80 protein-coding genes and 1 pseudogene (1 of these 81 running past the window's edge) are annotated in these 115,343 nt (G+C 72.7%); 46 read left to right on the forward strand and 35 right to left on the reverse strand.

What is annotated here, in order from left to right; translation table 11 throughout:
- A partial coding sequence (locus NFU81_RS02920; protein ID WP_251484629.1) for a non-ribosomal peptide synthetase occupies positions 1–4,665 on the reverse strand: 4,665 nt, incomplete at its 3' end.
- A 449-nt stretch (positions 4,666–5,114) separates the two neighbouring features.
- Between NFU81_RS02920 and NFU81_RS02925 the strand changes: the two genes are divergently transcribed.
- From NFU81_RS02925 to NFU81_RS02950, 6 genes are all read left to right on the forward strand, one after another.
- Entirely contained in the window at positions 5,115–6,386 is a 1,272-nt protein-coding gene (locus NFU81_RS02925; protein WP_251484632.1) for a phthiocerol/phthiodiolone dimycocerosyl transferase family protein, read from the forward strand.
- Positions 6,383–6,904, forward strand: a complete 522-nt coding sequence (locus NFU81_RS02930) for an RNA polymerase sigma factor (RefSeq protein ID WP_251484634.1) — start codon at positions 6,383–6,385, stop codon at positions 6,902–6,904. Before NFU81_RS02925 ends, NFU81_RS02930 begins: the two co-directional genes overlap by 4 nt.
- 154 nt (positions 6,905–7,058) lie before the next feature.
- Positions 7,059–8,240, forward strand: a complete 1,182-nt coding sequence (locus tag NFU81_RS02935) for an ROK family transcriptional regulator (RefSeq protein ID WP_251484636.1) — start codon at positions 7,059–7,061, stop codon at positions 8,238–8,240.
- A gap of 120 nt (positions 8,241–8,360) precedes the next feature.
- Complete coding sequence (locus NFU81_RS02940; protein WP_251484639.1) at positions 8,361–10,205, forward strand: alpha-galactosidase D; 1,845 nt, start codon at positions 8,361–8,363, stop codon at positions 10,203–10,205.
- A gap of 127 nt (positions 10,206–10,332) precedes the next feature.
- Positions 10,333–12,753: a glycosyl hydrolase family 95 catalytic domain-containing protein gene (locus tag NFU81_RS02945; RefSeq protein ID WP_422665137.1), complete on the forward strand. Its 2,421-nt coding sequence runs from the start codon at positions 10,333–10,335 to the stop codon at positions 12,751–12,753.
- A gap of 455 nt (positions 12,754–13,208) precedes the next feature.
- Positions 13,209–14,519, forward strand: coding sequence for a dicarboxylate/amino acid:cation symporter (locus NFU81_RS02950; RefSeq protein ID WP_251484647.1), 1,311 nt, complete (start codon positions 13,209–13,211; stop codon positions 14,517–14,519).
- A 77-nt stretch (positions 14,520–14,596) separates the two neighbouring features.
- Here the strand turns inward: NFU81_RS02950 and NFU81_RS02955 are convergent, their stop codons facing one another.
- Positions 14,597–15,478: an oxygenase MpaB family protein gene (locus NFU81_RS02955; protein WP_251484650.1), complete on the reverse strand. Its 882-nt coding sequence runs from the start codon at positions 15,476–15,478 to the stop codon at positions 14,597–14,599.
- Positions 15,479–15,628: 150 nt separating this feature from the next.
- On the opposite strand from NFU81_RS02955, the gene NFU81_RS02960 reads away from it, so the two are divergent.
- Entirely contained in the window at positions 15,629–16,198 is a 570-nt protein-coding gene (locus NFU81_RS02960) for a DoxX family protein (protein ID WP_251484653.1), read from the forward strand.
- Between the two features lie 70 nt (positions 16,199–16,268).
- Positions 16,269–17,237 (forward strand): SDR family NAD(P)-dependent oxidoreductase, encoded by a 969-nt coding sequence (locus tag NFU81_RS02965; protein ID WP_251484655.1) that lies wholly within the window; start codon positions 16,269–16,271, stop codon positions 17,235–17,237.
- Positions 17,238–17,290: 53 nt separating this feature from the next.
- Here NFU81_RS02965 and NFU81_RS02970 read toward each other — a convergent pair whose 3' ends face one another.
- The 3 genes from NFU81_RS02970 to NFU81_RS02980 are packed head-to-tail and all read right to left on the reverse strand — an operon-like array spanning position 17,291 to position 22,357.
- Entirely contained in the window at positions 17,291–20,044 is a 2,754-nt protein-coding gene (locus NFU81_RS02970) for a bifunctional YncE/alkaline phosphatase family protein (protein ID WP_251484658.1), read from the reverse strand.
- Positions 20,045–20,048: 4 nt separating this feature from the next.
- Complete coding sequence (locus NFU81_RS02975; RefSeq protein ID WP_251484659.1) at positions 20,049–21,419, reverse strand: ABC transporter permease; 1,371 nt, start codon at positions 21,417–21,419, stop codon at positions 20,049–20,051.
- On the reverse strand, positions 21,416–22,357 hold the full coding sequence (locus NFU81_RS02980; RefSeq protein WP_251484661.1) for an ABC transporter ATP-binding protein: 942 nt from the start codon (positions 22,355–22,357) through the stop codon (positions 21,416–21,418). Before NFU81_RS02980 ends, NFU81_RS02975 begins: the two co-directional genes overlap by 4 nt.
- A gap of 378 nt (positions 22,358–22,735) precedes the next feature.
- Here NFU81_RS02980 and NFU81_RS02985 point away from each other — a divergent pair, with 378 nt between their 5' ends.
- From NFU81_RS02985 to NFU81_RS03000, 4 genes are all read left to right on the forward strand, one after another.
- Positions 22,736–24,529 carry an adenylyl cyclase gene (locus NFU81_RS02985; protein WP_251484664.1) on the forward strand — a complete coding sequence of 598 codons (1,794 nt, stop codon included), beginning with the start codon at positions 22,736–22,738 and terminating at the stop codon, positions 24,527–24,529.
- Positions 24,530–24,686: 157 nt separating this feature from the next.
- Positions 24,687–25,520 (forward strand): DUF3152 domain-containing protein, encoded by an 834-nt coding sequence (locus NFU81_RS02990; protein WP_422665135.1) that lies wholly within the window; start codon positions 24,687–24,689, stop codon positions 25,518–25,520.
- A gap of 234 nt (positions 25,521–25,754) precedes the next feature.
- Complete coding sequence (locus NFU81_RS02995; protein ID WP_251484670.1) at positions 25,755–30,092, forward strand: LamG domain-containing protein; 4,338 nt, start codon at positions 25,755–25,757, stop codon at positions 30,090–30,092.
- Positions 30,093–30,279: 187 nt separating this feature from the next.
- The gene (locus tag NFU81_RS03000) at positions 30,280–36,627 is read left to right on the forward strand and encodes an RHS repeat domain-containing protein (RefSeq protein ID WP_251484673.1); all 6,348 of its coding nucleotides are present in this window, start codon (positions 30,280–30,282) and stop codon (positions 36,625–36,627) included.
- A 126-nt stretch (positions 36,628–36,753) separates the two neighbouring features.
- Here NFU81_RS03000 and NFU81_RS03005 read toward each other — a convergent pair whose 3' ends face one another.
- Entirely contained in the window at positions 36,754–37,302 is a 549-nt protein-coding gene (locus NFU81_RS03005; RefSeq protein WP_251484676.1) for a hypothetical protein, read from the reverse strand.
- Positions 37,303–37,714: 412 nt separating this feature from the next.
- Here NFU81_RS03005 and NFU81_RS03010 point away from each other — a divergent pair, with 412 nt between their 5' ends.
- Positions 37,715–40,501 (forward strand): galactose-binding domain-containing protein, encoded by a 2,787-nt coding sequence (locus tag NFU81_RS03010; protein WP_251484678.1) that lies wholly within the window; start codon positions 37,715–37,717, stop codon positions 40,499–40,501.
- A 35-nt stretch (positions 40,502–40,536) separates the two neighbouring features.
- Here NFU81_RS03010 and NFU81_RS03015 read toward each other — a convergent pair whose 3' ends face one another.
- Genes NFU81_RS03015 through NFU81_RS03035 form a run of 5 tightly spaced genes read right to left on the reverse strand, consistent with a single transcriptional unit; the run spans position 40,537 to position 46,106 of the window.
- The gene (locus NFU81_RS03015; RefSeq protein WP_251484680.1) at positions 40,537–41,559 is read right to left on the reverse strand and encodes an ABC transporter ATP-binding protein; all 1,023 of its coding nucleotides are present in this window, start codon (positions 41,557–41,559) and stop codon (positions 40,537–40,539) included.
- Positions 41,556–42,614: an ABC transporter ATP-binding protein gene (locus NFU81_RS03020; RefSeq protein ID WP_251484682.1), complete on the reverse strand. Its 1,059-nt coding sequence runs from the start codon at positions 42,612–42,614 to the stop codon at positions 41,556–41,558. The genes NFU81_RS03015 and NFU81_RS03020 overlap by 4 nt, the downstream gene beginning before the upstream one ends.
- A complete protein-coding gene (locus NFU81_RS03025) occupies positions 42,611–43,531 on the reverse strand; it encodes an ABC transporter permease (RefSeq protein ID WP_251484684.1) in 921 nt (306 codons plus the stop codon). The genes NFU81_RS03020 and NFU81_RS03025 overlap by 4 nt, the downstream gene beginning before the upstream one ends.
- Positions 43,524–44,453, reverse strand: coding sequence for an ABC transporter permease (locus NFU81_RS03030; protein WP_251484686.1), 930 nt, complete (start codon positions 44,451–44,453; stop codon positions 43,524–43,526). The genes NFU81_RS03025 and NFU81_RS03030 overlap by 8 nt, the downstream gene beginning before the upstream one ends.
- Positions 44,454–44,489: 36 nt before the next feature.
- A complete protein-coding gene (locus NFU81_RS03035; RefSeq protein ID WP_251484687.1) occupies positions 44,490–46,106 on the reverse strand; it encodes a peptide ABC transporter substrate-binding protein in 1,617 nt (538 codons plus the stop codon).
- Between the two features lie 264 nt (positions 46,107–46,370).
- On the opposite strand from NFU81_RS03035, the gene NFU81_RS03040 reads away from it, so the two are divergent.
- From NFU81_RS03040 to NFU81_RS03050, 3 genes are all read left to right on the forward strand, one after another.
- On the forward strand, positions 46,371–48,017 hold the full coding sequence (locus NFU81_RS03040) for a PucR family transcriptional regulator (protein WP_251484689.1): 1,647 nt from the start codon (positions 46,371–46,373) through the stop codon (positions 48,015–48,017).
- Positions 48,018–48,184: 167 nt separating this feature from the next.
- Positions 48,185–48,814 (forward strand): FMN-binding negative transcriptional regulator, encoded by a 630-nt coding sequence (locus NFU81_RS03045; protein WP_251484690.1) that lies wholly within the window; start codon positions 48,185–48,187, stop codon positions 48,812–48,814.
- On the forward strand, positions 48,807–50,339 hold the full coding sequence (locus tag NFU81_RS03050) for an amidohydrolase (RefSeq protein WP_251484692.1): 1,533 nt from the start codon (positions 48,807–48,809) through the stop codon (positions 50,337–50,339). Before NFU81_RS03045 ends, NFU81_RS03050 begins: the two co-directional genes overlap by 8 nt.
- A 58-nt stretch (positions 50,340–50,397) precedes the next feature.
- Here NFU81_RS03050 and NFU81_RS03055 read toward each other — a convergent pair whose 3' ends face one another.
- Entirely contained in the window at positions 50,398–52,080 is a 1,683-nt protein-coding gene (locus NFU81_RS03055; protein WP_251484694.1) for a M14 family metallopeptidase, read from the reverse strand.
- A gap of 256 nt (positions 52,081–52,336) precedes the next feature.
- Between NFU81_RS03055 and NFU81_RS03060 the strand changes: the two genes are divergently transcribed.
- The 4 genes from NFU81_RS03060 to NFU81_RS03075 all read left to right on the forward strand — a co-directional run bounded on the left by NFU81_RS03060 (position 52,337) and on the right by NFU81_RS03075 (position 56,056).
- Complete coding sequence (locus NFU81_RS03060; protein WP_251484697.1) at positions 52,337–53,056, forward strand: VIT1/CCC1 transporter family protein; 720 nt, start codon at positions 52,337–52,339, stop codon at positions 53,054–53,056.
- A 60-nt stretch (positions 53,057–53,116) separates the two neighbouring features.
- Entirely contained in the window at positions 53,117–54,913 is a 1,797-nt protein-coding gene (locus NFU81_RS03065) for an FAD-binding protein (protein ID WP_251484951.1), read from the forward strand.
- A gap of 154 nt (positions 54,914–55,067) precedes the next feature.
- On the forward strand, positions 55,068–55,850 hold the full coding sequence (locus NFU81_RS03070) for a COG4280 domain-containing protein (protein WP_251484701.1): 783 nt from the start codon (positions 55,068–55,070) through the stop codon (positions 55,848–55,850).
- Positions 55,847–56,056, forward strand: coding sequence for a hypothetical protein (locus tag NFU81_RS03075; protein WP_251484703.1), 210 nt, complete (start codon positions 55,847–55,849; stop codon positions 56,054–56,056). Before NFU81_RS03070 ends, NFU81_RS03075 begins: the two co-directional genes overlap by 4 nt.
- A gap of 242 nt (positions 56,057–56,298) precedes the next feature.
- Here NFU81_RS03075 and NFU81_RS03080 read toward each other — a convergent pair whose 3' ends face one another.
- Positions 56,299–56,616: a helix-turn-helix transcriptional regulator gene (locus tag NFU81_RS03080; protein ID WP_251484706.1), complete on the reverse strand. Its 318-nt coding sequence runs from the start codon at positions 56,614–56,616 to the stop codon at positions 56,299–56,301.
- Between the two features lie 128 nt (positions 56,617–56,744).
- Between NFU81_RS03080 and NFU81_RS03085 the strand changes: the two genes are divergently transcribed.
- Entirely contained in the window at positions 56,745–57,224 is a 480-nt protein-coding gene (locus tag NFU81_RS03085) for an STAS domain-containing protein (RefSeq protein ID WP_251484708.1), read from the forward strand.
- 11 nt (positions 57,225–57,235) lie between these two features.
- Here NFU81_RS03085 and NFU81_RS03090 read toward each other — a convergent pair whose 3' ends face one another.
- On the reverse strand, positions 57,236–58,315 hold the full coding sequence (locus NFU81_RS03090) for a cation diffusion facilitator family transporter (RefSeq protein WP_251484710.1): 1,080 nt from the start codon (positions 58,313–58,315) through the stop codon (positions 57,236–57,238).
- Positions 58,316–58,445: 130 nt separating this feature from the next.
- Here NFU81_RS03090 and NFU81_RS03095 point away from each other — a divergent pair, with 130 nt between their 5' ends.
- From NFU81_RS03095 to NFU81_RS03125, 7 genes are all read left to right on the forward strand, one after another.
- Positions 58,446–59,561 carry a carboxylate-amine ligase gene (locus tag NFU81_RS03095; RefSeq protein WP_251484711.1) on the forward strand — a complete coding sequence of 372 codons (1,116 nt, stop codon included), beginning with the start codon at positions 58,446–58,448 and terminating at the stop codon, positions 59,559–59,561.
- A gap of 241 nt (positions 59,562–59,802) precedes the next feature.
- Positions 59,803–60,741, forward strand: coding sequence for an NAD-dependent epimerase/dehydratase family protein (locus NFU81_RS03100; protein ID WP_251484712.1), 939 nt, complete (start codon positions 59,803–59,805; stop codon positions 60,739–60,741).
- Positions 60,738–61,682, forward strand: a complete 945-nt coding sequence (locus NFU81_RS03105; protein ID WP_251484713.1) for an RNA polymerase sigma-70 factor — start codon at positions 60,738–60,740, stop codon at positions 61,680–61,682. The genes NFU81_RS03100 and NFU81_RS03105 overlap by 4 nt, the downstream gene beginning before the upstream one ends.
- Before the next feature lie 178 nt (positions 61,683–61,860).
- A complete protein-coding gene (gene msrA / locus NFU81_RS03110; protein ID WP_251484958.1) occupies positions 61,861–62,373 on the forward strand; it encodes a peptide-methionine (S)-S-oxide reductase MsrA in 513 nt (170 codons plus the stop codon).
- A gap of 69 nt (positions 62,374–62,442) precedes the next feature.
- Positions 62,443–63,360, forward strand: coding sequence for a hypothetical protein (locus NFU81_RS03115; RefSeq protein WP_251484714.1), 918 nt, complete (start codon positions 62,443–62,445; stop codon positions 63,358–63,360).
- The gene (locus tag NFU81_RS03120) at positions 63,357–64,148 is read left to right on the forward strand and encodes a hypothetical protein (RefSeq protein WP_251484715.1); all 792 of its coding nucleotides are present in this window, start codon (positions 63,357–63,359) and stop codon (positions 64,146–64,148) included. The genes NFU81_RS03115 and NFU81_RS03120 overlap by 4 nt, the downstream gene beginning before the upstream one ends.
- Positions 64,149–64,192: 44 nt before the next feature.
- Positions 64,193–64,954 (forward strand): alpha/beta fold hydrolase, encoded by a 762-nt coding sequence (locus NFU81_RS03125; RefSeq protein ID WP_251484716.1) that lies wholly within the window; start codon positions 64,193–64,195, stop codon positions 64,952–64,954.
- Here the strand turns inward: NFU81_RS03125 and NFU81_RS03130 are convergent.
- A complete protein-coding gene (locus tag NFU81_RS03130; protein WP_251484717.1) occupies positions 64,951–66,513 on the reverse strand; it encodes a glycosyl hydrolase family 95 catalytic domain-containing protein in 1,563 nt (520 codons plus the stop codon). The genes NFU81_RS03125 and NFU81_RS03130 overlap by 4 nt on opposite strands.
- Between NFU81_RS03130 and NFU81_RS03135 the strand changes: the two genes are divergently transcribed.
- A complete protein-coding gene (locus NFU81_RS03135) occupies positions 66,470–67,585 on the forward strand; it encodes a hypothetical protein (RefSeq protein WP_251484718.1) in 1,116 nt (371 codons plus the stop codon). The genes NFU81_RS03130 and NFU81_RS03135 overlap by 44 nt on opposite strands.
- Positions 67,586–67,666: 81 nt before the next feature.
- Here NFU81_RS03135 and NFU81_RS03140 read toward each other — a convergent pair whose 3' ends face one another.
- Positions 67,667–69,679: an NPCBM/NEW2 domain-containing protein gene (locus tag NFU81_RS03140; RefSeq protein ID WP_251484725.1), complete on the reverse strand. Its 2,013-nt coding sequence runs from the start codon at positions 69,677–69,679 to the stop codon at positions 67,667–67,669.
- A gap of 470 nt (positions 69,680–70,149) precedes the next feature.
- Here NFU81_RS03140 and NFU81_RS03145 point away from each other — a divergent pair, with 470 nt between their 5' ends.
- Positions 70,150–74,307 carry a beta-galactosidase gene (locus NFU81_RS03145; RefSeq protein WP_251484733.1) on the forward strand — a complete coding sequence of 1,386 codons (4,158 nt, stop codon included), beginning with the start codon at positions 70,150–70,152 and terminating at the stop codon, positions 74,305–74,307.
- Positions 74,308–74,421: 114 nt separating this feature from the next.
- On the opposite strand, the gene NFU81_RS03150 is transcribed toward NFU81_RS03145, so the two are convergent.
- Together NFU81_RS03150 and NFU81_RS03155 are read right to left on the reverse strand one after the other, a co-directional pair.
- Entirely contained in the window at positions 74,422–74,778 is a 357-nt protein-coding gene (locus tag NFU81_RS03150; RefSeq protein WP_251484734.1) for a DUF6204 family protein, read from the reverse strand.
- A complete protein-coding gene (locus NFU81_RS03155) occupies positions 74,775–75,668 on the reverse strand; it encodes an alpha/beta fold hydrolase (RefSeq protein WP_251484736.1) in 894 nt (297 codons plus the stop codon). The genes NFU81_RS03150 and NFU81_RS03155 overlap by 4 nt, the downstream gene beginning before the upstream one ends.
- A gap of 76 nt (positions 75,669–75,744) precedes the next feature.
- On the opposite strand from NFU81_RS03155, the gene NFU81_RS03160 reads away from it, so the two are divergent.
- Positions 75,745–76,350 (forward strand): sigma-70 family RNA polymerase sigma factor, encoded by a 606-nt coding sequence (locus NFU81_RS03160; protein ID WP_251484738.1) that lies wholly within the window; start codon positions 75,745–75,747, stop codon positions 76,348–76,350.
- A 15-nt stretch (positions 76,351–76,365) separates the two neighbouring features.
- On the opposite strand, the gene NFU81_RS03165 is transcribed toward NFU81_RS03160, so the two are convergent.
- The 8 genes from NFU81_RS03165 to NFU81_RS03200 all read right to left on the reverse strand — a co-directional run bounded on the left by NFU81_RS03165 (position 76,366) and on the right by NFU81_RS03200 (position 84,238).
- Complete coding sequence (locus tag NFU81_RS03165) at positions 76,366–76,995, reverse strand: TOPRIM nucleotidyl transferase/hydrolase domain-containing protein (protein ID WP_251484740.1); 630 nt, start codon at positions 76,993–76,995, stop codon at positions 76,366–76,368.
- Positions 76,996–77,071: 76 nt separating this feature from the next.
- Entirely contained in the window at positions 77,072–77,941 is an 870-nt protein-coding gene (locus NFU81_RS03170; RefSeq protein ID WP_251484742.1) for a DUF6807 domain-containing protein, read from the reverse strand.
- Positions 77,938–79,059, reverse strand: a complete 1,122-nt coding sequence (locus tag NFU81_RS03175) for a Gfo/Idh/MocA family protein (RefSeq protein WP_251484744.1) — start codon at positions 79,057–79,059, stop codon at positions 77,938–77,940. The genes NFU81_RS03170 and NFU81_RS03175 overlap by 4 nt, the downstream gene beginning before the upstream one ends.
- Positions 79,052–79,702 (reverse strand): DUF624 domain-containing protein, encoded by a 651-nt coding sequence (locus tag NFU81_RS03180; RefSeq protein ID WP_251484745.1) that lies wholly within the window; start codon positions 79,700–79,702, stop codon positions 79,052–79,054. The genes NFU81_RS03175 and NFU81_RS03180 overlap by 8 nt, the downstream gene beginning before the upstream one ends.
- Positions 79,703–79,707: 5 nt before the next feature.
- Positions 79,708–80,604 (reverse strand): carbohydrate ABC transporter permease, encoded by an 897-nt coding sequence (locus NFU81_RS03185; RefSeq protein WP_251484746.1) that lies wholly within the window; start codon positions 80,602–80,604, stop codon positions 79,708–79,710.
- On the reverse strand, positions 80,601–81,572 hold the full coding sequence (locus NFU81_RS03190) for a carbohydrate ABC transporter permease (RefSeq protein WP_251484747.1): 972 nt from the start codon (positions 81,570–81,572) through the stop codon (positions 80,601–80,603). Before NFU81_RS03190 ends, NFU81_RS03185 begins: the two co-directional genes overlap by 4 nt.
- Positions 81,573–81,619: 47 nt before the next feature.
- Positions 81,620–82,930 carry an ABC transporter substrate-binding protein gene (locus NFU81_RS03195; RefSeq protein ID WP_251484749.1) on the reverse strand — a complete coding sequence of 437 codons (1,311 nt, stop codon included), beginning with the start codon at positions 82,928–82,930 and terminating at the stop codon, positions 81,620–81,622.
- 204 nt (positions 82,931–83,134) lie between these two features.
- Complete coding sequence (locus tag NFU81_RS03200) at positions 83,135–84,238, reverse strand: enolase C-terminal domain-like protein (RefSeq protein ID WP_251484750.1); 1,104 nt, start codon at positions 84,236–84,238, stop codon at positions 83,135–83,137.
- Positions 84,239–85,377: 1,139 nt separating this feature from the next.
- On the opposite strand from NFU81_RS03200, the gene NFU81_RS03205 reads away from it, so the two are divergent.
- Positions 85,378–87,813 carry a polysaccharide lyase family 4 protein gene (locus tag NFU81_RS03205; RefSeq protein WP_251484751.1) on the forward strand — a complete coding sequence of 812 codons (2,436 nt, stop codon included), beginning with the start codon at positions 85,378–85,380 and terminating at the stop codon, positions 87,811–87,813.
- Between the two features lie 60 nt (positions 87,814–87,873).
- On the opposite strand, the gene NFU81_RS03210 is transcribed toward NFU81_RS03205, so the two are convergent.
- Positions 87,874–89,004, reverse strand: coding sequence for a peptidoglycan recognition protein family protein (locus tag NFU81_RS03210; protein ID WP_251484752.1), 1,131 nt, complete (start codon positions 89,002–89,004; stop codon positions 87,874–87,876).
- A gap of 257 nt (positions 89,005–89,261) precedes the next feature.
- Between NFU81_RS03210 and NFU81_RS03215 the strand changes: the two genes are divergently transcribed.
- The 3 genes from NFU81_RS03215 to NFU81_RS03225 all read left to right on the forward strand — a co-directional run bounded on the left by NFU81_RS03215 (position 89,262) and on the right by NFU81_RS03225 (position 91,068).
- The gene (locus NFU81_RS03215) at positions 89,262–89,483 is read left to right on the forward strand and encodes a DUF6480 family protein (protein WP_251484754.1); all 222 of its coding nucleotides are present in this window, start codon (positions 89,262–89,264) and stop codon (positions 89,481–89,483) included.
- 154 nt (positions 89,484–89,637) lie between these two features.
- Positions 89,638–90,072, forward strand: coding sequence for a universal stress protein (locus tag NFU81_RS03220; RefSeq protein WP_251484756.1), 435 nt, complete (start codon positions 89,638–89,640; stop codon positions 90,070–90,072).
- 240 nt (positions 90,073–90,312) lie between these two features.
- Positions 90,313–91,068 (forward strand): class I SAM-dependent methyltransferase, encoded by a 756-nt coding sequence (locus NFU81_RS03225; RefSeq protein WP_251484758.1) that lies wholly within the window; start codon positions 90,313–90,315, stop codon positions 91,066–91,068.
- Positions 91,069–91,117: 49 nt separating this feature from the next.
- Here NFU81_RS03225 and NFU81_RS03230 read toward each other — a convergent pair whose 3' ends face one another.
- Positions 91,118–91,510 carry a PPOX class F420-dependent oxidoreductase gene (locus NFU81_RS03230; RefSeq protein ID WP_251484760.1) on the reverse strand — a complete coding sequence of 131 codons (393 nt, stop codon included), beginning with the start codon at positions 91,508–91,510 and terminating at the stop codon, positions 91,118–91,120.
- 375 nt (positions 91,511–91,885) lie between these two features.
- Between NFU81_RS03230 and NFU81_RS03235 the strand changes: the two are divergent.
- Together NFU81_RS03235 and NFU81_RS03240 are read left to right on the forward strand one after the other, a co-directional pair.
- A pseudogene (locus NFU81_RS03235) lies at positions 91,886–94,228 on the forward strand (GH92 family glycosyl hydrolase); the annotation flags it as partial.
- Between the two features lie 959 nt (positions 94,229–95,187).
- The gene (locus NFU81_RS03240; protein WP_251484762.1) at positions 95,188–99,153 is read left to right on the forward strand and encodes a GH92 family glycosyl hydrolase; all 3,966 of its coding nucleotides are present in this window, start codon (positions 95,188–95,190) and stop codon (positions 99,151–99,153) included.
- Between the two features lie 70 nt (positions 99,154–99,223).
- Here NFU81_RS03240 and NFU81_RS03245 read toward each other — a convergent pair whose 3' ends face one another.
- Complete coding sequence (locus tag NFU81_RS03245; protein ID WP_251484763.1) at positions 99,224–99,829, reverse strand: GOLPH3/VPS74 family protein; 606 nt, start codon at positions 99,827–99,829, stop codon at positions 99,224–99,226.
- Between the two features lie 238 nt (positions 99,830–100,067).
- Here NFU81_RS03245 and NFU81_RS03250 point away from each other — a divergent pair, with 238 nt between their 5' ends.
- A complete protein-coding gene (locus NFU81_RS03250; protein WP_251484764.1) occupies positions 100,068–100,580 on the forward strand; it encodes a VOC family protein in 513 nt (170 codons plus the stop codon).
- A gap of 65 nt (positions 100,581–100,645) precedes the next feature.
- Complete coding sequence (locus NFU81_RS03255; protein ID WP_251484765.1) at positions 100,646–101,851, forward strand: PP2C family protein-serine/threonine phosphatase; 1,206 nt, start codon at positions 100,646–100,648, stop codon at positions 101,849–101,851.
- Positions 101,852–101,874: 23 nt separating this feature from the next.
- On the opposite strand, the gene NFU81_RS03260 is transcribed toward NFU81_RS03255, so the two are convergent.
- Positions 101,875–102,237, reverse strand: a complete 363-nt coding sequence (locus tag NFU81_RS03260; RefSeq protein WP_251484766.1) for a DUF488 domain-containing protein — start codon at positions 102,235–102,237, stop codon at positions 101,875–101,877.
- A 109-nt stretch (positions 102,238–102,346) separates the two neighbouring features.
- Between NFU81_RS03260 and NFU81_RS03265 the strand changes: the two genes are divergently transcribed.
- A complete protein-coding gene (locus NFU81_RS03265; protein WP_251484767.1) occupies positions 102,347–103,126 on the forward strand; it encodes a uracil-DNA glycosylase in 780 nt (259 codons plus the stop codon).
- A gap of 67 nt (positions 103,127–103,193) precedes the next feature.
- Here NFU81_RS03265 and NFU81_RS03270 read toward each other — a convergent pair whose 3' ends face one another.
- Together NFU81_RS03270 and NFU81_RS03275 are read right to left on the reverse strand one after the other, a co-directional pair.
- Positions 103,194–103,622 (reverse strand): hypothetical protein, encoded by a 429-nt coding sequence (locus NFU81_RS03270; RefSeq protein ID WP_251484769.1) that lies wholly within the window; start codon positions 103,620–103,622, stop codon positions 103,194–103,196.
- On the reverse strand, positions 103,619–104,311 hold the full coding sequence (locus NFU81_RS03275; protein WP_251484771.1) for a helix-turn-helix transcriptional regulator: 693 nt from the start codon (positions 104,309–104,311) through the stop codon (positions 103,619–103,621). The genes NFU81_RS03270 and NFU81_RS03275 overlap by 4 nt, the downstream gene beginning before the upstream one ends.
- 132 nt (positions 104,312–104,443) lie before the next feature.
- Here NFU81_RS03275 and NFU81_RS03280 point away from each other — a divergent pair, with 132 nt between their 5' ends.
- A complete protein-coding gene (locus tag NFU81_RS03280) occupies positions 104,444–104,869 on the forward strand; it encodes a cupin domain-containing protein (RefSeq protein ID WP_251484774.1) in 426 nt (141 codons plus the stop codon).
- Between the two features lie 78 nt (positions 104,870–104,947).
- Here the strand turns inward: NFU81_RS03280 and NFU81_RS03285 are convergent, their stop codons facing one another.
- Positions 104,948–105,757, reverse strand: coding sequence for an IclR family transcriptional regulator (locus NFU81_RS03285; RefSeq protein WP_251484776.1), 810 nt, complete (start codon positions 105,755–105,757; stop codon positions 104,948–104,950).
- Positions 105,758–106,063: 306 nt separating this feature from the next.
- On the opposite strand from NFU81_RS03285, the gene NFU81_RS03290 reads away from it, so the two are divergent.
- The 4 genes from NFU81_RS03290 to NFU81_RS03305 all read left to right on the forward strand — a co-directional run bounded on the left by NFU81_RS03290 (position 106,064) and on the right by NFU81_RS03305 (position 113,131).
- Positions 106,064–106,537 (forward strand): DIP1984 family protein, encoded by a 474-nt coding sequence (locus NFU81_RS03290; protein WP_251484778.1) that lies wholly within the window; start codon positions 106,064–106,066, stop codon positions 106,535–106,537.
- A gap of 579 nt (positions 106,538–107,116) precedes the next feature.
- The gene (locus tag NFU81_RS03295) at positions 107,117–111,217 is read left to right on the forward strand and encodes a discoidin domain-containing protein (protein WP_251484780.1); all 4,101 of its coding nucleotides are present in this window, start codon (positions 107,117–107,119) and stop codon (positions 111,215–111,217) included.
- A 58-nt stretch (positions 111,218–111,275) separates the two neighbouring features.
- Positions 111,276–112,280: a thaumatin family protein gene (locus NFU81_RS40735; RefSeq protein WP_274038085.1), complete on the forward strand. Its 1,005-nt coding sequence runs from the start codon at positions 111,276–111,278 to the stop codon at positions 112,278–112,280.
- A gap of 23 nt (positions 112,281–112,303) precedes the next feature.
- Complete coding sequence (locus NFU81_RS03305; protein ID WP_251484781.1) at positions 112,304–113,131, forward strand: class I SAM-dependent methyltransferase; 828 nt, start codon at positions 112,304–112,306, stop codon at positions 113,129–113,131.
- Here the strand turns inward: NFU81_RS03305 and NFU81_RS03310 are convergent.
- Both NFU81_RS03310 and NFU81_RS03315 read right to left on the reverse strand, forming a co-directional pair.
- Entirely contained in the window at positions 113,124–113,978 is an 855-nt protein-coding gene (locus tag NFU81_RS03310; protein WP_251484782.1) for a PhzF family phenazine biosynthesis protein, read from the reverse strand. The two genes, NFU81_RS03305 and NFU81_RS03310, sit on opposite strands and share 8 nt — an antisense overlap.
- Before the next feature lie 42 nt (positions 113,979–114,020).
- A complete protein-coding gene (locus tag NFU81_RS03315; RefSeq protein WP_251484783.1) occupies positions 114,021–115,010 on the reverse strand; it encodes an aldo/keto reductase in 990 nt (329 codons plus the stop codon).
- A gap of 131 nt (positions 115,011–115,141) precedes the next feature.
- Here NFU81_RS03315 and NFU81_RS03320 point away from each other — a divergent pair, with 131 nt between their 5' ends.
- Positions 115,142–115,343 carry the beginning of a low molecular weight protein-tyrosine-phosphatase gene (locus NFU81_RS03320; RefSeq protein ID WP_274038084.1) on the forward strand. The gene runs 263 nt beyond the window's last position, so only the first 202 of its 465 coding nucleotides appear in the window; its start codon is at positions 115,142–115,144; its stop codon lies beyond the right edge, outside the window.

Here is a 115,343-nt window from a genome sequence, read left to right on the forward strand (position 1 = left end):
CTCCTGTGCCGCGAGCCCGCTCTGCGCCGGGCCGGACGCCGCCGGCTGCGGGTCCTCGGCCGCGGGCCGCGGCTGCGGCCGCGGTTCCGGCAGGGCGCCGAGGCGCACGTCCGGGTCGGCGGTGACGGCGGCCAGCAGGAGTTGCAGCGTCTGCGTCAACTGCCGGGCGGTGCCGGTGTCGAAGAGGTCGGTGGCGTATTCCAGGTGGCAGTCGAGGCCCAGGGGTGCGCCGTCGGTGCCGTGCCGCTCCACCACGTCGAGGAAGAGGTCGAACTTCGCGGTGCCGGTCGGGACGGGGCGCAGCGGGGCGCTTCCCGAGCCGAGCCGCAGCACCGCGTCGCCCGCGTTCTGGAGGGCCAGCATCACCTGGAACAGCGGGTGCCTGGCCGGGTGCCGCGGCGGGTTCAGCGCCTGCACCAGCCGGCCGAACGGCAGGTCCTGGTGGTCGTACGCGGCCAGGTCGCCCTCGCGCACCCGGGACAGCAGGGTACGGAAGCCGGGATCCCCCGCGGTGTCGGTGCGCAGCACCACGGTGTTGGCCAGCAGCCCGACCACGCCGTCGAGCGCGGCGTCGGTGCGGCCGGCCACCGGCGTCCCGATCGCCAGGTCCGTCCCCGCGCCCCAGCGGGTGAGCAGCGCGGCCAGCGCGGCGTGCAGCACCATGAACAGGCTCGCGTCGTTCTCCTCCGCCAGGCGCAGCAGCGCCCGGTGCAGCTCCGCGTCCACGGCCAGGACGCACCCCGCGCCCGCACCGCCGGCCGCGGCAGGGCGCGGGCGGTCGCGGGGGAGCGGCGTCTCCTCGGGCAGGCCGTGGAGGGTGCGCCGCCAGAACGACAGCTGCCGCTCGGCCGTCCCGCCGCCGTCCGCCCGCGGGGCCAGCAGCCGGCGCTGCCACAGCGCGTAGTCCGCGTACTGCACGTCGAGCGGCGGCCAGTGGGGCGCGCGGCCCCCGGCGCGCGCGGCGTAGGCGGCGGACAGGTCGTCGGCCAGCGTGCGCAGCGACCAGCCGTCACAGGCGCCGTGGTGCAGCAGCAGTACCAGGGTGCGGGCGCCGCCGGTGCCCAGCAGCCAGGCGCGCAGCGGCAGTTCGCGTGCCAGGTCGAACCGGTGGCGCAGCGCCGCCGCCACGTGCCCCGGCACCTCCTCTGCCGAGCAGTCGACGACCGCCGTCACCGGCCCCTCGCCGCCCGCGGGCAGCACCTCCTGCCGGACCAGGACCCCGCCCGCCTCCCCGTCCGCCGCCTCCACCAGCAGCGTCCGCAGCGCCTCGTGGCGGTCGGCCAGGTCGCGCAGCGCCGCGCGCAGCGCCTCGGCGTCCACCTCCTGGGGAAGCGGCAGCACCAGCGGGATGCTGTACGTGGCGGCCGCGCCGTCGAGGCGGTTGAGGAACCACATGCCCTCCTGGTTGTGGGAGAGCGGCAGCGGCTGCGGGCGCTCGGCGCGCTCGACCGGCGGGCGCAGGTCCGCCTCGCCGTCGTCACCGGTCCCGGCGAGACAGGCGGCCAGGCCGGCGGGCGTCGGGGCGTCGAAGAGCGCGGCCACCGGCACCCGGCGCCCGGTCTCGCCGCGCAGCCGCGCCACCAGCCGGGTGGCGCTGAGCGAGTGGCCGCCGAGTTCGAAGAAGCTGTCGTCCCGCCCGACGCTGCCGCCCGGCAGCGTCAGCACCTCCTCGAACAGCCGGCAGACCAGCGCCTGTTCCGGCGTGGCCGGCGCCAGGCCGCCGGTCGCGGCGGCGAAGTCCGGCGCGGGCAGCGCGTCGGTGTCCAGCTTGCCGTTGCCGGTCAGCGGAAGCGCGTCCAGGAGCACGCAGGCGGCCGGGACCATGTGCTCGGGCAGCAGCCCGGCCAGGTGCCCGCGCAGCTCGGCCGGGTCGGGCCGCGGGCCTTCGGCGGGGACGGCGTACGCGACCAGCACCCGGTCCTCGCCCTGCGTGCGGGCCACCACGGCGGCGCCGGCCACCGCCGGATGGCCGGCGAGCGCCGCCTCGACCTCGCCCGGCTCGATGCGGAAGCCGCGGATCTTCACCTGCTGGTCGGCCCGCCCGCGGTACTCCAGGGTGCCGTCGCCGGCCCGCCGCGCCAGGTCGCCGCTGCGGTACATCCGCGAGCCGGGCGGCCCGAAGGGGTCCGCGACGAACCGCTGGGCGGTCAGCTCGGGCCGGCCGAGGTAGCCGGCGGCCACACCGGGTCCCGCCACGTACATCTCGCCCACCGCGCCGGGCGGTACGGGCCGCAGGCAGTGGTCGAGCACGTGGACCCGCAGGTCCGCCAGCGGCCGGCCGATCTGCCCGCGGGCGGCGGTGTCCGCGGCCGACGCGCGGGTGACGCGGTGGCAGGTGACATGCACGGTGGTCTCGGTGATGCCGTACATGTTGACCAGGACCGGCCGCTCGTCGCCGTGCCGGTCGAACCAGGGCCGCAGGGCGGCGGTCTCCAGCGCCTCGCCCCCGAAGACCACGTACCGCAACGCCGTGCCGGCCGTGTCCTCGGTGCCTGCCGCCTCCGCGTCGGCCTGCACCAGCTGCCGGAAGGCCGACGGCGTCTGGCTCAGGACGGTGACCTGCTCGCGCCGCAGCAGCTCCAGCATGTCGTGCGGCGAGCGGGACACCGCGAAGGGCACGACCACGAGCCGCCCGCCGTGCAGCAGCGCGCCCCACAGCTCCCACACCGAGAAGTCGAAGGCGTACGAGTGGAAGAGCGTCCACACGTCCCGCTCCCCGAAGGCGATGTGCTCCGCTGCCGTGCCGAACAGCCGCAGCACACCGGCGTGGGTGACCGGCACGCCCTTGGGCCGCCCGGTCGAGCCCGAGGTGTGGATGACGTACGCCACGCCGTCCGGGGTGAGCGGCGCGGTGCGCTCGGTGTCTCGGAGGTCCTCGGGCGAGCAGGCGGCCAGCTGCTGCTCGGTCGCCGCGTCCCCGAGCAGCACCCGGGGCGCCCCGCCGGCGGGCAGCCGCTCGGCGGCGCCGGGCTCGGTGACCAGCAGCAGCGGGCCGGCGTCCGCCGTCACCAGCCGCAGCCGTTCCGCCGGCTGGTCCGGGTCGAGCGGCAGGTAGGCGGCGCCCGACTTGAGCACGGCGAGCACCGCGACGACCAGGTCCGCGGTGCGCGGCAGCGCGAGCGCCACCACAGCGCCGGGTCCTGCGCCGCGGCTGGCCAGCAGCCGGGCCAGCCGGTTGGCGCGGGCGTTGACCTCCGCGTAGTCCAGGGTGCCCGCGGTGTCGGTGAGGGCGGGCGCGTGCGGGGTGCGGGCCGCCTGCTCCTCGAAACGGCCGGGCAGGGTGCCGCGGGCGGCCGCCACCGAGACCGCGGGCGGTGCGGGCGCGGGGCCGTACTCCGCGACCTGCTCGTGCGGCAGCAGCAGGTCGATGCGGGCGAGCGGCGCCTCGGGGGAGGCGGCGGCCAGCTGGTCCAGGACGGCGGCGAACCGCCGCTGGTGCGCGGTCAGTTCGTCCGCCGTGTACAGCAGCGGGTTGGCGTCGAAGGCCAGCCACAGGCCGTCGCCCTGCTCGGCCGGGCGCACCGTGATCTCCAGATCGTGGACGGCGCCGCCGGCCAGGTGGTGCGAGGTGGCGGGGTGCTCGCCGAAGCGCAGGCGCTCGGAGAAGGGCACCAGGTTGACCACCGGCCCGTACAGCCGCCGTCCGGTGCCCAGCACCCCCAGGTCGCGCTGCAGGTACTCGCTGCGGTACTCCTGGTGGCGGCGCAGGTCCGCCAGTTCGGCGGCGACCGCGCGCACCAGGTCGCCCACGGCCGTGCCCGGCGCCACCGCGACCCGCAGCGGCAGGATGTCGGAGGCCGTCCCCGGCGTGCGCAGCGCGGCGGTGCCCGGGCGGCTCATCGTCGCGACGCCCAGCACCACCTCCTCCGCCCCGGTCACCCGGTGCAGGTAGCCGGCCACCGCGGCGACCAGCAGGTCGGTACGCGAGGCGCCGAAGCGGGCGGCGGCAGCCGACAGGGCGCCGGCGTCGGGCAGGTCGGCGGCCGCCCGGTGGAAGGGATGGTCCGGCGGCGCCGTCCGCCCGGTCAGGCCCACGGCCTGCGGCAGGTCGGCGAACCGGCCGGTCCAGTGGTCGCGGTGCCGGGCGAGGCGCTCCGAGCAGCGGTAGCCGGCGTCCGCGTCGAGCAGCGGCCCGAGCCGCCCGAACGGGTTCTGCGGCACCTCGGTGCCTGCGGCCAGCGCGCTGTAGGTCTCGGCGAGCCGGCGGGCCACCAGCTTGTAGCCGTACCCGTCGAGGAGGATGTGGTGGGCGCGCAGGAACCACACGGCCGAGTCCGCCGTGAGCGTGATCAGGGCCTGGGTGAACAGCGGGCCGGCCTCCAGGTCCACCTCGGTGGCCAGGTCCGCGCGCATCCACGCCTCGGCGGCGGCGCGCGGCTCGGGCTCCGCGCTGACGTCGATCCTGTGCAGCGGCCAGTCGGCCGCCCGCGCGGGCAGGACGCAGCACGGGCCGTCCGGCGTGTCGCGGAAGCGCAGCGCGAAGGTCTCGGCCTCCGCGACGGTGCGCCGCAGCGCGGCCTCGAACACCGCCGGATCGACCCGGCCGTGGATCTCGACGTATTCCCCCGTGTTGTACGCGCCCTTTCCCGGACCGAGCCGGTGCGCGAACCAGATTCCCTCCTGCGCCCCGGACAGCGGCCGGATCTCATCCTCGTGGACTGCCATGGCACCAACCTCAGGGCGGAATTCCGCCGGCGACTCCGACCGGCAGCCGAATGGGGGACGTCGAGACCATGAGGAGAAATCGAAGAACCGGCGGCGCGGAATCGAACCGAGCCGGCGTGGATCGCCGTGGCGTCCGGCCGGTGTGCACCGCGTCCCGGGCCGAAGAGCCCAGGCCGGCCGGGTCCTCCAGACCCCTCCTGGCATGTATGTAATCTCCCGGCACCCGCCGGAGGATGCACCTCCCGATCCGAATGGCGCTCGAACACCACCCGACTGCCGCATAGCGGTTTGGCCATGAAACCGGTCGGGTAACGCATTCACCGTCCACGGCCCCACGGGCCGGAATTCGGCGGCCGCGGCGCATGCGCGCGCGTATCCCGGGACCCCGTCCGGCGACACCCCCGCACCCGCCACTCCTGCGGTTCGCCTCCTCCTCGAAAGGCCCAGCCATGCAGCGTCTGCTGTGCCCGGTGGAAACCCTCTACGTCGGCCAGCGAAGCCGGGCCGTCATCTCCTCCTCGGTGCGCGGCGCCGTCGACGCCCGGCTCCTCGGCGCCGCCTTCGCGGACCTGACCGCCCGCCACCCGACGCTGCGCGGCCGTATCGTGCGCGCCGGGTCCGGGTTCGGCCTGGAGGAGTGCGACGAGCCGCCGCGCCTGCAGACGTACGCCGCGGCCGAGCGCTCCCACGACGACGAGGTCAACACCCCGCTGCCGGTCGGCGGTCCGCTGGTCCGCGCCGCGCTGCTGCAGGGCGACGGCACCGACACCGTCGTGCTGAGCACCGACCACGCGATCAGCGACGGGCACAGCGCCATCGCCCTGCACAACGCGCTGTGGGCGCGCTACACCCAGCTGGCCGCCGACCCCGGCGCGGCGCCCGAGCCGTACCGCAGGCACTGGCCCGCGCCGGTCAGCGAGCTGCTGCCGCCGTGCCCCGAGGACGAGGTCTCCCGCCACTTCGAGCAGCGCGTCGAGGCGATGCGCGCCCGGCCCGTCGAGCTGCTGCCGCACGAGCCGGCAAGGCCTTCCGAGGGCGGCAGGATCGAGGTGGCGCGGCTGCTCCTGGACCGCGAGCAGACCGCGGCGGTGCGCCGGGCCGCGTCCGCCGCTGACGTCTCGGTGCACGGCCTGATCGCCGGGGCGCTGCTGACCACCGCCCGCCGGCGGCTGGGCGGCGAGGGTCCGCGGACCCTCGGCTGCCTGACACCGGTCGACCTGCGTGCCCGGCTGACCCCCGAGCTGCCGCGCGAGACGATGGTCGCCGCCGTCACCTTCCACGCCGAGGCCTTCGACGTCGCACCCGGGGCCGACCCGCTGGAGCAGGCACGGCTGGTGACCGGCGGTCTGCGCCGGGCGCTGGCCGCGGGCGAACCGCTCGCGCAGCTGCGCCTCATGCCGCTGGTCGCGCGCAATCCGCTGCTGATGGTGAGCACGGTGATCGCCACGAACATGGGCGCCGTCCAGGGGCCGCCGCTCCCCGAGGGGCTGGAACTCCTCGACCTGCGCCTCGTCCCCGCCCGCGAGGACTACTACCCGCAGGCCGGCCGCGGCCCCGTGCTGGCCTGCGTGACCACCTTCAACGGGCGGCTGGCCGTGGAGTTCCCGTACTGGACCGGATGCTTCGGCGCCGCCGCCATGGCCGCCTTCAGCGACGGTGTGCGGGACGCCCTGAGCGGCCTCGCCAGCGCAGGTGCGCCGGTCGCCAGCCTCGCGCCGTGACCGCGGCCGCCGAGGGCGCCGCCTCGGGTGATCCCGCCGCGGCGCTGCTCGCGCGCGCCCAGGCCGGCGACCGGCAGGCGCTCAACGACCTGCTGGCCCACATCACGCCGTACGTCTCCAGGATCTGCGCGCCGATCGCCAAGCGGCACAACCCCGACGCCGTCCAGGAGGCCCTGCTCGCCATCTACCGCGGCATGCACGGCCTGCGGGACCCGGCCGCCTTCTACGGCTGGGTGCGCACCGTCGCCGCCCGCGAGGCCGTCCGCGCCGTACGGCGTCTGGCGGCCTGCCCGGCCGCCCCGCTGACCGATGTCGGGCAGGAGGCCCATGCGCTCGACGCGGTGCACATCGACGACATCCTGCGCCGGCTGTCCGACCCGCACCAGCAGGTCCTGACCCTGCGTGTGCTGGGCCTGAACGAGGACGAGATGGCGCGGACCCTGGCCCTCCCGGTCGGTACCGTCCGCTCCCGCCTGCACCGCGCCCGCCACCGTTTCCGCCAGCAGTGGTACGGCTGAGCGGTGGTGCGAAAGTACCGCCCGCACCTTCGATTCGCCGCCAGAATCCTTCAGTGAGCACGATTGTGCAGGATAGGAGACGGCCGGGGGACTGTTTTCCGGAGTCCTGCTTTTTTCATTGACAGTGGAAAAGAACCACTCTACGTTTCCGGCCATGTGTCCAGCCCCTCTGCGGGAGACGGTACCGGCGACGACGCCGGCCGCCTCCCTGGTCTTCACCACCGTGCTGTCCCACGGCCCGCTCACCAGGGCCGACGTGGCGCGGCGTACCAGGCTGTCGCCCGCCGCGGTCACCAAGGCGGTACGTCCGCTGATGGAGGTCGGCTACCTCGTCGAGGACCTGGACGCGGGGGCGCGGCCCGCCATCGGACGCCCGGCCAACCTGGTGCGGGTGGACGGCGGCCGGGCGCTCTTCATCGGGCTGAAGGTCACCGGCGACGAGATCATCGCCGTACTGACCGACCTGTGCTGCCGCATCCGGGTCGCCCGGCACGTGCCGCTCACCGGGCGGGAGCCGTCCGCGGTGCTGCCCGTGCTCCTCGCCATGGTGCAGGAACTGCTGGTCGAGGCCGAGGGGTTCGGCGTCCGGGTCAGCGGCCTGGGCATCGCCGTCTCCGGCGACGTGGACCGGGTGGACGGTGTGGTCAGGTACTCGCCCTTCCTCGACTGGCGGGACGTGCCGCTCGCCGACGTCGCCGGGACCGCGACCGGGCTGCCGATCACCGTCGACAACGACGTGCGGGCGCTCACCGTGGCCGAGCAGTGGTTCGGCGCCGGCGTCGGGCTCTCCGACTTCGCCCTGGTCACGGTCGGCGCCGGCATCGGCTGCGGCCTGGTGGTGAACGGGCGGGTGGTCTCCGGGGCGCACGGCGTCGCCGGCGAGATCGGGCACCTGTCCATCGACCCGCTCGGGCCGCTGTGCCACTGCGGCAACCAGGGCTGCGTCGAGGTCATCGCGTCCGACCCGGCCATCCTGCGCGAGGTCCGGGCCGCCACCGGCAGGCCGCTGGCCACTGCGGCCGAGGCGCTCGAACTGGCCCGCGGCGGCGACCCGCTGGCCCGGGAGGTCTACGCCAGGGCCGGTGCGGCGATCGGCCGCGCCATCGGCTCGGTGGTCAACGTCCTCGGCCCGGAGCGGGTGATCATCTCCGGCGAGGGCCTGGCCGCCTACGACCTCTTCGCCGAGGACATCCGCACCGCCTTCGCCACCTCCGCCTTCGGCACCGCCGCGCAATGCGACCTGACGACCCGCCCGCTGCCCTTCGAGGAGTGGGCGCGGGGCGCCGCGGCCACCGCGATCCAGTCGTTCATCGGACCCCACACGCCCCAGGACTGAATCCAGCCGTCACCGACCCGCCCGGGCCGGCCCATGCCTCCGGAACGCGCAACCGGTTCCGGCACGCCTTCCCCCGTTCCCCCCGTCCCCCGTAACCCACAACAGGAGGTCCGACCACCCATGCGGTCATCCTCGACCCCGGCCCCGCGCGCCGCCCACCACGGCGCCCTGCGCCGGCCCGCCAGAGCCCTGCTGGTGCTGGCCGTCACGGCCGGCCTGGCGGTGGCGGCCCCCGCCGCCACCGGCGCCGCCACCCCGGCCGCGCCCACGCCGGCCGCCGCCGACGGCACCGCCGCCACGCCCTACATGGGCTGGTCCAGCTGGAGCATGCAGTCCTCGCAGTACCCGGGGCTCAACCCGAACGGCAGCTACAGCTACCTCACCGAGGCGAACGTCCTGAAGCAGACGGACGCGCTCGCCTCGAAGCTGAAGGACTACGGCTACACCTACGTCAACATCGACGCCGGCTGGTGGATGGACAACGGCTGGACCCCCGGCTACGACCAGTACGGCCGGCAGCGCCCCGACCCCGTGCGCTTCCCGCACGGCATGAAGGCGGTCGCCGACCACATCCACGCCAAGGGCCTCAAGGCGGGCATCTACCTGCCCGTCGGCCTGGAGAAGGGCGCCTACGGCGACGGCAGGACGCCGATCCTGAACGCCCCCGGCTGCACCACGGCCGACGCCGTCTACCCGGACCTGCGGACCACCAACGGCTGGGACAGCGCCTACAAGCTGGACTTCGCGAATCCCTGCGCGCAGGCCTACGTCGACTCGCAGGCGCAGGCGTTCGCCGACTGGGGCTACGACTTCCTCAAGCTCGACGGCGTCGGGCCCGGCTCCTTCAAGTCCGGTGACAACTACGACAACGTGCCCGACGTCGCCGCCTGGCAGAAGGCGATCGCCGCGACCGGGCGCCCCATCCACCTGGAGATCTCCTGGTCGCTGGACATCGGCCACGCCGCCGACTGGCAGCGGTACTCCGACGGCTGGCGGATCGACACCGACGTCGAGTGCTACTGCAACACCCTTGTCACCTGGGAGAACTCGGTCAACGACCGCTGGAAGGACGCCCCCGCGTGGAGCGGCAAGGCGGGCCCCGGCGGCTGGAACGACCTCGACGCCATCGACGTCGGCAACGGCGCGATGGACGGCCTGACCCAGGCCGAGCGGCAGAGCTACATGACGCTGTGGGCGATCAACAAGTCCCCGCTGTTCACCGGTGACGACCTCACCTCGCTGGACAGCTACGGCGTCTCGCTGCTCACCAACCGCGAGGTCATCGCCGTCGACCAGAACAGCTCGCCCGTCGCACGCCCGGTCACCCCGGTCGGCGACCAGCAGGTGTGGGCGGCGAAGAACCCCGACGGCAGCTACACCGTCGCCCTGTTCAACCTCGCCGGCGCCCCCGCGTCGGTCACCGCCGACTGGGCGGCCCTCGGGTTCACCGGCGACGCCTCGGTGCGCGACCTGTGGAACAAGCGGGACCTCGGCGGCTACCGCGACCGGATCACCGAGGCGCTGCCCGCGCACGGCTCCCGGCTGTTCACCGTCGAGCCGAACGGCCGCACCCTGGCCACCACGGGCTACGAGGCCGAGTCCGCGGCCAACACCCTCGGCGGCAACGCCTCCGTGGCGGGCTGCGACGCCTGCTCCGGCGGCAAGAAGGTCGGCAACCTCTACGGCGGCGGCACGCTGCGGTTCAACGACGTCACCGTCAAGAAGGCCGGCATCTACACCGTCAAGGTCCGCTACGTCAGCGGCGACCCGCGCGCGGTGACCGTCTCCTCCAACGGCGGCAACGGCACCAGCCTGCCCTTCCCGTCCACCGGCGACTGGAACACGACCGCGACCGTCAGCGTCTCCCTCGCCCTGAAGGCCGGCGCCAACACGATCACCTTCGACAGCGGCGCCGACGGATACGCGCCCGACATCGACCGGATCGACGTACCGCAGTCGCTCTGACCCACCCCGGCGGGGTCCGGCACCGGACCCCGCCCCGGGCGGCCCTTTCGGGACCGCCCGGCTCCGACCGGCAAGGACCGCAGGACCGCTCCCGCCGTTCCCTCACCCTGGAGTGCAGCACGTGGACATCCAGCCCAGCGCATCGCCCGCCGACCGCACCGGCACCACCGGCCGCAGAGGCTTCCTGACCCTCGCCGCCGCGGCCGGCGCGACCGCGGCCCTCGGCGGCCTGCCCGCCTTCACCGCCTCCGCCGCCCCGCTGCGGCCCGCGCAGTCCCCCCTGCTGTCCGCCGCCGACGCGGCGAGGAACCAGCTGTGGTGGCAGGCACCCGGCTCGGCCGGCTCGATGATCGGCCAGGGCCTGCCGGTCGGCAACGGGCGGCTGGGCGCCCTCGCCTCCAACGACCCCGGCGCGGAACTGCTGATGGTCACCGACGCGACGCTGTGGACCGGCGGCGCCAACGGCACCCTCCAGGACGACGGCCAGTTCCCCTACGGGCGCGACGACTTCGGCTCGCTGACCCTGCTTGCCCAGCTCACCGTGGCGATACCCGGCCATGACCTCGGCGCGGTCGACAACTACCGGCGCGTCCTCGACCTGGCCCAGGGCGTGGTCACCACGACCTACGACGTCGCGGGCGTGACCTACCGGCGGCAGATCTTCGCCAGCCGCCCCGACGACGCGATCGTGCTGACCTTCTCCCAGCTCGGCGGCGGCAGTTACACCGGCACCGTCTCGCTGGCCGGCACCCACGGCGAGACCACCACCGCCGACCGCGCCTCCGGTACCGCCTCGTTCGGCGCGGCCCTCGGCAACGGTCTGACGTACGGCTCCGCGGTCACCGCGTACAGCGGCACCGGCAAGGTCGCCGTGGACGGCACCGCGCTGACCTTCTCCGGGTGCCGGGACCTGACCGTCGTGCTCAGCGGCGGCACCGACTACGCGCCCGACGCGTCCGCCGGCTTCCGCGACCCGTCGGTCGACCCCGAGCGCCTCGCGGTCACGAAGGTGCGCAACGCCGCCAGAGCCTCCGCGACCGCCCTGCTGCACACCCATGTCGCCGACTTCCGCGCCGTCTTCGAGCAGTTCGGCCTGAGCCTGGGCGCCTCCTCGCCGGCGCAGCGCGAACTGGACACCTGGCAGCGGGTGCAGGCGCGGTACCGCGACGACGTGCCCGACCCGGAGCTGGAGGCCGCCTACCTGCAGTACGGCCGCTACCTGATGATCTCCGGGTCGCGCGGCAGCCTGCCGGCGGGCCTCCAGGGCGTCTGGCTGGACGGCAACGACCCGGACTGGATGGGCGACTACCACACCGACATCAACATCCAGATGAACTACTGGCTGGCCGACCGGGCCGGCCTGTCCGGCTGCTTCGACGCCTTCGCGGACTACTGCCTGGCGCAGCTGCCCTCCTGGACCGACACCACCCAGCGGCTGTTCAACAGCCCGGCCAACCGCTACCGCAACTCCAACGGGAAGGTGGCCGGCTGGACGGTGGCGATCTCCACCAACCCCTACGGCGGCGGCGGTTGGTGGTGGCACCCGGCGGGCAACGCGTGGCTGTGCCACAACCTCTTCGAGCACTACGAGTACACCCAGGACATCGGCTACCTGGGGAAGGTCTACCCGCTGATCAAGGGCGCGGTGGAGTTCTGGGAGGCGCGGCTGGTCACCACCACCGTCACCGACGCGTCGGGCGCCTCGCGCGAGGTGCTGATCGCCGACAGCGACTGGTCGCCCGAGCAGGGGCCGCTGGACGCCAAGGGCATCACCTACGCGCAGGAACTGGTGTGGAACCTCTTCGGCCACTACCGCACCGCGACGCAGGCGCTCGGCAGGGACACCGGCCACAGCGCCGCCGTCGAGGCCCTGCGCAACCGCCTCTACCTGCCCGTGGTCAGCCCGAAGACCGGCTGGCTGGAGGAGTGGATGTCGCCCGACAACCTCGGTGAGACCACCCACCGCCACCTCTCGCCGCTGTTCGGCCTCTTCCCCGGGGACAGGATCCGCCCCGACGACTCCACCCCGAAGGACATCCTGGCCGGGGCGACGGCCCTGCTCACCGCCCGCGGCATGAACAGCTTCGGCTGGGCCAACGCCTGGCGCAGCCTGTGCTGGGCGCGGCTGAAGGACGCGGAGAAGGCCTACCAGCTGGTCGTCACCAACCTCAGGCCGTCGGCGGACGGCAGCAACGGCAGTGCGATGAACCTCTTCGACATCTACGAGGTGGAGAAGGGCCGCGGCATCTTCCAGATCGACGCGAACTTCGGCACCCCGGCCGCGGTCGTGGAGATGCTGGTCTACTCCCGGCCTGGCCACGTCGAACTGCTGCCCGCGCTGCCCGCGGCCTGGGCGGCCGCCGGGTCGGTGTCCGGGGTGGGGGTGCGCGGCGGCTTCGTCGCCGACCTGAGCTGGCGCGACGGCAAGGTCACCCAGGCGACGCTGCGCAGCGTCGGCGGCCGCACCACGACCCTGGTGGCGGGCGGCGCGTCCCGCAGGATCGACCTGACCCCGGGGGAGTCCGTCACCCTGCGGCACCTGTCCTGAGCCGCCGGGGCGGGCGGGGCACGCGCCCGGCCCGCCCTCGGACGCGGTGCCGGTGAACGTCCGACCGCGGCCGTGGCCGAAAACCGTCGCCCGGCACGGACCCCCGCCGCCCAGGTCCGGGGCACGGGATCCGTCCGACGGCTTGTTCGTGTGTGATGAATGTATTATCTTTTTGGTCATGTCCAGTGCACACAGGGTCTTCGAGACGCGCGCGACCGGGGGAACCCCGCTCGTGGCGCGTCGGCATGTCGACCTGTGCCACTGCAACGGCGACCTGTGTAAGGCCTGACGCGAATCCGGCGCTCAGCGCCCCCGCCTCACCCCCCCGGCCCGGTCGTCCGCCTGCCGCTCCTGAACCGCGTATCCGCTGTCGAGCGCGCGGCACCAGCTGCACCGCGCCGGTCCACCCCTTTCGCGGTGCCCGGCTGTGCCCGCTCTCTTCCAGGAGTCCCCCCTTGCCTGCCTCGCTCAAGAGAACCCCGTTCTGGGCCCAGATCCTCGGCGGTCTGGTCCTCGGTGTCGTCCTCGGCCTGATCGCCCGCAACGGCGACGTGAACTGGCTCACCGAGACGCTCACCCGGATCGGCAACATCTTCGTCCAGCTGCTCAAGCTGGCCGTGCCGCCGCTGGTGTTCACCGCCGTCCTGGTGAGCGTCGTCAACCTGCGCAACGTCACCAACGCCGCACGCCTGGCGCTGCGCACCCTGATGTGGTTCTGCATCACCTCGCTGATCGCGGTGACCATCGGCATCCTGCTGGGCCTGGGCACCAAGCCCGGCGACGGCGTCCACCTCAAGGCCGCCGCGCTGCCCGACGAGATCCACAAGGGCAGCTGGGTCGACTTCCTCACCGGCATCATCCCCACCAACGTGGTGGACGCCTTCCGCGAGCCCAACGTGCTGCAGATCGTCTTCCTGGCCGTCGTGGTCGGTGCGGCCTGCCTGTCCGTCGGGTCGAAGGCCGACCCGCTGATCGACTTCTCCAAGGTCGTCCTCGAGGTCGTGCAGAAGGCCCTGTGGTGGGTCATCCGGCTCGCCCCGCTGGGCACCCTCGGCCTGATCGGCAAGTCCGTCGCCACCTACGGCTGGGACCTGCTCAAGCCGCTCGGCACCTTCACCGTCGACGTGTACGTCGGCTGCGCGCTGGTGATGTTCGTGGTCTACCCGCTGCTGCTCGCGCTGGTCGGCAAGGTCAACCCGGTCAACTTCTTCAAGGGCGCGTGGCCGGCCATCCAGCTGGCCTTCGTCTCCCGCTCCTCGGTGGGCACCATGCCGGTGACCCAGCGGGTGACCGAGCGGCTCGGTGTGCCGCGCGACTACACCTCCTTCGCGGTGCCCTTCGGCGCCACCACGAAGATGGACGGGTGCGCCGCGATCTACCCGGCGCTGGCGGCGATCTTCGTCGCCGAGGTCTACCACGTGCACCTGGGCATCGGCGACTACCTGCTGATCGCCTTCGTCTCGGTGATCGGCTCGGCCGCGACCGCGGGCCTCACCGGCGCCATCGTGATGCTGACGCTGACCCTGAGCACGGTCGGCCTGCCGCTGGAGGGCGTCGGTCTGCTGCTGGCGATCGACCCGATCCTGGACATGATGCGCACCGCGACCAATGTCACCGGCCAGGCGGTCGTCCCGGTCCTGGTCGCCTCGCGGGAGAAGATCCTGGACCTGGACGCGTTCAACAACCCGCGCGACCTGGAGGACGCCGAGGAGCAGCCCGCGGACGCGGACGCCGCCGGCGACCGCAAGGAGCTGGCCGGGGTCTGACCCCGCCTGCGCCACCCCGGCCCCCGGTCCTCCGCCACGGAGGGCCGGGGGCCGCTCCATGCCTGACGTGCGCCCGCTCAGCCCTGCGGCGCGGGCGGCGGCGCCATCGCCCAGCGGATCGCCCGGGTCAGACCGCGGCCGGCCAGCCGTATGCCGGTCTCCTCCACCAGCGGCAGGTACGGCACCCCCAGCGGCACCCGGGACCACAGCGGCAGCAGGGCGACCGCGTTGGCCGCGAGCACCGCGTACGGCGGCCTGGCCGCCCACGGCAGCGGGGGGTCCAGCAGCAGGAAGCGGGCGGCGCCGCGGGCCTGCGGGGTGGAGCGCAGCTCGGGGCGGTAGGCGTCCAGCTGCGCGGCCAGCTCCGCCTGGTCGCGGGGCGGGTCCTGGACCCCCAGGGCGCTCGCCACCCGCGCGGTGTCCGCGACGTACGCGTCGTATCCGGCGTCGTCCAGCCGCCGGGCGCCGTAGCGCCGGTGCGCCCGCAGGAAGCTGTCGACCTCGGCCGCGTGCACCCAGCCCAGCAGGTGCGGGTCCGACGCGCGGTACGGCTCGCCGTCCGGGGTGGTGCCCGACACCCTGGCGTGGATCTCCCGTACGTGCGCGACGGCCGCCTCCGCGTCCCGCGCGGTGCCGAACGTCGTCACGGCGAGGAAGGTGCTGGTCCGCTGCAGCCGGCCCCACGGGTCGCCGCGGTAGCCGGAGTGCGCGGCGACGGCCGCCATCGCCAGCGGGTGCAGCGACTGGAGCAGCAGCGCGCGCAGGCCGCCGACGAACATCGAGGCGTCGCCGTGCACCGTGCGGATCGGCCGGTCGGGACCGAACCAGCGGGCGCCGGGGCTGCCGTGGATGCGCTCCCGGCTGGCGGGTCCCTCAGGACCTGCCACCCGTGCGAACAATTCCGCCCCGAGCCGCCGCCGCACCGTGCCGAGGCCGGGTATCTCCGGGTAGGCCACCACGCTGCCACTCTACGACCGGGCGCACGCCGGCGGGACCCGGACCCGCCGCCGAGCGGGCGGACCCGCTCGCCGGGACCGGGTGCGCGCGCGGGGCCGCGGGGGCAGGATGGTCACCGGATCGCACTGGCCCCGTCTGTGGAAGGTCTGCCCATGCCCTTCAGCCATCGCAAGGACCTCGGCCTGCTCGCCCTGCGTCTGGGGACTGGTGGGGTGCTGATCGCCCACGGTACGCAGAAGCTCCTCGGCTGGTTCGGCGGGGGCGGCCTGGAAGGCACGACCGCGGCGATGGAGAGCATGGGCTTCACGCCGGGGCGGGAGAGCGCGATCGCCGCGGGGCTCGGCGAGGCGGGCGGCGGCGCCCTGCTCGCGCTGGGGCTCGCCACCCCGGTGGCCGGCGCCGCGGCGGCGGGCGCCATGGCCGGTGCGGTGGCGGTGCACGCGCCCGCCGGCTTCTTCGCCCACAAGGGCGGCTTCGAGTACCCCGCCTTCCTCGGCTTCGTCGCGGCGGGCCTGGGCCTGGCCGGCCCCGGCTGCTACTCCCTCGACCACCTCGCCGGCCACCGGCTCAACCGGCCGGGCACCGTCCTGCTGGCCTTCGCCGTCAGCGCCGCCGCGGCCACCGTGGTGGTCAACCGGCGTGCGGCCGCGCTGGCGGCCGCGGAGCAGGACAAGGAGCCGGAAGCCGAGCCGGGCGGCGACGGCCGGTCCCCGTCCGCGTAACCGGTTCTTCATCCGCCCCGCCGGGGGCGGTGCTTGCGGTGGAGCGCCCTCCAAGCCGTAGCGTCGCACCATGACGTACACCACTACGCCCCAGCGACCCATCGGCTCGGGATTCGGTGCCAGGAGCACCACGCAGGACGTCCTGCGCGGCGTCGACCTGGCGGGCAGGCTCGCCGTCGTCACCGGCGGCTACGTGGGACTCGGCCTGGAGACCACCCGTGCGCTCGTCGGCGCGGGCGCCCGGGTCGTCGTCCCGGCGCGGCGGCGGGAGGCGGCGGAGCAGGCGGTCGGCGGGCTCGACGGCGTCGAGGTGGACGAGATGGACCTCGCCGACCTCGACAGCGTCCGCCGTTTCGCCGACCGCTTCCTCGCCTCGGGCCGGGACATCGACATCCTCGTCAACAACGCAGGGATCATGGCCTGCCCCGAGACCCGCGTCGGCCCCGACGGCTGGGAGGCGCAGTTCGCCACCAACCACCTGGGGCACTTCGCCCTGGCCAACGCCCTGTGGGCGCCGCTGGCGCGGGGCGGTGCCCGGGTGGTCGAGCTGACCTCGCGCGGCCACCACCTCTCGGACATCCGGTGGAACGACCTGCACTTCACCGCCGACCCGTACGACAAGTGGGCGGCGTACGGCCAGTCGAAGACCGCGAACGTACTCTTCGCCGTCCAACTCGACGCGCTGGGACGGGAGTCGGGGGTGCGGGCGTTCGCGGTGCACCCCGGCGCGATCCTCACCGAGCTGGTCCGCCACACCCCGCACGACGAGCAGGTCGCCATGGGCTGGATCGACGAGGACGGCAACGTCAGCGAGCGCTTCAAGACCCCGGAGCAGGGCGCGTCCACCCAGGTGTGGGCCGCGACCTCCACCGACCTGAAGGGCATGGGCGGTGTCTACTGCGAGGACGCCGACATCGCCTCGCCCGCGGGGGAGGACGACCCGGAGTGGCAGGGCGTACGCGGCTACGCCCTCGACCCGGCGCAGGCGGCCCGGCTGTGGGACCTGTCCGCGGAGCTGACCGGCGTCAACGCGTTCTAGCGGCACGCGGGAGGGCGGCCCCCGGTCGGGAGCCGCCCTCGCATGCGTTCGGGTCAGTCGGTCTCGGCCGAGGGGATGTAGGCACCGGGGACGTCGTTCGGGGCGAAGATCCGGCTCTCACCGGGGTAGGGCTTCGCCCAGTCGTGCGTCTCGTACCACGTGAGGTGGTTCATCTGCGCGGGGTTGGCGAAGTCGGGAACGGCGTTCGCGCCCGTCAGCCGCTGGTGCGACTTCCAGGTGTTCCACTGGGCCGCGACCTGCGCCTCGGCCGCGGGCACCGTCGCCTTGGGCGCGGGGGCCGCGGCGGGGTTCTGCGGGGCCGGGGTGTCCACACCGCACGACGGCGGGGTGGCGAGACCCGCGGTCAGCGACGTCCGGTTGGGCAGCGCGGTGAACGGGGTGAAGTCCGGCTGCGCGGTGAACGCCGACGCCATCGGGGTGGCGGCGCTGTCCTTCTGGTTCATCGGGTGGACGCCGAGGATCTGCTCGATGGTGCGGACCATGGTGATCTGCGAGTAGTAGTGGTTGTCGACCGCGCCGTGCTGCGCGTACGGGCTGATGATCTGGACCGGCGCACGGTGGCCGTCGACGTGGTCGAGGCCGGCCTGGGAGTCGTCCTCGACGACGAAGATCGCCGAGTCCTTCCAGTACTTGCTGTGCGAGATCGTGTCGACGATCCGGCCGACCGCCAGGTCGTTGTCCGCGACCTGGGCGGCGGCGTTCGCCGGGCCGCCGGTGTGGTCGCTGGACAGCCAGAACATGTTCAGGTTCGCCGGGCCGTTCTTGTCGAAGTCCTGCTTCCACAGCTGCTCCCGGTAGACGTCCGGGACGCTGGTGTCGAACTTCGGGAAGCCGTGCACCGACACGTCGTTGAGCGACGGGATCGGCGAGGACGAGTCCAGCGGGTAGGCGGTGCCCTGCCCGGTCGCGGCCATGTTCTTGGAGTCGCAGTACAGGTTCTGCCAGGTGGCGCCGGCCGGCTTGGTCAGGAACTGCTGGAACTCGCCGAAGTCGCGCACGGTGTTGCCCGCCGCCTGCGCACCGGTCCACAGGAAGCCGGTCCGCTGGTGGCCCAGCGCGTCGTCCTCGGTGTCGTAGCTGCGCAGGTACTCACCGGCCGAGGACTCGGTGTACTCCGGGTTGTCGGCCTGCATCAGCCAGTTGTGGCCCTCGGCGGAGTTCGTGCCGATGTCGTACGTGTTGTCGTACAGGCCGAACTGCTCCGCCAGCGCGTGCTGGTTCGGCGTCACGTTCTCGCCGAACTGCGCGAGCGCCGGTGCGCCGTTGCCCTGCGGCATGTCGCCGAAGAGCTGGTCGTAGGTGCGGTTCTCCTTGACGATCAGGAAGACGTGCTTGATCGTCGAGGGGTCGCCGAGCCGTACCGGCACCGGGACGGGCTTCTTGCCCTTCTGCTTGCCGTGGGCCAGGGCGACGTCGTTCTTGCCCCAGCCGTTCTGCCGGAAGACCTTGGCCGTCTCGGACCTGATCACCTTGTCGCTCGGCAGCGTGAACTGCGTCAGGCTCGACGTGGTGTCGTGGGTCGCGTGCCCGGCCGCCGTGGTGGGACGCAGCGCGTCGACACCGCGGGTGTTGGAGACCACGACCTTGTCGCCGACGGTGGCGATCTCCGAGGGGAAGTAGTCCGTCGGGAGCAGACCGACGTAACTGACCGGCTCCTGCGGGGAGGTGTAGCGGTAGACGGCGACCGCGTTGGCACGGCCGAGCGTCACCAGCAGGTGCCCGTCGTCGGTGAGGGTCACCGCGTTCGGCTCGTAGCCGACCGACGCCTCGGGCCACGGCTGGGTGGCGATGGTCTGCACGACCTTGCCCTTGGCGGTGTCGATGACCGACACGTCGTTGGTCGCGGTGTTGGTGACGAACAGCGCCCGGCCCTTGGCGTACATCGCCGTCGGGTGCAGGCCGACGCCGATGCTGCCGACGGCGGCCGCCGGGTCGGCCAGGTCGATGACGCTGACCGTGCCGGTGGTGGTCGCGCCGGTCACCGGGTTGGCGGGCACCTGCGTGTTGTACGAGTTGATGGTGCTCTCGCCGGGCTTGGCGGTACGGCCGCCCTCGTTGCTGACGTAGAGCTTGCCGCCGACCTGGACCAGGTCGCGCGGGGCGTTGCCGACGGCCCAGCTCTGCGTGATCGTGCCGGTCGCGGTGTCGATGGCGACGACCCGGTTCTGGCCGTTGACCGCGGAGTAGACGGTCGAGCCGTCGGCCGAGAAGACCGCCGCACCCACCAGCGCGTGCTTCGGGCCGTCCGCCGGGATCTTCACGGCGACCGGGTTCGCCACGGTGCCGTCGGGGTTCACGGTGAACTTGGTGTAGCCGTCGGTCTGGCCCAGCCACAGCTGCTTGCCGTCGGGGGAGTAGGTGGGGCCTTCCTGGCCCACGTCGTTGCCGCTGATCCGCAGGTTCGCCGACGCGGAGTTGCCGATGAGCTGCTGCACCTTCCAGCTCTTGAGGTCCACGATGGACATCGCGAGACCGCCGTCGGTGATCGACGCGGCAAGGTGGGTGCCGTCCGGGCTGACCGTGGACGACATGATCTTGCCGTTGTTGATGACCAGGCGGTCGCCGTACGGGGCGATGTACTGGTCGCTGGAGATGACCTGGCCGTTCTCGGTGGTCTGGCCGACCTGCTGGGTGCCGAACTGCTGCGTCGAGGCGACCGCAGTGCCCGTGACGCCGAGAGCGACCGTGATGCACGCCGTCACCAGCGCGCTCCGGCGGCCGACGCGGCGGCCGAGAAGGCTGATCTGAGCCTTCTCCTCGGTCCGACGCTGCCGTACTACCTGCATGGGATTATCCCTTCGGGGTGGTGTCGAGCAGTTCGACGTTGCCGTCGAACTGCCACAGCGGGTTCGGCGCGTCCCCGTTCGGGGTCCGCACCAGGAAGTAGCCGTTCACTTCCTTCGGCCCGTCGCCGTCGGCGACGAACCGCCCGTCGGAGGTGACGTCGAGCTGGTAGACGGCCGAACCTGCGGCCTCGACGCCGGGGAGGTGCCAGGACACGACGCAGCGCCAGTCGTTGCCCGCACCCTCGGCGGTGCGCTGGCCACCGCCCTTGTTGCAGGCCGCCGTCACCTTCAGCTGCGCCTCGGTGACGGCGGGCCGGTTCAGCTCCTGGGTCTGCATGCGGTACAGGTGGGCGAAGGCGGTGGCGACCGAGGCCTGCACCTTGCCCTGGTCGATGCCGGAGTCCATGGAGGGCGTCGCGACGGCGACCCCCGCGACGGTGGCGCCCAGCAGCGCGGCCAGCGGCAGCACGCCGAGGGTGACCGCGCGGCGCCCGGTGCCGTCGTAGGACGCGTTGGTGAAGTCGCGGCGGACGAAGACGGTGTAGGCCAGCGCGGTCGCGACCACCGCCCACACCAGGCTCACCGCGACGCCGACCAGCAGCGGTTCGAGTTGCGCAGGGCTGGTGAACAGGCCGTTCCAGGAGATGAAGGCGTAACCGGGAAGGGCGAGCCGCACCGCCACCGGCAGCGGCAGCATCTGGGCCAGCTGCATCGCCAGCGCGACGAGCGCGGGCAGCAGCAGCCCCATCGGGGACCGTCCCAGCGCCACCGACCCGAGCAGCCCGATCGCGGCCAGCGCCAGCGTCGGAGCCAGTACGCAGGCCCAGGCCAGCAGCACCTTCCCGGCGGCGTCCGACGGCGCCAGCAGGTGCCCGTCGAGGCCGACCAGCGGATGGTCGCCGACCGCGAGGAGGCCGCCCACGACGCTGGAGCAGGCCAGCCCCGCCACCAGCAGCAGGATGACGCTGAGGCTGGCCAGCGCCTTCGCCGCGAAGATCCGCCGGGGCGACCTGACCGCCACCAGCAGGTGCCGCCACGTGCCGAGCCGGTCCTCTGCGGCGAAGACGTCGCCGGCGACCAGCGAGGTCAGCAGCGGCAGCGCCCAGGTGCCGGCGAAGCCGAGGATCACCAGCGACCCGGCCCACCCGGTGGCGTGCATCCAGCGACCGAAGAGGGTGTCGGAGGGGAGCGTGCTCTGCTGGCTCACCGCGGCGACGAAGAGCGCAGGCGCCAGCCAGCAGGCCAGGACCACCAGCCGGATACGCCACTGCGAGACCAGCTTGACCAGCTCGAAGCGGTAGCCGCGGGCCACCGAGACGCGGTGGACCTCGGCAACGTTGTCGTCGGCGACCGTCGCGGTCGCGGTGGCGGTCATCGGCCGGTCTCCTGCTGTTCTGTGAGGGCGAGGAAGGCGGCCTCCAACGGCGAGACCACCGGGGCCAGTTCGCGTACGGCCACGCCGTCGCGCACCAGCTGCGCCACCAGTTCGTCGAGAGCGGGCACCAGCGCGCGCACCACCAGCGCCTCGGCACCGCGCCACTGCGCCGCGCTGCCGACGACGTGGACGCCGGCGGTGCCGGCGGCCAGTTCGCGGGCGGCCGGCGGGTCGGAGGTGAGCAGCCGGTAGTCCAACTCGCGGTTCTCCGCGGCCAGCTTGCTCAGCGGCCCGGAGAAGACGACGCGCCCGGTCGCCAGGATGGTGACCTCGGAGCAGAGAGCCTCCAGGTCGTCCATCCGGTGGCTGGAAAGCACCACGGCGGTGCCGTCGGCCGCGAGGCGGGTCAGGACGCCGTGCACGTGCTTCTTGCCCGCCGGGTCGAGGCCGTTGGACGGCTCGTCGAGCACCAGCAGCCGGGGCCGGGTGAGCAGGGCCGCGGCCAGCCCGAGCCGCTGCCGCATGCCGAGGGAGAAGCCGCGTGCCCGGTCGTCGGCGACGTCGGTGAGACCGACCTGGTCGAGCACGTCGTCGATCCCGGCGGTCCGCGCGTCGCGGCCGCGCAGCGCGGCCAGCGCGGCGAGGTTCTGCCGGGCGGTGAGCGAGGGGTAGAGCCCCGGACCGTCCACGAAGCCCGCGACGCCCTCGGGGGCGGCGAGCGCCCGGCCCACCGCGGTGCTGAGGATGTCGAGGCGGCCGCTGTCGGCGACGGCCAGGCCCAGCAGCAGGCCGAGCAGTGTCGTCTTGCCTGCGCCGTTGGGCCCGACCAGGCCGTGGATCTGACCCTGGGCCACATCCAGATCGATGCCGTCGAGTGCGACGACCTCGCCGAAGCACTTGGTGATCCCACGAGCCCGGACTGCGGGGGGTGTTTCCATGAGTCCCTTCCTTCACGACCTCCAGGGACCTTAGGGAGGCACAAAGCCCCAACGCGGGCCGGGAGTTGAACACCGGCTGAACGGGAGTCGACGCCTCACCCGCTGCACCCTTGCTCCGCCCGTTCGGCGCGATCTGCTGACCATCACGTCTTCGTGGGCACGTCAGGGCGCGGCGGTCCATCCGGCCCGAAAGCGGCCTCCGTGGGCCGTGCCTGCGCGGACCTCGCCGCCGACCTGCGTTCATCTTCTGGACGGTTCATGACCACTTCTTTATTGACGCTGCATGACCCTGGTGCTTCACTTCGTCCCTGAGAGCGCTCTCTCGCGGTTCAGGACCAACCGTGACCACCTCCCCCATCCACCACTCCAGGGAGAGCCGTGTCCGTAATTCCCACTCGCCGTTCCGTGCTGCGCGGGGCGGCCGTCGCCGCCGCGGTGCCGCTGGCCGGCAGCATCGCCACCGGGTCGGCGTTCGCCTCGCCGTCCTCGCACAAGGGCGCCGACCTCGGCCCGAACGTCCTCGTCTTCCATCCCTCGATGGGCGACGCGGCGATCCAGGCGCAGGTCGACGCCGTCTTCGCCATCCAGGAGTCCAACCAGTTCGGCGACGAGCGGTACGCGCTGGCCTTCATGCCGGGTACGTACAACGTCGACATCAACGTCGGCTTCTACACCCACGTTCTCGGTCTCGGCGACAGCCCCGACGACGTGGTGATCAACGGTCATGTCACGGTCGACGCCCAGTGGTTCGGCGGCAACGGCACGCAGGACTTCTGGCGGGCCGCGGAGAACCTGTGCATCGTGCCGCCGGACGGCCTGGAGCGCTGGGCCGTCGCGCAGGCCGGGCCGATGCGCCGGGTCCACGTCAAGGGCGACATGAACCTGATGCCGAGCCCTCCCGGCAACGGCTGGTCCAGCGGCGGGTATCTGGCCGACAGCGTGGTGGACGGCCAGGTGCAGTCGGGTTCGCAGCAGCAGTGGCTGTCGCGCAACGACACCCTCGGCAGCTGGGCGGGCTCCAACTGGAACATGGTCTTCGTCGGGGTGCAGGGCGCCCCCGCGCAGTCCTTCCCCGCGCCGCCCATGACCACCGTGGACCGGACCCCGGTCGTCCGCGAGAAGCCGTTCCTGACCGTCGACCGGCACGGCGACTACGAGGTCTTCGTACCCGCCCTGCGCACCAACAGCACCGGCACCACCTGGGCGCACGGGCGCGCGGCGGGCCACAGCATCCAGCTGTCCCGCTTCTTCGTCGCCAAGCCCGGCGACTCGGCCGGCGAGATCAACCAGGCGCTGTCCAGGGGCCGGCACCTGCTGTTCACCCCCGGCATCTACAACCTGTCCTCGACGATCCGGGTCACCCGCCCCGGCACCGTCGTGCTGGGCCTGGGCTACACGACGCTGCGCTCCACGCACGGCAACACCCTGATCGAGGTCGCCGACGTCAGCGGCGTCAGCATCGCGGGCGTGCTCGTCGAGGCGGCCTCCGCGCACACCCCCGTGCTGATCAAGGTCGGCGACGGCCGCAGCGGGCGCCGGCACAGCACCGATCCGACCGTGCTCTACGACGTCTTCGCCCGGATCGGCGGCGCGATCGCGGGCGGCGCGGGTGTCAGCGTGCAGATCGACAGCAACGACGTCATCTGCGACCACCTGTGGTTGTGGCGTGCCGACCACGGCCTGGACGGCACGGTGGGCTGGGCGGTCAACCCTGCCGACACCGGCATCGTGGTGAACGGCGACCACGTCACCGCCTACGGGCTCTTCGTGGAGCACTACCAGAAGTACGAGGTGGTGTGGAACGGCGAGCACGGCCGCACCTACTTCTTCCAGAACGAGAACCCGTACGACGTGCCCACCCAGTCGGCCTGGGTGCACGGCTCCACCAAGGGCTACGCGGCCTACAAGGTCGGCGACCACGTCAGGGACCACCTGGCCTGGGGTCTGGGCAGCTACTGCTTCTTCAACCTCAACGCCGACATCTACAACGACAGGACCTACGAGGTCCCCGACACCCCCGGCGTGGTCTTCACCGACCTGATGACCGTCTGCCTCAACGGCGCGGGCGGCGGCGGCATGCTGCACGCCATCAACAACAGTGGCGATCCGGTGCAGAACGGCTTCGCTGTGTTCAACATGAAGAGCTACTCGAACGGCGTCGCGGTCGACTGACCGCCCGCTGCTGCGCCTGACGATCGGGCGGGTCCGCCGCGGACCCGCCCGATCGCCGTGCTCCGGGGGCGGCCGGAGGCCGGATGAGCAGGCCTGTTACGTTGCCGTGACCGGTTGGGCCAATGGCGATGACCTGGCACGCCCAGGCTGAATTGCCATGCAACACGGAAGAAGACGCAGGCCACGGGCCTCGACGGCAGTCAGCAGCAGGGGAGTGCGCATGCGCGGGGCAAGGCGCGGGCGGCGCGGACTGTACGTGCTGTGCACCGTGCTGGCCGTCGGGCTGGCCGGTGCGGTGCTGACCGGACGGCACCCGGGCGGGGCCGCGGCCGACGGCGCTGACGGCGCTGACGGCCGGGGCGCTACACCGTCGTCGACGGCGGCCGGGCACACCCCGGGCGCCCCGGGCGCCAGCGCGGACCCCGGCCCCGAGAAGGGGCCAGGAGTCTTCAGCACCGCCACCGTGTCCGGCCGGAAGGTGGGCCACGGCCGGGTCCGGCGCTACAAGGTGCAGGTCGAGCAGGGGGCCGGGGTCTCGGCCGACACCGCGGCCCGGGAGATCGAGGCGATCCTGGCCGATCCGCGCGGCTGGACCGCCGATCACCGCGACGCCTTCCAGCTCGTCTCCGGCGGGGCGTACGACTTCGAGGTGAAGATCGCCACCCCGGCGACCGTGGACTCCATCTGCGGAGCCGCGGGGCTGCACACCCACGGCGAGGTGAACTGCGACGTCGGCCCGCAGGTGGTGGTCAACCTCAAGCGCTGGAACACCGGCTCACCGGAATTCCCCGGGCCGGTCGACCAGTACCGCGCGCTGATCATCAACCACGAGGTGGGCCACCGCATCGGCCACGGCCACGAGACCTGCCCCGGCCCGGGGAAGCCCGCGCCCGCGATGATGCAGCAGATAGACGGCCTCCGCGGCTGCGTCGCCAACGCCTGGCCCTATGACGCCCGGGGCCGCTATCTCGGCGGCCCGCACGTGCCCTGAGCGGACCGGCCACCCCCTGCGGCGACCCCCAACTCGCGGCTGCATACACATAGTTGACGAATCGTCACAACATCCCTCCTGGGCAGGGATCTTTGTCCGACGACTCTTGTCTGTCGTGAGCATGGTGATCTACGGTGCTCAAACTATCGCGCGCCTCGCGAAGATCGCGCGGGCACGCATGTCCTCTGGGGGGTCATGGACTTGGGTGGGGGTAGACGCGCGCGCTCGCGTCGGATGCTGACCGGTACCGTCGCGGCCGTGGTCGTCGCGGCCGGTCTCGCGGCTGCCGGGCAGTCCGCAGCGGCGGCGCCGGCACAGGCGGCCACGCACACACGGGCAGCCGCGCAGGCACAGGCGGCGAAGGGCGGCAGCGCTCACACGAACCGCACCGCGCTCACGCAGAGCGCGGCGGCGGCGCAGGCCGCCGGCGCGGGGCAGAACGTGGAGATCAGTTCGCTGCGGACGGAGTCCAGCGAGACCTACGCCACGCCGGACGGCGGCATGGAGACCGACCAGCACCTGCGTCCGGTGCGGGCACGTGTCGGCGGCGGCTGGAAGACGATCGACAACACCTTGGTCAAGCAGCCCGACGGCAGCATCGCACCCGCGGTGGCGTCGGTCGGGATGACGTTTTCTGGCGGCGGGTCGACTCCGCTGGTGACCCTGGACAGGGACGGGCGGACACTGTCCTACAGCTGGCCGTCCGCACTGCCCGCACCGACGCTGAGCGGTGACACGGCCACGTACCGGGACGTGCTGCCGGACGTCGACCTGCAGGTGCGCGCGGACACCGACGGCTTCCACGAGCTGGTGGTGGTCAACACCGCCGCGGCCGCGAAGAACCCGGCGCTGGCGCAGCTGACCTTCGGGGTGCAGGCGACCGGCCTGGACGTCGCCCGCACCGCGGACGGCGGCCTGACGGCGACCGACACCACCGGCGGCGGCGAGGTCTTCGCCGCGCCGAAGCCGATCATGTGGGACTCCGGTGCCGCCTCGGCGGCCACCGCGAAGGCGGCGAAGGCCGGCAGCGCCGACATCGCCGCCACCGGTGACGCCGGCGCCGACGACCCGGCGCAGGGTCCGACCGACACCTCGAAGATGGCGCCGATCGGCGTCGCGGTCGACCCGGCCGACACCCGGCTGACCCTGACGCCCGACCCCGCCCTGCTCACCGGCGCGGCGACGTCGTACCCGCTCTACATCGACCCGCAGACGTACACCCCCAAGGCGGGGGACTGGACGATGGTGTCGAAGTACTGGGCGTCCAGCCCGCAGTACCACTTCAACGGCGACTCGGACTCCGGCGTGGGCGACTGCGCGTGGTCGTACTGCGCCCCCTCCGACGTGAAGCGGCTGTTCTACACCTTCCCCACCTCGAAGTTCGCCGGGAAGACGATCCTGGACGCCACCTTCGTCGGCCATGAGACGTGGTCGGGCTCGTGCAGCGCACGCAAGATCGAGCTGTGGCGGACGAAGGGCTTCAGCTCGGGCACCACGTGGAACTCCTCGTCCGACAACTGGCTGGACCTGCTGGACACCCAGAACGAGGCGCACGGCTACGACGGCTGCGCGGCGTCCGACGTCGAGTTCAACGCGACCACCGGCGTGAAGTACGCCGCCTCGCACAACTCCTCGTCGACCACCTTCGGACTGCGGGCCTACGACGAGTCGGACAAGTACGGCTGGAAGCGCTTCACCGACGACGCGTACCTGCGGGTGCACTACAACATGCCGCCGAAGCAGATCCCCATGTCCCACCTGTCGATGAGCCCCGGCAGCTCGTGCCACAGCCCGTCGTCACCGGTGCGCATCCGCACCCTGCCGACCATCAGCGCCAGCGACGTCACCGACCCCGACGGCGACGAGGTGAGCGTGCAGTTCGCCGTGGCGTGGGACGCCGGTGACGGCAAGGGCCTGGTCACCCAGTGGACCTCGGCCAAGATCGGACCGAAGAAGTCGGGCTCGACCTTCTCCACGAAGCTGACCACGACCCTGTCCGGCAAGACGATCCCGAAGAACAAGACGATCGCCTGGCAGGCGCGGGCGGTCGACTACGACCAGGGCGTCTACTACAGCTACTCGCCGTGGTCGTCCACCGGCTCCGCGACCAACTGCTACTGGGTGTACGACACCAGCGTGCCGGCCGGCCCGGTGATCAGCTCCGGCGACTACCCGGCGGTCGACGACACCAACCCCGACGACCCGTCCTACGACGGCGTCGGCCGGGACGGCAGCTTCAGCTTCGACTCGTCGTCCACCGACGTGGTCAAGTACTGCTACGGCGTCAACGCCGACCCGGTGTGCGACACCGCCCACACGGTGACCACCACCGGCGGCGCGGCCAAGTCGGTGGAGTTCCGGCCGACGCGGGCCGGTACGAACTTCGTGTACGCGCAGAGCTTCGACAGCGCCGGCAACGGCAGCGAGCCGGAGGAGTACCAGTTCCGCGTCAAGGAGGGCCAGCCGGCCAGGGCGGAGTGGCAGCTGGACGACGCGGCCGGCGCCACGCAGGCCGCGGGCACCGCGGGCGACCGGACGCTGAGCGTGGTGGGCTCCCCGACACTGGGCGCCCCGGGCAGGTCGGGCACCGCGATCGACTTCAACGGCACCGACTCCTACCTCCAGTCCGACATCCCGACGGTGCACACCGACGCCAGCATGACGGTGGCCGCCTGGGTGAAGCTCGACCGGATGCCGGACGCGGCCGCGATCGTGGCCGCCCAGCCGGGCAACGACTCGCCGGGCTTCGAGCTGTACTACTCGCAGGCCTACGACCGGTGGGTCTTCAACCAGTACAGCGCCGACACCGCCGCGGCCACACCGGTGCGGGCGATGTCCGCGACCGCCGGGGGAGTGGCGGCCGGGCAGTGGTACCACCTGCTCGGATCGTACGACGCGTCCAAGCACATCCTGGCGCTGTACGTCAACGGGACCCTGATGGGGACCACGAGCTACACCACCGCGTGGGACGCGCGGCGCGGGCTGCAGATCGGCGCGGGCAACTACTCGGGCACGCCGGGAGCCTTCTTCCCCGGCACGATCGACGACGTCAGGATCTACGACAAGGCCCTGGTCGCCGCCGACGTGACCCGGCTGGCGAGCGGGCAGCCCCTCGGCGTCGGACGCCCCGCCCGGGCGGTCTTCGCGCTGGACGAGCCGACCACCCAGGCCGACGGCACCGCGACCACGCAGGTGCACGGGCGGGCCGACGTCGACGCGGCGGTCTTCCACGGCGGGGTCACCGCGGGAACCGCGGGAGCGCAGGACGGCGCGCTGACCCTCGACGGCACGACAGGCTACGCGGCCACCGCGTCCTCGCACGTCAACAACCTCGACAGCTTCTCCGTGGTGGGCTGGGCGAAGCTGTCGTCCAAACCGGACCACGCGGCCGTCATCGCCACCCAGACCGGAGCCCACAGACCGAGCTTCGAGCTGTACTACTCGGCGACCTACGGCTGGTCGTTCGACGCCTACACCGCGGACGCCGACACCGCCGACATCGTCCGTGCGGCCCAGGGCGACACCACCCACTCGCCGGCCGGCGTGTGGACGCAGCTGCTGGGCTCGTACGACGCGAACACCGACGACATGAGGCTGTACGTCAACGGTGTGTGGGTGGCCACGACGAAGTTCGCCGCGCCCTTCTACGGCGGCGGCCCGACCCAGATCGGCGCCGGGTCCTACGACGGTGCCCCGGGCAGCTTCTTCCCCGGCCAGGTCGACGACGTGCAGCTGTACGACCGGGCGCTGTCGGCTCCTGAGGCCGCCTCGCTCTTCCACGACCAGCTCCAGGTCGAGGGGCGGTGGCGGCTCGACAGCGCCTCCGGCAGCCCCGTGGTCTCGCCCGACTCGCTGGCCGCGGCGGCCGACCAGCACCCGCTGACCCTCGGCAGCGGCGCGAAGATCGACGCCACCGGTGCCGCCAGCATGGTGGGCGCGGGGTCCCTGGTGCTGGACGGCACCGCGAACGGCTACGCCTCCACCAGCAGTTCACCGATCCACACCGACAGCAGCTTCACCGTCAGCGCCTGGGTGTCCACACCCGCACGGCCCACCAAACCCGTGACGGTGATGAGCATGGCCGGCGCGACGACCAGCGGTTTCGCGGTGCGCTACGTACCGGACTCCGCCGATCCGGCCAACGCTGGCGCGTGGCAGCTGCAGACGTCCAACGCCGACAGCACCACCGCCGTCGTCTCGACCGCCTCGGACAGCAGCTTCCAGAACAACGGGTCCTGGGACCACGTCGCGGTGGTCTACGACCTGATGGCCGGGCAGATGCGGCTGTACGTCAACGGCCAGCTGCAGCAGTCGCTCTGCTCGGACAGCGACGACGACGGCACGCCCGACGACCCGTCGTGCACCGAGTCGGTGTCGTGGAACTCCTCCGTGCTGCCGTTCGACGCGACCAAGGGCCTGCAACTGGGCCGGATCAAGACCGGTGCGTCGACCTGGGGCGAGTACTGGCCCGGAGTGATCGACGACGTGTGGGTCTTCGGCGGCGTGGCCTCCGACACCCAGATCGCGGCGCTGGCCAGCGGCTCGGATCTGGACACCACCGCCGGGCCCTGACCCGGTCGTACCACCGGGGCGGCGCGCGGGCATCGCGCGCCGCCCCTCCCACGCATGGCATGACGCAGAAACGTCGACGGATGGGGACGGGGCAGGCGTGATCAACAGACGGATGTCATCGGGCGGGGCACGCAGCAGGGCGGCTCTGCCGGTCTGCGGAGTGCTGCTGGCCGGTATGTTGCAGGTGGTGGCGCTACCGGTGGCGCAGGCCGACGGCCTGGCGCACCAGCCGTCCCCCGGCGTGCCGGTGGCCGGCCACTCGGGCAGTACGACGGTGCCGCGCGCCCAGGACGGGCTGCCGCACCGGCCCGCGCAGAGCGGCGCGCACTCCTGGGCGCAGCCGGGGAGCGCCACCGTCGCGCTCCCCGCCGCACAGGCCGGGGCCGGTGCCGTCCGCGCCGGGAGCCTCCCGGTGACCCTGACGGTGCCCGCGGCGGCGAAGCCGGCCGGGACCGCGAAGGGCGCCGGCGCCGCGGCGGGCGCCACCGCGGTGACCGGCACCGCGACCGTACGGGTCCTCGACCGTAAGGCCACCCGGGCAGCGGGCGTGGACGGCCTGCTCTTCACCCTCGCCCCGCAGGCGGAATCCGCCGGCGGCACCGTGGGCGTCCGCGTGGACGACAGCGCCTACGCCCAGGCCTACGGCGGGGCGTATGCCGCGCGGCTGCACCTGGTGCGGCTGCCGGCCTGCGCGCTGACCACCCCGGAGCAGGCGGCCTGCACCCGGCAGGCCCCCCTCCCCACCACGAACGACACCGCCACCCACACGCTGAGCGCCGACGCGCTCTCCCTGGCGTCGGCCTCCGCCGCCACGCCCATGGTGCTCGCGGCGACCGCCGCCACGTCGGGCGACCACGGCGACTACGCCGCCACCTCGCTGTCCCCCTCCTCGACATGGGACGTGGGACCCAGCACCGGCACGTTCACCTGGTCGTACGACATGCCCGCGCCGGACGTCCCGGGCAGCTTCGACCCGAAGGTGACGCTGACCTACGACTCCGGCGCGGTCGACGGCCGCACCAGCAGCACCAACAACCAGTCCTCCTGGGCGGGCGACGGCTTCGACATGTCCCCGGGCTACATCGAGCGCAGCTACAAGCCCTGCGCGGACGAGGGCGTCAAGGACTCCGACGGCTACAAGGTCGGGGACCTGTGCTGGGCGTACGACAACGCCACCATCTCCTTCGAGGGCCACTCGGGCCAGCTGGTCTCCACCGGAACCAACTCCTTCCGGATCAAGGGCGACGACGGCACGAAGATCGACCGGGTCTACGGCAGTTCGAGCGACGTGCGCTCCAACGGGGCGCGCAACGACGAGTACTGGCGGGTGACGACCACCGACGGCACCCAGTACTACTTCGGTTACAACAAGCTGCCCGGCTGGGCCAGCGGCAAGACGACCACCGACTCGACCTGGACCGTGCCGGTCTTCGGCAACAACGCCGACGAGCCCTGCCACGGCTCGACGTTCGCGACGTCCTGGTGCCAGCAGGGCTGGCGGTGGAACCTCGACTACTCCGTCGACCCGCACGGCAACGCCATCGCCTACTACTACAACAAGGAGACCAACTACTACGGCCGCGACAGGACCGCCTCCGACCCCACGGTCTACGTCCGCGGCGGCACCCTGGACCACATCGACTACGGGCTGAAGTCCACCGCGGTCTACTCCGCCAAGGCGCTGGCCCAGGTCCAGTTCACCAGCGCGGAGCGCTGCCTGGACGCCACGGCGGGCGCCTGCGACGCCTCGAAGATCGACACGAACTCCTTCCCCTGGTACGACACACCCTGGGACCTGAACTGCAAGTCGACCGGTGACTGCGACGCCTTCGGCCCGTCCTTCTGGACCCGCAAGCGGCTGACCGCGGTCACCTCGCAGGTGCTCACCTCCGCCGGCACCTACACGCCGGTGGACACCTGGAAGCTGGCCCAGCAGTGGGGCATGGCCGACATCGACTACCAGCTGGAGCTGGCGTCCATCGAGCACACCGGCCTGGCCGACACCCCCGAGGGCGCCCCCGACCTGACGATGCCCAAGGTCACCTTCGGCTACGACCAGCGCACCAACCGGCTGGACGTGCCGGGCGACAACACCTCGCCCTTCATCAAGGAGCGCGTCGCCACCATCGACGACGAGTCCGGCGGCCAGACGGACATCACCTACTCCACCGCGGCCTGCGACGCCGCCCACCTGCCGGCCCCGGACTCCAACGGCACGCTGTGCTTCCCGCAGTACGTCACCAAGCAGGGTGACGAGGACCCCAGCCTGCAGTGGTTCAACAAGTACGTGGTCGCCAAGACCGTCAGGTCCGACCGCACCGTCACCTCGCCCGACGAGGTGACGACGTACGACTACCTCGGTGCGCCCGCCTGGCACTACGACTCCGACGACGGCATCACCAAGGAGAAGTACAAGACCTGGTCGACCTACCGCGGCTACGCCCACGTACGGGTGGACACCGGCGGCCAGGACCCGGTCGGCATGCTCTCCCAGACCGACCACTACTACCTGCGCGGCATGGACGGCGACAAGACCACCGGCGCCAAGCGCAGCGTGAGCGTGTCGGACGACAACGGCGGCAGCATCACCGACCACGACTCGCTGTCCGGGTTCGAGTACAAGACGGAGCACTACTCAGGGCCGTCCGGCAAGGTCCTCGACAAGACCGTCAACACCCCCTGGCACCACGAGACCGGCTCGGTCACCCGCAGCTGGGGCACCATCGCGGCGAACCTGACCGGGACCACCGAGACCCGCGCCTGGACCTCGCTCGACGCGGGCGCCGGCTCGTCGTGGCGGATCACCGACGTCACCCGCAGCTTCGAGAACACCGCGGGCCGCGTGCTGACCACCGACGACCACGGCGACGTGTCCACCGCGGCAGACGACCGCTGCACCACGACCACCTACGTGGACAACACCACCGCCTGGATCCTGAACGCCCCGTCGCGGATCCTGACGCTGGCGGTGCCCTGCAACGGCACGCCGAACTACGCCAAGGACGTGCTGTCCGACGTCCGCACCGCCTACGACGGGCAGGCCTACGGGGCTGCGCCGAAGGCCGGTGACGCCACCCGTGTCGCCACCCTGAAGTCCCACAACGGGACCACCGCCACCTACCTGGAGACCGGCGCCGCCTACGACGGCTACGGCCGTACCACCTCGGCCACCGACCTGAGCGGCAACGTCACCGCCACGGTGACCGGCGCACCCCAGCGCACCGACCGCACCGACGGACGGGTCACCACGACGGCCTACTCGCCGGCCGGCGGCTTCCCGCTGACGGTCGCGGTCACCACGCCGCCGGCCACGGCGGGCGACGCCACGACCGCGCAGACCACCACGACGACCCTCGACCCGGTGCGCAGGCTGCCGGTCACCGTGGTCGACACCAACAGCAAGCGCTCCGACACCACCTACGACGCGCTGGGCCGCAAGCTGAAGATCTGGCTGCCCGACCGGTCCAAGGCCAACAGCCAGACGCCCGACTACGCGTTCAGCTACACCGTCACCGACGGCAAGCCCCCGGTGGTGGGCACCACGACCCTGGCCGGCACCGGCACCCACACCTCCTACGCCCTCTACGACGGCTTCCTGAGGGTGCGCCAGGCGCAGGCACCCGGGCCGAAGGGCGGCATGCTGGTCTCCGACACCTTCTACGACTCCCGCGGCCTGGTCGACAAGTCCTTCGCCTCCTACTACGCCGCCAAGGCGCCCTCCACCGTCCTCTACACGCTGGACGAGGCGCTGTCGGTGGAGACGCAGACCTGGAACACCTACGACGGTCTCGGCCGCATCACCCAGAGCCGCCAAGTGGCCGGCAACGGCGACGGCGGCACGGTGCTGGCGACCACCACCACGGCCTACGGCGGCGACCGCACCACGGTCACCCCGCCGCAGGGCGGCACGCCGACCACCACGGTCACCGACGCCCGCGGCAATACCCGTGAGCTGGACCAGTACCACGCCTCGACGCCCACCGGGGCGTACGACAAGACGGCCTACGAGTACAACACGGCCGGCCTGCTCGACAAGATCACCGACCCGTCGGGCACCGTCTGGGGCTTCGGCTACGACCAGCGCGGCAACCAGACCAGCGCGGTCGACCCCGACAAGGGGACGACCAACAGCGTCTACGACGACCGCAACCACCTGGCGTCGAGCACCGACCAGCGCGGGAAGACCATCACCCACCTCTACGACGGGCTCGGCCGGGAGACCGAGACCCACGACGGCGACGCGAGCGGGCCGCTGCTGACCAAGCACGTGTGGGACCCGGCCGGCTTCAAGGGCAAGCCCGCCTCGGCCACCCGCTACGTCGGCGGTGCCGGCGGCTCTGCGTACACCGTGACCTACGGGCTGTACGACAACCTCTACCGCGCCCACCGCACCACGACCACGATCCCGGCCGCCGAGGGCGCGCTGGCCGGCTCCTACCAGGCCAACGTCCAGTACAACGCGGACGGCACCACGCAGTCCGTCGGCTACCCCGCGGCGGGCGGCCTCGCGGCCGAGGCGGTCACCCCGACCTACGACGAGGTGCTGCGGCCCGTGACGGTGTCGGGCTCCGGCGGCGCCACCTACACCACGGCCACCGACTACAGCTACACAGGGCAGGCGCTGCAGTACACCTTCCAGGCGGCCGGGCAGAAGATGACCCAGGTCACCAACACCTACCAGTGGGGCACCGAGCGGCTGGCCAACTCCCGGGTCGACCGGCAGGACGTGCCGGGCACGGACAAGTCCGCCACCTACGGCTACGACCAGGCCGGCGACATCACCTCGCTCACCGACGTCTCCCGTGACGGCACCGACGCCCAGTGCTTCCAGTACGACTACCTCGGGCGGCTGACCGAGGCGTGGGCGCAGAGCACGGCGGGCTGCGCCACCACCCCGTCCGCGCAGGCGCTCGGCGGACCGGCCTCGTACTGGCAGTCCCTCGGGTACGACCAGGCCGGCGACCGGACCAGCGAGACCGACCACTCCACGACCGGGAACCCGGCCCAGGACACCGTCCGCAACTACAGTTACCCCGCCCCCACCGCCCCGCAGCCGCACACCCTCAGCCAGGTGCAGACCACCGGGCCCGGCGGCACGGCGGTGGACTCCTACACCTACGACGCGAGCGGCGACACCCAGACCCGTGCCGTCGGCGGAGGCAGCAAGCAGACCCTGGTGTGGGACGGCGAGGGCCGGCTGGCCCAGGTGACCACCGACGACGGGAAGAGCACCGCCTACGTCTACGACGCCGACGGCAACCGCCTGATCGAGCGCACGGGCAGCGGCAGCACGCTCTACCTCGGCGGCACCGAGGTCACCGTGGCCACCGGGTCGACCACCCCGCACGCCACCCGCTACTACGATCTCGGCGACGGCAACCAGGCGATGCGCACCGACGACAACACGGTGTACTTCCTCGTCGCCGACGGCCAGGGCACCGGCCAGCTCCAGATCAACAGCACCGGCCTGGCCATGCAGCAGCGCCGCACCACCCCCTTCGGCCAGGTGCGGGGCACCGCGCCGGCAGGCTGGTCCGGCGACCGGGGCTTCGTCGGCGGCGTCAACGACGCCGGCACCGGCCTGACCCATCTGGGCGCCCGCGACTACGACCCGGCCACCGGCCGCTTCGCCTCCGTCGACCCGCAGATCGACAGCAGCGACCCGCAGTCGCTCAACGGCTACGCCTACGCGGGCAACGACCCCGTCACCCAGACCGACCCGACCGGCCTCTACACCTGCCGCAACGGCCACGAGGGCTGCAACGAGCACGGCAACGCCTGCGGCAGCGACTGCAGCGCCTGGGCCACCCAGGCGGGCGACTGCGTGCACACCGAGTGCGGGTCCAGCAAGATCAACCAGAACCCGGACGTGAGCATCAAGCAGCAGCGCGCGGTCACTTACGCCAGGACGCACTGCGACGACCTGTGCGGGACCCTCGGCATCACCTCGCCGAAGGATCCCGAGTGGCAGGACCTGATCAAGGACCTGTACGGGGGCAGCCCGCCGCCGGTCGAGCACGACACCTACGCGGCGGAGCACGCCCAGGAGAAGTCCGTCGCCTTCAACCCCCACCCGAGCTACGACTACACGACGTCGGAATACCTCGGGCCGAACAGCCTCGGCACACCTGAGGAGATCATGGCCTTCTTCAAGGCGCATCCCGCCGAGATCTTCCCGTTCAGGGTGACCGGCTGCGCCACGTTCACCCAGGGCGCCAAGTGCACCCTGCATCCCGGCGAGTCGATCGCGCACGGGCTGGGCAGGATCGCCGGCGGGCCCGGCAACGTGACCGTGTCGGTCAAGGACAAGACCTCCTTCACCTTCACCGTCACCAACCACGGGTACTTCGACGACCCCGGCTCGCAGATCAAGTTCTCGATCTCGTCCCGGAAGAACGGGGTGTACCTGACGCAGCGAGGCAAGACGACGGGCTCCAACTGGTTCGCCTGGTTCGGCGTCGAACACATGGGCTCCGCCAAGGACACCTGGAACCAGCAGGCCCGCAACCTGACGAACCTGCTGAACAACCGGTAATACGGAGCGGGGCGGGCACCGGGTCCGCCCGGTGACGCCGGGCAGGACAGCCGGGTAAAGCAGAGGACCGCGGCCACCACCCCAGTGGTGACCGCGGTCCTCTGCCGTGTGGAACTCCCGGCAGGGCTACTTGCCGATGCGCGGCAGGCTCGCCAGCGGGCCGGGAAGTGCGGTGTTGGTCTGCTGGGCACGCATCAGCGCGATGACCGCGCCGGCGCCGGAGAGCACCAGGCTGATCCAGAAGCTGAAGTCGTGGCCGCCGTTCGGGCCGAAGTCCGAGTGCGCGAAGATCGCGATCAGGTAGAGCACGAAGCCCACCGCGAAGGCGAGGAAGGACAGCGCCCTGGCGGGCTGCGGCAGCTGGACCGCGGGCGAGAACAGGCTGATCGCCACGACGGCCGCGCCGACGACGGTGGCGACCATCGCGAGCCAGGCTATGAACAGCCCGTGGTCGAAGTGCCAGGCGCTCCAGGTGCTGCTGAGGTTGATGCCGAGGCCGCGGTATTCCCACTTGTAGTAGTTGAAGAACGAGAAGATGAACACGATGAACCCGATACCGAGAATCGCCCAGTCGGGGCGGGCGACCGATGCCGGGTCGAACGAATTTCCTGACGGGACTCCGGAGTTCGGAGGCTGGGCCGGCGGCCCGGGCGGCGGCGGCACATCGTGCGACATGGTTCGGGATCTCCCTGCTGAGGTGGTTCGAGAACACTCGGGGAGCCGAGAGTAGCGGCAGGTCGCCCTGTGCGGTAACCAGTTGGACGAGGCCTGAATCGCATGAGTTGAATTGACGGTATTGGTGCGCGTGGTAATTCCCGTGGCGCGAGGTGGTTTTCCGTGCGCACGGTTCAAGCAGGCGCAAATTCGGAGCGTGCGAACTCCGCCCGCATGATCCTCGGTCATCCGATGTATCTGTTGTGTAGTGCGCTGATTCCATCACGTTGTGCAAAATTTTCTTGGACAGCGCGAAACCTTGCGGTGTGACGGGGTGCTCAGTACGGTACGGACGCCCTTCCCCCCCACACCTCAAGGAGCATCGATGCGTGCGATCCCGAGGCCACTGCGGAGAACGCGGGTCCTCCCACGTATGTCCGCGGCCCTTGCCGCCCTGGTCGGGCTGGCCTGGATGTCCGTCGCGCCGGCGGGCGCCACCCCCCACGCCGCCGCCCCGCACACCTCCGACGTACCGGCGGCGCTCGCGGCGAGCGCCGCCGCGGGCGCGAACACGCCCTTCGCCATCTACGAGGGCGAGGCCGGAACGCTCGGCGGCGGCGCCGGCGCCGTGTCACTGACCTCGGCGCCCACCACGCAGTACTCCAGCGCGACCCTTGAGGCGTCCGGGCACGCGTACGCGCATCTGGGCGGCACCGGGCAGTCGGTCCAGTGGACCAACACCACAGGACACCCGATCAGCTTCGTCAACGTCCGTGCGAGCATCCCCGACTCGGCGTCCGGCGGCGGCCTGACCGGCACCCTCGACCTCTACGTCGACGGCACCTTCCGGCAGGCGCTGAACCTCAACTCCCGGCAGACCTGGGTGTACGAGGGCAACAACAACTACAACACCAGCGACAACCAGAACCCGGCCGACGGCTCCCCGCGGGTCTTCTTCGACGAGTCGCACACCTTCGTCACCGGCGCCCCGATCGCGCCCGGCGCCACCTTCGCGCTGAAGAAGGACTCCGCCAACGGCGCGTCGTCCTACGACATCGACTCCGTCGACGTGGAGAACCCGCCGGCACCGGCCGCCCAGCCCGCCGGCTCGATCTCGATCACCAGTTGCGGAGCGGTGGCGGACGACACCCCGACCAACGGCGCCGCCGACGGCCAGGCGGTGGACAGCGGTCCCGCCATCCAGAACTGCATCAACCAGGCGCAGTCCGAGGCGAAGACCCTGTGGATCCCACAGGGCACCTTCTACGTGAAGGGCACCACCGGGCTGCGGGCGAGCGGCATCACGATCGCCGGCGCCGGGCTCTGGTACAGCACGGTCTACCGGGACGTACCCGTGCCCAACAGCACCCCGCTGGCCGCGCTGTTCGAGCTGACGTCCTGCCATGTGCAGAACTTCCACATCGACGCCGACGCCGTCAGCCGCAGCACCATCGGCGGCGACGGCGGCGCCATGGACACCACCGGCACCGACTGGTCGGCCGAGGGCATCTGGACCCAGCACACCATGTCCGGCTTCTGGGCGTCGGGCACCGGCGGCACGGTCCGCAACAGCCGGCTCACCTCGATCTGGGCCGACGGGATCAACCTCAACAACGTCTCGCTGAACGCCGACACCGGCAACAACCTGACCGCGACCGGCAACTTCGTGCGCGGCACCGGCGACGACGCGATGGCGATCAACTCGGTGAACTACAACACCGGCGGCGGCACCACCACTTATTACCACCCGATGTCCGGCGTCACCCTCACCGGCAACACCGCGATCGCCCCCTGGGGCGGCAAGGGCATCGGCATCTACGGCGGCAGCGGCCACCTGGTCAGCGGCAACTACATCAGCGACACCGCCCGCTACATCGGCCTGGGCGCCGGGCGGTTCGGCGTCAACGGCAGCGACCTGCTGTCCGCGACGGTCACCGGCAACGTCGTCGTGCGCTCCGGCGGCAACGCCTACAGCCAGGGCCAGCCCGCACTGCACGTAGGCAACGGCGGCGACGGGCAGAACACCGGCACCGTCGACCACGTCACCGTCACCGGGAACACCGTCGCCGACTCGGTGTACGACGCCGTCGGCTTCTCCACCTCGACCAACACGCTGCTGCAGGACAACACCATCACCGACCCCGGGCGCAACGGGGTGGTGATCTCGCCGCCGTTCTACCCGGCCCCCAGCGGGTCCGCCTCGATCACCGGCAACACCCTGACCGGCCTGCGCACCGGAGCCACCGCGTACGCCGACAACTCCGCCGGCTTCAGCGCGACGCTGAGCGGCAACAGCTGGCAGACCTCCACACCCCCCGCGGCCGGCCCCTACGGCGGCACGCCCGCCGCGGTGCCCGGCACCGTACAGGCGGAGAACTACGACACCGGCGGCCAGGGCGTCGCCTACAACGCGGCCTCGGTCAACGGCAACGGCACCGCCTACCGCGCCGACGGCATCGACCTGGAGGCCACCTCCGACACCGGCGGCGGCTACGACCTGGGCTGGACCGGCGGCGGGCAGTGGTTCCGCTACACCGTGGACGTCGCCACGGCCGGCACGTACACCGTCGGCCTGCGGGTGGCCGCGCCCGCCGCGGTCAGCGGCGCCCTGCACCTGTCCAGCGCCACGGGCGCCGACCTCAGCGGCGCGGTGAGCATCCCGGCCACCGGCGGCTGGCAGAACTGGGCCACGGTCACCGCCGCTGTCACGCTGCCCGCGGGCCGGCAGGTCCTCACGCTCAACCAGGACAACGGCGGCTGGAACCTCAACCAGCTGGCCTTCGCCACCTCGGGCGGCACCACCCCCGCCACCGACCTCGCGGCGGGCCGGGCCACCGGCGAGTCCAGCCACACGCAGGCGTACGCCTCCTCGAACGTCACGGACGCGGACCGCGCCAGCTACTGGGAGAGCGCCAACAACGCCTTCCCCCAGTGGGTCCAGGTCGACCTGGGCTCGGCGCAGAGCATCTCCCGCGTCGTGCTGCGGCTCCCCGCGGGCTGGGGCTCGCGCACCCAGACGCTGTCCCTGCAGGGGAGTACCGACGGCTCGGCCTTCGGCACCCTGAAGGCCGCCGCGGCGTACACCTTCGACCCGGCGGCCGACAACACCGTCACCGTCACCTTCCCCGCGACCACCCAGCGGTACGTCCGGGTGACGGTCACCGCCAACTCGGGGTGGCCGGCCGGCCAGCTCTCGGAGGTCCAGGTCTGGAGGTCCTGACCTGAGCCCGCTGCCGCCGGCCCACCCGTACGGCGTTACGCCTCCGCCGTGCCGCGGGCGGCCGGCTGCAGCGGGAAGTGGCAGGCGGCCGCGTGCCCCGGCTCCGCCGCCGGGGCGTGCAACGGCGGCTCGTGGGCGGCGCATTCGTCCGCGGCCCGCGGGCACCGGGTGCGGAAGCGGCAGCCCGAGGGCGGGTCGAGCGGGCTGGGCACATCGCCCTGCAGCCCGACCCTCGCGGCCCTGCGGGCCGGGTCGGGCACCGGGTCGGGGACCGCGGACAGCAGCGCCCCGGTGTACGGGTGCCGGGGGTTGTCGTAGACCTCCTCGACCGTGCCCTGCTCGACGACCCTGCCCAGGTACATCACCGCGACCCGGTCGGCGATGTGCTCGACCACCGACAGGTCGTGCGCGATGAAGACGTACGCGATGCCCAGTTCCTTCTGGAGCGAGCTGAACAGGTTGACGATCTGGGCCTGCACCGAGACGTCGAGGGCGGAGACCGGCTCGTCGCACACCAGGATCTCCGGGCGCAGTGCCAGCGCACGCGCGATGGCGATGCGCTGCCGCTGGCCGCCGGAGAACTGGTGCGGGTAGCGGCGGGCGTGGTCGGGGTTGAGGCCGACGAGTTCGAGCAGCTCGCCGACCAGCCGCCGGTGGTCGGCGCGCGGGGCGACGTCGCGGTGGATCACGAACGGCTCGCGGACGATCGCCTCGACGGTCATCCGCGGGTCCAGGGAGGCGTACGGGTCCTGGAAGACCAGCTTGATGTGCCGCCGGGCGGCCCGCAGCCGGCTGCCCCGCAACTGGTCGAGGCGCTCGCCGAACAGCCGGATCTCGCCCGAGGTGGGGCGGTCGACGGCGGTGAGCAGCCGGGCGAGGCTCGACTTGCCGCAGCCGGACTCGCCGACCAGGCCGAGGGTCTCGCCCCTGCGCAGCTCCAGGCTCACCCCGTCGACGGTCCGCAGGCTGCCGGCGGTGCGGCGCAGCAGCCCGCCGCCGCGGACGGGCACGTGCTTGACGAGGTCGCGGACGTCGAGGATCGGCGGTGCGTCGGTCATCGGCCCGCCACCTCCTTCCAGTGGTGGCAGGCGCTGGCGTGGTGCGGGGCGACCGCGTGCAGCGGCGGCGCCGTGCGGCAGTTCTCGCCGGCGAGCGCGCAGCGCGGTCCGAAGGAGCAGCCCTGCGGCGGGTCCGCCGGGTCGGGCGGCGCACCCTGCAGGACGTTGAGCGGCCGGCCGCGGGAGCCCCGGCGCGGGATCGCGTCGAGCAGCGCCCGGGTGTACGGGTGGGCGGGCCGGCCGTAGAGGTCCTCCGCCGGTGCCTGCTCGGCGACCCGGCCCGCGTACATCACCACGACGCGGTCGGCGGCGTTGGCGACGATGCCCATGTCGTGGCTGATCAGGACCAGGCTGACGGAGTGCTCCGCCTGGAGGTCGGCGAGCAGCTCCATGATCTGCGCCTGGACGGTCACGTCGAGCGCGGTGGTCGGCTCGTCCGCGATGACCACCTCGGGGTTGAGGGCGAGCGCCATCGCGATCATGACCCGCTGGCGCATGCCGCCGGAGAACTGGTGCGGGTAGTGGCCGGCCCGGCGGGCGGCCTCCGGGATGCGCACCCGGTCCAGCATCCGCACGGCCTGCCGCTCGGCCTGTCGGCGGGTCAGGTCGCCGTGGGCGCGGAAGACCTCGGCGATCTGGAAGCCGACCGGCAGCACCGGGTTCAGCGCGGACAGCGCGTCCTGGAAGACCATCGAGATGTGCCGGCCGCGGATCCTCGCCAGCGCGCGCCGGTCGAGACCGAGCAGGTCGATGCCGTGCAGCCGCACGGAACCGCCGGTGACCTGCGCGCCCGCCGGCAGGATGCCCATCACCGCCCGCGCGGTGAGGCTCTTGCCGCAGCCGGACTCGCCGACCACGGCCAGGGTGCGGCCGGCCTCCGTCCGGTAGCTGACGCCGTCGACGACGACGCTGCCGGAACCCGGCCGGCCGGGCCGGTCGGCGAAGGCCACCCGCAGGTCGGTGACCTCCAGCGGGGGAGCGGCCGGGTCGTAGCCGGGGAAGCGGGCCAGCGGGTGGCCCGCGTCCGCGGGCGTCTTGTCGGTGGTGGCGGTCATCGCAGCCTCGGATCGAAGGCGTCGCGGAGGCAGTCGCCCAGCAGGACGAAGCTGAGCACGGCCAGCGACAGGAAGAGGGCGGGGAAGAGCAGCAGGCCCGGGTGGGTGGTGAAGTACTGCTGCGCGCTGTTGAGCTGCACGCCCCAGGAGATCGCCGGGGCGGTCAGGCCGACCCCGAGGAAGGTCAGCGACGCCTCCGCGGTGATCACCCCGCCGATGTTGATGCTGGTCAGGACGGCGACCGGCATGATGGCGTTGGGTATCGCGTGGCGCAGCAGGATACGCACCGGGCCGGCGCCCAGCTCCCGTGCGGCCGTGACGTAGTCCAGGCCGCGGGTGGCGAGCACGGAGGAGCGCATGATCCGGGTGAGCACCGGCCAGGAGAAGAGCGCCAGCACCAGGGACACGCTCAGGATGCTGTGCACGCTGAAGGTCTCCAGCACCACGATCATCCCGACCAGCATCGGGAAGCCGAAGAAGACGTCCATCAGCCGGCTGATCAGCATGTCGGCGACACCGCCGAAGTAGCCGGCCAGCGAGCCGAGGACGACGGCGACGACCAGGGTCAGCGCCGTGGTCAGCAGGCCGATGCTGATGGAGTCGCGGGCGCCGTGCACGACGTTGCTGTAGAGGTCGCAGCCCTGCACGTCGAAGCCGAACGGGTGTCCCGGGGCGGGTCCCTGGCCGCTGTGCTCCAGCGAGCACTGGTGCGGGTCGCCGTGCCCGAACCACCCGGCGAAGGCCGACGGTACGGCGGCCATCGCGCACAGCAGCACCACGACGCCCAGCGGCAGGAAGAAGCGCGGCCGGCGCAGTAGCCGGCGCAGGGTGCCGGGTTCGCCGGGCCGGGCGGCGGGGCCGGCCGCGGCCGGTTCCGCGGCCGCGGCGGGGGCGGTCGGCTGCAGGGCGCTAGTCAAGGCGGATCCTCGGGTCGAGTACGCCGTAGAGCAGGTCCACGACCAGGTTGACAAGGAGGAAGACCAGCACGAGGAGGGTGCTGATGCCGACGACGGTGGGGCCGTCGTGCTGCTGGACGCTCTGGAAGACCTGGTAGCCGAGCCCGGGGAGGTTGAAGATGCCCTCGATCAGGATCGTGCCCGACAGCAGGTAGCCCAGGTTCGTCCCCAGCATGGAGACCACCGGGATGAGCGAGGTGCGCAGCACGTGCCGGACCAGCACGCGGGCCCGGCTGAGCCCCTTGGCCGTCGCGGTGTCGACGAAGTCGGCGCCGAGGTTCTCCAGGATGCTCGCCCGGGTCAGCCGGGATATCTCCGGCACCCCGAGCAGCGCCAGGCACAGCGCGGGGACCAGATAGCTCAGCGGCCAGCCGTCGTCGGTGCCGGAGACCGGGAACCAGCCGAGCTTCACGCCCAGGAAGACCTGGGCGACGTAGGCGGTGATGAAGTACGGCACGCCCAGGATCAGGCTGGACCCGCCCAGCACCGCGATGTCGGTGGCCCGGCCGGCGCGCAGCGCGGCGAGGAAGCCCAGCGCGACCCCGACGACCGCCTCGATGACCCAGGTCATCAGCGCGAGCTTGACCGTGACCGGCCAGCTCGCCTCGATGACCGCCGACACCGGGGTGTTGTTCAGGTCGATGCCGAAGTCGCCGTGCAGCAGGCCGACCAGGTAGTGCCAGTACTGCACGAGGAAGGGGTCGCCGAGGTGGTAGTGCGCCTTGATCGCCGCGGCCGCCGCGGGGGTGACCATGTGGTCGGGGCCGGCCAGGGCCTGCACCGGGTCGCCGGGCAGCGCGTAGACGGCCGCGTAGATGACGAACGTCGTGCCCAGCAGGACCGGGACCATCAGCAGCACCCGGCGCAGGAGGTAGCTACCCACACCCGCCTCCTCGCCGTGCGGTGCGGCAGGGCGCCCTCATCGGACCGTGATCGAGGACAGGTCGACGTCCCCGAGGTAGCCCAGCTGGAGGCCGGAGAGCTTCTTGGCGTGCACCGCGCCGCTGACCGGGTAGTACAGCGGGGCGAGCGGCAGGTCCGCCATCGCGGTGCGCCCGGCCTGCTGGGCGAACTGCATGCCCGAGGTGGTCGAGGTGGCGGCGGCCGCCTGGCCCATCAGGGCGTCGAAGCCGGCGCTCTTGTAGCCGGTGACGTTGGTGCCCGAGGCGCTGCCGAAGAGCTGGTCGGCCTGCGAGTAGATGTTGGGGAAGGCCGCGCCCATGTAGAGCAGGAAGGGCCCCGTGGTCTTGTGTGCCAGCAGGTCGGGGTAGATCTGGTCGGTCGGCTGGACCTTCAGCGAGATGGACGTGATGCCGAGGTTGGTGCGCAGCTGGTTGACGATCGCTTCGAGCACCGTCTGCATGTCCGGGTCCTGCTTGGTCCACAGCGTCAGCGAGCCGTTCCAGCCGCCCGCCGCGGCCAGCAGCTGCCGGGCCTTGGCCGGGTCGTAGGAGCAGTCGGCGCAGTCCGTGCCGCCGCCGCCCGCGATGACGTCGGGGGCGATGCCCGTGGCGGTCTGCGCGTGGCCCTGGAGCAGCGAGGTGACGATCGCCTTGCGGTCGACGGCCAGCGAGAAGGCCTGCCGCACCCGTACGTCGGTGAACCGCTTGTCCCACAGGGGGAAGCCCAGGTAGACCACGGCGGCCGTCGGCGAGGTGACCAGCTGCGAGGCGTACATCCTGCTCGCGGTCGACAGGTCGTTGCCGCTGGCGGTGGCGATGTCGACGGCGCCGGAGCGGAAGCTGGTGAAGGCGGTCGCGTCGGTCTGGTAGGTCTTGACGGTGATCTGCGCGGCCTTGCCCTTCGCGCCCGGGTAGCCGTCGAAGCGCTTGAGGGTGATCTGCTGGCCGCCGGGGGCCAGCCCTGGCGCCGCCACCTGGTAGGGGCCGTTGCCGATCGGCAGCCGGTCGTAGGCGGCGAGGTCCTTGAACGCGGCCTTGGGCATCGGCGCGAAGGCGGTGCCGGCCAGCACGTAGGGGAACATCGACAGCGGCTTGACCAGGGTGACCTTGAGGGTGTCCGTGCCGACCACCTGCACACCGGAGAGCTTGTCGGTGGCGGGCTTGCCGCTGGCCGGGTTGAGCGCCGCGTACCCGTCGATGTTCGAGAAGAGGTAGCCGTTGGACATCGTGTTGGGCGCGTAAGCCGCGGCGTTCCAGGAGTCGGCGAAGGACTGCGCGGTGACCGGCTCGCCGTTCTGGAACTTCCAGCCGCTCTTCAGCGTGATCGTCCAGTGCCGCTGGTCGGTGGACTGCACCGACTGCGCCACCGCGTTGACGACCTTGCCGTCGCGGCCGACCTGCGTCAGCGGGGTCCAGATGGCGTCGGCGACGCCGCTGAAACCCGCCTTGCCGGGGGTGAGGTGGGCTATGTACCAGTTCGGCACGCCGATCGAGTACGAGCCGCCGGGCACCTTCGTGCCGGTCCCCTCGGAGCCGCCCGCACCGCAGGCGCTGACAGCGGCCAGCGCAGCGGCGGCGCACAGGGCGACCACTCCGGTCCTGCGGCTGACACGTCCTCGTGGTGGCGGAGTCATCTCGGGTACCTCCAGGGCCGGTCGGAAATTCGGGTGAGCCGAGATTGGCCCAGTGCGGATGCGGCAGCTTCATCGGTCCGGGCAAAAACGCCGCGGCCCCTTTGTCCCGACGCACATGCCACCCGGTCGCGCACCCCGTCCCCGGGCACGTTCGAGCCGTCAGGACACTGCCCGTCGAGCGCGACCGGCGACCTCAGAACGGCTACCGTACGTCACCAGGGCCGCCACGGACAGCCCCCGCCCGAGGGTGCCTATGATGAGCCGATGCCGAGCACCCAGGACCCAGCCCCGCAGGTCACCGACCCTTCGCCGAGCGACGAGCCCGGCGGGACGACGCTTCGCCGACTGCGCGAGCGGCTCGGCCCGCTGGTGCTCCAGGTCGAATGCGCACCACAGGGTGAGGACGTGCTCATCGGCCGGCAGGTCATCCACGACCTGTGCGAGCCGGTTCCCGCACAGGCCGACGGCGTGCTGCTGGTGGTCGGCGGCTCGCCCGACCGGGATGACTGCCGGGACGCGATCAGGCAGGCCGGCGCCGCCCGTTACAGCGCGGTGGTGGTCAAGGCCCGCGGTACCGACCTCGCGGCGGCCGCGGGCGCCGCGGAAGCGGCGGGCGTCGCGCTGCTGGTGGCCCCCGACGACATGCCGTGGCGGCACTTCGACGCCCTGGTCACGGCCGCGACCAGCGCGTTCGGGCCGGCCCAGGACTCGTACTCCTCGATCGGCATCGGCGACCTCTTCCCGCTGGCCAACGCCATCGCCTACCAGGTCGGCGGCGCGATCACGGTCGAGGACCCGCTCGGCCACGTCCTGGCCTACTCCAACCTGCCGCACCAGGAGATCGACGAGATCCGCCGGCAGGGCATCCTCGGCCGGCAGACCCCCGACCGCCCGACCAACCTCGACGAGTACCAGCGCGTCATCCGGGCCGAGGGTCCCGTGCGCTTCGTCATCCCCGACACCGAGCACATCAACCGGCTGGCGGTCGCCGTGCGGGCCGGGCCGCAACTGCTCGGCCTGCTCTGGGCGCTGGACGGCACGCCACCGCTCGGCGAGGGCGCGGAGGCGGCGCTGGAGGAGGCCGCGAAGGTCACCGCGCTGCACCTGCTGCGCGCCCGCAGCCACCGCGACCCCGACCGCTGGAACCGCGGCGAGGCGCTGGCCTCGCTGCTGGACGGCGCGGTGTCGGGCAGCACCGCCGCCGCCCAGCTGGGCATCCCCGCCGACACCTCCACCACCGTGGTGGCCATCGCGCAGGCGGCGCCGGAGGAGATGCCGGGCCTCGGCGGCGCCCGCATCGTGGACCTGGTCGGCCTGTACTGCCAGGCCTGGCACCCGCAGGCGCTGTGCACGACCACCGGCGGCCTGGTCTACGCCCTGCTGCCGACCAGGACCGACCCGGGCGCCGAGCGGCGGGTGGTGAAGTTCGCCGAGAACGTCGTCACCACCGTGCAGCGCAGCGCCGGGCTCGCCCTCCAGGTCGGCATCGGTGTGCCCGCCGCCCGGCTCGACGACGTACCGGCCGGCCGCCGCACCGCCGACCGGGTGCTGCGGGCGCTGTCCGGCGACCCGCAGGCACCCACGATCGCCACCGTCTCCGACGTCCGCAGCCGCGTGACGCTGATGGAGCTCACCGAACGCGGCGCCCCCTCCGTCGACCTGCCGGCCGGCCCGGTGCAGCGGATCATCGAGCACGACGCGCAGCACTCGACGACCTACGCCCAGTCCCTGCTGGCGTATCTGGACGCCTTCGGCGAGGCGATCCCCGCGGCGGGGCGGCTGGCCGTGCACGAGAACACCCTGCGCTACCGCATCCGGCGCATCCAGGAGCTGTTCGACCTCGACCTGGACGACCCCGACACCCGGCTGGTCGTCTGGCTCCAGCTGCGGCTGCACCAGATCACTTCATAGGGCACGCCGTGCACAGGGACCGGCCGGCCCGCCGCGGCGGCGCCGGCCGTCCCGCTGTCCGCGCCGACAACACCCCGCGGCGCAATTGCGTGGGCTCCACGATTTCCGGCGGCCCTCCCCGCGCATACCGTCGCCCGGACAACGCAGCCGAGCCGATGGGGGAACCCATGCTGGAGCAACCGATCTACGCCCTGACCGAGCCAGCGCGAATACGCGAACTGGTCGCGGGACACGGCTGGGCGACCCTGGTCAGTGCCACCGACACGGGCGGTCCCGTCGTCTCCCACCTGCCGGTGATCCCCGACCCGGAAGGGGACGCGGAGGACCTGGCGATCGTCGGGCACCTGGCGAAGGCGGACGCCGAGCTGCACGAACTGGGCGCGCACGACGCGGTGGTGATCGTGCAGGGCCCCGGCGGCTACATCTCGCCCGGCCACTACCGCGCCGGCCCCTACGTGCCGACCTGGAACTTCGTCGTCGCCCACCTGCACGGCAGGCCCACCGTGCTGGACGGCGCGGAGACCTACCGGGTGCTCCAGCACACCGTCGAGCACTTCGAGGCGGCGCGGCCCGAGCCGTGGCGGCTGGAGACCGTCGAGGACTACGCGCGGGAGATCGCCCCGTACACCACCGGGTTCCGGCTGCGGCCCACCCGGGTGGTCGGCAAGCACAAGCTCAGCCAGGACAAGCCGCAGGAGGTCGCGCTGCGGGTGGCCGACGCGCTGGCCGGCGGCGGGCCGCAGGGCGACGCGGAGCTGGCCGCGGCGATGCGACGGGTGCTGGTGCCCGGTGACTAGCCCGCAGACAGCGACCGGGACGGCCGCGGGGAACACCGCCGCCGTCGTCCTGCGCAACGTCAGGATCGGCTCCGGCGGGCCGCTCGCGCACGTGGTGATCGACGGCGGCCGGATCGCGGCCATCACCCTCGAGGTCCCAGCCGGGGCCGCCGGCGAGGTGGTGGACGCCGGCGGCCGCACCGTCCTGCCCGGCCTGTGGGACGCCCACGTGCACATGGTGCAGTGGGCCAGCGCACGGCGCCGCGTCGACCTGGCGCAGGCCCCGTCCGCCGCGGCGGCGGCCCGGACGATGGAGCAGGCGGCACGCGGCGGGCAGCGCCCGCGCGACGAGCCGCTGATCGGCTTCGGCTTCCGCGACGGCCTGTGGCCCGACCGCCCAGAACCCGCCCTGCTCGCCTGGTCGCAGGCCTCGGGACAGGCCGTCGCCCTGGTCAGCAACGACCTGCACACCGCATGGCTCAACGGCGCCGCGCTGGACCGGCTGGGCCTGTCCGGCCACCCGAGCGGTGTGCTGCGGGAGGCCGAGTGCCTGGACGCGGTCGCCCGGCTCAGCGAGGCCGACCCCGCCGTCGTCGACCGCCGGGTCGCGGACGCGGTACGGGCCGCGGCCGCCCGCGGCGTGGTCGGCCTGCTGGACTTCGAGTACGCCGACAACCTCGCCGACTGGACGCGCAGGGCCGGGCAGGCGCCGCTGGACACCAGGGTCGCCTGCGCGGTCTACCCGGCCCACCTGGACGAGGCGATCGCGCAGGGCCTGCGCACCGGGGACGTGCTGCCCGGCACCGGCGGGCTCGTACGGGTGGGGCCGCTGAAGCTGTTCGTCGACGGCTCGCTCAACACCCGTACCGCGCTGTGCAACGAGCCCTACCCGGGGATGCCGGGGTCGGACCACGAGTACGGCATCCTGCAGACAGAGCCGCGGGAGCTGGAGCGGCTGATGGCGCGCGCGGCCGCGCACGGCATCCACAGTGCGGTGCACGCGATCGGCGACCGCGCCAACACCATCGCGCTGGACGCCTTCGAGAAGGTCGGCTGCCCCGGCAGGATCGAGCACGCCCAGCTGATCGACCGGGCCGACCTGCCGCGTTTCGCCAGGCCGGGACTGGTGCTCGGGGTCCAGCCCGCGCACGCCACCGACGACCGCGACATCGCCGACCGGCACTGGGCAGGACGCACCGACCGGTCGTTCGCCTACGCCGAACTCTCCGCGGCCGGAGCGGAGTTGCAGATCGGCTCGGACGCGCCGGTCTCGCCGCTCGACCCGTGGCTCGGCATCGCCGCCGCGGTGCACCGCAGCGGCGCGGACCGGCGGCCCGAGTGGCACCCCGAGCAGGCGATCGGGCTGCCGGGCGCGCTCGCGGCGGCCGCCGCCGGCCGCCGGTCGGTACGGGTCGGCGACCGCGCCGACCTGGTCGTCACCGAGCACGACCCGGCGCTGCTGGCCCCGCACGAGCTGCCGGGCATGCAGGTCTTCTGCACGCTGCTGGCGGGGCGTTTCACCCACAGGGCGGACCAGGCGGCCTAGCGGAAACGGCGAGGGGGCCACGGGACAAAGTCCCGTGGCCCCCTCGCCGTTGCGCAGGTCAGCCCAGCCGGATCTCGGCGCGGGCGGTGCCCGCGCGGGGGTGCCGGGCGGTGACGGCGGCGACGCTGCCCGCGGGCGCCTGGACCATCCACTCCACCGCGGTCAGGTCGGGCGTGCCCGGGTCGTGGCCCCACCAGGTCGTGGACGACAGGGTGCCGCTCCTGCCCTCCAGCTGCCCGAGCCGCTCGACGCCCTCACCGGTGAGCAGCGTGGCACCGTCGGGCAGCGTGATCTCCGCCGCCAGATCCCCTGACACCTCGCGGTCGAGCGCGGTCCTGGTGACGTACGTCGGCAGCCAGCCGGTGTTGCCGACGACCAGCCTGATCCGGTGCACGCCCGGCGAGACCTCGGTGGCGGTGAGCCTGCGCACCTCCACCCGCGGCGACGCCAGCGTCTGGAAGATCACCCACTCGGTGTGCGGGGCGACTTCGGCCTCGATACGGTCCATCGGCGGGTTGTACCAGTAGTTGATCATGTCCCAGCCGCCCAGCTCCACCGGGCCGAGCTGCGGGTGCTCGTACGGGTACCAGTCCACGAAGCCCTTGCCGTCGAGCTCGGTGTCGCTCCAGGCGATCATCCGCAGGTCGTCCTCGACCGGGTGGTCGATCAGCCAGCGCGAGGCGTGGTACGACTCGATGCCGGCCGCCCGCTGCGGGCTCCAGAACTCGGTGATCCAGGCGAAGATGCCCAGCTGGTGGTAGTACCAGCCCAGTTGGCCGCCGCGGAAGACGGCCGCCGGGTCGTGCTTGAGGTCCTGGAAGGACATCACGTCGTAGCCGGTCAGCTCGGCCGCCTTGGCGCCGACCACGTCGAAGACCCGCCGGTCGTCGCCGGGCAGCCGGACGTCGTCGTTCATCGGCGGGCACAGGTGCAGGCCGCCGAAGGTGTGGCAGGTGACGTAGCCGGTGATGTTCGGCCGGTCCACCACCGCCCGCAGCACCGCCTGGATCTCCGGCTCCGAGCCGGGGAACGGGCCGGCGTTGCGCGGCAGCAGCGGCGCCGCCTCCCAGTCGGTCGGCAGGTTCTGCCCCAGGTCGAGGCCCTCCAGCGCCTCGGCCACCTCGACGACATCGCCCCGGTAGCCGGTGATGTCGCCCTCCTGGAAGAGCCGGAAGTAGTCGCCGCCGACCTCGTCGGGTTCGCGCGGCACCAGCAGCCGGGGCTCGTCGGGGTGCGTCTTCCACGGCCCGTCGGCGTCCGGCATGCGCATGAACAGCGCCCGCCCGTCGCCGTCGACGTCCCGCAGCTGCAGCCCCGGGTCCGCGACCGGGCTCGGGTGCGGGCGCACGCTGGAGCGGATGAAACGGCCCTCGGCCATGGCGTGTTCGTGGCCGTCGGGGTTGAGCCGCGGCACCACGTAGACGGTGCGGGTGTCCAGCAGCCGGGTGACCCGCTCGTCGTTCCCGTAGCCGGTCAGCAGGCGGTGCACCAGATGCAGGGCCGCGAAGCACGACGACCACTCGGTGCCGTGGATACCCGCCTCGACGAAGAAGGCCGGCTTCTCGTCGGCCGGCCCGGTGGCGGTGTTGGTGAGGGTGACCAGCCAGATGTCCCGGCCTTCCCACGAGCGGCCCGCGCTCTCCAGCGCGGCGAGCGTCGGACAGCTGTCCGCCCACTCCCGCAGCAGCGCGGTCAGCTCGTCGTGCTTGTAGAACCTGTCGTACGTCAGCGGGCGGATCATCGGGTCGTTCCTCGCAATCGCAGGGCGGCAGCAGCCTCGGGAGCGCGGCCAGTCTGCGCGGGGCGCGGAAAGGGTGCTTTGGGCGGGCGGCCAATCTTTCCCTGCGGAGTTCTCGCTCGCCGATAATCACGCCGGCCCGGCCGGGCGGCCACAGTGCTCCCACACGCCAGAACGCGAATGGCCGAGGCCATTCCTACCTGAATTCCCCGCCGGTCCTGGCGAAGCGCCACCGGCCCGGCCGAGATTGGACCTTCGCATGACTGCGACAGCGGACATCGGCACGCCCGAGATCCACCACAAGCACCGCGACGTGACCGGCGGCTGGCTGCGGCCGGCGACCTTCGGCGTGGTGGACGGGCTGGTGTCGAACTTCGCCCTGGTCGCCGGTGTCGTCGGCGGCGGCGCCGGCGCGCACGCCGTCGTCCTGACCGGACTCGCCGGACTGACCGCCGGCGCCTGCTCGATGGCCACCGGCGAGTACATCTCGGTGACCTCGCAGAACGAGCTGGCCCAGGCCGAGATCGCGCGCGAGCAGCGGGAGCTGGCCACCAACCCGGAAGAGGAGCTGCGCGAGCTGACCCTCGCCTACGAGGCCAAGGGCGTACGCCCGGAACTCGCCGCGGAGATCGCCACGGCGCTGACCGCCGACCCCGACGTCGCCCTGCGCGTCCACGTCCGCGAGGAACTCGGCGTCGACCCCGACGACCTGCCCTCCGGCTGGTCCGCGGCGGCCTCCTCCTTCGCCGCGTTCGCCCTGGGCGCCCTGCTGCCGCTGCTGCCGTTCGTCTTCGGCGCCTCCGACATCGCCCCCGCGCTGGTCGCCAGCTCCGCGGGGCTGGTCGTCACCGGCGCGCTGACGGCGAAGCTGACCGCGAGCTCCGGGTGGTTCGGGGCGAGCCGGCAGCTGCTGCTCGGCGGGGTGTCGGCCGCGGTGACCTTCGGCGTCGGCCTGCTGGTCGGCACGGGGGTGTCGTAACCCATGGAGCCGACGAGCACGACGGGTTCGCCCCGTACCTACCACCGACCCTTGCACACCGTGGCCCTGGTCAAGCAGGTACCGCTCGGCGACCACCCCGGCACCCTGGACAGCGCGGGACGGCTGCTCAGGGACGGGGCAGGCGTCGAGCTGAACCCGTGGTGCCGCCGTGCGGTGACCCGGGCGGTCGAGCTGGGCCGGGGCAGCGGCGGGCGCACCACGGTCGTGACGATGGGGCCGCCGGCCGCCGCCGACGTCCTCAAGGAGGCGCTGGCCTGCGGCGCCGACGACGGCCTGCTCGTGAGCGACCCGGCGCTGGCCGGCGCGGACTGCCTGGTCACGGCGAAGGCACTGGCGGCGGCGATCAGAACGCTCGGCCCGGTGGACCTGGTGCTGGTCGGCCGCAGCACCGTGGACGGCGGCACCGGCGCGGTCGGGCCGATGGTCGCCGCGCTGCTCGGCCTGCCCTTCACCGGCCCCGCGCTCACCCTCGAAGCCGCACAGGACACCGACGGGCTGATCGCCACCCTGCAACTCGACGCGGCCACCGAGACCGTAGGGCTGACCCTGCCCGCGGTCCTCGCCGTCGCGGAACGCTCCTGCCCGCCGGCGAAGGCCGCGCCCGACCGCTGGCCCGACCCCGCGCCGATCCGTACCCTGGGCGCGGACCGGCTCGCCGGCAGCGTCCCCGGCACCGCCAGCCCCACCCGGGTGGACCGGGTGCTGCGCGGCGGCACCGCCCGCCGCCCGGTGATCCTCACCGGCAGCCCCGCGGAACAGGCCGCCCGGGCGGTGGACCTGGTCACCGCCCGCAGCACCCCGCGGGAGGGGAGGGCCGCGGCGCCGCGGGTGCACGCGGCCGCCCAGGGCCTTGCCGGCCCCGCCGTCCTCGCCGTGACCGGCAGTCCGGGGGACGGCGGGCGCGCGCTGCTCGGCGAGGCCGCGGAGATCGCCGGGCGCCTCGCCGGCCACGTGGTGGCCGTCACCCCGCCCGCCGACCCCGGCCTGCTGGGCGCCTGGGGCGCCGACGCGATGCTCCACCTGGGCGGCGCGGACCCCCGGCCCGCCGCTGCCGCCCTGGCCGAGTGGATACGCCGCTGCCCCAGCACCCCGTGGGCCGTGCTGGGCGGCGCCACGCCCTGGGACCGCGAGGTCCTCGCCCGGCTCGCGGTGCACCTGGACGCGGGCCTGCTGTCCGACCTGACCGCCGCCGCAATCCAGCTGGACGGCAGCGGCAGGCCCCGCCTGGTGGGCCACAAGCCCGCGGGCGGCGGCACCTTGGCCGAGGTCGCCAGCGACCGGCTGCCGCAGATCGCCACCCTGCGGACCGGATCGCTCGCCGACCGCGCCGCCAGGTCCCTCCCGCGCGGCGAACCGCCGGTCGAACTGCTCGACGTCGGGGCCGACCCGCTGCTGCGGGGCTTCGACCGGCGGACCGTCGACGACTTCGACGCGGTGGAGCGGGCAGCCGCGGTCATCGGCCTCGGCGCGGGCGTCGACCCGGCCCGCTACGCGGACGTCGAGCCGCTGCGCGCCCTGCTCGGCGCCGAACTCGCCGCGACCCGCAAGGTCACCGACGCCGGCACGCTGCCGCACTGCCGCCAGGTCGGCGTCACCGGCCGGGGCATCGCGCCCCTGCTGTACCTGGCCATCGGCATCTCCGGCAGCCCGCACCACATGGTCGGCGTGGAGCGCGCGCACACCGTGCTCGCCGTCAACAGCGACCCGGACGCCGCCGTCTTCGGCCACTGCGACATCGGCATCGTCGCCGACTGGCAGGACGTACTCCCCGCACTGACCGCCGCCTTCGGCCGGGCGGCCGCCCGGCCCGAGACCGCGGCCGCCGCGACAGTCTGAACGCACCACGACCGTCCGAACGCACCACGACCCGTCACGAACCACCGACCGATCCCCGTGAACCCGAGCCCCGCACCGGGGCAGAGAACCTGGAGCCCGCTGTGACACCACACCAGTCCACCGCCCGTACCCGCCGGTGCGGAGGTGGCGGCACATGAGCGGCCTCGTCCTCGTCCTGACCGTCTTCCTCGCCTGCACCGTCGAGGCGGTCGAGGCCCTGACCATCGTGCTGGCCGCGGGCACCAGCAGGAACTGGCGCTCGGCCCTCCAGGGCACCGCCGCGGCCCTGCTGGCGCTCGCGGTGACCGTGGCGGCGCTCGGCCCGGCCATCGGGCTGATCCCCTTCCAGGCGCTGCGCCTGGTGGTCGGCGCCCTGCTGCTGGTCTTCGGGCTGCAGTGGCTGCGCAAGGCGATGCTGCGCGCCTCCGGCTACAAGGCGCTGCACGACGAGAGCGACGCCTACGCCAAGGAGGTCGCGGCCGCGCGCGCCGCGGCCGGCGGCGGCCGCGGCATCGTCACCGACTGGTACGCCTTCACCCTGTCGTTCAAGGGCGTCTTCCTCGAAGGCCTCGAAGTCGCCTTCATCGTCGTGACCTTCGGCAACAACCAGGGCAGCGTCCCGCTGGCGGCGCTCGGCGCGGTCGCCGCCGTCGTCGCGGTCACCGGCGTGGGCATCGCGGTCCGCGCACCGCTGGCCAGGGTCCCGGAGAACTCGATGAAGTTCGCCGTCGGCATCATGCTCACCGCCTTCGGCGTCTTCTGGGCCGGCGAGGGCGCCGGGGTCGAATGGCCGGGCGCCGACGCGGCCCTGCTCGTCCTCGTCCCGGCGATCGCCCTGCTCGGGCTGGGCGGCGCCGCCCTGATGCGCCGCACCTCGCCCGCCGACAGCCCGCTCGGCCGGCCGGCCGCAGCCCCGGCGAAAGGAACCCTGACGTGAAGTGGATTCGCTCGTTCGCGCTGTTCTGGTACGACTTCGTCGTCGGTGACGACTGGCGGGTCGCGGCCGGGGTCGTGGTGGCGCTCGGCGCGACCGCGGGCCTGGTGCACGCCGCCGACGTGAACGCCTGGTGGCTGCTGCCGCTCGCCGTCGTCGTCATGCTCGGCCTCTCGCTGCGCCGCGCGGTGGCCGCCGCCTCCCGCTGACGCGGACCCCCGCCGGGGGCCGGGACCTCGCCGGTCCCGGCCCCCGGCGGATTCACACGTCCAGGCGCTCCCAGCCGCGCGGCCGCGGCTGCTCGGTGAGCGGGCCGCGGCCGCGGTGGACGATGTACGGGCGGAAGAGGTACTGCACGGGGGGCGTCCGCGGAACCCTGCCCTCCAGGCGGCGTGCCGGGCATCCGGCCGGCTGATCACGGCCGGAACGCGCGCGGGGACCTGCCGCTCCGTCAGGAGGAGGGCGTGCTGCCCGGATCGAGCGAGAGCAGCGCGAGGAGCGCGGCCACCGTCGGGCCCGCGTCGGCCGGGTGGCGCAGCGAGGTGCCGCCGGGGATCTGGTAGGTGTTGGTCCGCCCGTTGCGGGTGCGGGTGAGATACCCGTCCGACTCCAGGTCGGCGATGATCTTCTGCACGGCACGCTCGGTGAGCATGCACCGCCCGGCGATGTCGCGCACGCGGATGTCGGGGTCACGGGCGATGGCGGCCAGGACGCGCGCGTGGTTGGTCAGGAACGTCCATCCGGTCCTCGGGCTCGCCGCGTCATCCATGGCGACATCGTACGACGTCGGATTCAGGCCTTGCAAAGCGTGAAATGGCTTTCGTGTATCGCTTGACAGGGATTGCCGTGGCGCACAGTCTGGAGCGGCCGAGTGAGGTACGTGAGGAGGTTGCAGCCGTGGCAGGTACAGGGCGCCGCTCGATCATTCCGCCGGCCGACGCAGGTCCCGCCGCGTCGGCGACGGTAATGGCGTCGCAGCAGGTGCGCGTGGTCAGGCACCTGCAGTCCGGGCTCGTCGTGCGGCTGACCGAGGCGGACGGCAGGATACGGGCCTGCGTCAACGGCGAGATCGACCTCGACTGCGCGGACCTGCTGGAGCGCGTGCTGGCCGACGCCCTGCGATCCGCACCCGGTGGGCTCGACCTCGACCTGAGCGCCGTCGGCTTCTTCGACTGCGCGGGGCTGAACGCGCTGCTGCGGCTCCGCGCGCTGGCGCGTCGCGACGGCGCGGAGCTGGCGGTGCTCCCGGTGTCGGCGCCGGTCGCGCGGGTCCTCGACCTCACCGGGACCTGGCCCGCCTTCCCGCTGGCGGCCGCCGCCGTCGACAGCACGCCGACCGTACGGCTGCGGCCCGCGCGCCGCGCCCGCCCCGCCTGACGGTCGCCGCCTCACCGGCCGGGCCGGTCCTTCGCGCACTGCTCCGCCACGGCCCTGTCGACCTCCGCCTTGCGGTCCCGCGCCCGCACGCGCGTCTGGTGGTCGGCGTCGACGATGTCCAGGAAGACCTCGTCGAACTCCGGGCAACGGTTGCGCAGTTCCCGCCTGATCCGCTCGCTGACCTCCTCCACCTCCTCGCTGTCGATGCCCTCCCGCAGGTCCACCCGCGCCGCCAGCAGCGCCGACCCGACACCGAGACGCATGGTCTGCAGGACGGCCACGGTGTCGATCTCCCGCTGTTCGGCCAGCAGGTCGTACGCCTCCTGCTGCAGGCGCGGGTCCACGGCCTGCCCGACCAGCAGGTCGCGGGCAGAGCGGCCGAGCCCGTAGGCCACCAGTACCAGCAGCAGCGCGATGGCCAGTGCGGCGGCGGCCTCCCAGCGCGGCGAGCCGGTCAGCTGGTGGCCCAGGACGCCGCCCGCGGCCAGCAGGACGCCGAGGACGGCGGTGGAGTCCTCCGCGAAGACCGTGCGCACGGTGGGGTCGTCGCTCGCGGAGATCTCCCGGCGCAGCGAGCGCCCGTGTTCGCGGGCGCGGCCGCGCAGCTGGACGACCGCCCGCAGCAGAGAGGTGCCCTCGGCGGCCAGTGCCACGGCCAGCACGATGTAGGTGGCCAGGAAGCCCCCGGAGGACGACTCCGGTGACAGCCACCCGTGCAGCCCCTGGTAGAAGGAGAAGCAGCCGCCGGTCACGAAGATGCCGACCGCCGCGAGCAGCGCCCAGAAGAAGCGCTCCTTGCCGTAGCCGAAGGGGTGCCGGGCGTCCGGGCGGCGCCGGGCGAAGCGGACCGAGGCCAGCAGGAACACCTCGTTGAGGGTGTCCGCGACCGAGTGCGCCGCCTCGGCGAGCAGGGCGGGCGAGGCGGTGAGGGTGCCGACGACGGCCTTGGCGACAGCGATCGCCACGTTCGCCAGCAGCGCGATCAGCACCGTCCCCCGGGTCCGGTCGTCGTCCTTCGCCGGCGCGGACCCCCGGGGCCGGCCGGCGGGCTGCTCGGGGTCTGTTCCTGTGCTTGTCTCGGGAGGAGTCATGGGCGGATCTCATCGACCTCCGGGCTCAAGGGGCGTCGTTGCCGCCGTGCCGGGCACGGCTACCCGCAGGGCTCTGCCGTACGCGGGCGGTCCGCTGATTGAGCCCGGCACAGGGGGTAGGCGCTGATCCATGGACAGGCCCGAGGCGGACGGCATCACCCTGGGCGTCGAGGAGGAGTACCTGCTGCTCGACGTGAAGACCGGGATGCCCGCGCCGCGGGCCGGCGAGGTGCAGGCCGCGGCCGACCTGGAGCCGGTGCTCGACGCGGGCGAGGTCGACGACGAGCTGCTCCAGGCCCAGGTGGAGGTGGCCACCCCGATCTGCACCGGCCTCGCCGAGGTCGACGGGCACCTCAGGCGGCTGCGCGGCGCGGTCGCCGGCGCGGCCCTGCGCGCCGGGTGCCGCCCCGCGGCGACCGGCGGCCTGCCGCTGCGGTCGACCGGCATCATGCCGGTGACCGAGAAGCAGCGCTATCTGGACATGCGTGACGACGCCGCCCGGCTGGTCGACGAGCAGCTCATCAACGGGATGCACATCCATGTCGCGGTGCCCGACCGGCACGCCGGCGCCGCCGCGCTCGGGCGGCTGCGCCCGTGGCTGCCGGTACTGGTCGCGCTCGGTGCGAACTCGCCGTTCTGGGACGGCCGCGACACCGGCTTCGCGAGCTGGCGCACGGTGGTCTTCGGCCGCTGGCCGGTGAGCGGCTCGCCGCCGTACACCGCCGACGCGGCGACGTACGAGCAGCGGGTCGACGCGCTGGTGGACACCGGCGTGATACGCGGCCGCCGGGAGGTCTACTGGCACGCCCGGCTATCCGAGCGCTACCCGACGCTGGAGATCCGTGCGACCGACGTGCAGCTCGACGCCGGCAGCGCCGTCACCCTCGCCGGCCTGGGGCGTGCCCTGGTGGCGACCGGGCTGCGGGAGGCGGCCGAGGGTGTGGCCGCGCTCGACCCGCCCGGCAGCGTGCTGCACGCGGCCGGCTGGCACGCGGCCCGGCACGGTCTCGCCGCCGACCTGGTCGACCCGGTGCGCGGCACTCCCGCGAAGGCCGCGGACGTGGTCGGCGAGCTGCTGGCGTACACGATGCCCGCGCTCGAGGAGTACGGGGACGCGGGCCGGGTCGCCGAGGGCCTGGCGCGGCTGCTGGACGGCGGTACGGGCGCGGCCCGCCAGCGCCGGGCAGTGGCGGAGGGCGGAGCCGCCGCACTGCTCGACCTGATCGCCCTGGCGCCTGCCGGGTGAGTGCCCGGCCTGTCGACCGCCTATGCGGGGGCGGAGGACCGCGGAGAGGGTGCGTCACCCTTTCAGGCGGTGATGCCACCATGGCAGGCCCTTACCGGTCAAACAGGTGATGACCCCCTGGTCCGGCAACGCCACCGCGAGTGCCCGCACCGGCCGCCGGGACGGATTTCCCCGGGAGTGTCACAGCCGGGCGCGCTGTCTCGTCTTGCTGTCGACAGGCAGATCGTGGAACGGGAAGGTGATGGGCATGCGGGTGTTCGTGGCGGGCGGGACCGGCGTCCTGGGGCGGCGGCTGGTGCCGCAGCTGGTGGCCCGCGGGCATCAGGTGACGGCTACGACGACGAGCGCGGCCAAGCTCGGCGTCGCGGAGCGGCTGGGCGCGGACGGCGTGGTGATGGACGGCCTGGACGCGGCATCGGTCGCCGAGGCGGTGGCCCGGGCCAGGCCGGACGCGATCGTGCACCAGATGACCGCGATCTCCATGGAGCATGCAGGCAAGCCGGACCTCAAGCACCCGGACCGCTGGTTCGCCCTGACCAACCGGCTGCGGACCGAGGGGACCGACCACCTGCTGGCCGCCGCGCAGGCGACCGGCGTGCCCCACGTGGTGGCCCAGGGGTACGCCAGCTGGAACGGCATCCGCGAGGGCGGCTGGGTGAAGACCGAACAGGACCCGCTCGACCTGCTGCCGGGGACGGCCGCGCAGGCCGGGATGGAGGCGATGCGGCACGTCGAGGACGTGGTGCTCGCGGCCGGCGGCGCGGTCCTGCGCTACGGCGCCTTCTACGGCCCCGGCGCCATCGACGACCAGGTCACGCTGCTGCGCAAGCGGCAGTACCCGCTGGTCGGGAAGGGCGGCGGCTACAGCTCGTGGATCCATCTGGACGACGCGGCGAGCGCCACCGTGCTGGCCGTGGAGCAGAAGGCCGCGGGCGTCTTCAACATCGTCGACGACGACCCGGCGCCGGCCCGCGAGTGGCTGCCGCACCTGGCGCGGTGCGCGGGGGCGAAGCGGCCGATGCGGGTCCCGGTGTGGCTGGCCCGGCTGCTGGCCGGGGAGCAGGCGGTGGTGATGATGACGCAGGGCCGCGGCTTCTCCAACGCCAAGGCCAGAAGGGTACTGGGCTGGGAGCTGCGCTACCCCTCGTGGCGGCAAGGCTTCAGGGAGGAGCTGGCGTGACCCGTACCGAGGAGGTGGCGTCCCGTACGGCGGAGTTCGAGGAGCTGCGCCCCCTGCTGTTCTCGATCGCCTACCGCGTCCTCGGCAGCGTGACCGAGGCCGAGGACGCCGTCCAGGAGACCTGGCTGCGCTACCGGACCTCCGCCACCTCACCGACCTCGCCCAAGGCGTTCCTGTCAGCGGTGGTGACCCGGATCGCGATCGACGTGCTGCGCTCGGCCCGGGTCCGGCGCGAGGAGTACGTCGGCCCGTGGGTCCCCGAGCCGCTGCTCACCGACCCCTACCAGGACCCGGAGCGGTCGGCGGAACTGGCCGACTCGGTGTCGATGGCGGCGCTGCTGCTGCTGGAGCGGCTCAGCCCGCTGGAGCGGGCGGTCTTCGTGCTGCGCGAGGTGTTCGGCTTCGGCTTCCCCGAGGTCGCAGCGGCCGTGGGGCGCTCGCCCGCAGCGTGCCGGCAGCTGGCGGTACGAGCGCGCCGCCACATGGACGCCGGCCGTCCGCGCTTCGACGCCGACCGCAGGGAGCGCGAGGAGCTGGCGGAGCGGTTCTTCGACGCCTTCAGGGAGGGCGACGTGGACGGCCTGCGGGAGCTGCTCGCCGCCGACGTGCACATGGTCGGCGACGCCGGCGGCAAGGCGCCGCAGGTGGCCAGCAGCTTCGACGGCGCCGACGACGTGGCCAGGGTGCTGATGGCGGTCTTCCCGATGTTCGCCAGGATCGGCGGTGTCGTGGAGCCGCACGAGGTGAACGGGCAGCCCGGCGCGATCTTCCGCAGGGGCGACGGCAGGGTGCTCAACACCATGGCGCTGGACATCGTGGACGGGCGCATCCAGACCATCCGCACGGTGATCAACCCCGACAAGCTCGGCCACGTCGGCCCGGTGGCGGACGGCTGGGAGGTCCTGGACGAGGCGAACGGCGGACGCCTCCCGGGCGCCTGACCGGAGGCCCCCGCGGGAGCCGCCGGCCCTCTGACCGGCGGCTCCCGCACACAATGCGGAATCGTGCGGGCCGGCTGTGCGTTGACTCCAGCAGAGCCGGTGGGCAGGCGGCGGCAGGACGGCCGCGCCCCCCGCGCCGGCGGCTGTCCATGACGTGATGACTGCGGAGAGGATCGAGATGGCCACGCAGATGCAGAAGGCGGTACTGGCGGGCGGCTGCTTCTGGGGGATGCAGGACCTGCTGCGCCGGCTGCCCGGAGTGACCGGGACCCGGGTCGGCTACACCGGCGGCGACGTGCCGAACGCGACCTACCGCAACCACGGGACCCACGCGGAGGCCATCGAGATCACCTTCGATCCCGAGCGGACCGACTACCGCGCGATCCTGGAGACCTTCTTCCAGATCCACGACCCGAGCACCAGGAACCGCCAGGGCAACGACATCGGCCTGAGCTACCGCTCGGCGATCTACTACGTGGACGACGAGCAGAAGCGGGTCGCCGAGGACACCATCGCCGACGTCGACGCCTCGGGCCTGTGGCCCGGCAAGGTGGTCACCGAGGTCGAGCCCGAGGGTCCCTTCTGGGAGGCCGAGCCCGAGCACCAGGACTACCTGGAGCGGTACCCCGACGGCTACACCTGCCACTTCCCGCGGCCCGGCTGGCGGCTGCCGGCCCGCACCCAGGGCTGACCGCCCCGGCCCGCGCGGCGCGGGACCGGAGCCGCTGCGGGACTCCGCGGCCCGTGTTGTACTGGCCAGATGGAGCGCAAGCATCCACTGGCCGCCGCCAGGCGGGCCGCACACGCAGGGCTGTCGGGCACGTCCTCGGACGCCGCCGACGCACGGGCCGAGCGGTTGCGTGAGCGCGTCCGGCTGACGATCGAGATCACCGCCAGGGCAGGGGAGTACCGCAGGGGCCTGGTCGCGGCGGTCTCGCGGCTGAGCCCCGAGGAGGCGGAGATCCTCGCGGACCTGGAGGAGCACGGGCTCCAGGTCCCGCAGTTGCACGACGTGCTGTGCGGCGGGCACGTGCTGGTGGACGACCCGGAGCTGTACGAGCGGTGGCGGGCGGCCAAGGGCAGCCATCCGCGGCTGTCCAGCCACCACCGCGACATCGACAAGAAGCTCTACCCCGACATCGGCATGCGCGGCCACGTCGTCCGCGAGAAGCTGCACGGCCGCACCACGACCGGCACCTGGGTCCAGCTGGAGAAGACGCCGGCCGCCTTCGGCGGCAGCAAGATGCCCAGCGTCGACGACCTGCGGCACCTGATGGACTACGCGGTCTACCGCTTCACCGGCAGCAACGTCGGCCCGTGGGGCCTGTCGCGGATGACCGAGCGGCGCCCGATGTACCTCTCGCCGATCCTCGCCGTGCCCACGTCGCTGACCCCGCCGGTCGCGCGGTCGCTCACCCGGGCGCTGCGCAGGATCGAGCAGTCCGACGACGTCACCGCGGTGTCCCAGCAGCTCGCCGCCCGCTTCCCGCCCCCCGACCGGGCGGACCTGGCCGGCGAGCTCGGCCAGGCGCTGTCCCGCAGGGGCGGCCGGGGGCTGTTCGGCAACTCCGAGGTGTGGGTGACCCAGACGCCGTCACGCACCGCCGCCGCCGTCCTGCGCGCCCGCCACGACGACCCGCCCGCGGTGACCCTACGGCCGACGGGAGGCCCGCGATGAGCGATGAGCAGCGCGACGAGAACGAGTCAGGCGCCTCCGCACACGACCCGCACGGTCCTGGTACGGGAGCCGGTCCTGGCGAGGCGGCCGTCCCGTCAGGGCTGGTCACCGCCGTGGTCAACCTGGTGCACACCGGCCCGGTCATGCTCGGCGCCTACACCATCGCCGAGCTGACCGCGGTGGACGCCATCGTGGACTTCCTCGAAGCCCGCCCCTCGGAGGACGAGCTGACCGAGGCCGTCAGGTCGCTCGCCGCGCGGGAACTGCTGCTCGCCGGCGAGACCAGCGAGCACGTGCAGGTGCGCGGGGACCTGGGCATCGCGGTGGCCTTCCAGCAGCGGGCCAGGATGGTGCTCGACGCCCGCACCAGCGGCACCGAGCCGGGGGAGCCGTGGCGCATCCTGCTGCTGCCGCAGCCCGAGGGGATCTGCCTGATGGTCCGCATCGACGCGCTCGGCGTCCACCAGATCGGGCTGTACGGGCTCGACCAGGCCCTGGACATCCTCACCGAGTGGCTGCCCCGGGGTGCCGCCGCCGACCGCGACAAGACGCCCGACGCCGACACGCTGCTCGCCGCCGCCGAGCGCTCCGCGCTGGTCACCGTCACCCGCTACACCGCGGAGGGCTCCGCGGAGATCGCAGGTGAGAGCACGGACCTGGTCTTCGCCCGGTACGACGGCCACCTGCACACCCTGTCCCGCGACGCGGACGAGCCGGACCGCCTGGTCCCGACCCCGCTGGACGGCAAGGACGCCGTCCGCGACCGCCTCGCGCAACTGCTCTCCTAAATATTCGGTGCCGGACGAGGTCAGCGTGGGCTAGCGTCCTGCGGATGACTCTTACCTATGACGTGTCGGGGACCGGTCCGACGCTGCTCCTGCTGCACTCGTCCGTGTGCGACCGGCGGATGTGGGACCCGCAGTGGGCGCCGCTGGCCGCCGCCGGATATCGCGTGGTCCGCTGCGACTTCCGCGGCTTCGGCGACTCGCCGATGGGCGCGAGCCCGTACAGCGAAGCGGGCGACGTCCTGGACCTCCTGGACCACCTCGGCGCCGATCGGGCCGCGGTGGTCGGTGCCTCCTACGGCGGCAAGGTCGCCCTGCAGGTGGCCGCGCACCGGCCGGAGCGGGTCACGGACCTGCTGCTGCTCTGCCCGGGGATGCCGGGACATGTGCCGGGTCCCGACCTGCGGTCCTTCGGCGCCCGGGAGGACGCCTTTCTGGCGGCGGGCGACATCGAGGGGGCCGTCGAGCTGAACGTGGAGATGTGGCTCGGCCCTGAGGCGGACGGGCAGGCCAGGGAGCAGGTCCGGGTGATGCAGCGGCGGGCCTTCGAGGTGCAAACGGCGGCGGCCGAGGACTTCTCGCAGGCGGGTCCCGAGGTGGACCTCGCCGACGTCACGGCACGCTGCCTTGCCGTGTCGGGCGCGCACGACGTGGCCGACTTCCGGGCGATCGCGGCAGAGCTGCCGGGGCGGATCGCCGGCGCCCGGCACCTCGAACTGCCCTGGGCGGGCCACCTGCCGGGCCTGGAGCGGCCCGGCGAGGTGACCCGGCTGGTCACGGAGTTCCTCCGCGGGGAGTCCCAGCCCTAGCCGAAGACCTCCATCTCGTAGAGCGAGTAGCCCCATTGGCCGGACAGCTGGCTGCCCTGCATGCGGACGAAGCGGGCCGAGCCGCTCACCGGCACCTTCTCGGTGCCGCCGGACGAATCGGGCTGGGTGTACAGGTCCCGCCAGGTCGAACCGTCGGTGGAGGCCTGGAGCTTGTAGCTCTTGGCGTACGACTCCTCCCACAGCAGGTCGATCTCGCCGAGGTTGTACGTGCCGCCGAGGTCGACCTGGATCCAGCTGTTCGGGTCCTGGCCCGCACTCCACCGGCTGGACAGGTCGCCGTCGAAGGCCTTCGCGGCGGACTGGTCCGCGCTGGACTGCGACGAGGCCGTGGCCGGTCTGTTCAGCGCCAGGTCGGCCTTGGGCGCGCTCATCGTCAGGTTCACCGTGACGGTCCTGCCCGCCTGGAGCGGCAGGACGCGGGCGATGTTCCCCAGCGGCGAGCTCTGCACGGTGACGCCGTCGCCGGTGATCGAGGAGATGCCGTTGCGCTGGATCAGCGTCAGGTTCTGGTCGGTCTTCGAGGTGAGCGTGACCTTCGCGGTGTGGGCGCCGGTGTCCCACGCCAGGTTGTCGATGGTGAACCGGCCCTTGCCGAGCATGCCGGAGACGGAGCCCTTCGTCAGGCCCATCGGCAGCCCGGGCAGCAGCTCCAGGGTGCCCGGCTTGGTCGCGGCCAGCATCTCCATCATCACCGTCGGCACGGAGTTGACGACGTCCGTGGCGAAGGTGTTGTGGCCGTTGTAGTGGGACGTGGCCATGCTGCTGTAGTAGTAGTCGTCCTTGGCGAAGCGCAGCAGCTTGGCGCCCACCGAGTCCGGCATGTCGAGGTCGGCGGCGAGCAGCGCCCCGTGCAGCAGGCCGTGCCCGGCGTTCTCGTAGGAGCCCTGGTCCTTCTTCTGCAGGAAGACCTGAGCGGCCCTGAACTGCGCCGCGTTGGTCTCCGGGGTGATCTCGCGGTAGGGCCACACCGGCATCAGGCCGCTGGAGTGGCGGTGCTGGTAGTTGTTCTTGTTCTCCAGGTCGGGCCACGCCCACTCGGCGAGCGCGCCGTCGTTGTTGACCAGGTACGGCGGCAGGTGGTCGAGCCTGTCCTGCCACACCGGGATCTTGTCCGCGTCGCGGCCGAGGAGCCTCGCGGTCTGGATGAGCGTGCTGAGTGCGAACTTCGCACCGGAGATGTCGTAGACGGAGTTGACGGCGAGCGGCACGCCGCCCGGCGGGGTGTTCTCCGGCGAGATGGAGCCGGCGAAGACGTAGTTGCCTGCCGCGTCCTTCCTGGTGAGGAAGTCCTCGTAGAAGTCGCCCATGTCGCGGATCAGCGGGTAGTACTTGTCGGCCAGGAACGTGGTGTCCCCGGTGACTTCGTAGTACTCCCAGAACGGCTCCAGCAGCCAGGACTCGCCGCCCGTCACGTACTGGTACGGGTAGTCGAAGTTGATGTTGGAGATCAGGCCCTCGCCGTTGGGGGTGTTGCCGCCGGTGAGCATGCCGCGGGTGCCCAGCAGCTTCCTGGCGTTGGTCTCGAAGTGGTCGGGCACCCTGGAGCGGGACCCGGCCGCCGACACGCACGGCCCGAGCCATCTGTGGGACGCCTGGAACGACGGCGACTACGCGCACTACCGCGACCACGACCCGGCGTTCGTGGCGGAGATGGGCTGGTGCGGCCCCGCCGCCTGGACCACCCTGGAACGGGTCCTCGCCGGTGAGACGCCGGGCCCCGACTCGCCGCTGACCCGCCACCACCTGCGGGCCATCGACGGCATGCACAAGCTGACCCGCGGCCTCCAGCCGCACGTGCCCACGCCCGCCGCCGGCGACGACTGGCACTTCGCCACCCAGCTGGTCCAGGCCCGCGCCGTCGCGGCGGGCGCCGAGTGGCTGCGCTCCCGCGAGCGCTGCGGCGGGGTGGTGGTCTGGCAGCTCAACGACTGCTGGCCCGCGATCAGCTGGTCCGCCGTGGACAGCGCCGGGATCGAGAAGCCCCTCTGGTACGCGCTGCGGCACGCCTTCGCACCGCGGCTGGCCACCGTCCAGCCGGTGCACCCGGGGCCGACCCACGACCCCACCGGCGACGCGGGCCTGGTGCTCGTCCTGGTCGACGACACCGGCGCGGACTGGCACCCTGAGGTGCTCGTACGGCGGATCGGCCTGGACGGGCAGGAGCACGCGCGGGCACTGCTGCACCCCGGCTGCCCGGCGGGCGGCCTGCTCCACCTCCCGCTGGACCCCGCGCTGTGCCTGCCCGCGGACCCGCACGCCGAGCTGCTGGTCGTCGACGCCGACGGCGTCCGCACCACCTGGGCGTACGTCCCGGACCGCGAGCAGGCCTCCGTGCGGCCCGAGCGTACGGTCGACCTCGCCCTCGCCGAGGGCGAGTTGCGGGTGACGGTCACCGCGGGGACCGTCCTGCGGGACGTGTGCGTCTTCGCCGACCGGGTCGCCGGGCCGCTCGGCCTCGACCCGCACGAACTGGCCGTGGACGACGCCCTGGTCACCCTGCTGCCGGGGGAGCGGCACACCTTCCGGATCACCCGCAGGGACGGCCGGGCGCTCACCGCACTGCCGGCGCCGGGGTGCCCGGCGCCGCGGTCCGCTCGGCCGGCGAGCTGACCGGCTGACGCGGAGCGCGGGGCCGGTGCGGTGCGCTGACGCGCGTACCGCACCGGCCCCGCGCCGGTCGGGTCGGAGAGGTCAGGAGCAGGTGATCGAGGCGCCCGCCCAGTCCGCGTGGTCGCTGTCGTTGCCGTCGCCGCCGTCGGTGACGACCAGCTGGACGACCTGGGCGCCGGTGACGTCGGCGGTCAGCGGGTGGCCGCCGGTGGTGCTGGTGACGACGCCGCTGTCGGCGACCTGCTTGCCGTCGGCCAGGACCAGGAACTCCACCGAGCCCTTGCTGTTCTTCTTCTCGTCGTCGATACCGACGGTGGCCGTCAGCGAGGTGCAGGTGCCGGCGGTGTAGTAGGCGACGGTGCTCGGGGCGTGCACACCGAGGCCCTTGGCGTAGACGGTGCCGCCGAGGGTGATCGGGTTGCCGTCACCGGCCGCCGTCTCGCCGTTGCTGGTGTCGCGCTCCACCGGACCCCAGCCGTTGGCCGCGGACTCCCACGGCAGGTCGCTGAGGTAGGAGGTGCCGGCCGGCGGCGGGACGGCGACGGCGACCTGGCCGGCCAGCGGCTGGCTGACGGTCACACCGTGGCCGCTGTAACCGACCGTGCCCGACAGCGCGTAGGTGCCGGTCGCGGTGCCGGCGGGCACCGTGATGTGCCAGGTGGTGGACAGGGTCTGGCCGCCGGGCAGCGCGGGGGTGCTGGTGCTGCCCGTGGGGCGGACCGACCAGCCGGCCGGCGCGCTGAGCCGCACCGAGACCCCGTGGGCGGGCGCGGTGCCCAGGTCGGTGACGTAGGTGGTGACGTCGGCGCTGCCGCCCGGCGCGATGTGGACGGCGGTGTTGGCGCCGGCGTCGACCAGCGACGGGTTCTGCATCGCGTGCGCCGACCTGCCGACCCGCAGCAGCACGGTGCCATGCGCCGGTACGGTCGCCGCCAGGCTTCCCGCCGACTGGTAGTCGCGGTGCTGCCACAGGTCGCGCACCTGGTAGCCGTTGTCGGACGCGGGCAGGCCGATCGCCTCGGCCGTGGTGGCGATGTGCTGCGGCTGGTCCGACTCGTTGTAGAGGGCGACCGCGCGGTCGCCGTTCGCCAGCTGCTTGACGACCACCTGGGCGCCGCCGCTGGAGGACAGGACGGTCGCCTGCTTGCCCAGCGGGTCCTGGTCGAGGGCGATGACGTCCTTGTTGAGCAGGATGTCCATCGTCGCCTGGCTGGCCTTGCGCAGGTCGGTGCCGATGAGCAGCGGCGAGTTCATCATCGACCACAGCGAGAAGTGCGTGCGGTACTCGGTGTCGGTCATGCCGCCGTTGCCGACCTCCAGCATGTCCGGGTCGTTCCAGGCGCCGGGCTTGGCGAAGGCGGCCAGCGGCAGGTTGGCGTCGGTGATGGACTTCAGGCTGCCCCAGTTGTCGCTGATGTCGCCCGTGGTGCGCCACAGGTTGCCGATGTCGCCGGCCCACTCCCACGGCTGCTGCTGGCCCCACTCGCACAGCGAGTAGACGATCGGGCGGCCGGTCGCTTCGAGGGCGTCGCCCATCGCGGTGTAGCGGCGCAGGAAGTCGGCCCGGGTGCCGTCGCTCTTGTTGTTGCAGTTGTCGTACTTGAGGTAGTCCACGCCCCAGTCGGCGAAGCTCTGGGCGTCCGTGGCCTCGTGGCCGAGGCTGCCGGGGTAGCCGGCACAGGTCGCGGTGCCCGCGTCCTCGTAGATGCCGAGCTTGAGGCCCTTGCTGTGGACGTAGTCCGCGGTGCCCTTGATGCCGTCGGGGAACTTCACCGGGTCGGGGACCAGGCGCCCCTGCGCGTCGCGGGTGTGGGTCATCCAGCAGTCGTCGATGTTGACGTACTGGTAGCCGGCCGCCTGCAGGCCCGAGCTGACGAAGTAGTCCGCGGTGTCCTTGATCAGCTGCTCGCTGACGTTGCAGCCGAAGGCGTTCCAGTCGTTGAAGCCCATCGGCGGGGTCACGGCCAGGCCGTTGTCCAGTGCCGCGGCCTGCGGCGCGGTCGCGACACCTGCGGTGACGGCGGCCAGGCCCAGGGCGCCGGTCCACACGGCTCCGGCGGTGACGCAGGCGAGAATCCTGCGGGGGATCGGCATACGGGGTCCCATCGTTCATTCCGGGGGGATCGGACGTTTCGGCGGCATGGCCCTGACGGTGGTGCGGCTCTGTACGGGGTGACGGGCCAGCCAGGTCGGAACAGAATCCGACGCAACTCAACAGTTGGCCACATGACAGTCCTCAACAACCCGCCCTGTCAAGGGATCTGACATGAACCGTTCCAGGTCGTGCCCTCGACGCGCCGTCGTCGCCGCGCTCCCGTGCGGGCCTGCCGATGTGCTCCGGCAAATTGGCGCATAACTGACAATGTGGTGCGCTCGTGACGACTTGCCGACTCCCGGGGAGGCGAAAAGTCGGGCTCGGCGGAGCACTGTTGCGTTCACCTTTGTCCGCACTCTTGTGCGGCCGTTCACTCGCTCCTATTGTTCGACTCCGATTGAATCTGTTTGGAGTTGGCTCATCGGGCAGTGTGGAGGCCGCAGTGCACAGACATCCGAACGGTTCCGCGGTGGCGAGAACCGTCCGACGCGGGCGATGGTGGGCGGGCATCGCCGCGGGTACGGCCATCGCCCTGTCCGCGGGCCTGACGGCGCCCGCGGTCGCGGCGAGCGCCGGGCGGGGTGACGCCGTCCAGAGCACGGCCGCCGCGCCGGCGACCGCGGACAAGCCGCGCACGGTCACCTTCGACGGCTACTCGTTCATGGTCGACGGCAAGCGCACCTACCTGTGGTCGGGGGAGTTCCACTACTTCCGGCTCCCCAGCCCCGACCTGTGGCTGGACATCTTCCAGAAGATGAAGGCGGCCGGCTTCAACGCCACCTCCCTGTACTTCGACTGGGACTACCACTCCCCGGCGCCCGGGGTCTACGACTTCACCGGTGTACGCGACGTCGACAAGCTGCTCGACATGGCCGAGCAGGCCGGGCTCTACGTGATCGCCCGCCCGGCGCCGTACATCAACGCGGAGGTCGACAGCGGCGGCCTGCCCGGGTGGCTGACCACCAAGGACGAGAAGAACCGCACCGACGACCCGAAGTTCCTGAAGTACGCCGACGAGTGGCTGACCCAGATCGACCGGATCATCGCGCGGCACCAGGTGACCAACGGCACCGGCTCGGTGATCGCCTACCAGGTGGAGAACGAGTACTACAACGGCTCGGCCAGCGCCCGCGCCTACATGAAGCACCTGGAGGACAAGGCCACCGCCGACGGCATCACGGTGCCGCTCACCGGCAACAACAACGGCACCTTCAACTCCGGTGACGGCGCCCTGGCGGTGGACGGCCCCGACTCCTACCCGCAGGGCTTCAACTGCTCGAACCCCACGAAGTGGAACGGCGTCCCCGACATCAGCTACGACCACCCGGCCGGGAAGCCGCTGTACACCCCGGAGTTCCAGGGCGGCGCCTTCGACCCCTGGGGCGGCCCGGGCTACGACAAGTGCGCCCAGCTGATCAACGACCAGTTCGCGAACGTCTTCTACAAGCAGAACATCGCGGTCGGCGCGACCGCCCAGAGCTTCTACATGACCTACGGCGGCACCAACTGGGGCTGGCTGGGCATGCCGGAGAACTACACGTCGTACGACTACGGAGCCGCGATCCGGGAGAACCGGGAGCTGGACCCGAAGTACGACGAGGACAAGCTCATCGGGTACTTCACCCAGTCGGCCGCCCCGCTGACCAAGACCGACCCGATCAAGGCCACCCCGCCGGACGACAGCGCGATCGTCGACACCGCGCGGATGAACCCCGACACCAAGACGCAGTTCCACGTCCTGCGGCACGGCAACTCCACCGCCACGTCGGTCGACACGACGCATATAGCACTGGACTTCAACGCCCAGCCGGCCGCCGACACCACCTACAGCTGGGACGACACCGACTCCGCGCTGCAGTACACCGGCACCTGGTCGCACGTGGCCAACCAGAGCTACACCGGCGGCGACTACAAGAAGACCGAGTCCTTCTCCAACGTCGCGGGCGACTCCGTCACGATCCCCTTCGACGGCACCGCGGTCCGCTGGATCGGGCCGAAGACCAACAACCACGGCTACGCCGACGTTTACGTCGACGGCACCAAGGCGGCCACCGTCGACGACTCCGGCAGCGAGAGCCAGGCGGTGGTCTTCCAGAAGACCGGCCTGGCCGCCGGGGCGCACACCCTGAAGATCGTCGCCACCGGCACCCACAGCTCGGCGTCCACCGACAACTTCGTGTCCATCGACGCGATCGACGTGCCGACCCCCGACACGGCGGAACCGACCTACCCGGTCGTCCCGCAGCAGCCGGGCACCGCGATCACCCTCGACGGGCGCGACTCGCACATCATCGTGGCGAACTACAAGCTCGGCGACTCCCAGCTGCAGTACTCCACCTCCGAGATCATGACCACCGCCGCCATCGGCGACCGGGACGTCTCCGTGCTCTACGGCGACGCGGGCAGCGACGGCGAGACCGTGCTGCACTACACCTCCCGGCCCACCGTGACCAGCAGCGGCGGCCAGGTCAGCACCACCTGGGACCCGGCGACCGGCGACCTGCGGCTGAACTACCAGCACACGGGCCTGATCCGGATCGCCATCAGCGGCGGCGGCTCGCGCCCGCAGCTGCTGCTCGTCGGGGACAAGGCGACGGCCGAGACCTTCTGGCGGCAGGACACCGCGACAGGACCGGTGCTGGTGCGCGGCACCCACCTGCTGCGTACCGCGGCCAGCCAGGACGGCGGGAGTACGGTCGCGCTGACCGGTGACAACGCCGACGACAAGAACATCGAGGTCTTCACCTCCGCGGACCGCGTCAGCTGGAACGGCCGCACCCTGAACACCGCGACCTCGGCCACCGGAAGCCGCACCGGGCAGATCCCCGTCGCCGCACCGGTGCAGCTGCCGGCGCTGACGAACTGGAAGCACCAGGAGGAGTCCCCCGAAGCCGCCGCGGCCTTCGACGACTCCAGCTGGCAGGTGGCCGACAAGACCACCACCAACAGCTCCTCGGGCGTCAACTCGCTGCCGGTGCTCTACGCCGACGACTACGGATTCCACACCGGCAACACCTGGTACCGCGGTCGCTTCCGCGCCGACGGCGGCGAGACCGGCATCCACCTGGTCTCGGACTCCGGCGGCAACGCGCAGGCCTTCTCCGCCTGGCTCAACGGCACCTTCCTCGGCAGCTCCACCACCGGCAGTGCCGACTTCACCTTCCCGGCCGGGTCGGTGAAGTCCACCGGGGACAACGTGGTGTCCGTGCTCACGGTGAACATGGGCCACGAGGAGGACTACAACTCCTCCAACGGCAACAAGACCGCTCGCGGCCTGACCAGCGCCTCGCTCGTCGGGGCGCCGCTGACCCCGGTCACCTGGCGGCTGCAGGGCGTACGCGGCGGCGAGGACCTGCTCGACACGGTCCGCGGCCCGCTGGCCAACGGCGGCCTGTACGGCGAGCGCGCCGGCTGGGACCTGCCCGGCTACCCCGACGACAGCTGGTCCACCGTCTCCCTGCCGGCCGACGACACCCGCGCCGGAGTCTCCTGGTACCGCACCGGCGTCGACCTCGACCTGCCCCGCGGCCAGGACACCTCGCTCGGGCTGACCTTCACCGACGACCCGTCGCGCAAGTACCGCGCCACGATCTTCGTGAACGGCTGGCAGGTCGGCAACTACGTCAACTACCTCGGCCCGCAGCACACCTTCCCGGTGCCCAACGGCATTCTCGACCCCAATGGGCACAACACCGTCGCCATCGCCGTGTGGAACCTCGACGGCAGCACCGGCGGGCTCGGCAAGGTGGAGCTGACGAACTACGGCAGCTACGCCTCGTCGCTGCACGTCGGGCAGAACGAGAGCCCGCGCTACAGCCACGCCACCTACGCGATGCCCGCGGCGCCGGGCGTGGGCGTCTCCCTGGACGTGCCGAACACCGTGCAGTCCGGGCAGGCCTTCACGGCCGCGACGACCGTGCGCGTCCCGGCCGACCAGCCGCCGGCCACCGCGCTGAAGGCCGCGCTCACCCTGCCCGACGGCTGGACCGCCGCCGCCCAGGGACCCACCTCCGCGGCCGGGGTGCTGCCCGGCAAGTCGGCCACCTTCCGCTGGGCGGTGCAGCCGCCGGCCGGGACCCTTCCCTCCGCGTCGGTCCTGAGCACCACGGCGCAGTACGTGCAGCGCGCCCGGTCGGCCTCCTCCGGCGACGAGCGGGTCGTCGGCGCGATCCCGCCGGCCCCGGCGGCCGGTCAGGACGCGGTCAGCGACCTGCCGTTCCTGTCGTCCACCAACGGCTGGGGTCCGGTGGAGCGGGACAGCAGCGTCGGCGAGCAGGCGGCCGGCGACGGCCGCCCGATCAGCATCGCCGGCACCGGCTACGCCAAGGGGCTCGGCACCAACTCCGCCAGCGACGTACAGCTCTACCTGGCGGGCGTCTGCACCCGGTTCACCGCCCACGTCGGCGTCGACGACGAGTCCGGCACCGGCGGCACGGTCACCTTCTCGGTGATCGCCGACGGCAGGACGCTGGTCACGACGCAGACGATCCGCGGCAAGCAGGCAGCCGTCCCGATCGACGTCGACGTCACCGGCGCCAAGGTCCTCGACCTGGTGGTCGGCGACGCGGGCGACGGCAACGGCAACGACCACGGCGACTGGGGGGCGCCGACCCTGACCTGCGGCTGACGGGTTCCGCCCGGTGACGACGGGCCGGCGGGGAGAACCCCGCCGGCCCGTCGGTGTACCGGGACATCGCCGTTCCTCTGAACCGGACGCCGGAGTTCCCGTGCCGGTGCGGCGTCAGAAGGCCTTTCCTGCGGCTCGGCGCTGCCTCTTGCCCAGGGGCGCCTGGGACAGGTCCTCGGCCTGCGACCTGAGGTTCTTGTAGCCGTAGCCGCGCTCGGCGAGCCATGCCCGGGCGGCGTCCTCGGCCCGTTCGGCCGCGGCCAGGATGTCCTCCTCGTTCTCGCCTGCGTCCTGGAAGCGGAAGGTGAAGGCCGATCTGGCGGCGATGTCGTAGCTGAGGTGTCCCTCGGTGGTGAAGGCGGCGTGCAACACGTCGTGCTCCGCGGCCCCGGCCAGCAACTCGGCGCGCTGCTCGGAGGTGAGTCGGTCGAAGACGCCGCGGACGGCGACGCGGAAGGTGCGGGTGCTCATCGCCCGACCTTAGCCTCACGTTCCGATGGGGCGGGGGACTGTTTTCCCTCTGCCTTCGCGCCCAGGAATGCCGCGATCGTCGTGGTGAAGGCGGCCGGGGCGTCGAGCCAGGGGTAGTGGGAGGCGGACGGCTGGACCGCGAGGGTGGCGGCGGGGAAGAGGGCGGCCACCTCGTGGATCGCGGCCGGGGGGCTGTTCAGGTCGAACTCGCCGGTCAGCAGGAGGACGGGGGAGCGCAGGTCCGCCAGCGCGGCGCGGGTGGCGGCCGGGGTGAAGGCGCCGTCGGCGCCGAAGAGGGCGACGGCCTCGGAGTTCGCCGGGCGGCCGAGAGCGTGGTGGGCGCGGGCCGCCGCGTCCCAGCGGCCGTAGAAGAAGGGGGTGACGGCCTCGACGTCACCGGGTCCCGGCGTGCCCGCGGTGAGGGCCTCAAGGGCGGCGAACGCCGCGGGGAACCACGGCTCGTGCGCGCGGCGCCCGGCCGTCTCGCGGCGGGTCGCGCCGGTGACGGTGATGCCGACCGCCCGGGTGCTGGGGCCGACCAGGACGAGCCTGCGCAGGCGCTGCGGGTACCGGGCCGCGTACTGCATCGCTGTGTTGGTGCCGGCGGAGTGGGCGAGCAGGTCGATCAGCGGGAGTCCGAGGTGGGCGCGCAGCGCCTCGACGTCCTCGACCTGGCGGTCGCTGCGGTAGGAGGAGGTGTCCTCGGGTACGGCGGAGCCGCCGGTGCCGCGCGGGTCGAGCAGGATCAGCCGGCGGTGGGCGGACAGGCCGCCCAGGTCGCCGAGGTAGCGGGCGTCGGTCGGGCCGCCGGGGAGGCAGAGCAGCGGCTCGCCCTCACCGCTCTCACGGTAGGCCAGCCGGATGCCGTCGGGTGCGCAGAAGGTGGGCATGGCGGGCAGTCTGCCAGCCCATAACCCGGTTGTACAACCGGGTTATAATCGGCGTGCTCAGGTATACAACCCAGTTATGGCAGAGGACATGCACCACGAGCCCGAGACGCTGACCGAGGAGCAGGCCGCCCGGATGCTCGCCGACATGAACGACGTCATCCGCGCCGGCGAGGAGATGCGCAGGCTGCGCACGGAGATGGTCAGGGTCCTCGCCGGCCTCGGCTGGACCCAGGAGCGGATCGCCCGGGTCACCGGGATGAGCCAGCCCGCGGTGTCCAAGCAGGTGGCCGGGTCCCGCACGGGCGGGCAGCCGCCCCCGCCGGCGCTGGACCTCGACCAGCACGACACGCCCTGGCTCGAAGGGCGGCTGTGGGCGCTCGCCGAGCGGATCGCCGAGACCTGCGACGGGGCCGCCTGCGCGCGCTCCATCGACAGCCTGGCCAGGGGGCGCAGGCACTTCACCCCGCAGCATGTCGACGAGCTGCGCCGCCTGGTCGAGGAGGACCTGCGGCTGCGGCGCACCGAGCTGCCCGGCGGCTACCGGGCCGCGTACGACGCGATCAGCCGCCGCCTCGACGTGCCCGCAGGCCCGCCGGCCGCCACGCAGGACCCCGCCGTGCCGGCCTCGGTCCGCCGGGCGCTGGCCCGGCAGATCCAGCGGGACCGGCTCAGGGGCGAGTGAACCGCCGGCCCGCGGTCACACGCGGCCGAGCAGGGCGTCGAGCAGGCCGTCGAGCGGGTCGGGTACGCGGTCGGGGGTGAGGGCCTCGACGAGGACACGGCCGTAGTGGATCTTGCGGCCCTTCTTGGTGCCCAGGAAGCGCCGCAACTGCGCCTGCGCGGTGCGGCCCTGCTGCGCGGGCTGGTTCAGGAAGGTCTGCAGGGCGCGCACGTCGCCCTCCGCCCGGATCAGCTCCGCCACCCGGGCCGTACCCAGCGCGCGGATCAGCTCGTCCTCCAGATCCGCGGCGCAGACGAAGAAGTCCCGCGCGCCGGCACCCGAAGCCTCCAGCGCACGGGCGTAGTACGGGTACTCCCGCTCGTCGCACAGTCCCGTCAGGCGCAGGCCGAGGCCGCCGGGACCCAGCAGCCGGACGAAACGCCCGACGCTCATCGCCCCGCCCATCGGCAGCACGCAGATCCCGTCGGCAGCCAGGTCCCGGCCGCGGGACGCGGCCAGCGCGTCCACCGCCGCCGCGTCGCTCGGCCCTTCGAGCAGGACCACCGCCCGCACGGGCAGCCGTACGGCCGGCTCGTGCACGCCGTCTCCCGGGCCGCCGGCCGCCCACGCGGTGACCGCCTGCCGGAAATCCCCCATGTCAGCCATGCGGCGAGTCTCCGCCCTTTCCGGCCGCCGCGGTACGGGATTTCCGCCGGCGCCCGCGCGCGGGCGGCCCCGAGCCTCAGCTCGCGGCGTCGCGCTGCTGCAGATGCTCCTCGACGCGGTCCGCGTCCCAGGCCGCGGACACCACCGTGACCCGGAAGTCCCAGTCGAGCCGCCGGCCTGCCGCCAGCGTGAACTCCTCGTGGAAGGCCCAGGACGGGTTCACGATCGGGTAGGGCTCGCTGCGGACGAACCAGTGCGTCGGGGGAGCGCCCTCGCCGCCGGCCGCCTCGAAGACGACGGTGGTGCCCGCCGGGCTGCGGAAAGCCAGCCAGGGCGCGGCCGTCCCCATCATCGCCTCGCCGCCGCGGCCCCCTGGCCCCAGGATGTCGCCGCCGGTGAAGCCGGCGGCGCCGCGCCAGGTCAGACCGCTGTAACCGGCCAGCTCCCGGCCGTGCGTGGTCGGGCTGCCGAACCGCAGCGGCTGGTCGCGCAGCCCGGTCAGCTCGGTGTGCCAGGCCAGCTCCCACACGTCGTCGCCGAGCACCGACGCGCCGACCACGCGCCGCTCGCCGACCCACGGCTCACCGGCACCGCTGAGCCAGGTGAGGCGTTCGGCGAAGCGGCCCGTCCCGATCGCGTCGAAGCCGTCGTGCCGCATGGTGCCGTGGTTGTCCAGGTCCACGTAGCCGCCCGCTTCGCGGACGTACGTACCGCCGCCCCAGAAGTTCTGCCCCGACACGTGGGACGCGGTCAGCGCCAGGCCCTTGTGCCAGAGGTGGTCGGCCGGCCGGTAGTCGGTGACCACCTCGCCGGCCGTCGTCCGCAGCGGATGCAGATAGGGCTTCGGCGCCTGGCTCGGCTCCGGGTCGCCCGCGTGGACGTACCGCAGCAGCTGCACGCCGGCCGCCTCCACCGTCAGGCAGGCGCCGTCGTCCGCGGTCCTCACAGCGCGCGGCCCGTGGCGCCGCCGTTCATCGCGGCGTGGAAGGGGTCGCCGGGACCGATCTCGCCGGCCTTGACGGTGCTGTCGGTGAACGCCGACTTGTAGAGCGCGGCGGCCAGTTCGAGGCTGGTACGCCCGTCGGCGCCGCTGGCGCGCGGCCGCCGCCCGGCCCGCAGGTCGGCGACCAGCGGGCGCAGTTGCGCCAGATGGGAGCTGGGCACGTTCTCGCCCGTCTCCCGCCATGCCGCCAGCTCCTCCAGCGCGACACCGGGCGCGGGGGTGATCCGCCAGTCGTCGTCGGAGTGCTGGTAGAGGTGGGTCAGCTCGATCGTGGCCCGCTCGCAGTCGATCCTGATCCGGCTCATCTCCTGCGGGCTGACCACGCTGTTGACCACGGTGGCCATCGCACCGCTCGCGAAGCGCACCAGCGCGGTGGACACGTCCTCGGTCTCCACGTCGTGCACGAGCCGCCCGGTCATGGCCCGCACCTGGGACCACGGGCCGAGCAGGTCCAGCAGCAGGTCCATCTGGTGGATGCCGTGGCCCATGGTGGGGCCGCCGCCCTCGGCGGCCCAATTGCCGCGCCAGGGAACCTGGTAGTAGTCGGTGCCGCGGTACCAGGTCGTCTGGCAGTGGGCGACCAGCGGCCGGCCCACCGCCCCGCGGGCGATCAGCGCGCGGACGCGGTCGGCCCCCGAGCCGAACCGGTGCTGGAAGACGATCGACGCGTACGGGCCGCCCTCGCCGCCCTCGGCCGCCTCCATCGCCGCGTACTCCTCCAGCGAGCGGCACGGCGGCTTCTCGCACCACACCCAGGCGCCGGCCGCCAGCGCCGCCGTGGTCTGCTCGCGGTGCACCGCGGGCGGGGTGCAGACGCTCACCAGGTCGGGGCGCTGCTCGGCGAGCATCTTGCCGAGGTCGGTGTACGCGTACGGCACGGACCCGTCGGCGCAGAACGCGCGGCAGGACGCCTCGTCGATGTCGAAGGCCGCGACGACGTCGACCTCGCCGCCCAGCGCCCGGTAGGCCGGCAAGTGGGCCTCGCGGGCGATGGCGCCGGTCCCGACGATCGCGACCCGGACCGGCCGGTCCCGCACGTCGGGGGTCACGGGCTCAGGCATCGGGGTCCTCCGGCAGGTTCGCGTTGCGGTTGCGGGCGACGACGGCCGACACCGCGAAGGCCAGCGGTCCGGCCATGAATCCGGCGAAGGCCGGCACGATGGCGATCAGGGCGGCGGCGAAGGCCATCGCGGTCACCACCAGGGGCAGCGTGGACGGCATCGACCGCGCGTGGTCCGCGGCGCTGCGGACCGCGTCCCGCCAGGACCGCTCCGCCCCGGCCCGGCAGGCGACCGCCAGCAGGACGAAGCCCGCCAGCAGCCCGCCGAGCAGCACGAGCGCGGCCGCCTCCAGCGCATAGCCGGGCATCCGGGCGCCGAGGACCACGTGGACCTCGAACCAGGTCAGCACGGCCACCGCGAGGAGCACGCCCTCCACCGCGAGGCCGGCCGCCAGGTCACGGCGCACCACCGCGGCGAAGGTCCGCAGCAGCGGCAGTTCACGCTTGCGGTGCCAGCCCGCGACCACCTCGGCCGCGGCGCACCACGCGGCGCCGGCCGTGACGACCGGCAGCGAGAAGAGCAGGAACAGCGCCCCGACGGCCATCGTCTCGGCGGCCGTGCGCACCTGCTCCCCGCGCTCCGGGCTCAGCGCCCAGGCCTGCCGCGGCCGGCGTCGGGCGTCGGGTGATCCCTGGAGAGCCATCCGCGTCATCCCTTCAGACCGCTGGAGGTGGCCCCGTCGACCAGCAGCCGCTGGAAGGCGAGGAAGAACAGGAACACCGGCAGCAGCGCCAGGATCGACATCGCCATCATCGGGCCGTAGGAGGTCGAACCCGTCTGGTCGACGAAGAGCGAGAGGCCGATCGGCACGGTGAACTTGTCGGTGTCGTTCAGGTACACCAGCTGCGTGAAGAAGTCGTTCCAGGTCCAGATGAAGCTGAAGATCGCGCTGGTGATCAGTGCGGGACGGGTCAGCGGCAGCAGGATCCACAGGAACGTCCGGTACGGGCCGCAGCCGTCGATCCTCGCCGCCTCGTCGATCTCCCGCGGGATACCGCGCATGAACTGGACCATGAGGAAGATGAAGAACGCCTCGGTGGCCAGGAACTTCGGCGCGATGATGGGCAGGTCGGTGTTGATCCACCCGAACTGCTTGAAGATCGCGTACTGCGGGACGATCAGCACGTGGTAGGGCAGCAGGATCGTCACCACCATCCCGGCGAACAGGACCGAGCGGCCGCGGAACTCCAGCCGGCTGAAGGCGTACGCGGCGAACGAGCAGGACAGCAGGGTGCCGACGACCGCGAGCACCGAGATGAAGAGCGAGTTGACGAAGAACTTCCCGAAGGAGACCCCCGGGTTGGCGTGCCATCCGTCGGGGAAGTTCTGCAGCGTCCAGTGCAGCGGCCAGGGCCGGTTCGAGGTGACGATCTCGGTGGCCGGCTTGAAGGACGTGCCCAGCATCCAGACGACCGGGTAGATCACCACGAGGACGATGACGACGACCCCCACGTGCCACAGCACCGTACGGCCGGCGCGCCGCCCGGGGTTCCGGCGTGCGGCGGCGGTGCCGCCGGGCAGCGCGGGTGCGGTACGAGCACTCATCGGTTTCCTCCATCCCCGTAGAAGACCCAGACCCGGGAGACCTTGAACATCAGCGCGGTCAGCACCGCGACGGCCGCCAGCAGGACCCAGGCCATGGCGGACGCGTAGCCGAACTGGAAGTCGGTGAAGCCCTTCTGGTACAGGTACAGCGTGTAGAAGAGCGTCGAGTCGGCCGGGCCGCCGGTGCCGCCGCTGATCACGAACGCCGGGGTGAACGCCTGGAACGAGTTGATCGTCTCCAGCAGCACGTTGAAGAAGATCACCGGCGACAGCATCGGCAGCGTGATGTGCCGGAACCGCTCCCACTTGCTCGCGCCGTCGACGTCCACCGCGTCGTACAGCTCGGACGGTATCTGCTTCAGACCGGCCAGGAAGATCACCATCGGCGCCCCGAACTGCCAGCAGGCCAGCACGATGATGGCGGGCAGCGCCCAGCTCGGGTCGTTGATGAAGTCGGTCTTCGGCAGGCCGAGCGAGGCCAGCCCGTTGCTGACCGCGCCGCCCTGCGAGAACAGCGATCGCCACACCAGCGCCACGGCCACGCTCGTACCCAGCAGCGAGGGCAGGTAGAACAGCGAGCGGTACATCCCGATACCGCGCCGCCTGCGGTTCAGCAGCATCGCCACACCCAGCGCGAGTGCCAGCTTCACCGGCGTCACCACGACCACGTAGGTCAAGGTCACGCGGACCGAGTGCATGAACCGGGGGTCGGCCGTGAACATCTGGTGGTAGTTCGCGAAACCGACCCAACTCGGCGACTGCAGCAGGTTGTAGTCGGTGAACGACAGGTACAGCGAGTAGACCAGCGGCCCGATGGTGAAGATCGCGATCCCGGCGAACCAGGGCAGCAGAAATACGTAACCGGCGGTTCGATCGGCGAAGCCCTGCTTGCGGACCGTGCGGTGTTCCTTCGTCGCAGGCGTCGGCGACGCCGGTGCCTGCTTGTCGAGCCTGGCCGTCGAACTCACCAGCTTCCTCCTCTTGTTCTTCTGTCAGGCCACTGCGGCAGGGGCTGTCAGCCGGCGAGAATCTGCTCGGCCTGCTGCATGAAGGACCCCGCGCCCGCGGACGGGCTCTGCTGGCCGAAGCTCACCCCGCCGTAGATCCGCTGCATCAGGGTGATCAGCTGGCCGTCGCCCTTCGGCGGCGCGGTCGGGGTGGCGGCGAGCTGCGAGGCGTTGGCCGCCTCGAAGTCGGCGACGGTCTTGTCGTTGCCGGTCGCGGTGGCCGCCAGCTGCTTGCGCACCGCGGTGTTGGGGAAGAGCCCGCGGCTGGTGCCCAGCGCCGCGCCGGCCGCCTGGTCGTTGACCAGGAAGCTGAGCAGCTTCGCCGCCTCCTTGGGATGCTTGGACTTGGCGTAGACCGACAGCAGCATCGACGGCTTGGCGTACATCCCGGTCTGCCCGCCCACGGTCGGCAGGGGCACCAGCTCCAGCTTGTCCTTGGTCGCCGCCGCGTGGCTGGCGAAGATGCTGTCGTAGTCCCACTCGGCGGCCGCGGTGCCCTTGGCCAGCGGGTCCTCGGCGGGGCCGTTGATCAGCGTGGCGGTCTGGTTCGCGGGCGTCGCCGCACCGGACTTGCGCAGGTTGTCGCACATCGTCCAGAAGGCCGTCAGGTCGTCCTTGGTGAAGCCGAGCTTGCCCTCGGGGGTGTAGAGCTGCTTGCCCTGCTGCAGCAGCCAGGACTGGAAGGCCGCCCAGGTGGTGCCCGGGTCGCTGATGCCGTACAGCTTGCCCCCCGACTTGTCGTGCACCTGGGCGCCGTAGGTCGCCACGTCGTCCCAGGTCCAGCCGGCCTTCGGGACGGCCACGCCCAGCGCTTCGAGCTTGGTGACGTCCACCACGAAGGACTGCGTGGCCTGGCCGAACGGGATCGCGACCTGCTTGGCGCCCTCCTTGCCGCTGCCGGCGAACTTCGCGTCGAGGCCGGAGATGTCCACGGCGCCGGGACCGGTCGCGAGGTCGAGCAGGGTGCCGCTCTGCGCGTACTGGCTCTGGTTGCCCCAGTCGATCTGCATCAGGTCGGGAGCGCCGCCGCCGGCGATCTGGGTGGCGAGCTTCTGGTTGTACGGCCCGAAGGTGGCGTACTGCGTGCTGACGGTGATGGTGGGGTTGGCCTTCTCGAAGGCCGCGACGGCGTCCTGGGTGGCCTTGGCCCGGGAGGCGTCGCCCCACCAGGAGAAGGACAGCTTGACCTTGCCGCCGGAGTCGCCCGAGCCACCGGAGCCCCCTCCGCACGCGGTGAGGGAGAGCGAAGCGACCACGGCCGCGGCGACGGCGGTGACCTGGACCGAGCGACGGTGCGCGGTGGCGGAACGGGATCTCATGGGAGGTGCCTTTCTCGGAAGTGCCGGGGATACGGGCTGCGGTGGATACGGGCTGCGGGGCTGATCGGAGGTGCTGTTGTCGTACGTTCACAACCGCGTCACGACGGCCCGTGCCGGGAGGTGGCAGTAAGCGCTTGCATCGAAGACGGGGCGAAGCGGCCGCCCCGAGGCGCCGGCGGCCGTATGGAGTTCAGTGCGGTCGAGTCACCACGACCTGGTCGTCTCGGCCTCGATGTACTCCAGGTCGAGGCTCTCGCCCAGGCCCGGCTCCTGGCTGAGGTGGACGTAGCCCTCGGCGTCGATCGGGTCGACGGCTCGGGTCAGGTGCGGTGGCACTTCGTCGAAGTCGTAGAAGGGGTGCAGCAGGCCGCGTTCGTACCAGCGGCTGTTGGAGACCGCGCCCAGGACGGCCAGCGTGCCCGCCCCACCGCCGTGCATCTCGCAGTCCATGCCGAAGGCCTCGGCGAGGTGGACGGTCTTGAGCGCGGGGCCGATACCGCCCGCGGTGGGCACCCCGACCCGGAGGATGTCGCAGGCGCCGGCCGTGATCCACTCGGCCCTGGCCTGCTGCCGGCCCTCGATGCTCTCCGGGCCGATGACCAGGGTGTCCAACTGCCCGGCGAGCCAGCGGTAGGACTGGGTGGAGTGCTCCTCCATCGGCTCCTCGAACCAGTGGAATCCCAACCTGTCCAGCGCGCGCCCCAGTTCGAGCGCCTCGGACCTGCTGTACCAGTGGTTCGCGTCCAGCATCAGCGGTACGTCGGGGCCGACCGCCTCGCGGACCGCGGCGCAGGCCCTGATGTCCATCGCCACGCTGGGCGCGAAGGACACCGGCGGCATCCAGGTGTGCAACTTGATCGCGTGGTAGCCGTCGGCGACCAGCTTCTCCGCGAAGGCCGCGTAGTCCTCCGGGGTGGCCAGGCCGCCCGGGATCTCGTCACCGCACATCGTGCTGCCGTAGGCGGGGACCCTGTCGCGCATGCCGCCGAGCAGCTTCCACACCGGCAGTCCGAGGCGGCGCCCCGCCAGATCCCACAGCGCCTGCTCGACCGCGGCGAGTGTGCGGTCGCCGAGCGTGCCCGCGCTGCCCCGCTGCCGCCGCGCCAGTTCCTGCCACAACCGTGACCGGTCGAACGGGTCCTGGCCGAGCAGCACCGGCCGTACATGTCCCTCCAGCTGCGCCTCGCCGACATGAGCCGCGTCGGTGAGGCAGCGGCCCTGGTTGCCCTCGCTGTCGGTGAGGGTGAGCAGGACCCGGTGGACGCTCCGCCGCTCGCCAGGGTGAGCGTGCCCATCGGAATCGCTCACCAGCCTGGTCGTCGTGCGGAACGACCGGGCTGACACAGCCACGATCGCGGTGGGAGCTATACCGGACACCACAGCGCCCCTCATTCCATCCATGTGAACGTAGTTCATCGCCCTAGATGCGTTGGGACGGTACGGCGACTCCGTCGGCAACGTCAATAGGCTGTCTTGAATCGATTTTGCAACGACGGATGCTCCTGGTGTCGGGAGGGGTGCATGGTTCGTCGGTCGGTGATTCCCGACCGGCGACCGGCGTCTGACGAGGTGTAGGCCGCGCAGGCTGGGTTGATGCCGTTGCCGGGCGGCGCCTGCCGTGATCGGACCTTCAGGCGGGGCGGTTCCTGCCGTGCGGAAACGTATGGATGCCCTATGAATCGATGCAGAGCCCTTCGCGGGTGGCGGGCCTGGGCCGTGGACCCCGCTCCCGAGCGCTGCGCGCCCGGCCCCGCGCCGGGGGCTGCCGCGGACCCGGCGGCGACCGCCGCAGCCTGCGAGCGGGTGGACGCCGTCGTCCACCCGGGTGGCGTCGCCCCTGGAGCGGTCGGCCGGCGCTCCTGAGGAACGCTCACCCTCTGTGCGGAGGGCGCCGTGCGGGGAACTGCGCGCTCAGCCCCGTACGGGTCGCAGGTCGTCACCTCCAGGAGGGGTGGCCCGGTTCGCCCCGGGACGCCGGCCCGCGTCGCCGACTGCGCACCCCGAGGCGCGCACCGCGGGTGTTCCTTTCAACCGATTCAATGACGCCGAGCCCCTGCGCACCCCGAAGTGACGGGGTGCGCGGTGCGGGCGGCGGCAAAGGGAAGCGGGCCTTCCGCTCGCGCGGGCGCACGGAGGGGCGGGCTGCAGGGCGGTCTGACCTGGGAGTTCGCCGGCGCTGGTGACCCGGGTGGCGTGCGGCCTCCGGCTGTGAACGGCGGCAGGTGAGTGCGCGCACCCGGGTGCACGGCTCTTGGTGCGCGCCTCTTCCCTTCCGGGGACCCACTCGCTAGCTTGGTCGCCTGAAAGCGCTTGCTACGTTTCAATCGCCGATCCGGCGGTCGTGGCAGAGCCGTGCCCCCGCGCCGCCGTGTGCCCCTACCGGGGTCGACGCCCTGCCGTTCGTGTTCCCCCTGTGTTCCCACTGTCATGCAGCACGAGGAGCCTTGATGTCCTGGCAAGAAAGCCACCTGAGTCGTCGATCCACGCTGGGTCTCATCGGTGCCGGCGCGGCCGCGACCGTCATGGGCGCCGAGGGCACCGCGTCCGCCGAGCCCGCGGCACCCGCCGCGGCGCAGAACGCGGGCCACGGCGCCGGCCACGGCGACGCGGTGACGCTGCTGGTCAACGGCAAGCCGGCGAAGGTCGGCAGCTACGCCTTCCCCGCCGAGGCCGACGAGGTCGTCCTGGACAACGGCCTGGTGCGCTTCACCTTCGGCCGGGACGACGCCGCCGGCGGCGTCGTCACCGGCTGGACGGACACCTCGATCACGGCGACCTCCATCGTGGTGAACGGCACCGAGCTGGCGCACAACCTCAACGGCGTGAACCCCCGCGACCCCGACCGCCAGCACTCCTTCTACGTGGACGCGGGCGGCGGCAAGTCCCGCCTGGTCTGCGGCGAGGTCAAGGTCGTCCGGGTGACCCGCGACCTGGTCGAGGTCGCGTTCGTCGACCTCACCAGCGCACCGCTGCGCCACGAGCACCACCTGATCATGCGCTCCGGCCGGCGCGGCCTGTACGGCTACAACATCCTGACGGCCACCGCGGCGACCGCGATCAACGAGATCCGGATGAACACCCGCTGGGACCGCAGCATCCTCGACCACTGCTACAACTGGGAGCGCGGCAAGGGCCGGCAGCCCACGTACGCCTACCTCGCCACCCAGCAGAGCGTCGGCGACGAGACGTGGCTGGTGGACGGCGTCAACAACCCCGACCTGCCGTCGCCGGAGAGCAACGCGGGCGGGACGGAGCCAGGCGACGTCTACACCAAGTACGACTGGAGCCTGTACCACTACGAGAACCCGATGTTCGGCCACTTCGGCAACGGCTTCGGCGTGTGGTTCACCCCGCTGAGCGGCGTGTCCGACCAGACCCTCGCCGGCTTCTACGGCGTCGGCCCGCAGCGCCAGGACCTGGCCATCCACCAGGACGCGCTGATCCTCAACTACTTCTCGCCCAACCACTACGGCCTGCCCGGCTACAACCTGCCCGAGGGCTACCAGCGGCTGTACGGGCCGTGGTTCACCTACATCACGGTCGGCGACCCGGACCACCCGGACGAGGTCGTCGACGAGGCCGCCCGCGTCGCCCGGCAGGAGATCGAGGAGAACCGGGCGGGATCGGAGTGGGTCAGCGACCCGCTGTACCCGGCGCCCGGGCAGCGCACCACCGTCAGCGGCCGGATACGCATCGCCGACGGCCGCCCCGCGGAGAACCTGTGGGTGCTGCTCAGCACCCAGGACGTGGACGACGTCTACACCATCCACGAGGCCACGCACTTCGTCAGGACCGACGCGAACGGCGCGTTCACCATCCCCGGCGTCCCGCCGGCCTGGCAGCCGGGCACCACCGACGCCGGCACGTACGTCCTCTACGTCTTCGCGGCCGACGGCTCGGTCACCGACCAGTACAAGCAGACCGGCGTCCCGGTGCACGGGCCCGAGCAGAACCTGGGCACGATCACCTGGTCGCCGACCGGGCACTCCACCTTCCTGTGGCAGATCGGCCGGGCCGACCGCACCGGCGGCGAGTACGCGCTCGCCACCGGGTCGCCGGTCAGGCCCAGCCCGCGCGACTACTTCAAGCCGGGCCTGATCCCGCTGGAGCTGTCCTTCACCATCGGCAAGGACTGGGAGCCGGAGGACTGGTACTACGCCCAGGTGGGCTCCGGCATCTGGACGGTGAACTTCCCGCTCGACGCGCCGCTGGACGGCACCGCGTACCTGACGGTGTCCTCGTCCATGCAGTCGGGCAAGCCGCCGGTCGTCACCGTCAACGGCACGGCCGCGGGCGTCACCGGCTCGCTGCCGAACCACAACGACTCCACGATCGGCCGGCAGGCCGACCGCAGCGGCTACCCGCGGCTCGCGGTGCTGACCTTCCCCGCCTCGCTGCTGACCGCGGGTGACAACACCATCACCTTCACCACCGGCGACGGCGGCGCGTCCGGCACCCCGCAGCCCAACCCGCCCTCCGGCGGCTTCGGCTGGGACACCGTCGTCCTGGAGGTCGACGGTGCGCAGCCGGCCAGACCGGCCCGGCTGGCCGGCAAGGTCACCTGCCTGGGCACCTCGCGCGGCCTGAGCACCTGGCGGGTGGAGGTCGCCAACAACGGCTCGGGACCGGCCAACGACGTCCGCCTGGACGCCCTCGACTGGTCGGACGGCCCCAAGGGCGGGGACCGGCCCGCGGTCGTCGGCGCCGACCCGAACAGCTTCCCGGTCCCGGTGGCCGCCACGATCCCGCCCGGCGGGTCGGCGACGGTGACCGTGACCACGCAACTCAGCCGGCCGCCCGGCGGCTCGGGCGCGCTGGAGTTCGGCGTCACCGCCGACGGCGGACGCACCCGCACCACGGCCGCCGGCCGCCCGGGTCGCTGAGCGCACCCGGGTCCGCCCGTCCGGCGACGTGCCGGACGGGCGGACCCGCGGCGCCGGGCCTCAGCGGCAGAAGGCCTCCCGCACCGAACCGCCGACCACGGCGCACCAGGTGCTCAGGTCGACCTTGCCGTTCGGGGTGAGGCCGTGCAGGTGCTGCATCGACTGGACGGCCTTCATCGTCGGGTGGTCGTACTCCCCGCTGGCCGTCACCTCCGAGTAGCCCTTGCGGGCGAGCATGAACTGCAGGGCGGTGACCGGCAGTCCACTCGCGTCCTTGTCCAGCGGCGGGGCGAGGGCCTCCCAGGTGGCGGTGTCGAAGGTGGCGTCCGCGGTCACCGGGATGCCGCGGGTGGTCTGGAAGTCGGCGAGCGCGGCGTTCATGTCGTAGCCGAACACGCCGTTCGCCGTGAGCGCGTACCCGGCGTTGTCGAGCAGGTACTGCCCGACCTGCACGACCGGGCTGTCGACGAAGCGCCAGATGTCCGGCCAGCGCCGGTCGGGCGCCGCCTTCGGGTCGACGCCCAGCTCGTGCAGCACCCGGGTGCGGATCATCGGGAACTGTGCGTAGAAGGCGATGCCCGGACAGTCGGTGATCCGGAAGTCCCAGTGGCCGAAGATGTCCCAGGCGTTCAGGTCGAACTTGCGGCACACCGCCACGCACAGCTGCACGAGCGAGTCGAGCAGCGCCTCGGGCGGCGTCTCGGTGATGTACGTGCCCTCGTTCTCGATGCCGATGGCGTTGCCGTTCTCGCCGGGGCAGTGCGCCGACACGACCTGGTGCTCGCCCGCCACCAGGGTCTCCAGGCTGCGGTGCCGGCCCTCCATGACGTAGCCGCCCCGGCTGACGGTGAAGTGCTGGCCGGTGTCCGCCCAGCCGTTGCCGTCCATGTGCAGGTCCTGGCAGTCCTTGGCGAGCTGCACGGCGTGCTCGCGGGAGTAGTCCGTGACGTTGGGGAACGCCATGTGGTGCAGGATGATCTTGTTCGTCGTGTTGCCGGTGATCTGGATCGGGCTGGACGGCGGCCGGGCGCCCCAGGTGTCGCAGTCGATGATCCAGGGGAACTCGGCCGAGGGGGCTGCCTCGGCGGCACCGGAGAAGGTGAGTTCGGTGCCGACAACCGCGGCGACCGCGGTTCCCAGTCCGACCCTGAACAGCGTTCGGCGATCCACCTCGTGCTCGTGCAAGGCCATGCATACTCCGCAGTGGACAGTGGGCGGCAGCCTTCCGGCTGCCGATGACCTCCGGAGAATATGGAGCCTGCTGACGCCCAGCCAGGAACTTCTCAAGATTGGGGTCCCCTTGCGGGGAAGATCCCCTTTGCGGCCCCGCCTCCGTGCTCCGTTTGTCCGCGCATCGCCGCTGTCGTAATGGGTAGCCGAGGTGCGTACGGACTTTCCCTGTGCACCACCGGAGGGCCACCATGGCGGTCACCCACCCCCTACAGCCAGTGAACCCCCACCTGCCCGACGAGGGGCTGAGCGTGCCGGAGGACGCGGTGCCGAAGGCCGGGCGCACCTCGCCGGCCGAGTCGGGGGTCTCCTCGCTCGACGGGCCGGAACGCGGTCCGCTCAGCCGCGGTTGGAGTACGGCGCCGATCGTCGCCATCATGCTCGTCGTGGCGGTCTTCGCCGCGGGAGCGCTCGGGATGGCGATCGAACTCATGCTGTGACGCCGCGGTGACCTCCTGTCGCGAGGGGCGCCCCGCCGGCCTGGCGGACGTGGCGCCCGTCACGCCTGACCTGGGAATTGATCAGGTCGTCCGGCGGCTGTCCAAGGCGCGGGCCGCGGACCCTGGGGCCCCCTCGGACAAGGAAGTTGATCGCATGTACAAGAACATCCTGGCCGCCGTCGACGGTACGTCCCACGGCGCGGGGGTGCTGGACACCGTGGCCTCGCTCGCCGGACTCACCGGGGCGGCCGTGCACGTCATCCACATCAGGCCCGCCCAGGTCATCACCGACGGCATCTCCGGCGGCGTCTTCGCCACGGAGGAGGCAGCCGAGGGCCGCCAGGTCGTGGAGGAGGCCCTCGCACAGCTGCGGGCCGCCGGGGTGACCGCGGAGGGCGAGGTCGACGAGGGCCTGCGCGAGGACCTGGCCGGCATCCTGGTCGACCGCGCCGAGGCCCTCGGCAGCGACCTCATCGCCGTCGGCCCCGGCCACTACAGCGGGATCTCCGCCCTGCTCCACAGCAGCGTCAGCCGCGGTGTCGCCAAGTCCGCGCCGGTCTCGGTCCTGCTGGTCCGCGCCGAGGCCTGACCCCCGCGGGGGCGCAGGCGCGGCAACCGCGCGAAATAGTCAGCCGTCCGCGGCCGGGAAGGGTCCTCTCCCGGCCGCGGACGGGTGCCTGGGCGGGCGCGGGGCCGGGTGCCGGAGCAGTTCCCTCCCCGGCTCCCGCGGGGGCCGCAGCGCCCCGCCCAGTGCGTCGGCTCATGCCGTCTGACCTGGTACGTCACTCCCGTCGACCCTAGGATCTGCTGCGGTCGAAAGGGGGGCCGGATGGACCGGACCGTACGCACCGTCGAAGACCTGCTCGCACTCCTGGACGGGCTCTTCAGCTCGGAACCCGAGGCGGCCGGCCGGCCGGCGACCGGCGACGGGAAGGACTTCTGGGACGGCTTCTACGCCGACCGGTCGAGTCCTGTCCCCTTCTTCGCGGCGAAGCCGGACGAGAACCTGGCCGCCTACCTCGACCGGGGCCTGATCGCTCCCGGCCGGGCACTGGACCTGGGCTGCGGGCCGGGCCGCAACGCCCTGTTCCTGGCCTCGCACGGCTTCGAGGTGGACGCCGTCGACCTCTCTCCCGTGGCCGTCGCCTGGGCCGAGGACCGTGCCCGCGAGGCCGGAGCCGGGGTCCGCTTCCTGTGCGGCGACGCCTTCGCCCTGCCCGCCGCCGAGTTGAGCGGTCCGTACGACCTGGTCGTCGACTCGGGATGCTTCCACCACCTCGCGCCGCACCGCCGCGTCAGCTACCTGGCCCTCCTCGACCGGGTGCTGGCCCCCGGCGGCCGGCTGGCACTCACCAGCTTCGCCGCAGGCGAGAGCGGGATGGGGTCGCAGACGGCCGACGCGGACCTCTACCGGGCACGCGAACTGCGCGGCGGCCTCGCCTACACGCCCGAGTCGCTGCGCTGGATCTTCTCCGACCTGGCAGAGGTCGAACTGCGCCGCATGCGCCAGGAACCGCCCGAGTCGGCGCTCTTCGGCGTGCCGTTCATGTGGACGGCACTGTTCCGCCGAGAGGCGGCGGCTTAGCGCCCGGGGGCGACGGACCGGCGGCCCGGCCGCCGGTCCGCCGCCCGGATCACGCGCTGCGTACGGTCAGGACGTAGTGCAGCGTCTTCCAGTGCTTCCTGCGGTGCATGAAGGGGACCAGGAAGCCGTGCAGGAAGCGGTACTTGTGCGCCAGGGCCTGCGCGGCCCGGGTGGCGTCCGGGCCCTCGAGCAGGGTGGCGGTGGCGTGCATCGCCTCGCCCGTCGGCTTGCCCCGCGAGGTGGAGGGGGCGATCTCGACGTCCGGGTTGTTGCGCAGCCGCTTGGGCTTCCAGGCCGCGTCGTAGGTCCTGAAGAAGGCGTGGTCCCCCTCGACGGCGATGCTCACGGGGGTGCCGACGGGAGTGCCGTCCCGCTTGTACGTGGTGAGCAGGACCGTCTTCTGTCTGGTGAACCGCTCGAACGGGGAGGGTGCGCTCGTCATCGGATGTCTCCGGTCTTCGTGGGCCCGCGGGTGCGGGCCCGATGAGAGCACGACGAAACACACGGCCCCGTTCGTGACATGCCGGTGCCGCACATTCCGCCACTTGAACCGATTCACCCCCGCGGATCTTCGCGCCGCCTGCTTCCGGCGTCCCGTAGTGCCGTCCTGACCTGCGGTGATTGACGTACCGCCAACTCCTGGACCGGCCCGAATGGCCGGCCCGCCGAGATTGATTCGCGCTACATCATTGACGCTGCCGGGTACGGAGTACAGGATTCCTCACGGCTCACTCGTGTGGCCGGCACCTCTTGCCCTCTGGCGCGACAGGTGTACCTGACCCTCTGACAACGTTGTCAGAGGGGGAGAGAGGACGGTATGGCTCCAAGAACGCAGCGCCTGCGCACCGCCGCGGCGGCCACGGCCACGGTGCTCCTCGCCGCGGGGGCGGCGATGCTGCCGGCCCAGCCCGCGGGCGCGGCCGGCGGCGCGGCTAGCGGCGACCTGACCCACCTGGTCGACTCCTTCATCGGCACCCAGAACGACGGCAACACCTACCCCGGCGCCGCGGTGCCGTTCGGCATGGTGCAGCTCTCGCCCGACACCGGGCACAACACGGGCTACGACTACAACCAGGACCACATCCGCGGCTTCAGCGCCGTCCACCTGTCGGGTGTCGGCTGCGGTCTCGGCGGCGACCTGCCCGTCCTGCCGACGACCGGCGCGGTCACCGCGACCGACGACGCGCAGTACGCGGCCCCGTTCAGCCACGCCGGCGAGAGCGCGTCACCCGGGTACTACAAGGTGGCGCTCGGCACCGGCATCACCGCGGAGCTCAGCGCCACCGACCGCACCGGCTGGCAGCGCTACACCTTCCCGGCCACCGACCAGGCCAACGTGCTGCTCAACTCCGGCCAGGCGCTGCACAAGGTCACCTCCAGCACCGTCACCGTGCTGGACGACCGCACCGTCGTCACCGCCATCACCGGCAGCGGCTTCTGCCAGGACACCCGGCCGTACACGGTGTACACCGAGACCCGCTTCGACCGCCCGTTCGCCTCGTACGGCACCTGGAAGGGCGCCGACGTCACCGCGGGCAGCCGCAGCTCCACCTCCACCGGGCTCGGCGGCGCCTACGTCCGCTTCGACACCACGCAGGACCGCAGCGTCACCGCGGTGACCTCGCTGTCCTGGGTGGACGCCCGCGGCGCCGCGGCGAACCTCGCCGCCGAGGGCCGCGGCACCTTCGATGCGACCGCGGCCGCGGCCAAGCAGGCCTGGCAGGACCGGCTTTCCGGGATACGCGTCCAGGGCGGCACCGACGAGCAGCAGCGCACCTTCTACTCCTCGCTCTACCGCTCCTTCCTCGCGCCGAACATCGGCAGTGACGTCGACGGCCGCTACACCGGCTGGGACGACAAGGTGCACGCCGGCGACGGCTCGACGTACTACCAGAACTGGTCGCTGTGGGACACCTACCGCACCCAGCAGCAACTGCTGTCGCTGCTGGCGCCGCGCGAGTCCCGCGACATGGCGCTGTCGCTGCTGCGGGTCGCGCAGCAGAGCGGCAGCCTGCCGCGCTGGGGCTACGCCACCGTCGAGACCAACATCATGACCGGTGACCCGGTCACCCCGTTCCTGGTCGACGCCTACCGCCAGGGCCTGCTCAAGGGCCATGAGGAGGAGGCCTACCGGGCGCTGAAGAAGCACGCCGACACCATCCCGCCGGCGTCCTCGCCCGCGGCCGGGCGGCAGGCCGACGCAGAGTACCTGGCCGGCGGCTACGTGCCCTACGACCCCTCGCACCCGGGCAAGCCCGGCGACAACGACTACCAGCACGGCCCCTCCGCGACGCTGGAGTACGCGCTGGCCGACGCCGCACTCGGCGGGATGGCCCGCGACCTCGGCCACACCGCCGACGCGCGGCGCTACCTGGCCAGGGGCCAGAACTACCGCAACATCCTCGACCCGCGCACCGGCTTCTTCCGCGCCCGGGACACCGACGGCGGCTTCGTCGGATCCGCGGACCCGGCCGCGAGCACCGGCTTCCACGAGGGCACCGCCTGGCAGTACATGTGGCTGGTCCCGCAGGACGTGCCGGGCCTGGTCGGCCTGATCGGCAGCACGCAGGCCGCCAACGACCGGCTCGACTCCTTCTTCGCCTACGACCAGCTGGTCAAGGACCCCGCGGGCACCGCCCGCAACGTGTGGGTCAACGGCCCGTACTCGTACTACAACCAGGACAAGTACAACCCGCAGAACGAGCCCGACCTCAGCGCCCCCTACACCTACCTGTCGACCGGTCAGCCGTGGAAGACCACCGACGTGGTGCACGCCGCGCTGACCCTCTTCACCGACGCGCCCAACGGCGTCACCGGCAACGACGACCTGGGCACCATGTCCGCCTGGCAGGTGCTCTCCGCGATCGGCGTCTACCCGATGACGCCGGGCACCGACCTGTGGGGGCTGTCCACGCCGCTGTTCAGCCGCGTCGACGTCACCCTCGACCGGCGGTACTACCCGCACGGCAAGCTCACCGTCACCGCCCCCGGCAGCTCCGACACCGACCGCTACATCCAGTCCGCCCGGCTCGGCGGCAGCAAGCTGACCCACACCTACGTCAGCACCGCCGACATCAGGGACGGCAGGGACATCGCGCTCACCGTCGGCAGCTCGCCCTCGGCGTGGGGCACCGCACCCGCCGACGCCCCGCCCGCCCTCGACCCCGCGGCCGACACCCAGCGGCGGACCGCCGCCTCGGTGTCGCCCTCGCCGGTCGGCGTCCTCGGCGGCGGCACCGCCGCCGACGTGACCGTCTCCGCCGTCCTGACCGCGCCGGGCGACGCCTCCGGCACCGTCACGGTGACCGCGCCGGCCCCGCTGACCGCGGACCCGCAGCACAGCAGCTTCACCGTCACCTCGGACACGCTGCCCGCCACCCACGAGGTGCCGGTGCACATCACCGCACCCGCGGGCACCCCCGACGGCACCTACCCGGTCACCGTCCAGGTCGCCCAGGTGAACGGCCCCACCGTCACCAGGACCGTGCAGGTGTCGGTGACGACGGCGACCTGCGAGGGCCCGACCGGCTCCTGCCCGCAGGACCTGTCGGCGCAGTACACGGTGGACGGCGTGGGAACGGCCGGCAGCACCGGTGCGGACTTCGACGGTACGGGCACCAGCTTCCCCGCCGAGCAACTGCCCGCGCCGGGAACGGGCGTACTGGACGGGCACGCCTACAGCTTCCCCGACACCACGGGCAGCGCGGCCAACTTCGCCCCCGCCCACGGCCAGACCGTGCCGCTGGTGCCGCGCGCCTACTCCGCGCTCGACGTGCTGCTCACCGCGCACCACGGCGACGTGACGGGCGCCGCCACCGTGCACTACTCCGACGGCACTTCCGCGCCGGTGACCCTGACCGCCACCGACTGGGCTTCGGGCAGCCCCCGGCTCGGCGAGGACACCGCGATCCACGCCGACACCCGCTACGACAAGGCGGGCGCCCCCGACGGCGTCGGCGTCAACATCTGGCACCTCACCGTCCCGCTGGACCGCACCAGGACCGCGGTCTCCCTCACTCTTCCCGACGACACCCGGCTGGCGCTGTACGCGGTCAGCGGGCGTGATGCATGAGGCATTCCGAGCAACAACCCGGAGCCGCAAGGAGAAAGGCAACACCCATGAGACGTGGCCCAATGCGCCGCACCCTCACCAAGACCGCGCTGGCAGGTGCGGTCTCGATGGCCCTGATCGTGCCCGTGTCCGCGCTCGCGCACGCGGACACGGCCAAGCAGGGCGACGGCGCACCCGCCTTCACGACGTCCTTCGAGTCCGGTGACCTGCAGCCGACCTGGACCGACACCGCGGAGACCGACGCCAAGGGCGCCCCGGACGTCTCCGGCGTGACCGCGGGCACCCTGCCCGTGCTGCCCGGCAGCGTCAAGGACAAGATCGCCGAGGTCACGGCCAGTTCGGACAACCCGCCGAACGAGGTCGCCAAGAACACCGCCGACGAGGACGCCAACACCAAGTGGCTCACCTTCGCGAGCACCGGCTGGGTGCAGTACAAGCTGTCCGAGGACGTGACGGTCAAGAAGTACGCGCTCACCTCCGCGAACGACTCCCCGGAGCGCGACCCGAAGGACTTCACCCTCCAGGGCTCCGCCAACGGCACCGACTGGACCACCGTCGACACCCGTAGCGGCGTGAAGTTCAGCGGCCGGTTCAAGAGCAACGTCTACGACGTCGCCAACCCTGCCGCGTTCCGTTACTACCGGCTGAACGTCACGGCGAACACCAGCGGCGACATCGTCCAGCTCGCCGACCTGATCCTGTCCGACGGCTCCGCGCCGCCGCCGCCGGTGTCGGGCATGACCAGCTCGATCGGCGCCGGCCCCTCCTCGGGTCCGAACGTCAAGTCGAGCGTCGGCTTCAGCGGCCTGAAGGCACTGGAGTACGCGGGCAGCCACACCCAGTCCGGCGCCGTGCACGCCTGGAACAAGCTCTACGACGTGCACATCCCGGTGCGCCCCGACACGCGGCTCTCGTACGACATCTTCCCCGAGCTGACCGGCGGGGACCTGAAGTACCCGAGCACGTACGCCTCGATCGACCTGCACTTCACCGACGGCAGCTACCTCAGCAAGCTGCGGACCCCGGCGCAGGACCAGTACGGCGTCACGCTCAGCCCGAACGGCCAGGGCGCGGGCAAGATCCTCTACGCCTCGCAGTGGAACGCCGTCGCCTCGGCCATCGGCAAGGTGGCCGCGGGCAAGACGATCGACCGCATCCTGCTCGGCTACGACAACCCGGCCGGCAGCGCGGAGGCGGGCGCGAACACCCAGTTCAAGGGGTGGGTCGACGACCTCACCATCGGTGCGGCCCCGGCCCGCGACACCTCGGCGACCTACGCCGAGCACGTCGACACCCGGCGCGGCACCAACGCCTCGGGCTCCTTCTCGCGCGGCAACAACCTGCCGCTGACGGCCGTCCCGAACGGCTTCAACTTCTTCACGCCGGTCACCGACGCGGGCTCGACCGGCTGGGAGTACAGCTACGCCGCGCAGAACAACGCCGACAACCTGCCGACGCTGCAGGCGCTCGGCATCAGCCACGAGCCCAGCCCGTGGATGGGGGACCGCGACACCTTCCAGGTGATGCCGTCCGCGGCCTCCGGCACCCCGGACCTGAACCGCAGCAAGCGGGCGCTGGCCTTCGACCACAAGGACGAGGTGGCGCAGCCGCACTACTACGGGGTCACGTTCAAGAACGGCATCAAGGCCGAGATCGCGCCCACCGACCACGCCGCCGAGTTCCGCTTCACCTTCCCCGGCGACAACGGTGACCTGCTGTTCGACAACGTCAACAACAACGGCGGCCTGACCTTCGACGCCGCCGCGGGCACCCTGGACGGCTACTCCGACGTCAACATCGGCGGCGGCGAGGCCGCGACCCGGATGTACGTGCACGGCGAGTTCGACCGGGCACCGGGCACGGCCACCAAGGTCACCGGGCAGGGCCGCGACAACGTCACCGGATACGCCCAGTTCGACACCTCGGGCGACAAGACGGTGACGATGCGGATCGCCACCTCGTTCATCGGCATCGACCAGGCGAAGAAGAACCTGGACCTGGAGATCCCGAAGGGCACCTCCTTCGACGCCGTCAAGGACAGCGCCGAGCACCAGTGGAACGCCAAGCTGGGCAAGGTCGAGGTCCAGGGCGCCAGCGACGACCAGCTCACCACGCTGTACTCGAACCTGTACCGGATGAACCTGTACCCCAACTCCGGTGCGGAGAACACCGGGACGGCCGAGGCACCGGCGTACAAGTACGCCAGCCCGTTCTCCAAGGCCACCGGCGCCAGCACGCCCACCCAGACCGGCGCGAAGATCGTGGACGGCAAGGTCTACGTCAACAACGGCTTCTGGGACACCTACCGCAGCGAGTGGCCCGCCTACTCCCTGCTGGAGTCCAAGACCGCCGGTGAACTCGCCGACGGCTTCGTGCAGCAGTACAAGGACGGCGGCTGGACCGCCCGCTGGTCCTCGCCGGGCTACGCCGACCTGATGACCGGCACCAGCTCGGATGTGGCCTTCGCCGACGCCTTCGCCAAGGGCGTCGACAACTTCGACGCCAAGGCGGCCTACGAGGCGGCCGTGAAGAACGCCACCGTCTTCCCGACGGCCGGCGGCGTCGGCCGCAAGGGCCTGGACACCTCGGTGTTCAACGGCTACACCAACACCTCGGTGGACGGCAGCGTCTCGTGGACGCTGGACGGCTACATCAACGACTACGGCATCGGCATGATGGCCGCCAAGCTCGCCAAGGCCCCGCACACCTCCAAGGCCGACCGCGAGCGCTACCAGGAGGAGTCGGCGTACTTCCTGGGCCGCGCCCAGAACTACACCACGGTCTTCAACTCGGGCGTCGGCTTCTTCGAGGGCCGCAAGGCCGACGGCTCCTGGCGGGTCACCGACAGCGCCTTCGACCCGCAGCAGTGGGGCAACGAGTACACCGAGACCAACGCCTGGAACTACGCCTTCACCGTCCCGCAGGACCCGAACGGCCTCGCCGCGCTCTACGGCGGCCAGAAGGGCCTGGAGAAGAAGCTCGACGCGTTCTTCGGCACCCAGGAGACCGCTGACGGCGACGCCGGCGGCTACGGCGGCACCATCCACGAGATGCTGGAGGCCAGGGACGTCCGGATGGGCGAACTCGGCATGAGCAACCAGCCGTCGTTCGGCATCCCGTACATGTACGACTACGCGGGCGCCCCGGCCAAGACCCAGGCCGCCGTCCGGCAGATCCAGCAGCGGCTGTTCACCGGCAGCTCCATCGGCCAGGGCTTCCCCGGCGACGAGGACAACGGCGCCACCGCCACCTGGCAGGTCTTCAGCGCGCTGGGCTTCTACCCGCTGCAGGTCGGCAACGACAACTACGTGATCGGCTCCCCGCTGTTCACCAAGGCCACCGTCCACCTGGACAACGGCCGCAGCATCGTCGTCAACGCGCCGAACAACAGCGGCAAGAACGTCTACGTGCAGTCGCTGAAGGTCAACGGCGAGCCGTGGAACAAGGTGTACCTGACGCAGAGCCAGCTGGAGTCGGGTGCACGGCTGGACTTCACCATGGGCGACAAGCCGTCCGCGTGGGGCTCCGGCAAGAACGCGCTGCCGCCGTCGCTCACCAAGGCCGGCGACATGCCGAAGCCGCTGGCGGACCTGACCGGTGCCGACCAGGGCACCGCGGCGGCCGGCGACGGCACCGACGTGGCCAAGCTCTTCGACAACACCTCGAAGACCGCGGTCACCCTCCCGGCCGCCGACCCGACGGTGCAGTACACCTTCACCGGTGACGCGGCAGGCGATTCCGGGCCGAAGGCCACCTTCTACACGCTCACCTCGGGCAGCACCGCCGCCGCCCAGGACCCGAAGAGCTGGCAGCTCCAGGGCTCCGGCGACGGTGTGCACTGGAAGACCCTCGACACCCGGAGCGACCAGGTCTTCACCGACCGGCTGCAGACCCGCCCGTTCGAGATCGCGCACCCCGGTGCGTACACCTCCTACCGGCTGGTGGTGACCGGCAACAACGGCGCCCAGGACGCCACCTCGCTGGCAGAGGTGGAGCTGCTGGCCCAGGGCTGACGCCGCGCACGAGACGCGGGACCCCGCCGCCCCGACCGGGCGGCGGGGTCCCGCCGTGCGTGCCCGCGCGCTACTCGCCGCGCCAGACGTTGTCGAAGGCCGCCTGCTCGATGTCCCGCCGCTGCCTGACCGCGTCCAGCTCCATCACCGCGTCGCCGACCGTCGCCAGCACCGTCACGACCGCCTCGTCGCCGACCGCGGGGACCGGCTCCTGCGACTCGGCGTGCAGGCCCAGGGCCGCCGCGAGAGCCGCCAGGACCGGCTCGCGCGCCTGCCAGCGCGCGGCGGCGCGGCGGCGGGCCGCGGAGTCGGCCAGCTCTGCGGGACCCGGCCGGCCCGGCAGCAGCCTCCGGTGCTTGCGGGTGACCTGCCCCTGGGACTCCAGCTCGGCCAGATACGCCGCCGACAGCGCGCGGCCCCTGCGCCACAGCCAGTCCTCGACCGACTCGTACGGCAGCTGCCGCACCAGCGCCGCCGCGGCCTCGGCCAGCAGCCGGTCGCCCGGCGTCCGCCCCACCTCCGGCACCAGGAAGTCGCCGTCCAGCGTGACCAGGCCCTCGCCGAGCAGGTCGACCAGCTCGGCGCCCGCCAGGACGAGGGAGAGGTCGCCCGTCTCCACCGGCCTGCTCGACTCCACGTCCATGGCGACGATCAGCAGATCCTGCGGTGTGGTCATGAGCGGCTCCCGATCAGGAGTGCCGGCGCGGAACGGTCGTCCGCCCGCGCGCGGCACGCACGTGCCCTACACACCGACGGTAACCCGGCCCGCCGGTCGCCCGCCGTCCCCGGCGGGCGGGACGTCGTGCCGAGCGCCCGGTTGGGGTGGCCTGTAGCGTGAAAGGAGGATTTCCGGCGGGATGCCGGGATCGGCCGGCGGTCGACGGCCGGCGCGACGAGCGGACAAGGGGCTCTGCATGGGATCGGATGCGGCCGGTGTGCCCGCCGGCGGTGAGCCGACGACCGGCGCGGGCCCGGCGGCGCAGCCCGACGGGCACGGCAGGTCAGCGGCCGGTCGCGGACCGAAACTGGCCTCCGTGGTGGTCTTCGTCCGCGACCTGGACCGGGCGGTGGACTTCTACCAGGAGCTGCTGCTGATGGGGGTCGCGGTGCGCACCCCCACGGCCGCGCTGCTGGTCGGCACCGACGACACGCAGATGTACCTGCGTGTCATGGGCTCCGGCGGCGAGCACCCGCTCGGCGCCATCGGCGTGCAGTACGTGATCTGGACCGCCGACAGCCAGGACGACCTCCACCGGTGCGAGGAGCTGCTCAAGGAGCGCGCGGCGCACGTCGCGTCGAGGGAGACCGGCGACGGCGTGACGGTGGTCGAGGGCCGGGACCCCGACGGGCTGCCGCTGGTCATCGCCTACCCCGGGCCGCACGGGGCGTCCCAGCAGGAGATCATGGCGCGGATCTACGCCTGGTGACCGGCGGCCGGTCGGAGCCGGGCGGACCGGCAGGGCGGCCCACCGCCCGGCGAGGAGGTGCGGGCATGACCGAGGACACCGGGCGAGGCGGCCCGGACCCGGACGGGCCGACGGCCGCGCTCGAGGAGCAGCTGCGCAGGCTCACCGCGAGCCAGCGCAGGCAGCGCCGGCTGCTGGAAGCGGTCGTTGCCATCAGCGCCGACATGGACACGCACACCATGCTGCAGCACATCGTGACGGTGGGCACCGAGCTGTTCGACGCCCGCAGCGGGGCCCTCGGCGTGCTCGGCGACGACGGCACCGTGGCCGACCTGATCACGGTCGGCGCGGACGAGCGGCAGGGCGGCGCCCCGCCGGGCCACCCGGCCGACCGGGAGGTGCTGGGCGTACCGCTGACCGTACGCGGCACCGTCTACGGCAACCTGTGCGTGTCCGGCAAGAGGGACGGCACGCCCTTCACGGACGACGACGAGAAGCTGCTGACCGCGCTGGCCAGCGCCGCGAGCGTCAGCATCGAGAACGCCAGGCTCTACGAGCGGCTCAAGTACACCACCGAGCAGTTCCAGCGCCGCATGCTGCCCGACCTGCCCGACCTCGGGCGGATCGAGGTACGGGCGCGCTACCAGCCGGCCTCCGAGCTGCCCAAGCTCGGCGGCGACTGGTACGACGTCCTGGTCCTGCCCGACGGGGTGCCGTGCATCATCGTGGGCGACGTGACCGGGCACGACCCCGGGGTCGCGCCGGTCATGGGGCAGTTCCGCAACATGCTGCGCGCCCTGGCCCACGACCGGGGCGGGCCGCCCGGGGTGATCGTCTCCAAGCTGGACGAGGTCATCGGCACCCTCGACGACCCGCCGGCCGCCACCCTGGTGCTGGGCCGACTCGAAGAGCGCAGCGCGGGGGAGTACACCTTCCACTGGACCAACGCCGGGCACCCGCCGCCGCTGCTGATCACCCAGGACGGCAGCGTCCGGTATCTGGCCCCGCCCCGGCACGGCATCCCGGTGGGCGTCGACACCCGGCTGCCGCGCCCCGACCACGAGCACCCGCTGCCGCCGGGGAGCACCCTGCTGCTGTTCACCGACGGCCTGGTCGAACGCCGCGACCGGGACATCGACGAGGGCCTGCGCGCGCTCGCCGAGCACGCCGGGCCACTGGCCACGGCCACCCTCGACGTGCTGTGCGACGCGGTCATCGCCAACCACGGGCAGGTCTTCGACGACGACGTGGCCGTCCTGGTGGTACGGGTCCCGCCGCGGCCCGGCGGCTGACGGCGCCGGCCCCCGCGTGCGCCCTACGCCTTTCGGGCCAGCCACTCGGCGAGGACCGCCGCCTGGCTGCGGTCCAGGTCCTTGGTGGCGGTCAGCAGGGTCAGCCGCCCCTGGCCCGCGAGGTCGCGCAGGTGCGCGGCCGCCGCGTGGTGCCCGGAGTCGGCCAGCTCGGCGTGGTAGCGGCGGCGGAACTCGGCGAAGCGGTCCGGCTCGTGGCCGTACCAGCGGCGCAGGTCGGTCGAGGGGGCGACGTCCCGCAGCCACTCGTCCAGATGCGCGTCCGCCTTGCGCACGCCGCGCGGCCAGACCCTGTCCACCAGCACCCGCGTACCGTCCTCGGGCGTGGTCTCCTCGTAGACTCGGCGACAGCTGATCGACTCGGCCATGGCGGCACCTTTCGCTGACGGTCGCCCCCGGGCGGCCCGTCCATTTTACCGGCGGTGGCCGCCGCCGGCCGGTCCCGCAGGGCACGGCGAGGGAGAGGCGGACGACGACATGGCAGCCGGCACACCGGGCGGCGCCCCCGACGACCCCGGTTTCCCCGCGGCCGCCGCAGCCCGGGCGGCGACAGTGCCCGCGCTGGACGACGCGGTGACGACCTGCCGGGCCTGCCCGCGCCTGGTCGCCTGGCGCGAGGAGGTCGGCCGGGTCAAGCGGCGGGCCTACGCCGACTGGTCGTACTGGGCACGGCCCGTGCCCGGCTTCGGCCCGCTGGACGCCCCGCTGGCCGTCGTCGGGCTGGCCCCCGCCGCCCACGGCGGCAACCGCACCGGGCGGATGTTCTCCGGCGACCCGTCCGGCGACGTGCTCTACGCGGCCCTCCACGAGCTGGGCCTGGCGTCCCTGCCCACCGCCGTGGACCGGGAGGACGGCCTCGAACTGTACGGCGTACGCATCACCTCGCCCGTCCACTGCGCGCCGCCCGACAACAAGCCCACCACCGCGGAACGCGACACCTGCCGCCCCTGGCTGGCCCGCGAGTTCCGGCTGCTGCGCCCGACGCTGCGGGCCGTCGTCGTGCTCGGCGGCTTCGGCTGGCAGGCCCTGCTGCCGGTACTGGCCGACGCCGGCTGGCGGCTGCCCCGCCCGCGCCCGGCCTTCGGGCACGCGGCCCACGTGCTGCTCCAGGACGCCGACGGCGACGCCGGCCTGCACCTCTTCGGCAGCTACCATCCGAGCCGGCGCAATGTCTCGACCCGCACCCTGACCCCCGCGATGCTCCGCGACGTCCTGCGCACCGCGGCGGGCGCGGCGGGACTGCCCGCTGAGGGCTGAGGGCTGAGGGCTGAGGGCTGAGGGCTGAGGGCCGGGGGCTCGGGGAGCGAGGACCCGTCGCCGCGGGTCACACGGCGAGCAGGGCGACGCCGAGGGCGACCAGCAGGGCGACCTTGGCCACCTCGAAGGCCACGTACGCCAGGTGCCCGCGGGAGCGGGGGAGTTGCTCGCCGGCCAGCACCCGGTCCGAACGGCGGCTCAGGCGGCGGCGGACCACGCCGACCTGCACGGCGAGCAGTACCACCACCGCGAGGGCGAGGCCGAGCACCCCCGCGGAGGCGCCGCCCGCGAGGACCGCGGCGAGCACCACGGCCGCGAGCACCGCCTCGACGCGGTTCAGCGCCCGGAAGACCAGCCGGCCGATGCCGAGCCCGATCGGCACCGTCACCCCGGGCGCCCGGAATTTCAGCGGCGTTTCGAGGAACGAGATCGCCACGACCATCCCGAGCCAGACGAACGTCATCGCACCGGCGGTGGTGGCCCATGTCGCGTTCATCGAGGTGCGGCTCCTTCGGCTGTGGGCTGGACGGGGGCCAGCAGGGCGAGGCAGGCGTCGGGTTCCGCGAAGGGCCGCAGGCCGGTCGCGGTCAGCGGGGCGCGCAGTTCGGCCAGCGCGCCCTGCATCAGGCCCAGATGGACCGAGCACACCACCTGGCCGTACTCCTCGGCCAGTTCGAGGAAGGGGCAGTGCCGCAGCCGGATCCGCTCCGGTGCGGCACCGCCCTCGGCGCCCGGTTCGGCCGTCGGCGCGAAGCCGAGGTCGTTCAGCAGGGCGGTCAGGCGGTCGGCGGACTCCGCGGCGGTGGGCCGGCGGAACGGCGGCATCGGGTCGACCAGGAAGCGGCCCCACTCGCGGCCCGCCGCCGTGGCGTCCGCGGCAGCGTCGGGCCCGGCGGCCGCGAGCCGGCTGACCAGCACCTGGGCCAGCAGGCGGTAGCTCCTGGAGCCGCTGCGGTCCATGCCGGGACGGGGCACGTAGACCGTACGCGGGCGTCCGGGGCCGGCCGGCTCCGCCACCCGCTGGTGGACCGCGCCGTCGGCGACCAGCGCGTCCAGGTGGAAGCGCACGGTGTTGGGGTGCACGCCGACCCGATCGGCGACCTCGGCGACGCCCAGCGGCCCGTCCGCGGCGCGGAGCACGTCGAGCACCTCCGCGCGCCGCGGGCTCTGCCGCGTACCCGTCACCTCAGCGCCGCCCCTCGTCGATGCGGTCCACACGGCCCTCCCGGCAGTTTTTACGAATTGTACATGTAATAATATCCGCCAGAGTCCCGGGGTGTTGGGAGCCCAGGGGGAGCCGAGAGCGAGGGGAAGCCGATGGTGCCGTCCTCCGAGGACCCCGCGCGGGGGCAGGCGCAGCGGCGCGGTGCGGGCGATTCCGCCCCGGTTGCGCAAGTGCTGTGCGACACGCGGGCGTTGACCGCCGCACCGCCCGCGGCGACCGGCGTGCTGTGGAAGTTGGGTGAGACCGGCCGCCAACTCGACGCCAACCTCGTCCGCTTGGCGCCCGGCGAGCACATCGCGGCCCATGCCGAGCCCGACCTCGACGTGCTGCTCCTCGTGGTGTCCGGCTCCGGCCTGCTCGGCACCTCGGACGAGCCCCTGCCGCTCGCCGACGGCGCCCTGGTCTGGCTGCCGCACGGCTCGACCCGCGACATCACCGCGGGCGGGGACGGCCTCGACTACCTGACCGTCCATACCCGCCGCCCCGGCATGCAGATCGGCTCCCGTCCCCGGCCCTGACGACCGGGCGCGTGCGGGGCCTGCGGCCGTGCGCGGCGGGGAGGCGGCGGAGGCGGCGGGCGCGGCCGGGGTGCGGCCTTACGCGATCAGGATGCGGCCGGGCGCCCGCGGCTGCTGCCTGAGCCGCAGCGTGACGGCCTCGCCCGCACGCTGGGCCATGTCGGCGAGCGGCTCCAGGCGGTTGGGGACGGTGGTCAGGGCGCACAGCGCGCCCACGGCCGTCCCGCTCCCGTCGAGTACGGCCACCGCCGTCCAGTTGACGCCGGCCACGACCGTCCCGCGGTCGAAGGCGGCACCGCGCTTGCGTATGGCGGCCGCCTCCCTGGCCCAGAAGCCGGGCAGCGGCTCCGGGACCAGGCCCGCGCGGTCTGCTGCCTGGGCCTTGCCCGGCGCGGTGAACCACGGCCAGGACGAGACCTTCAGCAACGGAGCGAGCGCGGCGTCCTGGCCTGGCGCCCAGTCCAGCATGAGGGTCCGGCCCTCTCCCAGCGTGCTGACCCCCACCATCGCGCCGGTGGCCGCGACCAGACGCCGTACCGGCTCCCGCGCCGCCGTCCGCAGACCGGGACACGGCTCCCAGCCCTGGCCGAGCCGGAACATCCGCGGGCCCATCCGGTAGGTGTCGGCGTGGCGCTCCACCGCGCCCAGCTCGGCCAGTTGCCGCAGCAGCCGGTAAGCCGTGGTCTTGGGCAGCCCCGTGCGTGCGGCGAGGCTGGTCAGTCCTGCCTGGCCGGCCTCGTCGAGCACCGTCATCAGCCGGAAGGCGCCTTCCAGCACTCCGCGCCCGGTCGGCCGCAGGTCCGGCCCTGACCCCGCACCGGGACCCCCGCCGACGCGTCTGTGCACCTGTGTGGACGCCTGCTCCATCGAACCCCCCGTTGTCGCCACACCAGAACTGTGGCCGGGCGGGGCGGGCGGCGAATGAGCAATCGCTACTCAGCCCCCGCCGCGCCGCGAGGGCGGGGAGCCGGCGACGGCCCCCGCCCCCTGGCTCAGAGCCGACCACCCACCGCTGGGCAAGCGTGCCGTTGCAGCCGTGGATCTGGCAGGACGAGCACGTCCGCGGCCCGATGGCGGCGGTGCTCGCGCTGCCGCGGCCTGAGCGTCCCCGCTGCGCGTGAACCCTGTGGGGGCCGTCAGGCACCGGCGTGCATACTGACCGGAGAATCGGTGGGACGTAGAGGTGATGACGCGGTGAAACTGGCTGAAGCGCTCGCGCAGCGCGCGGCCGCGGTGCGGCGGGTGGAGCAATTGCGGGCGCGCGTCGTCGGCAGCGCCCGCTACCAGGAGGGCGAGGAGCCGGCGGAGAACGCGGCGGAGGTCCTGGCTCAGGCCGGAGAAGCGCTGGACGAGCTGGAGCGGCTCATCCGACAGATCAACCGGACCAATTCCACCGCGGTCATCGAGGGCGGCGGCACCCTGACCGACGCCCTCGCCCGCCGGGATGTCCTGCGGCTGCGCCACTCGGTGACCACCGCAGCCGCCGACGCCGCCTCCGGACGCGACCAGCGCGGAGCCGTACGGCAGCTGCGGTCCGAACTCAGGATCCTCTCCGCCCTGCCGGTCGCCGAGCTCCGCGCCCAGGCGGACCTCCTGGCCAAGGAGATCCGCGAGGTGGACACCCTGATCCAGCGCACCAACTGGGAGATCGACCTGATCGAGGTCTGACTCCACAAGCCGGGTGTGGGAAGCAGGTAGTCGCCACGGAGGCGTGCACACACCGCGGGCCGGCGGTTTATCCGGCCCCTGGCGCGTGAAGAGCAACGCAGGGGTTCGATTCCCCACCAACAGTGCAGCTCAGCATCGCGTACAGGTGACACGGCACACCGCACAGCACATCACCACGTGCAGATCCAGGCGACGAGGGCGGGAACGGGGCGCCCCACACCCGTGTGAGGGCCGTGCACAGCAGCACGGCCCTCACACGTCCTCGCTGATCCGCCTCCGAGCCCGGCGGCAGGCCCTGCCGCAGCCGCGCCGCACCCGGGGCCGCATGGCTGAGGTTCCGGGCCGAAGGCCCCTCCGCCCCGCCCCGCAGGCGCCGCGACGTGGACGCGGCGGGCCGCCGCGGCACCCGCCGCGGGCTGGGGGATTGACAAGCGGCGGCGTGAGTTCCACTCTTTGGCAACGTTGTCAGTCACCCTCCGGCTCATGTCGCGACGACACCAAGGCAACGTTGTCATCAGGGGTTGCCGCTGCCCCTGAGGGCCGAACAGCAGGACCCGCACTCGTGATTGGACCTCACGCATGGCGCATCAGTCGCAACCGTCGTCCCGCCCCACCCGGCGGTCCGTCGTCGCAACCGGCTCGACCCTGCTGGCCGGATTCGGGCTCGCCGCCGCCGTCCCCGGGGTGAGCGCCGCCGCGGCGCCCGGCCCGCAGCCGGGAACCCCGGCGCAGGCGGGCAGGCCCGCGGCACCGGGCGAACTGGCCGCGTACCGCCCGGTCGAGGTGTCCTCGACCGACTACGCGCCCACCCCGGCCGAGTTCGCCGTCGACGGGATCAGCTCGCCCGGCGTGCGCGGCACCGGCTGGCGGGCGGCGGACGGCGACCCGCAGTGGATATCGGTCGACCTGCAGGGCGACTGCGAGGTCACCGCGATCCGGCTGACCTTCGAAGGCGACGAGCACGACCCGGTCTTCAGCAAGCCGTCCTCGGGGAACTGGTCGGACGGCACCACGGGCAAGGAGATCCTCTCCAGTTACGCCGTCGACTTCGTCGTCGAGACCTCGCGCGACCGGCTCTCGTGGACCAGCGTCTTCCGCACCACCGCGGGCACCGGCGGCGTCGTCGACATCGCGCTCGACCAGCCGGTCACCGCCCGCTGGGTGCGGATGACCTCGCGCAAGCGGTCCAACCCCAACCCGCTCGGCCTCAACGGCTTCGAGGTGTACGGCACCCCTCCCGCCCACCGCGCGGACGCGACCGGATGGACCGACTGGGGCCGGCACGACCACCGGGCGCCCGCACTGGCCGTCGCCGCCGACGGGACCGTGCCGCTGGAGTCCGGCTGGACGCTGACGATGGACGACCGGGCAGGCGGCGAGGGCGCGGAACTGTCGCGTACCACCGTCGACACCGGCGGCTGGCTGCCCGCGACCGTGCCCGGCACGGTACTGGCCTCGCTGGTCGACCAGGGCAAGCTGCCCGACCCGGTCGCGGGCCTGAACAACCTGCACATTCCCGAGGCGCTGTCGCGCCACTCCTGGTGGTACAAGCGGGACTTCGAGCTGCCGAGTGGCCTGCCCGCAGGCGAGGGCCGCCGGGTGTGGCTGGAGTTCGACGGGGTCAACCACCAGGCCGACATCTGGCTCAACGGCAGCCACGTGGGCGGCCTGACGTACCCCTTCGCGCGGTCGGCGCACGACGTCACGGCCCTGCTGGCGGACGACGGCGGCAACGCGCTCGCGGTGAAGATCACCCCCATGCCGATCCCCGGCAGCCCCGGCGACAAGGGACCCGCGGGGGAGTCCTGGGTGGACGCAGGGGCCGGGCAGATGAACCTCAACTCGCCCACATACCTGGCGGTTTCCGGCTGGGACTGGATGCCGGCGGTACGCGACCGGGTGTCCGGGATCTGGAACCACGTCCGGCTGCGCTCCACCGGCGACGTCCTGATCGGCGACCCGCGGGTCGACACCGTACTGCCGAACCTGCCCGACACCTCGGTCGCCGAAGTGACCCTGACCGTGCCGGTGCGCAACGCCGCCGACACCGACCGCACCGCCACGGTCTCGGCCTCCTTCGACGACGTCCAGGTCTCCCGCACGGTCACCGTCCCCGCGGGCAGGAGCCTCGATGTCACCTTCGCCCCCGACGCGTTCAGCCGGCTGCGGCTGCGCGACCCGAAGCTGTGGTGGCCGGTGGGCCTCGGCGAGGCGTCCCTGCACGACCTGGCCATGACGGTGTCCGTCGGCGGCACGCAGAGCGACCGGCGCACCACCCGCTTCGGCATCCGCCAGTTCGGGTACGAGTACGCCGTGCCGCTGCCCTTCAGCGGCACCGGCGACGCCTACACCCAGTCGGTGGACGTCGGCCCGCGCAGCGCCCGCTACGTCCGCGTGCACTGCCTGACCAGGGCGACCGGCTGGGGCGCCTCGCTGTGGACGGCCGCCGTCGTCGACAGCGCGCAGCCGTCCGTGGACCTCGCGCTGCACGCGGCCGCGACCTCCTCCTCGGTGGACGAGGACGACCACGGCCCCGGCAACGCCACCGACGGCGACCCCGCCACCCGCTGGTCCTCCGCCTTCCAGGACGACCAGTGGCTCCAGCTCGACCTGGGCTCGGTGCGCTCCTTCGACCGGGTGGACCTCACCTGGGAGCAGGCGTACGCCAGGACGTACGTGGTGCAGGTCTCCACGGACGGGTCGTCGTGGACGGACGCCAAGGCGGTGGACAACACGGCGGTGCCGCTGCCCTTCAACGGCGGCGACGCCAGCCTGCAGACCGAGGACTTCACCGCGCGGACCGCCCGCCACGTGCGGATCAGCTGCGGCCTGCGGCAGACCAGTTGGGGCAACTCGCTCTGGTCCCTGTCGGTGGTCGACAGCAACCGGCCCGACACCGACCTGGCGCTGCACCGCGGCGTCACCGCCTCCAGCGAGGACCCCTCGAACCCGGCGGCCAACGCCACCGACGGCAACCCCGGTTCGCGCTGGTCCTCCGAGTACGCCGACCAGCAGTGGATCCAGGTCGACCTGGGTTCGCCGCAGACCTTCGACCGGGTGGCGATCCTCTGGGAGGCCGCCTACCCCAAGACCTACGTCATCCAGGTCTCGGACGACGGGCAGTCCTGGACGGACGTGAAGTCCGTGAAGAACTCCCCCGATCCGCTGCGGATCAGCGTCAACGGGGTGCGGGTGCTGTGCCGCGGCGGCAACTGGGGGTGGGACGAACTGCTGCGCCGGATGCCCGCCGAGCGGATGGACGCGGCGGTGCGCATGCACCGCGACATGAACTTCACCATGATCCGCAACTGGGTCGGCAGCAGCGACCGCGAGGAGTTCTTCGCCGCCTGCGACGCGCACGGCATCCTGGTGTGGAACGACTTCCCCAACGCCTGGGGCATGGACCCGCCGGACCACGACGCGTACAACGCCCTGGCCCGCGACACCGTGCTGCGCTACCGCAGCCACCCCTGCGTGGTGGTGTGGTGCGGCGCCAACGAGGGCAACCCGCCCAAGGCGATCGACGACGGCATGCGCGACGCCGTGCAGTCCCAGGCCCCCGGCATCCTCTACCAGAACAACTCGGCCGGCGGGATCATCAGCGGCGGCGGCCCGTACAACTGGATCGAGCCCGAGCGGTACTACGACCCGGCCTCCTACGGCAGCAACAGCTTCGGCTTCCACACCGAGATCGGCATGCCGGTGGTCTCCACCGCCGAGAGCCTGCGCAACATGGTCGGCGACACCCCCGAGTGGCCGATCGGCGGCGCCTGGTACTACCACGACTGGAGCGAGCGCGGGAATCAGGCACCGCAGAACTACAAGGCCGCGATCGAGACCAGGCTCGGCACCGCCCGGGACCTGGACGACTTCGCGCGCAAGGCGCAGTTCGTCAACTACGAGAACACCCGCGCCATGTTCGAGGCGTGGAACGCCCACCTGTGGGACGACGCCAGCGGGTTGATGCTGTGGATGTCCCACCCCGCGTGGCACAGCACCGTGTGGCAGACCTACGACTACGACTTCGACGTCAACGGCACCTACTACGGGGCCAGGTCGGCGTGCGAACCGCTGCACGTCCAGGCCGACCCGGTCGACTGGCGGGTCATCGCGGTCAACCACACCGCGCGCGAGCTGCGCGGTGCCCGGGTCACCGCCCAGGCGTACGACCTGGACGGGCGGCCTCTCGGCGCCGCGGGCAGCGCCCGGGTGGACGTCGCCTCCGCCGCGGTGGCCGACGCCTTCACCGCCGGGTGGACCGGCAGCCTGCCCGACCTGCACCTGCTGCGGCTGGTGCTGGCCGACAGCACCGGGCGCGAGCTGTCCCGCAACACCTACTGGCGCTACCGCACCCCCGCCGCCATGGCCGCACTCAACTCGGCCCGGCAGGTGCGCACGTCGGCCTCGATCGGCCCGGTCACCGCCGACGGCTCGCGGCGCGCGCTGACCGCGACCGTACGCAACCGGGGAGCGGGCGTCGCCGCGATGGTGCGGCTGTCGCTGCTCGACCGGGACACCGGCGAGCGGGTCCTGCCGACACTGTACGGCGACAACTACCTGTGGCTGCTGCCCGGCGAGTCGCGTACGGTCACGCTGTCCTGGCCGGCCCACGCACTGCCCTCGGGGCGGCCGGAACTGCGGGTGGAGGGCTACAACAGCGCGGCAGTCACCGCGAGGTGAACCGCCCGCGGACCGGCGTTCTTGTTATCGCGAGGGCGCCGGTCCGGTCTCCTGGGGCATGAGGCACGCAACGACACGCAAGCGGCACCGGGTCCGCCCGGTCTGGCCGCGGACCGCGGCGGCGCTCGTGGCGGTGGTCGCCGTCGCGTCGGCCGTCTGGCTGGCGTCACCGCAGGACGGCGGCTCCACCCCGGGCGGACCGGAAGCCGCCCGGCCCGCCGCGAGCGGCGAACCGGCAGCCCGGACCACGAGCCCGGCCCCCGCACCGGACACGACCCCGCCCGTACGGACGCCGGCGCCCGCCACCACGCCGCCGCCCAGCCACCGGGCCACCACCCCCGCCAAGCCCCCCGCGCCGAAGAGACCGGCACCGCCGCCGAAGCAGTCCGCGCCCGGCGGGCAGCGCAGCATCGTCATCGCCAACCACACCTCGCAGACCGTCTGGGCCGTCGCCACCGGCACCGCCGCCTACCCCGCCGGCCGCGAACTGGCGCCGGGCGCGAGCACCTCGCTGGTGGTCGGCAACTCCTGGGGCGGCCGCATATGGGGCCGCACCGGCTGCACCGGCGACGCCTCGGGCCACTGCCTGACCGGGGACTGCACCACCACCTGCGGCGGCCCCGTCACGCCCACCACGCTGGGCGAGTTCACCTTCGCCGCCTTCGACGGCATGGACTTCTACGACGTGAGCATGGTCGACGGGTCCAACCTGCCGATGTACGTCAACATCTCGCACACGGTCAGCTCCGACCCGCTCACCCCCGCCGGCTGCTACCGCGGCGCCTGCACCCGCGCGGTGGACTGCCCCGCCGCCATGCGGGCCACCTCCGGCAGCCAGGTGATCGGCTGCAAACCGCCCTGCGCGGCCTTCGGCGGCGACACCTACTGCTGCCGCGGCGCCTGGGCCGGTCGCGAGCACTGCGTCCCGGCGAAGTGGCCGGTCGACTACACCCAGGTCTTCAAGGAGGCCGAACCGTACGCCTTCTCCTACGCCTTCGACGACGCGGCCACCATGGCCTGCAAGGGCGCCTGCTATTACCGGGTGACCTTCGGCACGAGTTGAGGCCGCGGCCTAGGATGGGCCGGATGCGCGACGACACCCCTGACGAGACGCACCGGGCACGCCTCGGCCGGATCTTCGACGAGGACGCGGAACTGTACGACCGGGCCAGGCCCGGGTATCCGCCCGAACTGTTCGACGACCTCGACGCGCTGGCCGGAACCGGCACCGGCTGCCGGGTGCTCGAGGTCGGCGCGGGCACCGGGAAGGCCACCGTGCCGCTCGCCGCGCGCGGCTGCCGGATCACCGCCGTCGAGGTGGGCGCGGGCATGGCCGACGTGGCCCGGCGCAACCTGGCCGGCTTTCCGGCGGTGGAGGTCGTGACGGCGGACTTCGAGACCTGGCCGCTGCCGGCCGAGCCGTTCGACGCGGTCGTCGCGGCGACGGCCTTCCACTGGATCGACCCGGCGGTGCGTACGGCCAAGGCCGCCGACGCGCTGCGGCCCGGCGGCGCGCTCGCGGTGGTCGCCACCCAGCATGTGGCGGGCGGCACCGAGGACTTCTTCGCCGAGGTCCAGGGCTGCTACGAGCGCTTCGACCCGGCCACACCGCCGGGCCTGCGCCCGCCCGCGGCGGCGGACGTCGACACCTCCGACCACACCTCCGAGGTCGCCCGCAGCGGCCGCTTCGGCCCCGTCGTCCGCCGCCGCCACGAGTGGGACCTGACCTACACCACCGCGCAGTACCTGGACGTCCTGCGCACCTACTCGGGGCACCGGTCGCTGCCGGAGGCGTCCCGCGAGGGCCTGCTCGACTGCGTCGCGGCCCTGATCGACGGCCGTTACGGGGGCCGGGTCACCAAGCGCCACCTCACGGAGCTGCGGGTGTCGCGGACGCGCCAGGGCCTCAGCTGATCCTGGTGCCCGTGCCGGTGACGCGGACCCTGGGGTCGCCGGGGCGCAGCTCGACGGTGAGGGTACCGGGGCGGCCCATGTCGGCGCCCTGGTGGAGGGTCAGGACCGATGCGGGCGGGACCAGCGCGAGGTCCCGCGCGTACGCGCCGAAGGCGGCCGCCGCCGCGCCGGTCGCCGGGTCCTCGACCACGCCGCCGACCGGGAACGGGTCACGGACGTGGAAGGTGCGGTCCGACTCGCGCCACACCAGCTGCACGGTCGTCAGGTCGAGCCGGTGCATCAGCGCTTCCAGCCGAGCGAAGTCGTAGTCGAGGTCGGCCAGCCGCGCGCGGGTCGCGGCGGCGAGCACCAGGTGGCGGGCGCCCGCGTAGGCGATCCTCGGCGGCAGCGCGGGGTCGAGGTCCGCGGCGGCCCAGCCGAGTGCGGCCAGCGCCTCCGCCGCGTCGGCCGCACCTGCGTCCTCCACGCGCGGTGCGACGCTGGTCAGCGTGGCCCGCAGCTCGCCGCCCTCCCGTACGACGCTCACCGGCACGGCACCCGCGGCGGTGGCGAACTCCAGCTCGCCCGGCCCGTACCGCTCGGCCAGCGCGACGGCGGCGGCGACGGTGGCGTGACCGCAGAAGGGCACCTCGGCCTTCGGGCTGAAGTAGCGGATCGCGTAGGACCCCGGGCCGGCCCCCTCGGTCAGGAACGCGGACTCGCTGTAGCCCAGCTCGGCGGCGATGGCGAGCATCCGCTCCTCGTCGAGCCCTGACGCGTCGAGGACGACGCCCGCGGGGTTGCCGCCCGCCGGGTCGGCGGAGAAAGCGGTGTAGTGCAGGATCTCGGTCCCGGAAGTCGTCGTCACACCCACCGCAACCCCGCTGCCCCGCGGGACATTCCCCCCGCTCTAGGAGTGGCCGATGACCGGGTGCGGCCGGTAGGGCGCGGCCAGCCGGTCGTCGTCCTGCGGGGTCAGGCGCAGGTCCACCGCCGCCACCGCGTCGTCGACGTGGTGCGGCTTGGTGGCCCCGACGACCGGGGCGGTCACGCCGGGGCGGCCCAGCAGCCAGCTGAGGGCGACCCTCGCGGGCGGCACGTCGTGCTCGGCGGCGACCTCGCGCAGGACGTCCACGACGTCGAAGTCGGCCTCGGCGTGGGCGTCGAAGCGGGCCTCGCCCAGCGGGTCGGAGGCGGCCCGCACCGTCTGCCGGCCGCCGGAGCGGGTGCGGTTGCCGGCCAGCAGGCCGCGGGCCAGCGGGCTGTACGGGATGACCCCGACGCCCTGGTCCACGCACTGCGGGAGCATCTCCCGCTCCTCCTCCCGGTAGACCAGGTTGTAGTGGCCCTGCATGGACACGAAGCCGGCCCCGCCCGCGGCCCGCGCCGCGTACTGCGCCTTCGCGAACTGCCAGGCGTACATGCTGGACGCGCCGATGCAGCGTGCCTTGCCCGCCCTGACGACGTCGTCGAGCGCCGCCATCGTCTCCTCGACGGGGACGTCGGGGTCGTAGCGGTGGATCTGGTAGAGGTCCACGTAGTCGGTGCCCAGCCGGCGCAGCGAGTCGTCGATCGCCGCCATGATGTGCGTGCGGGACAGGCCGCGGTCGTCGGGGCCCGGGCCGGTGGGGAAGTAGACCTTGGTGGCGAGCACGTAGTCCTCGCGGCGCGGGAAGAGCCCGGAGAGCAGCCGCCCGGTGATCTCCTCGCCGGTGCCGCCCGCGTAGCTGTCCGCGGTGTCGAAGAAGGTCACCCCTGCCTCGACGGCCCGCCGCACGATCGGCTCGGCCGCGTCCTCCCGCAGCTGCCACTCGCGGGCCGGCGTGTCCCCGAAGCTCATCATGCCCAGGCAGATCCGCGAGACCGTCAGCTCCGACGACCCCAGCGGTGCGTACTCCATCCGTGCCTCCCAGCCGTGCCCCGCCCGGTCCTGCCCCGCCCTGCGCCTGTGGCGCCGTGCCGGCCCGCCCACCGCCGCGGGGAACCGGCGCGCGCCACGCGCCACACCGTACGCGGCCATAGTCTGGTGGTGTGCACATCTGCTTCGTCTGTACGGGGAACATCTGCCGGTCGCCGTCCGCCGCGCTGGTCATGGCCGAACAGCTGCGCCGGGCCGGCCTCGACGACCGGGTGCGGGTCAGCAGCGCCGGGCTGGGCGGCTGGCACGCAGGCGACGCCGTCGACCCGCGGGCCGCAGCCGTCCTGGCCGCGCACGGCTACCCGGTCGAGCACG

The organism is Actinacidiphila cocklensis (genome assembly GCF_907177275.1).
In the GTDB taxonomy this organism is placed as follows: Bacteria; Actinomycetota; Actinomycetes; order Streptomycetales; family Streptomycetaceae; genus Actinacidiphila; species Actinacidiphila cocklensis.

What these genes read in the sequence shown, in the direction of transcription:
- NFU81_RS03150 (WP_251484734.1), bottom strand. Translation starts at nt 74,778, where the DNA reads ATGAGCACCCGCACCTTCCGCGTCGCCGTCCGCGGCGTCTTCGACCGA.
- NFU81_RS03115 (WP_251484714.1), top strand. Translation starts at nt 62,443, where the DNA reads ATGGAGCGCAAGCATCCACTGGCCGCCGCCAGGCGGGCCGCACACGCA.
- NFU81_RS03255 (WP_251484765.1), top strand. Translation starts at nt 100,646, where the DNA reads ATGACCGAGGACACCGGGCGAGGCGGCCCGGACCCGGACGGGCCGACG.
- msrA (WP_251484958.1), top strand. Translation starts at nt 61,861, where the DNA reads ATGGCCACGCAGATGCAGAAGGCGGTACTGGCGGGCGGCTGCTTCTGG.
- NFU81_RS03040 (WP_251484689.1), top strand. Translation starts at nt 46,371, where the DNA reads ATGCCGAGCACCCAGGACCCAGCCCCGCAGGTCACCGACCCTTCGCCG.
- NFU81_RS02935 (WP_251484636.1), top strand. Translation starts at nt 7,059, where the DNA reads ATGTGTCCAGCCCCTCTGCGGGAGACGGTACCGGCGACGACGCCGGCC.
- NFU81_RS03260 (WP_251484766.1), bottom strand. Translation starts at nt 102,237, where the DNA reads ATGGCCGAGTCGATCAGCTGTCGCCGAGTCTACGAGGAGACCACGCCC.
- NFU81_RS03060 (WP_251484697.1), top strand. Translation starts at nt 52,337, where the DNA reads ATGACTGCGACAGCGGACATCGGCACGCCCGAGATCCACCACAAGCAC.
- NFU81_RS02965 (WP_251484655.1), top strand. Translation starts at nt 16,269, where the DNA reads ATGACGTACACCACTACGCCCCAGCGACCCATCGGCTCGGGATTCGGT.
- NFU81_RS02980 (WP_251484661.1), bottom strand. Translation starts at nt 22,357, where the DNA reads ATGGAAACACCCCCCGCAGTCCGGGCTCGTGGGATCACCAAGTGCTTC.
- NFU81_RS03225 (WP_251484758.1), top strand. Translation starts at nt 90,313, where the DNA reads ATGGACCGGACCGTACGCACCGTCGAAGACCTGCTCGCACTCCTGGAC.
- NFU81_RS03055 (WP_251484694.1), bottom strand. Translation starts at nt 52,080, where the DNA reads ATGATCCGCCCGCTGACGTACGACAGGTTCTACAAGCACGACGAGCTG.
- NFU81_RS02995 (WP_251484670.1), top strand. Translation starts at nt 25,755, where the DNA reads ATGCTGACCGGTACCGTCGCGGCCGTGGTCGTCGCGGCCGGTCTCGCG.
- NFU81_RS03205 (WP_251484751.1), top strand. Translation starts at nt 85,378, where the DNA reads ATGTCCTGGCAAGAAAGCCACCTGAGTCGTCGATCCACGCTGGGTCTC.
- NFU81_RS03120 (WP_251484715.1), top strand. Translation starts at nt 63,357, where the DNA reads ATGAGCGATGAGCAGCGCGACGAGAACGAGTCAGGCGCCTCCGCACAC.
- NFU81_RS02925 (WP_251484632.1), top strand. Translation starts at nt 5,115, where the DNA reads ATGCAGCGTCTGCTGTGCCCGGTGGAAACCCTCTACGTCGGCCAGCGA.
- NFU81_RS03230 (WP_251484760.1), bottom strand. Translation starts at nt 91,510, where the DNA reads ATGACGAGCGCACCCTCCCCGTTCGAGCGGTTCACCAGACAGAAGACG.
- NFU81_RS40735 (WP_274038085.1), top strand. Translation starts at nt 111,276, where the DNA reads ATGAGGCACGCAACGACACGCAAGCGGCACCGGGTCCGCCCGGTCTGG.
- NFU81_RS03140 (WP_251484725.1), bottom strand. Translation starts at nt 69,679, where the DNA reads ATGCCGATCCCCCGCAGGATTCTCGCCTGCGTCACCGCCGGAGCCGTG.
- NFU81_RS03045 (WP_251484690.1), top strand. Translation starts at nt 48,185, where the DNA reads ATGCTGGAGCAACCGATCTACGCCCTGACCGAGCCAGCGCGAATACGC.
- NFU81_RS03020 (WP_251484682.1), bottom strand. Translation starts at nt 42,614, where the DNA reads ATGACCGCCACCACCGACAAGACGCCCGCGGACGCGGGCCACCCGCTG.
- NFU81_RS03240 (WP_251484762.1), top strand. Translation starts at nt 95,188, where the DNA reads ATGAGACGTGGCCCAATGCGCCGCACCCTCACCAAGACCGCGCTGGCA.
- NFU81_RS03035 (WP_251484687.1), bottom strand. Translation starts at nt 46,106, where the DNA reads ATGACTCCGCCACCACGAGGACGTGTCAGCCGCAGGACCGGAGTGGTC.
- NFU81_RS02975 (WP_251484659.1), bottom strand. Translation starts at nt 21,419, where the DNA reads ATGACCGCCACCGCGACCGCGACGGTCGCCGACGACAACGTTGCCGAG.
- NFU81_RS02970 (WP_251484658.1), bottom strand. Translation starts at nt 20,044, where the DNA reads ATGCAGGTAGTACGGCAGCGTCGGACCGAGGAGAAGGCTCAGATCAGC.
- NFU81_RS03165 (WP_251484740.1), bottom strand. Translation starts at nt 76,995, where the DNA reads ATGGCTGACATGGGGGATTTCCGGCAGGCGGTCACCGCGTGGGCGGCC.
- NFU81_RS03280 (WP_251484774.1), top strand. Translation starts at nt 104,444, where the DNA reads ATGGTGCCGTCCTCCGAGGACCCCGCGCGGGGGCAGGCGCAGCGGCGC.
- NFU81_RS03220 (WP_251484756.1), top strand. Translation starts at nt 89,638, where the DNA reads ATGTACAAGAACATCCTGGCCGCCGTCGACGGTACGTCCCACGGCGCG.
- NFU81_RS03185 (WP_251484746.1), bottom strand. Translation starts at nt 80,604, where the DNA reads ATGAGTGCTCGTACCGCACCCGCGCTGCCCGGCGGCACCGCCGCCGCA.
- NFU81_RS03250 (WP_251484764.1), top strand. Translation starts at nt 100,068, where the DNA reads ATGGGATCGGATGCGGCCGGTGTGCCCGCCGGCGGTGAGCCGACGACC.
- NFU81_RS03155 (WP_251484736.1), bottom strand. Translation starts at nt 75,668, where the DNA reads ATGCCCACCTTCTGCGCACCCGACGGCATCCGGCTGGCCTACCGTGAG.
- NFU81_RS03125 (WP_251484716.1), top strand. Translation starts at nt 64,193, where the DNA reads ATGACTCTTACCTATGACGTGTCGGGGACCGGTCCGACGCTGCTCCTG.
- NFU81_RS03175 (WP_251484744.1), bottom strand. Translation starts at nt 79,059, where the DNA reads ATGCCTGAGCCCGTGACCCCCGACGTGCGGGACCGGCCGGTCCGGGTC.
- NFU81_RS03245 (WP_251484763.1), bottom strand. Translation starts at nt 99,829, where the DNA reads ATGACCACACCGCAGGATCTGCTGATCGTCGCCATGGACGTGGAGTCG.
- NFU81_RS03295 (WP_251484780.1), top strand. Translation starts at nt 107,117, where the DNA reads ATGGCGCATCAGTCGCAACCGTCGTCCCGCCCCACCCGGCGGTCCGTC.
- NFU81_RS03315 (WP_251484783.1), bottom strand. Translation starts at nt 115,010, where the DNA reads ATGGAGTACGCACCGCTGGGGTCGTCGGAGCTGACGGTCTCGCGGATC.
- NFU81_RS03010 (WP_251484678.1), top strand. Translation starts at nt 37,715, where the DNA reads ATGTCCGCGGCCCTTGCCGCCCTGGTCGGGCTGGCCTGGATGTCCGTC.
- NFU81_RS03100 (WP_251484712.1), top strand. Translation starts at nt 59,803, where the DNA reads ATGGGCATGCGGGTGTTCGTGGCGGGCGGGACCGGCGTCCTGGGGCGG.
- NFU81_RS03015 (WP_251484680.1), bottom strand. Translation starts at nt 41,559, where the DNA reads ATGACCGACGCACCGCCGATCCTCGACGTCCGCGACCTCGTCAAGCAC.
- NFU81_RS03270 (WP_251484769.1), bottom strand. Translation starts at nt 103,622, where the DNA reads ATGAACGCGACATGGGCCACCACCGCCGGTGCGATGACGTTCGTCTGG.
- NFU81_RS03305 (WP_251484781.1), top strand. Translation starts at nt 112,304, where the DNA reads ATGCGCGACGACACCCCTGACGAGACGCACCGGGCACGCCTCGGCCGG.
- NFU81_RS03160 (WP_251484738.1), top strand. Translation starts at nt 75,745, where the DNA reads ATGGCAGAGGACATGCACCACGAGCCCGAGACGCTGACCGAGGAGCAG.
- NFU81_RS03265 (WP_251484767.1), top strand. Translation starts at nt 102,347, where the DNA reads ATGGCAGCCGGCACACCGGGCGGCGCCCCCGACGACCCCGGTTTCCCC.
- NFU81_RS03210 (WP_251484752.1), bottom strand. Translation starts at nt 89,004, where the DNA reads ATGGCCTTGCACGAGCACGAGGTGGATCGCCGAACGCTGTTCAGGGTC.
- NFU81_RS03080 (WP_251484706.1), bottom strand. Translation starts at nt 56,616, where the DNA reads ATGGATGACGCGGCGAGCCCGAGGACCGGATGGACGTTCCTGACCAAC.
- NFU81_RS03180 (WP_251484745.1), bottom strand. Translation starts at nt 79,702, where the DNA reads ATGGCTCTCCAGGGATCACCCGACGCCCGACGCCGGCCGCGGCAGGCC.
- NFU81_RS02940 (WP_251484639.1), top strand. Translation starts at nt 8,361, where the DNA reads ATGCGGTCATCCTCGACCCCGGCCCCGCGCGCCGCCCACCACGGCGCC.
- NFU81_RS03090 (WP_251484710.1), bottom strand. Translation starts at nt 58,315, where the DNA reads ATGACTCCTCCCGAGACAAGCACAGGAACAGACCCCGAGCAGCCCGCC.
- NFU81_RS02960 (WP_251484653.1), top strand. Translation starts at nt 15,629, where the DNA reads ATGCCCTTCAGCCATCGCAAGGACCTCGGCCTGCTCGCCCTGCGTCTG.
- NFU81_RS03070 (WP_251484701.1), top strand. Translation starts at nt 55,068, where the DNA reads ATGAGCGGCCTCGTCCTCGTCCTGACCGTCTTCCTCGCCTGCACCGTC.
- NFU81_RS03005 (WP_251484676.1), bottom strand. Translation starts at nt 37,302, where the DNA reads ATGTCGCACGATGTGCCGCCGCCGCCCGGGCCGCCGGCCCAGCCTCCG.
- NFU81_RS03095 (WP_251484711.1), top strand. Translation starts at nt 58,446, where the DNA reads ATGGACAGGCCCGAGGCGGACGGCATCACCCTGGGCGTCGAGGAGGAG.
- NFU81_RS02990 (WP_422665135.1), top strand. Translation starts at nt 24,687, where the DNA reads ATGCAACACGGAAGAAGACGCAGGCCACGGGCCTCGACGGCAGTCAGC.
- NFU81_RS03195 (WP_251484749.1), bottom strand. Translation starts at nt 82,930, where the DNA reads ATGAGATCCCGTTCCGCCACCGCGCACCGTCGCTCGGTCCAGGTCACC.